The sequence below is a fragment of the Paenibacillus sp. CAU 1782 genome (assembly GCF_054551715.1).
Map to the genome: position 1 here is coordinate 115,343 of NZ_JBTOLL010000002.1, position 115,343 is coordinate 230,685.

At 51.2% G+C, this 115,343-nt stretch carries 99 protein-coding genes, 1 riboswitch and 1 other annotated feature (2 of these 101 running past the window's edge); of the genes, 23 read left to right on the plus strand and 76 right to left on the minus strand.

Annotated elements, in window-relative coordinates; translation table 11 throughout:
* The 6 genes in view from ACX93W_RS09540 to ACX93W_RS09565 are tightly spaced (at most 15 nt apart) and all read right to left on the minus strand, a layout consistent with a single transcriptional unit that may run on beyond the window.
* Nucleotides 1–185, minus strand: the 5' end (the start) of a protein-coding gene (locus ACX93W_RS09540; protein ID WP_459392133.1) for a glycosyltransferase. It extends 1,006 nt beyond the left edge of the window; 185 of the gene's 1,191 nt are visible here — the first part of the coding sequence; it begins with the start codon at nucleotides 183–185; its stop codon lies off the left edge, out of view.
* Nucleotides 182–1,417, minus strand: a complete 1,236-nt coding sequence (locus tag ACX93W_RS09545) for a glycosyltransferase (RefSeq protein WP_459392134.1) — start codon at nucleotides 1,415–1,417, stop codon at nucleotides 182–184. The genes ACX93W_RS09540 and ACX93W_RS09545 overlap by 4 nt, the downstream gene beginning before the upstream one ends.
* Nucleotides 1,410–2,573, minus strand: a complete 1,164-nt coding sequence (locus tag ACX93W_RS09550; RefSeq protein ID WP_459392135.1) for a polysaccharide pyruvyl transferase family protein — start codon at nucleotides 2,571–2,573, stop codon at nucleotides 1,410–1,412. The genes ACX93W_RS09545 and ACX93W_RS09550 overlap by 8 nt, the downstream gene beginning before the upstream one ends.
* Nucleotides 2,548–3,618, minus strand: coding sequence for a glycosyltransferase family 2 protein (locus ACX93W_RS09555; RefSeq protein WP_459392136.1), 1,071 nt, complete (start codon nucleotides 3,616–3,618; stop codon nucleotides 2,548–2,550). Before ACX93W_RS09555 ends, ACX93W_RS09550 begins: the two co-directional genes overlap by 26 nt.
* A complete protein-coding gene (locus ACX93W_RS09560; protein WP_459392137.1) occupies nucleotides 3,615–4,832 on the minus strand; it encodes a glycosyltransferase in 1,218 nt (405 codons plus the stop codon). Before ACX93W_RS09560 ends, ACX93W_RS09555 begins: the two co-directional genes overlap by 4 nt.
* 15 nt (nucleotides 4,833–4,847) lie before the next feature.
* Entirely contained in the window at nucleotides 4,848–6,056 is a 1,209-nt protein-coding gene (locus ACX93W_RS09565) for a nucleotidyltransferase domain-containing protein (protein WP_459392138.1), read from the minus strand.
* 1,240 nt (nucleotides 6,057–7,296) lie between these two features.
* Between ACX93W_RS09565 and ACX93W_RS09570 the strand changes: the two genes are divergently transcribed.
* The 5 genes from ACX93W_RS09570 to ACX93W_RS09590 all read left to right on the plus strand — a co-directional run bounded on the left by ACX93W_RS09570 (nucleotide 7,297) and on the right by ACX93W_RS09590 (nucleotide 11,376).
* Nucleotides 7,297–7,956: a NeuD/PglB/VioB family sugar acetyltransferase gene (locus ACX93W_RS09570; protein WP_459392139.1), complete on the plus strand. Its 660-nt coding sequence runs from the start codon at nucleotides 7,297–7,299 to the stop codon at nucleotides 7,954–7,956.
* A 79-nt stretch (nucleotides 7,957–8,035) separates the two neighbouring features.
* Entirely contained in the window at nucleotides 8,036–8,944 is a 909-nt protein-coding gene (locus tag ACX93W_RS09575; RefSeq protein ID WP_459392140.1) for a haloalkane dehalogenase, read from the plus strand.
* Nucleotides 8,945–9,385: 441 nt separating this feature from the next.
* A complete protein-coding gene (locus tag ACX93W_RS09580; RefSeq protein ID WP_459392141.1) occupies nucleotides 9,386–9,943 on the plus strand; it encodes a PadR family transcriptional regulator in 558 nt (185 codons plus the stop codon).
* 336 nt (nucleotides 9,944–10,279) lie between these two features.
* A complete protein-coding gene (locus tag ACX93W_RS09585) occupies nucleotides 10,280–10,483 on the plus strand; it encodes a hypothetical protein (protein WP_459392142.1) in 204 nt (67 codons plus the stop codon).
* 128 nt (nucleotides 10,484–10,611) lie between these two features.
* Nucleotides 10,612–11,376, plus strand: a complete 765-nt coding sequence (locus ACX93W_RS09590; RefSeq protein ID WP_459392143.1) for a VOC family protein — start codon at nucleotides 10,612–10,614, stop codon at nucleotides 11,374–11,376.
* Between the two features lie 63 nt (nucleotides 11,377–11,439).
* On the opposite strand, the gene ACX93W_RS09595 is transcribed toward ACX93W_RS09590, so the two are convergent.
* The 28 genes from ACX93W_RS09595 to ACX93W_RS09730 form a co-directional block, all read right to left on the minus strand.
* Nucleotides 11,440–12,654 carry an aminotransferase class I/II-fold pyridoxal phosphate-dependent enzyme gene (locus tag ACX93W_RS09595; RefSeq protein ID WP_459392144.1) on the minus strand — a complete coding sequence of 405 codons (1,215 nt, stop codon included), beginning with the start codon at nucleotides 12,652–12,654 and terminating at the stop codon, nucleotides 11,440–11,442.
* A gap of 7 nt (nucleotides 12,655–12,661) precedes the next feature.
* Complete coding sequence (locus ACX93W_RS09600) at nucleotides 12,662–13,270, minus strand: sugar transferase (RefSeq protein ID WP_459392145.1); 609 nt, start codon at nucleotides 13,268–13,270, stop codon at nucleotides 12,662–12,664.
* Between the two features lie 126 nt (nucleotides 13,271–13,396).
* A complete protein-coding gene (locus ACX93W_RS09605; protein WP_459392146.1) occupies nucleotides 13,397–14,170 on the minus strand; it encodes a glycosyltransferase family 32 protein in 774 nt (257 codons plus the stop codon).
* A gap of 18 nt (nucleotides 14,171–14,188) precedes the next feature.
* Nucleotides 14,189–15,262, minus strand: a complete 1,074-nt coding sequence (locus tag ACX93W_RS09610; RefSeq protein WP_459392147.1) for an EpsG family protein — start codon at nucleotides 15,260–15,262, stop codon at nucleotides 14,189–14,191.
* 21 nt (nucleotides 15,263–15,283) lie between these two features.
* Nucleotides 15,284–16,189, minus strand: a complete 906-nt coding sequence (locus ACX93W_RS09615; protein ID WP_459392148.1) for a glycosyltransferase family 2 protein — start codon at nucleotides 16,187–16,189, stop codon at nucleotides 15,284–15,286.
* 140 nt (nucleotides 16,190–16,329) lie between these two features.
* Complete coding sequence (locus ACX93W_RS09620; RefSeq protein WP_459392149.1) at nucleotides 16,330–17,526, minus strand: glycosyltransferase family 1 protein; 1,197 nt, start codon at nucleotides 17,524–17,526, stop codon at nucleotides 16,330–16,332.
* On the minus strand, nucleotides 17,417–18,613 hold the full coding sequence (locus ACX93W_RS09625; protein WP_459392150.1) for a glycosyltransferase: 1,197 nt from the start codon (nucleotides 18,611–18,613) through the stop codon (nucleotides 17,417–17,419). Before ACX93W_RS09625 ends, ACX93W_RS09620 begins: the two co-directional genes overlap by 110 nt.
* Nucleotides 18,570–19,742, minus strand: coding sequence for a glycosyltransferase family 4 protein (locus tag ACX93W_RS09630; protein WP_459392151.1), 1,173 nt, complete (start codon nucleotides 19,740–19,742; stop codon nucleotides 18,570–18,572). Before ACX93W_RS09630 ends, ACX93W_RS09625 begins: the two co-directional genes overlap by 44 nt.
* Nucleotides 19,743–19,804: 62 nt before the next feature.
* The gene (gene galU, locus ACX93W_RS09635) at nucleotides 19,805–20,686 is read right to left on the minus strand and encodes a UTP--glucose-1-phosphate uridylyltransferase GalU (protein WP_459392152.1); all 882 of its coding nucleotides are present in this window, start codon (nucleotides 20,684–20,686) and stop codon (nucleotides 19,805–19,807) included.
* A 25-nt stretch (nucleotides 20,687–20,711) separates the two neighbouring features.
* Nucleotides 20,712–22,601, minus strand: a complete 1,890-nt coding sequence (locus ACX93W_RS09640) for a polysaccharide biosynthesis protein (protein WP_459392153.1) — start codon at nucleotides 22,599–22,601, stop codon at nucleotides 20,712–20,714.
* A gap of 209 nt (nucleotides 22,602–22,810) precedes the next feature.
* On the minus strand, nucleotides 22,811–23,479 hold the full coding sequence (locus ACX93W_RS09645) for a CpsD/CapB family tyrosine-protein kinase (RefSeq protein WP_459392154.1): 669 nt from the start codon (nucleotides 23,477–23,479) through the stop codon (nucleotides 22,811–22,813).
* Nucleotides 23,469–24,200 (minus strand): YveK family protein, encoded by a 732-nt coding sequence (locus tag ACX93W_RS09650; protein WP_459392155.1) that lies wholly within the window; start codon nucleotides 24,198–24,200, stop codon nucleotides 23,469–23,471. Before ACX93W_RS09650 ends, ACX93W_RS09645 begins: the two co-directional genes overlap by 11 nt.
* Before the next feature lie 77 nt (nucleotides 24,201–24,277).
* Nucleotides 24,278–24,688 carry a helix-turn-helix domain-containing protein gene (locus ACX93W_RS09655; RefSeq protein WP_459392156.1) on the minus strand — a complete coding sequence of 137 codons (411 nt, stop codon included), beginning with the start codon at nucleotides 24,686–24,688 and terminating at the stop codon, nucleotides 24,278–24,280.
* A 404-nt stretch (nucleotides 24,689–25,092) separates the two neighbouring features.
* The gene (locus ACX93W_RS09660; RefSeq protein WP_459392157.1) at nucleotides 25,093–25,659 is read right to left on the minus strand and encodes a Uma2 family endonuclease; all 567 of its coding nucleotides are present in this window, start codon (nucleotides 25,657–25,659) and stop codon (nucleotides 25,093–25,095) included.
* Between the two features lie 179 nt (nucleotides 25,660–25,838).
* Nucleotides 25,839–26,453 (minus strand): hypothetical protein, encoded by a 615-nt coding sequence (locus ACX93W_RS09665; RefSeq protein ID WP_459392158.1) that lies wholly within the window; start codon nucleotides 26,451–26,453, stop codon nucleotides 25,839–25,841.
* A 375-nt stretch (nucleotides 26,454–26,828) separates the two neighbouring features.
* Nucleotides 26,829–27,689, minus strand: a complete 861-nt coding sequence (locus ACX93W_RS09670; RefSeq protein ID WP_459392159.1) for a 5'-3' exonuclease — start codon at nucleotides 27,687–27,689, stop codon at nucleotides 26,829–26,831.
* 81 nt (nucleotides 27,690–27,770) lie between these two features.
* Nucleotides 27,771–28,991: an aminotransferase class I/II-fold pyridoxal phosphate-dependent enzyme gene (locus tag ACX93W_RS09675; protein ID WP_459392160.1), complete on the minus strand. Its 1,221-nt coding sequence runs from the start codon at nucleotides 28,989–28,991 to the stop codon at nucleotides 27,771–27,773.
* The gene (locus ACX93W_RS09680) at nucleotides 28,975–29,355 is read right to left on the minus strand and encodes an arsenate reductase family protein (protein ID WP_459392161.1); all 381 of its coding nucleotides are present in this window, start codon (nucleotides 29,353–29,355) and stop codon (nucleotides 28,975–28,977) included. The genes ACX93W_RS09675 and ACX93W_RS09680 overlap by 17 nt, the downstream gene beginning before the upstream one ends.
* Nucleotides 29,356–29,436: 81 nt before the next feature.
* Nucleotides 29,437–30,447: an RluA family pseudouridine synthase gene (locus ACX93W_RS09685; RefSeq protein WP_459392162.1), complete on the minus strand. Its 1,011-nt coding sequence runs from the start codon at nucleotides 30,445–30,447 to the stop codon at nucleotides 29,437–29,439.
* A gap of 7 nt (nucleotides 30,448–30,454) precedes the next feature.
* A complete protein-coding gene (locus ACX93W_RS09690) occupies nucleotides 30,455–31,090 on the minus strand; it encodes a cob(I)yrinic acid a,c-diamide adenosyltransferase (protein ID WP_459392163.1) in 636 nt (211 codons plus the stop codon).
* Between the two features lie 118 nt (nucleotides 31,091–31,208).
* A complete protein-coding gene (locus ACX93W_RS09695; RefSeq protein WP_459392164.1) occupies nucleotides 31,209–32,417 on the minus strand; it encodes an aminotransferase class I/II-fold pyridoxal phosphate-dependent enzyme in 1,209 nt (402 codons plus the stop codon).
* Between the two features lie 21 nt (nucleotides 32,418–32,438).
* A complete protein-coding gene (locus ACX93W_RS09700; RefSeq protein WP_459392165.1) occupies nucleotides 32,439–32,930 on the minus strand; it encodes an Lrp/AsnC family transcriptional regulator in 492 nt (163 codons plus the stop codon).
* A 110-nt stretch (nucleotides 32,931–33,040) separates the two neighbouring features.
* Nucleotides 33,041–33,433, minus strand: coding sequence for a spore coat protein (locus tag ACX93W_RS09705; protein ID WP_459392166.1), 393 nt, complete (start codon nucleotides 33,431–33,433; stop codon nucleotides 33,041–33,043).
* Between the two features lie 30 nt (nucleotides 33,434–33,463).
* Complete coding sequence (locus tag ACX93W_RS09710) at nucleotides 33,464–33,685, minus strand: hypothetical protein (protein ID WP_459392167.1); 222 nt, start codon at nucleotides 33,683–33,685, stop codon at nucleotides 33,464–33,466.
* A gap of 122 nt (nucleotides 33,686–33,807) precedes the next feature.
* Nucleotides 33,808–35,001, minus strand: coding sequence for an MFS transporter (locus ACX93W_RS09715; protein WP_459392168.1), 1,194 nt, complete (start codon nucleotides 34,999–35,001; stop codon nucleotides 33,808–33,810).
* A gap of 79 nt (nucleotides 35,002–35,080) precedes the next feature.
* Nucleotides 35,081–35,596 (minus strand): hypothetical protein, encoded by a 516-nt coding sequence (locus tag ACX93W_RS09720; protein WP_459392169.1) that lies wholly within the window; start codon nucleotides 35,594–35,596, stop codon nucleotides 35,081–35,083.
* A gap of 445 nt (nucleotides 35,597–36,041) precedes the next feature.
* Nucleotides 36,042–36,464: a DUF350 domain-containing protein gene (locus ACX93W_RS09725; protein WP_459392170.1), complete on the minus strand. Its 423-nt coding sequence runs from the start codon at nucleotides 36,462–36,464 to the stop codon at nucleotides 36,042–36,044.
* Nucleotides 36,465–36,478: 14 nt separating this feature from the next.
* Nucleotides 36,479–38,842 carry an endonuclease MutS2 gene (locus tag ACX93W_RS09730; protein WP_459392171.1) on the minus strand — a complete coding sequence of 788 codons (2,364 nt, stop codon included), beginning with the start codon at nucleotides 38,840–38,842 and terminating at the stop codon, nucleotides 36,479–36,481.
* 262 nt (nucleotides 38,843–39,104) lie between these two features.
* Between ACX93W_RS09730 and ACX93W_RS09735 the strand changes: the two genes are divergently transcribed.
* The 5 genes from ACX93W_RS09735 (at nucleotide 39,105) to ACX93W_RS09755 (ending at nucleotide 46,799) form a co-directional block, all read left to right on the plus strand.
* Nucleotides 39,105–39,461, plus strand: coding sequence for a phage holin family protein (locus ACX93W_RS09735; RefSeq protein WP_459392172.1), 357 nt, complete (start codon nucleotides 39,105–39,107; stop codon nucleotides 39,459–39,461).
* Between the two features lie 296 nt (nucleotides 39,462–39,757).
* Nucleotides 39,758–40,165 (plus strand): cupredoxin domain-containing protein, encoded by a 408-nt coding sequence (locus ACX93W_RS09740; RefSeq protein ID WP_459392173.1) that lies wholly within the window; start codon nucleotides 39,758–39,760, stop codon nucleotides 40,163–40,165.
* Between the two features lie 231 nt (nucleotides 40,166–40,396).
* Nucleotides 40,397–41,077, plus strand: a complete 681-nt coding sequence (locus ACX93W_RS09745; RefSeq protein ID WP_459392174.1) for an SDR family NAD(P)-dependent oxidoreductase — start codon at nucleotides 40,397–40,399, stop codon at nucleotides 41,075–41,077.
* A 22-nt stretch (nucleotides 41,078–41,099) separates the two neighbouring features.
* Nucleotides 41,100–46,130: a histidine kinase gene (locus ACX93W_RS09750; protein WP_459392175.1), complete on the plus strand. Its 5,031-nt coding sequence runs from the start codon at nucleotides 41,100–41,102 to the stop codon at nucleotides 46,128–46,130.
* 12 nt (nucleotides 46,131–46,142) lie between these two features.
* Nucleotides 46,143–46,799, plus strand: coding sequence for a response regulator (locus tag ACX93W_RS09755; protein ID WP_459392176.1), 657 nt, complete (start codon nucleotides 46,143–46,145; stop codon nucleotides 46,797–46,799).
* 62 nt (nucleotides 46,800–46,861) lie between these two features.
* Here the strand turns inward: ACX93W_RS09755 and ACX93W_RS09760 are convergent, their stop codons facing one another.
* Complete coding sequence (locus tag ACX93W_RS09760) at nucleotides 46,862–49,465, minus strand: cadherin-like beta sandwich domain-containing protein (protein ID WP_459392177.1); 2,604 nt, start codon at nucleotides 49,463–49,465, stop codon at nucleotides 46,862–46,864.
* Nucleotides 49,466–49,647: 182 nt separating this feature from the next.
* Here ACX93W_RS09760 and ACX93W_RS09765 point away from each other — a divergent pair, with 182 nt between their 5' ends.
* The 4 genes from ACX93W_RS09765 (at nucleotide 49,648) to ACX93W_RS09780 (ending at nucleotide 52,982) form a co-directional block, all read left to right on the plus strand.
* Entirely contained in the window at nucleotides 49,648–49,971 is a 324-nt protein-coding gene (locus ACX93W_RS09765; RefSeq protein ID WP_459392178.1) for a PadR family transcriptional regulator, read from the plus strand.
* Between the two features lie 8 nt (nucleotides 49,972–49,979).
* Entirely contained in the window at nucleotides 49,980–50,948 is a 969-nt protein-coding gene (locus ACX93W_RS09770) for a permease prefix domain 1-containing protein (RefSeq protein ID WP_459392179.1), read from the plus strand.
* Nucleotides 50,949–51,041: 93 nt separating this feature from the next.
* On the plus strand, nucleotides 51,042–52,013 hold the full coding sequence (locus tag ACX93W_RS09775) for an ABC transporter substrate-binding protein (protein WP_459392180.1): 972 nt from the start codon (nucleotides 51,042–51,044) through the stop codon (nucleotides 52,011–52,013).
* A gap of 213 nt (nucleotides 52,014–52,226) precedes the next feature.
* Entirely contained in the window at nucleotides 52,227–52,982 is a 756-nt protein-coding gene (locus ACX93W_RS09780) for a methyl-accepting chemotaxis protein (protein ID WP_459392181.1), read from the plus strand.
* Nucleotides 52,983–53,082: 100 nt separating this feature from the next.
* On the opposite strand, the gene ACX93W_RS09785 is transcribed toward ACX93W_RS09780, so the two are convergent.
* From ACX93W_RS09785 to ACX93W_RS09825, 9 genes are all read right to left on the minus strand, one after another.
* Nucleotides 53,083–56,406, minus strand: coding sequence for a hypothetical protein (locus ACX93W_RS09785; RefSeq protein WP_459392182.1), 3,324 nt, complete (start codon nucleotides 56,404–56,406; stop codon nucleotides 53,083–53,085).
* Between the two features lie 111 nt (nucleotides 56,407–56,517).
* Entirely contained in the window at nucleotides 56,518–58,959 is a 2,442-nt protein-coding gene (gene pheT, locus ACX93W_RS09790; protein WP_459392183.1) for a phenylalanine--tRNA ligase subunit beta, read from the minus strand.
* A 24-nt stretch (nucleotides 58,960–58,983) separates the two neighbouring features.
* Nucleotides 58,984–60,018, minus strand: coding sequence for a phenylalanine--tRNA ligase subunit alpha (gene pheS, locus ACX93W_RS09795; RefSeq protein WP_459392184.1), 1,035 nt, complete (start codon nucleotides 60,016–60,018; stop codon nucleotides 58,984–58,986).
* Between the two features lie 116 nt (nucleotides 60,019–60,134).
* Nucleotides 60,135–60,382, minus strand: a binding site (T-box leader).
* 121 nt (nucleotides 60,383–60,503) lie between these two features.
* A complete protein-coding gene (locus tag ACX93W_RS09800; RefSeq protein WP_459392185.1) occupies nucleotides 60,504–61,382 on the minus strand; it encodes a carbohydrate ABC transporter permease in 879 nt (292 codons plus the stop codon).
* 12 nt (nucleotides 61,383–61,394) lie between these two features.
* A complete protein-coding gene (locus tag ACX93W_RS09805) occupies nucleotides 61,395–62,288 on the minus strand; it encodes an ABC transporter permease (RefSeq protein ID WP_459392368.1) in 894 nt (297 codons plus the stop codon).
* Between the two features lie 87 nt (nucleotides 62,289–62,375).
* Complete coding sequence (locus ACX93W_RS09810) at nucleotides 62,376–64,145, minus strand: type 2 periplasmic-binding domain-containing protein (RefSeq protein ID WP_459392186.1); 1,770 nt, start codon at nucleotides 64,143–64,145, stop codon at nucleotides 62,376–62,378.
* Between the two features lie 42 nt (nucleotides 64,146–64,187).
* Nucleotides 64,188–64,466 (minus strand): hypothetical protein, encoded by a 279-nt coding sequence (locus ACX93W_RS09815; RefSeq protein ID WP_459392187.1) that lies wholly within the window; start codon nucleotides 64,464–64,466, stop codon nucleotides 64,188–64,190.
* Between the two features lie 60 nt (nucleotides 64,467–64,526).
* On the minus strand, nucleotides 64,527–66,224 hold the full coding sequence (locus tag ACX93W_RS09820) for a copper resistance D family protein (RefSeq protein ID WP_459392188.1): 1,698 nt from the start codon (nucleotides 66,222–66,224) through the stop codon (nucleotides 64,527–64,529).
* A gap of 118 nt (nucleotides 66,225–66,342) precedes the next feature.
* On the minus strand, nucleotides 66,343–66,765 hold the full coding sequence (locus ACX93W_RS09825) for a gamma-glutamylcyclotransferase family protein (protein WP_459392189.1): 423 nt from the start codon (nucleotides 66,763–66,765) through the stop codon (nucleotides 66,343–66,345).
* Nucleotides 66,766–66,903: 138 nt separating this feature from the next.
* Between ACX93W_RS09825 and ACX93W_RS09830 the strand changes: the two genes are divergently transcribed.
* Together ACX93W_RS09830 and ACX93W_RS09835 are read left to right on the plus strand one after the other, a co-directional pair.
* On the plus strand, nucleotides 66,904–68,283 hold the full coding sequence (locus ACX93W_RS09830; protein WP_459392190.1) for a Glu/Leu/Phe/Val family dehydrogenase: 1,380 nt from the start codon (nucleotides 66,904–66,906) through the stop codon (nucleotides 68,281–68,283).
* Nucleotides 68,284–68,297: 14 nt separating this feature from the next.
* Entirely contained in the window at nucleotides 68,298–68,615 is a 318-nt protein-coding gene (locus ACX93W_RS09835; protein WP_459392191.1) for a hypothetical protein, read from the plus strand.
* A gap of 239 nt (nucleotides 68,616–68,854) precedes the next feature.
* On the opposite strand, the gene ACX93W_RS09840 is transcribed toward ACX93W_RS09835, so the two are convergent.
* Nucleotides 68,855–69,814 carry an aldolase catalytic domain-containing protein gene (locus ACX93W_RS09840; RefSeq protein WP_459392192.1) on the minus strand — a complete coding sequence of 320 codons (960 nt, stop codon included), beginning with the start codon at nucleotides 69,812–69,814 and terminating at the stop codon, nucleotides 68,855–68,857.
* Nucleotides 69,815–70,766: 952 nt separating this feature from the next.
* Nucleotides 70,767–70,943, plus strand: a riboswitch (cyclic di-AMP (ydaO/yuaA leader).
* 1 nt (nucleotide 70,944) lies between these two features.
* On the opposite strand from ACX93W_RS09840, the gene ACX93W_RS09845 reads away from it, so the two are divergent.
* Nucleotides 70,945–71,397 (plus strand): hypothetical protein, encoded by a 453-nt coding sequence (locus tag ACX93W_RS09845; RefSeq protein ID WP_459392193.1) that lies wholly within the window; start codon nucleotides 70,945–70,947, stop codon nucleotides 71,395–71,397.
* 208 nt (nucleotides 71,398–71,605) lie between these two features.
* On the opposite strand, the gene ACX93W_RS09850 is transcribed toward ACX93W_RS09845, so the two are convergent.
* From ACX93W_RS09850 to ACX93W_RS09890, 9 genes are all read right to left on the minus strand, one after another.
* Nucleotides 71,606–72,388, minus strand: a complete 783-nt coding sequence (locus ACX93W_RS09850; RefSeq protein ID WP_459392194.1) for an ABC transporter permease — start codon at nucleotides 72,386–72,388, stop codon at nucleotides 71,606–71,608.
* A 6-nt stretch (nucleotides 72,389–72,394) separates the two neighbouring features.
* Entirely contained in the window at nucleotides 72,395–73,213 is an 819-nt protein-coding gene (locus tag ACX93W_RS09855; RefSeq protein ID WP_459392195.1) for an ABC transporter permease, read from the minus strand.
* Nucleotides 73,210–74,199: an ABC transporter ATP-binding protein gene (locus ACX93W_RS09860; RefSeq protein WP_459392196.1), complete on the minus strand. Its 990-nt coding sequence runs from the start codon at nucleotides 74,197–74,199 to the stop codon at nucleotides 73,210–73,212. The genes ACX93W_RS09855 and ACX93W_RS09860 overlap by 4 nt, the downstream gene beginning before the upstream one ends.
* Nucleotides 74,200–74,643: 444 nt before the next feature.
* Complete coding sequence (locus ACX93W_RS09865; protein ID WP_459392197.1) at nucleotides 74,644–75,771, minus strand: IS630 family transposase; 1,128 nt, start codon at nucleotides 75,769–75,771, stop codon at nucleotides 74,644–74,646.
* A 107-nt stretch (nucleotides 75,772–75,878) separates the two neighbouring features.
* A complete protein-coding gene (gene kduD / locus ACX93W_RS09870; RefSeq protein WP_459392198.1) occupies nucleotides 75,879–76,634 on the minus strand; it encodes a 2-dehydro-3-deoxy-D-gluconate 5-dehydrogenase KduD in 756 nt (251 codons plus the stop codon).
* Nucleotides 76,635–76,639: 5 nt separating this feature from the next.
* The gene (locus ACX93W_RS09875) at nucleotides 76,640–77,434 is read right to left on the minus strand and encodes a DeoR/GlpR family DNA-binding transcription regulator (protein WP_459392199.1); all 795 of its coding nucleotides are present in this window, start codon (nucleotides 77,432–77,434) and stop codon (nucleotides 76,640–76,642) included.
* A gap of 36 nt (nucleotides 77,435–77,470) precedes the next feature.
* Complete coding sequence (kduI, locus tag ACX93W_RS09880) at nucleotides 77,471–78,301, minus strand: 5-dehydro-4-deoxy-D-glucuronate isomerase (protein ID WP_459392200.1); 831 nt, start codon at nucleotides 78,299–78,301, stop codon at nucleotides 77,471–77,473.
* A gap of 669 nt (nucleotides 78,302–78,970) precedes the next feature.
* Nucleotides 78,971–79,978, minus strand: a complete 1,008-nt coding sequence (locus ACX93W_RS09885) for a zinc-dependent alcohol dehydrogenase (RefSeq protein ID WP_459392201.1) — start codon at nucleotides 79,976–79,978, stop codon at nucleotides 78,971–78,973.
* Between the two features lie 20 nt (nucleotides 79,979–79,998).
* Nucleotides 79,999–80,883 carry a helix-turn-helix transcriptional regulator gene (locus tag ACX93W_RS09890; RefSeq protein ID WP_459392202.1) on the minus strand — a complete coding sequence of 295 codons (885 nt, stop codon included), beginning with the start codon at nucleotides 80,881–80,883 and terminating at the stop codon, nucleotides 79,999–80,001.
* A 251-nt stretch (nucleotides 80,884–81,134) separates the two neighbouring features.
* Here ACX93W_RS09890 and ACX93W_RS09895 point away from each other — a divergent pair, with 251 nt between their 5' ends.
* Nucleotides 81,135–82,538 (plus strand): aspartate aminotransferase family protein, encoded by a 1,404-nt coding sequence (locus ACX93W_RS09895; protein WP_459392203.1) that lies wholly within the window; start codon nucleotides 81,135–81,137, stop codon nucleotides 82,536–82,538.
* Between the two features lie 261 nt (nucleotides 82,539–82,799).
* Here ACX93W_RS09895 and uxaC read toward each other — a convergent pair whose 3' ends face one another.
* Nucleotides 82,800–84,206 carry a glucuronate isomerase gene (gene uxaC, locus ACX93W_RS09900; protein WP_459392204.1) on the minus strand — a complete coding sequence of 469 codons (1,407 nt, stop codon included), beginning with the start codon at nucleotides 84,204–84,206 and terminating at the stop codon, nucleotides 82,800–82,802.
* Nucleotides 84,207–84,544: 338 nt separating this feature from the next.
* On the minus strand, nucleotides 84,545–84,988 hold the full coding sequence (locus ACX93W_RS09905; protein WP_459392205.1) for an SMI1/KNR4 family protein: 444 nt from the start codon (nucleotides 84,986–84,988) through the stop codon (nucleotides 84,545–84,547).
* A 292-nt stretch (nucleotides 84,989–85,280) separates the two neighbouring features.
* Here ACX93W_RS09905 and ACX93W_RS09910 point away from each other — a divergent pair, with 292 nt between their 5' ends.
* From ACX93W_RS09910 to ACX93W_RS09920, 3 genes are read left to right on the plus strand one after another with little or no spacing between them, the layout of a single operon-like run.
* The gene (locus ACX93W_RS09910) at nucleotides 85,281–86,279 is read left to right on the plus strand and encodes a Gfo/Idh/MocA family protein (RefSeq protein WP_459392206.1); all 999 of its coding nucleotides are present in this window, start codon (nucleotides 85,281–85,283) and stop codon (nucleotides 86,277–86,279) included.
* A gap of 42 nt (nucleotides 86,280–86,321) precedes the next feature.
* Entirely contained in the window at nucleotides 86,322–87,254 is a 933-nt protein-coding gene (locus ACX93W_RS09915; RefSeq protein ID WP_459392207.1) for an AraC family transcriptional regulator, read from the plus strand.
* A 33-nt stretch (nucleotides 87,255–87,287) separates the two neighbouring features.
* Complete coding sequence (locus ACX93W_RS09920) at nucleotides 87,288–88,367, plus strand: Gfo/Idh/MocA family protein (protein WP_459392208.1); 1,080 nt, start codon at nucleotides 87,288–87,290, stop codon at nucleotides 88,365–88,367.
* A gap of 128 nt (nucleotides 88,368–88,495) precedes the next feature.
* On the opposite strand, the gene ACX93W_RS09925 is transcribed toward ACX93W_RS09920, so the two are convergent.
* From ACX93W_RS09925 to ACX93W_RS09965, 9 genes are all read right to left on the minus strand, one after another.
* Nucleotides 88,496–89,026, minus strand: coding sequence for an SMI1/KNR4 family protein (locus tag ACX93W_RS09925; protein ID WP_459392209.1), 531 nt, complete (start codon nucleotides 89,024–89,026; stop codon nucleotides 88,496–88,498).
* A 41-nt stretch (nucleotides 89,027–89,067) separates the two neighbouring features.
* The gene (locus tag ACX93W_RS09930) at nucleotides 89,068–89,346 is read right to left on the minus strand and encodes a hypothetical protein (protein WP_459392210.1); all 279 of its coding nucleotides are present in this window, start codon (nucleotides 89,344–89,346) and stop codon (nucleotides 89,068–89,070) included.
* Between the two features lie 289 nt (nucleotides 89,347–89,635).
* On the minus strand, nucleotides 89,636–90,766 hold the full coding sequence (locus ACX93W_RS09935; protein ID WP_459392211.1) for an ABC transporter ATP-binding protein: 1,131 nt from the start codon (nucleotides 90,764–90,766) through the stop codon (nucleotides 89,636–89,638).
* Nucleotides 90,735–91,919 (minus strand): ABC transporter ATP-binding protein, encoded by a 1,185-nt coding sequence (locus ACX93W_RS09940; RefSeq protein WP_459392212.1) that lies wholly within the window; start codon nucleotides 91,917–91,919, stop codon nucleotides 90,735–90,737. Before ACX93W_RS09940 ends, ACX93W_RS09935 begins: the two co-directional genes overlap by 32 nt.
* 16 nt (nucleotides 91,920–91,935) lie before the next feature.
* The gene (locus ACX93W_RS09945) at nucleotides 91,936–92,745 is read right to left on the minus strand and encodes an ABC transporter permease (RefSeq protein ID WP_459392213.1); all 810 of its coding nucleotides are present in this window, start codon (nucleotides 92,743–92,745) and stop codon (nucleotides 91,936–91,938) included.
* Nucleotides 92,746–92,757: 12 nt separating this feature from the next.
* Nucleotides 92,758–93,699 (minus strand): ABC transporter permease, encoded by a 942-nt coding sequence (locus ACX93W_RS09950; RefSeq protein WP_459392214.1) that lies wholly within the window; start codon nucleotides 93,697–93,699, stop codon nucleotides 92,758–92,760.
* 27 nt (nucleotides 93,700–93,726) lie between these two features.
* A complete protein-coding gene (locus ACX93W_RS09955) occupies nucleotides 93,727–95,352 on the minus strand; it encodes an ABC transporter substrate-binding protein (protein ID WP_459392215.1) in 1,626 nt (541 codons plus the stop codon).
* 23 nt (nucleotides 95,353–95,375) lie between these two features.
* Entirely contained in the window at nucleotides 95,376–96,086 is a 711-nt protein-coding gene (locus ACX93W_RS09960; RefSeq protein ID WP_459392216.1) for an HAD family hydrolase, read from the minus strand.
* Entirely contained in the window at nucleotides 96,083–97,822 is a 1,740-nt protein-coding gene (locus ACX93W_RS09965; protein ID WP_459392217.1) for a CocE/NonD family hydrolase, read from the minus strand. Before ACX93W_RS09965 ends, ACX93W_RS09960 begins: the two co-directional genes overlap by 4 nt.
* Before the next feature lie 335 nt (nucleotides 97,823–98,157).
* Here ACX93W_RS09965 and ACX93W_RS09970 point away from each other — a divergent pair, with 335 nt between their 5' ends.
* Entirely contained in the window at nucleotides 98,158–99,522 is a 1,365-nt protein-coding gene (locus ACX93W_RS09970; protein ID WP_459392218.1) for an LLM class flavin-dependent oxidoreductase, read from the plus strand.
* Between the two features lie 168 nt (nucleotides 99,523–99,690).
* Here the strand turns inward: ACX93W_RS09970 and ACX93W_RS09975 are convergent, their stop codons facing one another.
* The 8 genes from ACX93W_RS09975 to ACX93W_RS10010 form a co-directional block, all read right to left on the minus strand.
* The gene (locus tag ACX93W_RS09975; RefSeq protein ID WP_459392219.1) at nucleotides 99,691–101,070 is read right to left on the minus strand and encodes an O-acetylhomoserine aminocarboxypropyltransferase/cysteine synthase family protein; all 1,380 of its coding nucleotides are present in this window, start codon (nucleotides 101,068–101,070) and stop codon (nucleotides 99,691–99,693) included.
* A 216-nt stretch (nucleotides 101,071–101,286) separates the two neighbouring features.
* Nucleotides 101,287–101,721, minus strand: coding sequence for an SMI1/KNR4 family protein (locus ACX93W_RS09980; RefSeq protein ID WP_459392220.1), 435 nt, complete (start codon nucleotides 101,719–101,721; stop codon nucleotides 101,287–101,289).
* Nucleotides 101,722–101,767: 46 nt separating this feature from the next.
* The gene (locus ACX93W_RS09985; protein WP_459392221.1) at nucleotides 101,768–103,669 is read right to left on the minus strand and encodes a glycoside hydrolase family 9 protein; all 1,902 of its coding nucleotides are present in this window, start codon (nucleotides 103,667–103,669) and stop codon (nucleotides 101,768–101,770) included.
* 6 nt (nucleotides 103,670–103,675) lie between these two features.
* Nucleotides 103,676–104,629 carry an aldo/keto reductase family protein gene (locus ACX93W_RS09990; protein WP_459392222.1) on the minus strand — a complete coding sequence of 318 codons (954 nt, stop codon included), beginning with the start codon at nucleotides 104,627–104,629 and terminating at the stop codon, nucleotides 103,676–103,678.
* A 90-nt stretch (nucleotides 104,630–104,719) separates the two neighbouring features.
* The gene (locus ACX93W_RS09995; RefSeq protein WP_459392223.1) at nucleotides 104,720–105,418 is read right to left on the minus strand and encodes an SDR family NAD(P)-dependent oxidoreductase; all 699 of its coding nucleotides are present in this window, start codon (nucleotides 105,416–105,418) and stop codon (nucleotides 104,720–104,722) included.
* Between the two features lie 30 nt (nucleotides 105,419–105,448).
* Nucleotides 105,449–105,919 (minus strand): VOC family protein, encoded by a 471-nt coding sequence (locus tag ACX93W_RS10000; RefSeq protein ID WP_459392224.1) that lies wholly within the window; start codon nucleotides 105,917–105,919, stop codon nucleotides 105,449–105,451.
* 252 nt (nucleotides 105,920–106,171) lie between these two features.
* Nucleotides 106,172–107,248, minus strand: coding sequence for a Gfo/Idh/MocA family protein (locus ACX93W_RS10005; protein WP_459392225.1), 1,077 nt, complete (start codon nucleotides 107,246–107,248; stop codon nucleotides 106,172–106,174).
* Nucleotides 107,245–108,384, minus strand: coding sequence for a Gfo/Idh/MocA family protein (locus ACX93W_RS10010; RefSeq protein WP_459392226.1), 1,140 nt, complete (start codon nucleotides 108,382–108,384; stop codon nucleotides 107,245–107,247). The genes ACX93W_RS10005 and ACX93W_RS10010 overlap by 4 nt, the downstream gene beginning before the upstream one ends.
* Nucleotides 108,385–108,536: 152 nt before the next feature.
* Here ACX93W_RS10010 and ACX93W_RS10015 point away from each other — a divergent pair, with 152 nt between their 5' ends.
* Nucleotides 108,537–109,382 (plus strand): helix-turn-helix transcriptional regulator, encoded by an 846-nt coding sequence (locus ACX93W_RS10015; protein ID WP_459392227.1) that lies wholly within the window; start codon nucleotides 108,537–108,539, stop codon nucleotides 109,380–109,382.
* A gap of 124 nt (nucleotides 109,383–109,506) precedes the next feature.
* On the opposite strand, the gene odhB is transcribed toward ACX93W_RS10015, so the two are convergent.
* The 3 genes from odhB to ACX93W_RS10030 all read right to left on the minus strand — a co-directional run.
* Complete coding sequence (odhB, locus tag ACX93W_RS10020; RefSeq protein ID WP_459392228.1) at nucleotides 109,507–110,787, minus strand: 2-oxoglutarate dehydrogenase complex dihydrolipoyllysine-residue succinyltransferase; 1,281 nt, start codon at nucleotides 110,785–110,787, stop codon at nucleotides 109,507–109,509.
* A 6-nt stretch (nucleotides 110,788–110,793) separates the two neighbouring features.
* Nucleotides 110,794–113,697, minus strand: a complete 2,904-nt coding sequence (locus ACX93W_RS10025) for a 2-oxoglutarate dehydrogenase E1 component (RefSeq protein WP_459392229.1) — start codon at nucleotides 113,695–113,697, stop codon at nucleotides 110,794–110,796.
* A 320-nt stretch (nucleotides 113,698–114,017) separates the two neighbouring features.
* A protein-coding gene (locus ACX93W_RS10030; protein ID WP_459392230.1) for a leucyl aminopeptidase crosses the window boundary here: on the minus strand, nucleotides 114,018–115,343 show its 3' portion. The gene runs 210 nt beyond the window's last position; the window shows 1,326 of its 1,536 coding nt (coding positions 211–1,536); its start codon lies off the right edge, out of view — the gene reads right to left on this strand; it ends in the stop codon at nucleotides 114,018–114,020.

Below are 115,343 nucleotides of genomic sequence, written 5' to 3' on the forward strand. Positions count from 1 at the left end.
TGCGGCGGCGGCTCCAGCAGATTTACCTGATCCGGCACTTGAGAGAGAAACAGCCCTTCCCGCTTGAACAGAAGCAAATCGACGTCGTACCTGTCGTAGTCAAAGCTGTGCAGCAGGGAAATCAACGCTTTTTCCGCTCCGCCGCAATGCAAATGATTCATAACAATGAGAACCTGCTTCTTCACCCCGCTTCGCCCCCTTCAACCAGCGTATACAGCTTTTGGATTTCATCTTCCGTTCCGAGCTGCTGACTAGCCAGCTTGCCGGTTATCCGCTGGCGTAGCCCGCGGTCGTTTGCCAGACGGACAATGGCATCCGCAACAGCGTCCGCGTTCATTTCCGCGATTAACCCCTCGCTCCCATGCCGCAGTTGATCCATGGCCGTGCTGAAATTGGTGATGACAATCGGCTTTTGCAATATTTTGGCCTCATCAACCGCAATCGCCTTGCCTTCGAACAACGAGGTTTGCGCGTAGAGATCCGCCTGCTGCACATAGGGGTACGGATTGGCTTTTAACCCAAGCAGCACAAAACGTCCCTCCAGCCCATGAGACACGATCAAATCGCTTAACCTTTCCCGCTCCGGCCCTTCGCCGATGACATGCCACTGCACCTTCAAACCGCGATCCAGCAGTTTGCGGCAGGCCTCGATCGCAAGCGCGAAGTTTTTCTGCTCATGCAGCCGTCCGATGGAAACAATTACGAACTCCCCGCCGCTCCTGTCGTACAACTCCTCCCGCTCAAGTACGGCCATTCCTCTGATCAGCCCCGGCGATACCACATTGTGGATCACGGATACTTTGCCGCTATGCTCCGGAAACCGCATTTTCAGAACGTTTGCGCATTCCGGGGATACCGTCACCAGATGATCAAGCTCCGCAAAATAACGCCGGTCAAACGCCGGAGCAAGCTCCAGCTTATCGTAGTCGTTATGCACCCAGCCGATTTTGACGGTAGCGTTCACCTTTTCCACGCAGAAATAAATCGAGGTTTTTTCAAGAAAGCCGATTGCCGCATCATAGGTTGCGCTCAGCCTGGCAAACGAACGAGAGAGATGCCGCCAGCTGCGCTGCTCCCTCTTGCCGTCTCCTTTGCCAATCCGGTTGTGCAGGGAATACAGCACGCGGTCGGCCGCCAGCCGCATATCCCCTTTTTTCGCCAGTGCCAGGGCAGAAGCTCCAAGCGGTCTGGCGAAGGTGGCGAACGGCTCCCTTATGGGAAGCACCCGGACCTGCTCCGGTATCAAATCCATAAACAAGCCATCATGGCTCAGCAGTTGCAGATCCACGTTGTACCTTGAATAATCCAGCCCCGTCAGCAGGTTGATCAGGCTGCGTTCGCCGCCTCCCGCCGACAACCCCGGAATAATAAACAGCAGATTTTTTTTGCGCCCTGCGCCAGCATTCATCCTAGCCATAAACCAGCTCTTTGATGTATTGCACGGCTTTCCCGGACTTGGCTTGTATGCCGGGAAGCGCCTTGCGCAAGGTTTCCTTGATCTCGCCTTCCTCCGCGAGCAGCGTCTGGAACCCCCCGATCAGCTTGTCCCCGTCCGACAATTCCCTAATGTCCAGCACCAGCTTTTCCTCCCCGAACAGGTCGCGGGCAATGCCTTTGGATTTTACGCTGTAACCGAGCACAAGGGTGGGCACGCAATTGGAATACGCGGCGATCGTGGCATGCGTTCGCGCGCCGATAAAAAACCGCATGCGGGCGATATAGCCTTTATACTGCACGGCGGAGCAATGATCCGGCAGCAGCAGCACCCTGCCGGTATCGCTATATTGGGCGTAAAGCTCCTTCAGCAGCTCGTAATCGTTATTGCCGTGCTCCATGACATGCGGGGTCAGCGCAATCGACATATCCGTCGTCTCCAGAATATGCCGGATCAGACCTTCCACCGCTTCACGCGAACCCGCATTTCGCTGCGACACTAGCGGACTGAAGTTAATGCCGACCGTATTGCCCTCTGCCCAGCCCTTCGGCAATTCCAATTCTTCCTTTTCCATCGTAAAAGCGGGATCGGCAACCAGCCTGACCTGATGAAGTCCCTTGCTCCGCAGCATGTCATAGGTCAACGTTTCCCGGGTCAAAATCAGGTCGAACAGCTTCAGATCCGCCAGCTTGCGCGGCGACATATCCTCCTCGCCGATGGAGCAGCCCCACAGCACGAGCTTTTTCCCCTTCTCCTTGATCCGCTTGTCGATTTCATACCAGCCCGGCTGCTCGCCGTAGCAATAATTGTCTCCGCCGATGGATAAGAGGACATCCATATCGCCGATCCGGTTAATGATATTGCGATGAATCCGTCCCAGCGCATAGGATTCGTCCCTGAACCACTTGACCCGCATGGAGGAAATCCACCAGTCCGCGGAATACTTGCGAATCGGCAACGCCGCCCCGTCGTACACGCCGTCCAGCTGCGGAATGCCCTTGTCGCTCTCCGGCTTGCCGGAGGCCAGATAAATTTTGGATTGCTTCAATCCGCCCTTCAGCAGCGCGGCGGACGAGCGCACAATTGCCTCGCATCCCCGGTTCAGACTGCCGTCATGAGCAAACATCATGATTTTCATTGGTTTTCCCTCCATGATTTCGGTTTCTGTATCGGCTGTACCCCGTTAATACATAAATGCCAAGCGGCGACCTCCGCCGCAGCAGGTACAGCAGCAGCTTGTGATAAGATCCCAAGGCGTTCTTTTTTTCCTCCCGGTAAAACGGCAGCGATTCGCGCACCGCCTGATGGGCAATCATTCCCTTTATGTAACGAAGCCTTGAACTAAGCGGCAGACTTGTTTCGTTCATATAAATATGAATATTGTCCAGCACGCTGCTTATCAGCTTGATGGATTTCAGGCGGGAGATATCGCGGGGAGCCATAACCTCAAGATAGACCGAAGGAGGCTCCGCCTGGTACACCTCCAGCACTCGCTGGTAATAATCGGTTTTGGCCGCATTCCGCGTAGCGCTTCCTTCAACCTCGCAGTAATGATAGCCGGCATAATTGAGATACCGCATGGACTCCGCCACGGACAGAAACGCCATATTGAACATGCCGTCTTCCCCCAGCTTGACGCCTTCCGGAAAAACGATGCCCCTGCTTGCCAGCACTTCTCTCCGGTACAGCTTCGTGCAGGCGGTATTGAAATCGTCGTTTGCCAGCATATAGGGCAGCACTTGCTCGCGGATGTAGGTTCGGGACAACTTTTTATTAGGCGGAAAAGGATATTTTGCCATAATAAGCGCCCCGTCCTGGCGGACCTGGAAATTGGACGCAACCATGTCGCAGTCCTCCTCCACCGCAGCTTTGTACAGGTTGTAAAACATATCGAAGGCGACGTAGTCGTCCACGTCGACAAATCCGACGTATTCGCCGCGCGCATGCCGGATGCCAGTGTTGCGGGCATGGCTGACGCCGCCATTGTGCTGGCTAATCACCCTGATGCGTTTGTCGCAGCAGCCGAATCGCTCAATTACGGCTTTGCTTCCATCTCGGGAGCCGTCGTTTACAAAAATAAACTCGCAATCCTTCAAGGTCTGGTTCACAAGCGACGAAATGCACCGGGGCAAAAAGGATTCCGCATTATACACCGGTATGACAACGCTGACCTTCACCGTCACGCCGACCCTCTCCTATCGCCCTGAAACAGACTATACAGCTTCTGAAGCTCATAGGCGTTGCCATAATCCATACCCGCGCAATTGCGGGCAAGGCGTTCGCGCAGCTCCTTGTCCTGATGCAGCCGCTCGATTCCGGCGGCTATTCCTTCCACCGACTGCTCCGTAATGTAGCCGTCGATAAAGTTGGTCACCTGGCTGGCGGCCGTGGGGTATCCCGTAATGACAACCGGCTTGCCCAATATTTTGGCCTCCGTAACCGTAATCGCTTTGCCCTCGTACCGCGACGGCTGCACATACAGATCGCATGACTTGACGAAGGGATACGGATTCGTCTGCTTGCCCAGCAGCACAAAGCTGTCCTCCAGCTCATGCTCCGCAATCTGTTCCCGCAGCGCAGCTTCCTCTCCGCCGTAACCAACCACGTACCAAGCCATGTCCCGGTAGCCCAAATCCCTCAGCATTTTAAAAGCCTTGATCGCCTGGTCGATGCCCTTCTGATAGGACAGTCTGGCGACGGTCAACAGCTTGAACCTGCGATCCCGGGTCATGGGGTTGTCCACCTCGCCGCTGTCTGCCAGCATGGAAACCGCCGGGGGCGAGATAATATTTTCAATGACGGATACTTTGTCCTTTAATTCCTTGTACCGGCTAATAAAGGAGCTTTTGCAGGCGTCCGACACGGCAATGATGTGATCGAATTTGCTCCACATTTTCATGTCCATCGCATGGTTGGTGGCAATCGTGGAATAATCGGTATGAATCCAGGCGATTTTGATATCCGCCGCCACTTTGTCCGCCACAAAATAATGCGGCCACAGGAAGCTGATGGCCGCGTCGTACCGCTGCTCCAGCTTGGGCAGCAAGGGCAGCGCGTATCGCCACATCAGCTGCTGCTGATAATACCCCGGCTCCTCCAGCTTGCGCAGTCTCGTTTCCAGCGCCGTTCTCGCTTTGGAGACAAGACGAGTAATGCCGATGCCGATTTGACGGGCGCGGAACGTATCGGCAATCGAGGAACGAAACGTCTTGTACTCCGCCATCTCGTCCAGGAGGGAGATATCCTCATGCAGCAGCTCCATAAATTCGCCGCTTTGGCTATACAGCATGAGATCCACCTTGTATTCGTCATAACTGAATTGCTCCAGCATCCCCGCGAGGCTGCGCTCGACGCCTCCGATGCCCATATCGCAGGATGCGATCAATATCTTTTTCATGACCAACAACTCTCCTCATTTGCTCATTTGGGAGCCGCCCCAGTGCGACAGCTTTTTCATTCTCCGCCACACCAGCAAAAACGGCCTCAGCGGAAAATACAGGAGGTGCAGCCGCTTCGGAAGCGGAAGCGTCCGGGCATCCTCCGGATAAGGATGAAGCATGCTTGCGATGAACTTCAGGCGTTGGCCTAGCGGCATGAGGGCAAACAGATATTTTTTGTGATAGCGCTCCACATCGAGAGGGACGGGCGGCGAGTGCAGATTGACCTTCCGGCGGATATAAAATAATGCATCCTCCGCCAGCCACTCCGCCCTGCGGGTTTGCAGCAGCGGCTTCATTTCCTCCCGCAGCGGCGCGCCGATCAGCCTGGAGGCCAGACAAAGGGCTTGTCCTCCGACAGCTGTAAGCTGATGCTTCCGCAGAAGCGCCGAAAGCGCGGCCCAATCCAGCTTTTGGGCCGTCAGCTGCTTGATGTCCAGCAGCCAGCGCAACCTCGCCCAGCCATGACGAGCCCCATGCGATACCAAGAACAGGAACAGGTCTTCCCGTCCCAAATAATAGATGGGGCGATTGATCAGGGCGCTTTGCCTCCGCCTCTCCCACAGCTCCCGAAATTTTGGCTCCTTGGAAGGAAAAGGATTCAGCCTCCAGTGGACCTCCACCTTGATTTCCTTTTTGGGATGATGATAAACATAATGATGATGGCGCCATGTCCAGTCATTCAGTAAGGTTTCTATATATTCGTCTTTTTCGTAGCCCCCATCCAGCAGCAGCTTCTCCACGGCCTTCACCTGCTCCAGCTCCACCAGCACATCCAGATCGCATGAGGTTCTAAGCGATACGTCGCCGTAGAGATCGGCCGCAATAACGGGCCCTTTCAGAAACAGCGCCTTAATGCCCTCGCTGGAGAAGTGATTGGCCAATTGCTCCATTTCGCCGCTCAGGGCAAGCATGGACAGTGTATTTCGATAATAATCCCGTTGAAAAAGGCTTGTGACAAACTCCGGAACGTACGGCGGCTTCCTGTTTTGCAGCCTTTGGCTGATCGTGGGGAATACGCGGTGATGCCTGGCCAGATCAATAAACTCATGCCAGTTCACCTCCTGCAGCAGTTCCCAATGCTCGAAGGTCAGCTCCGCCTCATCCTCCATCTCCAAAAAAGCAAGCAGCAGCCGCAGCTCTTGCGAAAACTCTTCAACAAGCTCTTCAACTTCTTTTCTCATGGATATCTCCTTCACATGCTTAGCGCAAGCTCATGCATTCTCGTCATAGAACATTTTGTTCTTTAAAAAGAACACAAGTAAAGATTATCATCCCTTTTTTGTTCTGTCAATGACTGTAAACTAATTTGTGACGGGTACGTTTAGTTTGCAAACGACTCGAAGCGCCTTCGACGGGAGACAGTAAAACACGATCTCGCCCTATGGGGCGTCACTCCACCTATGGACATCTCACTCATGTGGGATTTCCCGCCAACTATGGTCATCTCACCTCCTCTATTGGGCCTCCCTCCACCTATGGACATCTCACCTCCTCTATTGGGCCTCCCTCCACCTATGGACATCTCGCTCTGAGGCGACGTCACGCCATCTAATGATCATCCCGCTTCTATGGGACGTCACGCCATCTAATGATCATCTCGCTCTCACAGGATGTCCCGCTACCTATGGTCATCCCGCTCTGAGGGAGTGTCCGCCACCTATAGTCATCTCACTCCCACGGGACGTTCTGCTACCTATGGTCATCCCGCTTTTATGTATGGTCCACCTGTTATGGACATCTATGACCATTAGAGCCCCGAAAATGAAAAATTTCAATTTCTTATGGACATTTGTGACCGTTAGATCACATTTTCACCTGATTTTCTCCACTTTTTTTCGTCTAATGGTCATAATTGACCGTTAAATATCGCAAATCCAAACATTTGATGCTCTTATGGACAAATATGACCGTTAGAATTATAGGTAGACGATAAGTTGGCTCTAGCGCATGCGTGTGGTGACACGTGTTCCGTCCTGTGGTGACACGTGTTCCGTTCCTCCCCACCGCTTGCTGGGAACTGCTAGCGGGCAGAAGCTTGACAGCGCTAGACAGCAATTAGAGTTTGGTAGACAACAATTAGAGTTTGGTAGACAACAATTAGAGTTTGGTAGACAACAATTAGAGTTTGGTAGACAACAATTAGAGTTTGTTTACAGAACATTTTTTGTTGGTAGACAACAATTAGTGTTTGCTAGACAACATTCCGGTTGAACAATACGTACGTCTTTCGGCAGAACGCTCTCCTTTTCAAACGTTCAGTTCACACTTCTGTTCAAACGTTCAGTTCGCTCGTCTTTTCAAATGTTTCTGAATAACTCCTTGCTGTTCAACCGTTTCAGAAAAACTCCCTTCTGTTCAAGCCAGCCTTATTTTCGCTATAATGGGGAAAAGTTGATGTTTAACTTGCGGAGGAATCATTCAATGGTCAAAACGATCGTCCTTTACGGAGCTGGCGGACATGCTAAAGCCGTAGCTGACACTGTGGAAAAGCAAGGTGTTTATCGGATTCGGGGATTACTGGATGATAACAGGCAACCAGGCAGTCAGTGTTATGGCTATGAAATATTGGGAGGTCTGGAGTGGCTGAGAAGTCACGCCGAGGAATTGGACGGCATTATAGTAGCGATAGGCGACAACTGGATACGTGCGGTTCTGTCGGGCAAAATAGGGGCAATCGCGCCAGAGATTCCATTTGTTAAAGCGATACACCCTTCCGCCCAGCTTGCCAGAGGCTCCGTAATTGGCGATGGCTCCGTCATCATGGCTGGAGCGGCAGTAGGCAGCGACTCCACTGTTGGAGAACATGTCATCATGTACCCCTTGACATCCCTGGATCATGACAGCAACGCCGGCAATTTCACCAGCTTTGCCCCAAAAGCAGTTACCGGCGGTGGAGTAACGATTGGCGACTATACCGCAATCGCAATTGGGGCTACCCTTGCCCACTCCGTATCAATCGGGGAACATTGCGTCATCGGCGCCGGTGCTACGGTGCTGGGCGATATCCTCCCCCATATTGTCGCATATGGGACACCTGCGCGCCCTGTACGGGAACGGCTGGCTGGCGAACGGTATCTGTAGACAAACGGAGCTTGCCTCGTCCAGTATTTTTTGAAATTTTGGTATATAACGAAACTCAATAAAAGGAGCTGCTTGCAGGATGTCCGTTGCAAAAAACGAAACCATTGGCACTGCGTTTCCATTCCAATCGCGTTATATGAAGGTTAACGGCCATCAGTTACATTACATCCGTCAAGGAAGTGACGGCGACCCCATCGTTTTTCTTCACGGCAACCCCACTTGGTCCTATACATTCCGCAACATCATTCCATATGTACAGGAGCAAAACAGCTGCATTGCGGTTGATTTGATTGGCATGGGCCGCTCCGACAAGCCAAACATCGACTATACGTTTTTGGAGCATGTTGATTATGTAACTCAATTTCTCAACCAGTTGGAGCTGGCCAATATTACGCTTGTTGGACATGACTGGGGAGCTGCTATCGGAATGCATTATGCCATGAACCATCCGGACAAAATCAAAGGGATCGCAATGCTGGAACCGCAAGCTCTGTATCCCAATGCTGCATGGACCGATTTCTCTCCGCCTGAGGCTGCTTCCCTCTTTCAAAAATTGCGGGATCCAGAAGAAGGTTGGTCATTTATGCGAGATAACAGCCCGTTTATTGAGGGGATGACCTCAACAATCATTAACCGTCCAATTTCTCAGGACGAGCATGAACACTATCGGGAGCCTTTCCGCAATGTGGAAAGCCGCAAACCGATGTGGGTATTTCCGAATCAAATACCAATCGAAGGTCATCCGGCTGAAGTGGTGGATGCTGTAAAGTTGCGAAATGCCTGGCTCACAACATCCCCGATACCAAAGCTGTTATTATATGCCTCACCCGGCTGCACGGTGCGGGAACCCCAGCCCAATTGGTGTAGGGAGCATCTGCAAAATTTGACCCTTTTCGATATCGGCAGCGGATTTCATTATTTAACAGAAGAAAACCCTCATGCAATTGGCCGCGAGCTACAGCGTTGGCTGCATGAAATCAGCCAATAGGCAAAATCGAATAGATTGACACTGAAGCCGTCACGCTTGATGACGGCTTTTAGGCTTAGAGCTTTAGGTTATTGATCTGTGCTTTGGGCTTTGGGCTTTGGGCTTTGGGCTTTGGGCTTTGGGCTTTGAGGTTTGAGCTTTGAGCTTTGAGGTTTGAGGTTTGAGGTTTGAGGTTTGAGGTTTGAGGTTTGAGGTTTGAGCTTTGAGGTTTGAGGCTTGAGGTTTGAGGTTTGAGGCTTGGTTAGATTTTTAGGTTATTAGATTGTTAGCTTTTATCCTGAAGGCTGGCTGAGCTTGATTGGTTGTTGGTTGTTGGTTGTTGGTTGTTGGTTGTTGCTTGTTGGTTTACCCTGCGCTTCATGTATTGACAGCGGCAATAATTTCGGTCAGAATATAATCAAGTTTAAATAGTCAAGTTTGATTATTGGAGGTAGAGTCCGTATGGCTCGTTTAATGGTGCTTGGTCTTCTGAAAAGGAAACCGATGCATGGCTATGAAATGCAGCAAGCGCTCCAGCAAAGCAAAGCGGATCAATGGGCAGACATTCTTCCAGGCTCTATCTACTATGCGCTTAAACAGATGCAAAAGGAAGGATTTGTCCAGGTAAGGGCCCATGAATCCACGGGACACCGCACCAAAGCAGTCTATGAAATAACAGAAGCCGGCGTGGAAGAATTCCATAACCTTCTGAAGGAAGCTTGGAGCCTTTCGGAGCTATCTCTCCCTACGACGCTATATACAGCCTTGTCTTTTGTAGATGAGCTGCCTTTGGAGAATGTGCTGGAGGCAATTGCAAACCAAATCTCTGCTCTGGAGAACAAGCTTGCCGACTGGGACACCGGAGAGAGCATCAAAACAGAGCAAACCAATATGCCCGGTTTTGTTAAAGCATTATTCAACAACGGCAAGCAGCACATTCACACCGATCTGGAGCTGCTGCGTCACCTGCAAGAGCAGCTTCCCCAGTGGCTGTCGGCAGCACAGTCCCAGCGACAATGATGGTCACGACAGCACAGCCCCAGCGGCAATGATGGTAAGAGCAGCACCGTCCCGAGTCAAGCCTTAGTAAACGGCGCATGAAAGCGTCAACCCCGTTTCGGATTTCCTCATCGGACATTTCCTCATGGGCACTAAGGTATTGCACCAAATCAGCACGGGTAGCCCCTAATAATGCATACATGGTGAAGGCTACTTCAGTTTGAGGGATGATTTGCGCCAGCATCGACTTCAAAACTTCCTCAATATGCGCGAGGTGACGGCAATCCCCTAACTACTGTGCGATTCGACTGGTTTGACCCTTCGACACACGCTGCCGTCCTGCAAGGCATAGAGCGAATGTACCTTGTGCCTCCAACCGGCATATTAGAGTTCCACGTCGACTCCGGTGTGCCAAATGATTTCGCTGCCATGCTGGCGCGGGCCGACCAATTAATTGCAGACGGCTCGGAGGATTACGTAAGCGTCGATGTCAAAGCCGTCACTGGCATAGCTCCGATTAGATTCGCCGATTATGCAGCCGGCTTTTGGAGCCAGGCATAAACAGCGCATACCATGCCGAGATGCAGAAAAGCATCTCAGCGTGTATTCCAAACAGATAGCTGCATGCCTATTCCGTCCAAATAGTCAAACTTGACTATTTGATTATCAACCACCAGGAGGCACATGAGATGAATGCCAAAATAAAGCTGGATCATTTTGTTATCCATATTGATGAAGATAAGGAGAGGTTGGCGCTGCTGAAGCAGGATGCCGAACGACTAGGCTTTCCCTATCGTCCCGAGCGCGGAAAAGGCACGAGCAGCTTCAAGGTATCGAATATGTGGATAGGCGATCACTATTTTGAACTGGTTTGCCTGCGCAAACCACAAACCGATTGGCGCAAGGAATGGGAGGCGCTTTACAACGAGGGCAAACGCGGCGTCTTTGGCCTAATGCTAATGACGGACAATTTGCAAGCTGTTAGGGAGGAATGGCTTGCAAATGGCATCCAGGCTTCACAGCCTGAACGGATCAGCTTCAAGCTGTTTGGCTTGATTCAAATCAGCATGCCGTGGCAAACGGTTTATGCGCCGCCGATTCCCGGCACGAATCTCACCATTGCCGTTTCCCAGATGGATTCCGAGCGGCAGTATCAGCAAATAAGGACACGCCGCATGAAACCCAATTCGGAGGAAAACGGGATTACCGGCATCGCCGAAACCATCGTCAGAAGTGATTTTTCGCCGGAGGCTTTACGCTACATAGAGCAGTTGTTCCCGGGCCGCAAAGCGGGCAGCCGGGAACGCACGATCTCTCTTGACGACTCGACGCTGCGTTTTGAGCATGTCGCTTCCGTTAAGCAGGAGCTGCAAGTCGATCTGAACGCAACCTGCAATGCCGCTTCGCCAAACAAAGGAAGTTTCACCATTGCAAACGTTAGAGTTAGCCTATAGAACAACCAGGCCAGTTGCAACACGGATAGCAAACTCAAGCTTTCGTTCATGAGAGTAAAATTGCTAAGCAATCGTTCTTGGCACGGCGTGGAGCGGCGTGACCGACCTGCCGGAGCGACCGGACAATGCCTGTTCCAATACGGCAATAACCCGCTCCTGCTGATCAACGCTCATAGCCGAGCCCGACGGCAAGCAAAGCCCCGTGCGGAACAAATCCTCGCACACGGAGTTTTCCCCTTCCGTATGGGGGTAGAACAACGCCTCCGAAAACAAGGGTTGAAGATGAAGCGGCTTCCAGAGCGGCCTTGCTTCAATATTGGCCTCCTCCAGACGGAACAGCATATCATGAACCAATGCGGAGGCGTCTTCGCCCTCAAGCACCAGCGCCGTCAACCAACGGTTGGAGCGCGTGCCTTTTAGCTCCGGCATAAAGGAAACGCCGCTTATTCCGCCTAAAGCATCCTCATATCGGCTGAAGACAACACGCCTCGCGGCAACCCGCTGCTCGATCTGCTCCAGCTGCGCCCTGCCGATTCCCGCTAGCACGTTGCTCATGCGGTAATTATGGCCCATTACGCTATGCTGGTAATGGACGGCGGCGTCTCTGGCTTGCGTTGCCAGAAAACGGGCCTTTTTCAGCGAATCCACATCGTCCGAAACTAACATTCCGCCTCCGGAGGTGGTTATAATTTTGTTGCCGTTAAAGGAAAAAATACCGTATGCGCCAAATGTGCCGCTTTGCCGTCCCTGATAGGTGGAGCCCAGCGATTCCGCGGCATCCTCCACAACCGGCACGCCGTACCTATCGCAAATTTCCATCAACTCGTCCATTCGGGCCATACCACCGTATAGGTGCACAATAACGGCGGCCTTGGGCAGCTTGCCATGCACAGAAGCTTCCTGAAGCGCCCTCTCCAGCGCGGCGGGCGACATATTCCACGTATCCGGCTCCGAGTCGATAAAAAGAGGACGCGCTCCCAGATACAGGACCGGATTTGCGCTTGCGACAAACGTAAAGCTTGGACAAATGACCGTATCGCCGGGTCCAACGCCAAGCAGCGTCAACGCCAGATGAATCGCCGCCGTGCCTGAGCTTACCGCCGCAGCTCCTCTGGAGCCGGTATATGCGGAGAAGCTTTCCTCGAAAGCATCGATGTGGGGGCCAAGCGGCGCAATCCAATTTGTTGCAAAAGCTTCCGCGATATACCCCTGTTCGTTCCCGCTCATATGCGGCGGTGACAGATAAATCCGTTCATAAGCATGTTTTTGCAGCGCCATGTCCTCTTTACCCCTCCTGGCGGCTTGCCGTTCCCTCGAACAGCGGCATGCTAACATGGCCGCTGTGGCTGGTCCCGTCGCCGCTCCATACTTTTTTGACCGTTAAGCCTACAATTTTTAAATCCAGCAGAAGGCTGACGTTTTCCACATACCACAAATCCCGCTGAAAACGTTCCTCCCAGGTTACATCGTTGCGTCCGTTAACCTGCGCCCAGCCCGTAATCCCCGGCCTGACCAGATGGCGTCTTGCCTGCTCCTTGGAATAAAGCGGCAGATAGTCCATCAGAAGCGGCCTCGGGCCCACAAAGCTAAGTTCGCCCTTCAGCACATTCCACAGCTGCGGCAGCTCGTCCATGCTGCTCCTGCGAAGCAGCCGCCCGAAAGGCGTCATGCGCAGACCATCCGGCAGCAGCGCCCCCGATTCATCGCGCTCATCGGTCAAGCTGCGGAATTTGTACAAATAGAAGGGTTTTCCGTGCAAGCCGGGACGCTGCTGCCTGAACAAAACGGGCGACCCCAGCTTCAGCTTGACCAGCAGACCAACCGCTCCCATCAGCGGCAGCAGAAGAAGCAGAAGAAGCGCAGCTCCCGTCGCGTCCAAAAATCGTTTAAGCATGATGAACCAATCTCCTTAGCCATAAAATGAATGATAAAAATTACAGTAGCCGCATTCTTGCCGCTGCGTTGATATTTAGGCGCACGCATTTAGTCGCATTGAGGGCGCCTATATGAATTCGCCGTCTTAGCGAGGCAGCAGCTTCCGCATTTTGGCGATCATATCGGGACCGACGACCCGGCTGACGCTGCGCTTGAGCTGGCTTCTGAACCGGACATGCGCGGGGAGCCAGGATTGCGAAAAATGATGAATGGTATAGCTGTTATCGCTCAGATAATGTCCGCCGTTAACGGGATCGAATGGACTAAAATAGGTCCGGGGATAAAATACGACGCCCGAAGGCAAGCTCTGCTGATGGCCGTTGAGAACCAGTCCGCTGCGCGTGCATATCTCGGAAATAACCGCCGTGTTGGTACGCATGTCGTAGCTCCCGTCCTCCTTAACGAAAGGACGGCCTTTGTAATCATCCAGCAGCTCCTTGATCCAGGGATGCTCTGGCGCGGCGCCCATCGTGCCGGACTGCAGGAAACGCTCGTCCTCAAAGCCCGAAAACGCGGAATGCTTCAGCAAATCATCCAGCGGCCGCAGCGCCTCCACATCGGTATCCAGGTAAACGCCTCCGTAACGATAGAGCGCATGAAGCCTGGCATAATCGCTGACAAAAGCAAATTTCCTCGCTTCGTACGCCTCGCGGACATAACGGCTGATGGAGATATCGAAATTGCTTTCGTTCCATTCCATCCAGGTATAGCCGCTCAGGTGCTTCCGCCAGCTTGCCATGCATTTGACGACCTTTTTGGGCTTATCAGCCCCTCCAAACCAGCAATAATGGATGATTTTGGGGATGGGATCGCCACCCACTTCCATTTTGCCCTGTTTTTCACCATGCGCGCTTTCCACGCTGCTCCCCCCTTTTTGTCAAAATGGCCACTTGAGATAATCGCTGCCGTATCTGATGTTCAGCATGATTTCATTTTCATAAAAGAAATAAAGGAAATATAATACGATGATGGCAAAGTAGATAAGCGGCCTATCCTTTTTCCGAAACAGCTTGATCAACCAGCTCATCAGCAGGATGTGGTACAGCGTAAAATAAATGCCCAGCCTGGCGATAATCCAGTTTTGGGTCGAAATAAACAGCAGCACGCCGCCAACAATGGCCAAGTTGACAAAAATATCGCCTTTGGGATATAGCTCCCGCAATTTCTCTCTGCCCAGAAACGCCACAAACAACGGAACAAGATACACGACCACCCGGATATAGTTGGCTCCGCCTTCCTGAAAATCTTCGTAATGGCCGTATTGCGAATCTTTGATTAGCGAAAACATCATGCTCGAAAAATGGTTAAACCCCATCACCATAACAATGGCCAGTCCCAGCATAATAAGCGTGGTCAAGGTCCATGCCCTGCGTCGAACCAGAAAATAAATCGGGATCATAATGAGCGCGCTCTGGTGAAAAACGGATGCCAGCAGGACAATGCCCATGTATTGCTTCCACTTGCCCTCCAGAAGCGCATGGGTCGCCGTAAATACAATCGCCGCCGCCAAATATTGCCGCACGCCGTTCATGGATACGATAAACGCGCCCGTTGCGATATACAGAAACAAACTGATTTCGATCATTCTGGAATAATGGTAAAAAACGATAACGATCAGCATGTTCGTTATAGCCGCCGTCGTTAAAATAAGAATCTGCGGATCATCCGAAAACTGCTGCAGCAGCATCTGGAACAAATTAAAGCCAATATCGCTTTTTTGCAGGATCGCGGACCAGGTAAATTCATCCACCCGATAGCTGTGCATGTAAAAATAGGTGTCCCCGATATTGTTGCGCAGCCCGGCCACCGTCATCAGACACAACGCCGCCAGCACGACATACAGCTTGTTCGGCTTAACTCCCGTCGGCCATGACGCGCTGGATACGGAAACGTATCTGGCCATCAATGCCGTAACGAAACAAAGGGCAAGCGTTGCCCAAAGCATTTGCACTTCCGTCCTTCTCCTTCCTCGCTATGTCCTCGTTTTCATAACCGTCATACGACGGGTTGTCGTAATAAACAGATAGAGCAGAATGCCTGAGGGAACAGCCAGTATAGTCGCCCACTTGCATGGGGACTGGGCCAGAAACCTTTTGTTGCGGAGCATCAGGCTGCTGGATACATAATGGGACGCTTCCCGCAGCTTGTCCTTCAGCGTTGGAGCATACTGCATAGCCGTTTTGCGAAAAAAGGAGAAACCCTGCGGATTCCGCTTGTATTGATTAATAATGTTCATGCTGGACCCGTCCTGCCGGTACTCCACAATGCAGACGACCTCATCCATGATGAGTACGGGAAGCTGCTGATCCACCAGGATGTATTTGTAGGAAAGAGGACAATACTTTTCGCCGCTGAAGAGCGGATAAGGCGGTGTCGCCGTAATAATGTCGGTGCGGTAAATCAGCTTTTTGTCGCCTCTGACGCCATGCCGCACGAACAAATCCGTTTGGGGCGAGCTCTTGAGGTTGATGGGCAGCCTGGTTCCGATCACTTCGCCATCCGGGAACGCATCCAGCGCAATGATGCCCGCGTATTGACTCCCGCCGTATTGCCGCCAAAATCCAATGATTTTTTCTACCGCGTCATCCGTCATGTAATCATCGGAATCGATGCAGACATTTAGCTCCGAATCCATGTGCTCGTACGCTTTGTTGTGGGCGCCGTGCATCCCCTGATTTTCCTGGTAGACATAGGTAATGGGCACTTGCTCCTCCCGAATCCATCCCTCTACAAGCTCCTTGGTATTGTCCGTGGAGCCGTCATCCACAATCAGCCATACAAAATCCCTGCTGGTCTGCCGCTTCAGGCTTTCATAACAGAGATGAAGCGTATAAGCCCGGTTATAGGTCGGCGTAAAAACCGTCAATGTCGGCGTCATAAAGCCGTTGTCCCTCCTTTTAAGCTCAGAATGCCCTCAACAGTGCGGTAATCACCGCGTTGCGGCAAGCCCGTTTATCCCGCTGCAATGAACAGCCCGTTGCTTTTCCCGTATCTTCAGTCGCTCGAAGGAGACGCGATTCAGCGTCCCGCTACTGTGGCGGGCGGCGTTTCTGCTGCAGCAAAGGGCTGAATGAGGGGATCGGCCTCCGTTTTGGGCAAGATCGCCCCCTCCGCAGCCAGCCGCCGATACAATTGCTCCAGCCGCAACGCCTGCTGCCCGCAATCATAACCTTGCGACTTTATGGCCGCATGGGTATCGGTTCTATCCGTTGCCATGCTGGCGATTTGCCTGCCCCATTCCGATATCGGCGCTTCTAGCGGAATGAAGACGACATTGCCCGTCAAATCAGCCTCTTCCGTGATGGCGTCTGATACGACGCAGCGCAATCCCGCGGCTTGCGCCTCCACCAGCGCCAGCGGCAAACCCTCGTAGCGCGAGGGCATAAGAAACAGATCCATCCCCTGAAGCAAACGGCTAATATCGTTCCTTATGCCCAAAAAAACAACATTGCTGGAGATCCCCAGCTTTTCGGCCAGCCTCATGGCGCTGGCTTTTAGCGGGCCGTCTCCCGCAAGCACCAGCAGCGCTTCCCCGTTTTCCGCCAGCACCTCGCGGAAAACATGCAGCAGGAAAACATGGTTTTTCTGCCGGCAAAACCGGCCGACATGCCCCAGCACAAGACGTTTTCCCGCATTCAGCTCGCGCCGCACATCCAGGCGGACATCATCATTCCGAACATAATCCCCCAGGTCCACGGCATTGGGAAGCACCACCGGATTTCCCCTGCCGCTTTTCTCTCGTCCGTACAGCCAATCTCCCGCTCTGGCGGAGCAAGCCATGGGAATTGCGGGCTGTGATCGCAGCACCGTCCTGGCATATAGCCGGAACGGCAGCTTGTAATCCCATTCCAGATCGCTCATGTGGCTATGGGCAATCAGTCCGGTCACGCCGGCCTCCCGGGCCGCTTTCAGCACAAAGGCGCTATTTTCATTCAGGTGGGCATGAACAATTCCGTATTCCCGATGTTCCTCAAAAAAAGCGCGCAACGCCGCAAAATAAGACCTGTAGCTGCCTGGCCGGATAGCGGGCATCACATAACGCCTGCCCCCCAGCGCAGCAATTTCATCGTCATAACTACCCTTTTCCGCCCTGTTAACCATGAAATCAAATTGAATGCCGCTCCTTGCCAGCTGGCGGTAATAGTTCATAAGCATCGTTTCCAGTCCCCCGCGATTCATCGAGGTGACCACTTGCAGAATTCGGATTGTCTCCATGGCGACGCCCCTTCCGCTTTGGCCTGGTCCGCATAAATTCCGCTCCGTACAGGAGAAGAAGCAGCGGAGCGGCTAGCCTCCTTCTGGCTATGGCAAAAAACAGTCTCCATACGGCGGCGGAGTGGCTGCTGTCAAAAGCTCTCAGCGCTTCCGCCGTTGCGGGGGCGGATAAAATCTCCTTCAGTTCCCTGATTTTCCCCAGCGAATTGGCGGGATTCTTCCGGCTAATTATGTTTAGGCCCAGCCCCAGCACATTCATGGCAATGCGGTTTTGAAGCGCCTCCCGGAAGGGCACGCTCCGCGGCAGCGCTGCCGCTTCCGTCTCCAGCAAGGCGTATTGCCGACGGAATTTCTCCGGCAGTTCCTCCCTGTAGCCGGTTGTGATAGAACCCGCGTTAACCCGCCAGTAATGATAGTAACAGCGGTCAAGAAACAGGAAACGGTTTGCCCGCCTGAAGGCCGCAACATTAAACAAGGAATCCTCATTGCTGCCGATTTCCCGCAGACTGGTGAAAGCAATCCCCTCGCGCTGAATCAGCGAGCTCCTGTACAGCTTGTTCCAAACCGTTCCCCAAGCATCCAGATGCTCCGGGCTTGACGTCTCTGCGCCGATTGGCCCGATTAGCCTTCGCGTAACTTCATGCTGAAGCTGCTCGCCGCGCAGAAACGTTTTGTGGTCGAGCGGAAACGCCTTGGCTTTGCTATGGCTGCCGAATTCCCTGACATAAGCGCACATCACGATATCGGCATCATTTTTGACGGCTTCTCCATACATCGCTTCGTACATGACGGAGTCGGCCCAATCATCTGGATCCGCAAAACCGATATAGGAGCCGCTGCAATGAGCCAGTCCCAGGTTTCGCGCAGCCGCTACGCCTGCATTGGGACTTGAAATCAACTGAAGCCTGTTGTCGCTCTCCGCCCGGCTTGCCGCAATGGCGGCGCTGGCATCCGTTGAACCATCGTCAACGGCGATGATCTCCAGCTCCTTCAAGCTTTGACCCAGCAGGCTGTCCAGGCAGCGGGCCAAATATGGCTCCATATTATAGATAGGCACGACGATACTGACTTTCGGCTTTGGCTTCATCCCCGGCCTCCGATAGTAAGGATTGATAAATGGTTGTCAGTTCCTCCTGCACCCGGGAGAGACTATAATTTCCCGCCCGCTCCGCCCCGAGCTGCCCCATCTTGCGCCGCGAATCCTTGAAGGCGAACAATAAATGAAGGCGGCTGGCGAACACCTCTGCATCCTCCGGAGGTACCAGAAAGCCGTTGTGGCCTTCCTGTACCAGCTCGGCATGACCGCGATTGCGGGTCGCAACGACGGGCAGTCCGCACGCCATCGCTTCCATAATGTTGACCGGCAGCCCTTCGCGAAGGCTGGAGGCCACAGCCACATCCGCTATTGGAAGCAGCGTCCTCATATCCTTGCGGTAACCGAGAAAATCCACCTTGTCCAAAATGCCCAGCTTTTCGGCCAGCGCCATGCATTCCTCAAGACGGCTCCCCTCGCCGGCCAGCAGCAGACGCGCTTGCGGCACCTTGTGCGTAAGCTTTGACAAGGCGTGGAGCAGCAAATCGTGGTTTTTGTTCAGGTTAAATTCAGCGGCGTAAATCAATAGAAAATCATCATCGCTGTAGCGGTAATGCTTTCTCCAATGCCCCTTCGTTATGCTGTCCGCAGGGGCATAATGGCCAGTGTGAACGCCAACGCCGGGCACATGCCTGATTTGCCCCGCCCGAAATCCGCCCCATTGGGCCCGGTTGTAGTCTTCGTTATTGATGGTAATCAGGCAATCCGTCAGCTTTGCCAAATATTTCTCCACGGGATAATACAGCAGCCAGTTGGCCAGAGGAGCTCCCTTGTGAAAATGGAAGCCATGCGCCGTGTACACCACCTTGGTTCCATGCCGCCTTGCTCCCCGCGCCGCCAGCCTGGCCAATGCGCCGGCTGTCGGGGTGTGGCAATGAATAAGATCGTATTTCTCCCGGTGAATTAAATCTTGTAACTGGCGGTAGGCCTTCAGGTTGCTGCGGTGCAGAGGAGAACGCGAAAATGGCACGTTAAACTTGACATCCACAAACGGCAGCTCCAATTCGCCGCGGGCTGCAATATGCACCTCCCACCCGTTCTGCTGGAACCATTCCAGCGTAGGCAAGTGGAACGCGCGAAAATGATAGTCCACGGTTGCGCAAAACAATACCTTTTTGCTCATGGCGATCGTTGCCCCCCTTCCAGAGGTTGCTAAAAAAGTCCACCTTTTTTTGAACACGCATGTTACTTTCGCGCGGCTTCCTTCTCCAGCGTTTCCGTCAAATAAGCCAACAGCTCATAGCGCAGCTCTTCGCGCTGCAGCGCAAATTGAATGGTGGTTTGGATAAAGCCCATTTTTTCACCCACGTCGTGGCGTTTTCCCTGGAATTCGTAAGCAAATACCGCCCGTTTGGCATTCAGCGCCGCTATGGCATCCGTCAACTGAATTTCTCCGCCGGAGCCCGGCGTCTGGTTTTCTAGAATTTGAAAGATTTCGGGGGTCAAAATATAACGCCCCATAATGGCCATATTGGACGGCGCCTCGCTCAGCTTCGGCTTTTCAACCAAGTGGTTGATCCGATGGAAGGAAGGCTCCAGCTCCATTCCGTCGACGATTCCATAACGCGACACAGCTTCGTCCGGCACCTGCTGCACTCCGATTACGGAGGAGCCGTATTGACCGAATTTCCCCATCATTTGCTTCAGGCAAGGCTCCTCTGCGGAAATAATGTCGTCGCCAAGCAGCACGGCAAACGGCTCATTCCCGATAAATTTGCGCGCGCACCAGATGGCATGCCCCAATCCTTTCGGCTCCTTCTGCCGAATATAGTGAATATCAACCATATCCGACGACTTGCGCACCTCCTCCAGCAGATCGAACTTGCTTTTGGCGGTCAGAATATGCTCCAGTTCCATCGAATTGTCAAAATGATCCTCGATCGCCCGCTTCCCTTTTCCCGTTACGATGATAATGTCTTCTATGCCGGAGGCGATTGCTTCCTCGACAATATATTGAATGGTCGGTTTATCGACGATGGGCAGCATTTCCTTGGGCATCGCTTTGGTTGCCGGCAGGAAGCGGGTTCCGAGCCCCGCTGCGGGTATAATCGCTTTTCTTACTTTCATATCATCCATCTCCTTTCATTCGGTTTTAAACTGTTGCCAGTTTGGCAGATTCGGCTGGCACAACGTGATTGGCCAGATCCAGCAGCCTTACCTTGAGCTCGGCGCCGTTCATGCCGGGAAATTCATCGATCATTCGTTCAATTTCTTCAAAATAAATGTGTTCCGCCTTGCCGATATAAATTTTGGGATATACTTGCTGCTCCGCCGTTTCGCTGTCTTTGAGCATTTCCTCAAACAGCTTTTCGCCGGGCCTTATCCCCGTATATTCAATGCCGATTTCTTCAACGGAATACCCCGACATCGTGATAACGTTTCTGGCCAGCTCGGTAATATTGACGGGGTCTCCCATGTCCAGCACAAAAACTTCTCCGCCTCTTGCCAGCGCACCCGCTTGAATAACCAGTCTGGAGGCTTCCGGTATGGTCATAAAATAACGAACCATGTCGGGATGCGTAACCGTGACGGGACCGCCCTTGGCGATTTGCTTCTGGAATAGGGGAATGACGCTGCCCCGGCTTCCCAGCACATTGCCGAAACGAACCGCCACGAATTTGGTGGCGCTTATCCGGTCCATATGCTGGATAATCATCTCCGCTACGCGCTTGGTCGCGCCCATCACGGAGGTGGGATTGACGGCTTTATCGGTAGAGATCATTACAAACGTCTCCACCTTCGCACGGCTGGCTGCCCTGGCGGTGTTCAGCGTGCCCAGCACATTGTTTTTGAATGCCTCCTCGGGATTGCGCTCCATCAACGGCACATGCTTGTGCGCCGCGGCATGGTAAACCACATGAGGACGGTGCGCCGCCATGACCGCCGCCATTTTTTCGCCGTCCTGCAGATCGGCGATTTCCGTGTAAAATTTGATGCTGGAATCGCGGTACATTTCCTTTAGTTCCATCTCAATGGCATAGATGCTGTTTTCGCCATGGCCCAGCAGCACCAGCTTTTCCGGCAAAAACCGCGAAATCTGGCGGCATACCTCGGAGCCGATGGAGCCGCCCGCTCCTGTCACCAGCACGACCTTTTGAGTGACATATCCCGAAATGCTTTCGATATCCAGCTCGACCGGCTCGCGGCCCAGCAAATCCTCAACCTGAACATCGCGGAACTTGGCCACGGAGATACGCCCTGTCGCCAAATCCTCCAGCATGGGAATAATCTGCGTTTTGGCTCGTGTCCGGGCGCATTCGGTATAGATGTTATACAGCTGTTTTTTTGTTAAGGATGGAATGGCAATAACAATATTATCGATTTTCAGCTCGCCTGCCGTTGCCGCAATATCCTGCATGCCTCCAACAACGGGAATGCCCATAATATCCAGCCGCTGTTTTCCGGGATCGTCATCGACAAAACCAACCGGATACAGCTCGCTGTCGGGATTGCCCATCAGCTGCCTGGCCAGCATTGTGCCCGCGGAGCCCGCTCCAACAATGAGCGTGCGCTTCCTTCTGCCACCGCTGCGATTGAAGCCGCCGCGGATGAGCCGCCAGATCAGGCGCGACCCTCCGATCAGAAGCATATGGATGACCCAAGCCGCAAACAGAAGACGAGGTTCGAGGCGCTGAAGAATGGCCCACTGAATGACCCCCGCCGCCACAAATGAAAGTCCTACCGCTTTGGCAATCATGACCAGCTCGCCTATGCTGGCATACTCCCATGCTTTCCTGTACAGCTTGTATCTGAAAAAAAACAAATGATGGCATAAAAGCAGCAGCGGCGTTATGATGTACAGCGTTCCTGCATCGACAAAAAATCCTCTCTGGAAGGCTCCGCCTTCCTTATTCATAGCGGTCAGCCACGCAGGCCCTTCCCCTGAGCCAGGAGCAACGACCCAGGCCGCCAGACCAACGGCAAACAGCACAATGAACGAATCAAGCAGGACGAGCAGAAACATTCTTCGTCGATAAGTCATTCCAACCATCCTTTCATTAACTAACCCCAAAGAACAATAGTTCTTTATAAAGAACAATTACATCCAAAAAACTTCCGTTCACCCCGCCTTGCCTACTACGCATGTCCACCCTTCTTCTATGGATTGCTTGAGCAAATGGCTTTTTGAACATTGAACTATTCTGAAAATCATGACGGTTTGAAGCAATACGTCCTCATGGTAATCCATTTTCATCTAGCGTTTTTTTTGTTAAGCACCGCGCCTACGATATTGGCTCCCGCAAAGGTAAGCGCCTGTTTGGCTTCCAGCGCTTTGCCGTGCGTCGTAGAGCCGCAGCGGAGCAGCAGCACAACTCCGTCGCTTTTGCCCGCCAGACAGTTCGTGTCAGGCGAAGACAAGACGGCCGGGCTATCAATAATGACCCGGTCATAGGTCGCCGCTGCCAGAGCCATCAATGCATTCATGGCAGGAGAATCCAGCAAATCGGCAGTGCCTGCCCCGGCGGAGCCGCAAGTCAGCAGATCAAGGCCTTCCACTTCCGTACGCCGCACGGCTTCGGGGAGGCTTAATTGCTCACTGACTACGCTGGCAAGCCCCGGCGACATTTGCGTGCCGAAAATTTTGTGCAGAACGGGATTGCGAAAATTTGCGTCAATGAGCAGCACTTGCTCGCCGCGCTGCGCCATGCTAATGGCAAGATTAATCGCTACAGTGGATTTGCCGTCGCCTTCCTCCGGGGATGTAACTAGCAGAGAAGTGATGGCATTGCCTTCGGATGCGTATTGAATGTTATTGCGAATCGCACGGAATTGCTGCGAAATATGATGCGATGGATTGAGATATGCAATCAAGCTGCGGTTAACGACCTTTTTGGCCGCTTTTGTCCGTTCACGAACCAAATGTCTCACTCCTTACCATGCTTGGCTTCGACTTTTTGGCGCCGGAATCGCTGTGACGCCGTTTGATAACAGATACCTGCCCCAGCATATTAAGTCCTAGTCTGTTCTCAATATCGTTTTCGCTCCGAATGGATTCATCCAGGGAATGAAGCAGGAAGGATAAGCTGATGCTCAGGATAAGCCCCGTCAAAAACGCGATATAGATGATTGTATTGCTTTTGGAATTGATAGGGACCGGCTCCGGCTGGGCCGGCGTCAGCAGTCGGATGCTTTGAAGGCTGAGCGTATCCGCAGCAACCTTCCGGTATGTTTCAACAGTGGCATTGGCAATATCCGCGGCTCGCTCCGGGTCGCTATCCATCACGCTGACAACGGTAATCAGCGATGAATCTACACTGTTAACCCCGATTTGCGATCTTAACTGGGCTGGCGTTGTGTTCAAGTCCAGTTTTTGAATGACCTCGTTGAGTACGATCGGTTCTCTGACCAGTGCGCGCACCGTTGACATCATCTCACTGCTCGCGGCAATAATAATGCGGGTCGAAGAGGCATACACCTGCGGCTCGGGACGGGAATTATACAGAATCCCCAGCGCTGTCAGTATTCCGGTGATCAAAATAATCAGCCAGACCCTTTTGCGAATCGTCAGAAATACTTCTCTAAGATTGATTTCCTTCTCCGTTTCTTTTAACGAAACGGTTCTGCTACGTTTGGTTTCCATTCCTACACCCACTTATAATGTTAGTTATAGTGAACACTAACACAATAGTAGTTCTTTATATAGAACATGTCAATAGCTCAATGGTCAATATGCAAAATAATAATGTTCGACGACTTCTTTTTTCCGGAACCTTCAGGTGTGGCGCTTTTCCGTTCTTCCCGCCATTTATTTGAGGTCACAAGCTCTTTGAGCGCGCGAAAATCCCCTTTGCTCATGCCTTCGTCTACGGCATCGCGTATCATGGAATGCCATTCCTCGTCCAGCACATCCTCCACCCATACTTTTGGCGTCAAGTCTTCGCCTAGCAAATATTCAATATTGCTGTCCAGGTGGAAAGCGATTTTGGCCAATACCTGCAGAGAAGGATTGTTCTGCACATTCCGCTCGATATAGCTCAAATATGATTTTGAAACGCCTGCCAGCTCCGCAAGCTTGGTAATGGAGTAACCCTTCTTTTCTCTCAGCGCTTTAATCCGTTCCCCAATCATAAGATTCTCCTTCAGTCAGATTAGATCCGTACGATTGTTGCATAAAACAGCGTTGAACAGGAGTCTATAACGGACAATATCTTTATTGTAGTTCTTTAAAGAGAATAGGTCAATACTTTACAGCCTCCCAATTTACACTTTATCCAACGTTTTAGCCCCTTTTACCCCGCTATTCCCAGACTTTTTCAGCCTTTTTTCTGTAGAAACGCATTTCATCGCATTCACTATAACGAACAATCGTGCAAAATACACCCTCCAATTCAAGCCATGCTGTTTCTTCAGAATTTCTTTAGAAAGACATCGATAGGTTCTTCTTGAAAGAACATTGGACTTCGTTCGCCTTAATGCTTTAAATTAGGAAAAAAAACCGGTCGAGAATGCATCTCGCCGGCTTGTTGTTAATATTATTCCAGACTGAACAGCGTAGTCATGGACACTTGTAAATCTTTGAAAACGATAGATTGAATTGTTTCCTGCTCCGTATATAGATGACGCACTTGGTAACTGCCATCCCGCAACGCATATACATGAACCGTTCGATTCCCAGGATCAACAATCCAATATTCCTGAACCCCGTACTTCTGATATAAGTTGAACTTTTCATTAAAGTCCTTTAGTGCGGTTGATGGCGACAACACTTCAATGATTATGTTTGGCGCACCATGACAGCCGTTTTTGGATATTTGGTCCTTAGAACAAACGACAGAAAGATCGGGCTGCGTGATGTGATCAGGTGCCATGTAATCTTCACTTTCGCTGAAGTACACATCAAATGGAGCAACGAACACATAACAACTCCGATTCTGTAAAAATGTTCTCAGAGCATAATGCAGCTCGCCAACAATAAATTGATGCAACGAGGTCGGGGCAGGCGATATATTATACGCTTTACCGTTAATTAACTCCCACGCTCCATCCCAGGTCAGCCAATCTTGATAGGTGTGGATTTTCTCCTCATCCGGATTTGACACGATGTTCGACCCCCTTCTGATTGTAAGTATCCTATGCTCTAAATTTATCATGATCCAGCGGATCGTTGCTATTTTTGCACATTCATTACGATGCTGGTCGTTACGTACTTCATAAACTCAGCCAGCATTGAATCCATGCAGTTATAAAATCTCATTGACTTTTATTATTAAGTTACTATCTATAAGTTATCCCATATATGAATGAAATGAGCTGCTTCTGCCTTTAAAGATAAAATCATATCTGTTTGGTTATGCTGCGAAGTAACAGGATAAAGGGTTGATTTTTTAATATTAAGGACGCTGTTTGTTGCATTGGGAATTTGCTCAGATCTAGTAGCTGCTGATAAAAGTGTCAATGTGGGCATAGCAGTACGTTTTTCTAATTTTTCAGATGTACCTTTAAAATATAGTTTAATTAAGTGAGGCTGACCATTTATAATTAGGCCAAGTTCAGGAGTAGCTCTCACGGCTAGTTCTCCGGACGACCAAAATGCTTTTCCTGGATCAAACCATTCAATTTCCTTGTTTCTAACAAACCTTTTGTACTGTTTTATTGCTTCTGTATATTGATTAGTCTTTCTATGATGAACATTGTTTAGAAGCTGATCTAAGTACGATAGATCCTTGTTTTCTTCATGTATCTTCTTAATTGCTCCTCTTAATTCTCGCCAATAGTCAAATGCAGGATGATATACACCTTGGGTTTTAATCTTTCTAACTGCGTTCACCTTAGATGGTCCCTGCTTTAAAGTAAAATCAATGAATTGAGTTAGACTTATGCTGACTTCTGACAAGATAAGCACCTCACTCATTTTTATTAATGGTTTATCAACGAATATTTGGCCTACCAAATCCTTCCATATGAGTCCACATTAACAAACATACGTTCCTATGTAAAGCGCGACATATTTTCTTTCAAACTTACGTTCCAGATGATTTCAATTGAGTTGTAAAGACGTAATAGTCCCCTGTATCAACGAAGGCTGAACTTCAAGCATGATGACGGTTTGTTTGCATTTACCTTACATTGGCCGTTTCAAACATCTCCCCCTTATCCATCCAATAACTTGTAATCATATTGGGCATCACCTCAGAAAAAATCACCTCGAAACAAACAAGGACGCCCTACCCGGGATATTCCCGGCGGGCGTCCTTGTTTCGCCATTGATTTAGCTAATCAGCTTAAGCAGAGTTGTCAGGCGGTATTTGTCAAATACGACTGTTGCGGATTCCATTGGGATGTCCCATAGGCATTCATCCAGGCTGCACTCAATGGGCACCTCGATATTGATTCGGGCAAGCGACCGGGATAAATGAAGCATGTCCATATCTGCTTCGATTTTGGCCTTTACGCTTTTGGGCAAATGCTCCAAATTGCTTAATATGCCGTCGATGGATTCATATTCGGTCAGCAGCTTTAAGGCCGTTTTTTCACCAATGCCTTTAACTCCGGGGTAATTGTCGCTTGTATCTCCGGTAAGACCTTTCATCTCGATAACCTGGAATGGCTGGATGCCTTTATCCGTTCTGAGCAGTTCCAAATCATACACCGCATAATTGGATCTGCCCTTCTTCATAATGACGACATGAATGCGTTCGTCCACCAGTTGCAGCATGTCCTGATCCCCGGTAAGAATATAGACATGTCCAAGCTCGCTGAATTGGCGGGAAACCGTTCCGATACAATCGTCGGCTTCATAACCCGCAAGACCAATATTGGGAATTTGCATGGCAGCCACAATATCTTTGACCAGGCTGAACTGAGGAATCAAATCCTCCGGCGCTTCGGGCCGGTTAGCTTTGTAATTTGGATACAAATCGCTTCTGAACGTTTTGCTTCCCATATCCCAGCAGCATAATACATGCGTTGGCTGAAATGTATTCACCGCATCAAAAAGGTACTGCAAAAAGCCGTAAATGGCATTGGTAGGCGTACCGTCATCGATTCGTCTGGAGCTGTAGGATTGAGCAAAGTAGGCTCTGAATAAAAGCGCCATCCCGTCTACAACCAATATTTTGTTACTGTTCATCCACGACTCGTCCCCTCTGTAAAAATACATAAGCGGCATTCCATGCCGGAAATGCCGCTGGCTTCCTCATTGTACCACACGTTACCCGGCAATAAAGGCTCCAATTCGTTCCGCCGCTTCCAGCAGCCGTTCCTCATCTTCAACAAGAGCGATGCGGACATAACCTTTGCCCTCTTCACCAAAAGCCTCGCCGGGAATAACGACAACGCCCGCCTTCTTCAGCATTTCCTGGGAAATGGTTCTGGAGTCCCAATCGCGGCCCCATTTCATCTCCGGAAGTTTTGCCCACAGGAACATGGTCGCTTTGGGAAGCTCGATCTCCCATCCTGCGCGGCGCAACGCCTCCACAAACATATTTCTTCGGCGTTCGTACAGCTTGCCGGCCCGTTCGTATCCGGTGTTGTCCATTGCCTCCTGAAGCGCAACGATCCCGGCTTCCTGAACGGGATAAAAAGCTCCGTAATCGATATTCGCCTTTAATTCCCGCAGAGCTCCAACCGCTTCCCGATTGCCTGCCAAAAAGCCGATCCGGCAACCCGCCATATTAAAGCTTTTGGACAACGAGTGAAATTCCACCGCGTTTTGGAATGCGCCCTCCACCTGCAGGATGCTGGGTGGAACCACGCCGTCAAAACCCATCTCGGAATAAGCCAAATCCTGTACAATGAGTACATCATACGTCTTTGCTTTGTTCAGCAATCTGCGGAAGAAATCCAGATCGGCGACGGCAGAAAGCGGATTATTAGGGTAATTGACAATTATAAATTTAGCGCTTCGCCAGACGTCTTCGCTTATGGCGTCCAAATCCGGCAGGAAACCATTTTCGGCCCTCAATGGCATCAAAACCGGCTTTACGCCAGCCAGCGCAAGCGATGCCGCATAGATCGGGTAACCGGGATCCGGCAGCAGCGCGATATCGCCGGAATCGCAGATCGCCATCGCAAGATGGGCAAGTCCGTCTTGGGAACCCAACAGCGTCACCATTTCAGCAGCGGGATCGCATACTACCCCGAAGCGGTGGTCCATCCATCGCGCCGCGGCTTCCTTAAACGGCATATCGCTTTTGACAGCGGGGTACATATAGTTGTCTAGCTTCAAAGCCGCTTCAGCCAATGCTTTGCGCACGGCTTCTGTCGGAGGTTTGTCGGGACTGCCGATGCCAAGATCGATTACATCCAGACCGTTCGCCAGCGCCTCGCGCTTCCACTCAGTAACCTCGGAAAAAATGGACGAGCCCAGCTCGCCCAAACGTTTGGAACGCCATCTCCCTGCGGAATGAATGCCGTCATGCATCGGCTTCATCACTTCCCCAGATCTCGGTATATTGCTCTTCCTTATAACCGACAGTGACGCTTCTGCCATCTGTAGCTATGGGACGTTTGATTAACATGCCGTGGGCGGACAGCAGCTCCAGCTTTTCGCCATGGCTCATGCCGGCCAGCTTGTCCTTAAGTCCCAATTCCCGGTACACTTCTCCGGAGGTGTTAAACAGCTTTTTGATATCCAGCCCCGACAGCGTCAGCAGATCCTGCAGCTCCGCCGCCGTTGGAGTCTCCTCGACGATATGTCTTGTCGTCACCTCGTACCCTTTTGCCTTGAGCGATTTAACAGCCGCCCTGCATGTGCTGCAAGGGGGATATTGTATAACTGTAATGGTTTTTGCCATATTTGTTTCTCCTCTCTTGCCGCTATTGCGCAGAATGCCCTGGAAGCCTTATTTCCGCCTTATTCATACCTTATTGATACCTTATTTCCCATGATGCCGAAGCTGCTCTTCAAGAGAGCGAAGCTCGTGAGGCAAAGGCGCGTGGAATTCCATTTTTTCACCCGTTAAAGGATGAAAGAAGCCAAGTATGGCCGCATGAAGCGCCTGGCGGTTGACGCTTATTTCCCAGGCAGCAACTTGATTGGTTTCCGACCCATACATTTTGTCGCCGATTAACGGACAACCCAGATGCTTCATATGTACGCGAATCTGATGCGTCCGTCCCGTTTCAAGCTTTAGCTTGACCAGCGTCGCCGCCGTTTCGCCCGGCCCTCCATCAAAATGTTCAACGGCTTCATACCGGGTAACCGAAGGATAACCCGTTGGCGTGACAATGCGGATATGAGGAGACTCCGGGTCCCGGTCGATAGGTTCGTCCACCGTGCCAGCGGACTCCGGCGGAGTGCCGTAGACATAAGCGAGGTAACGCTTGTCCACTTCTCCCCGCTGCATTTGCTCCGACAGTTGTTGATGCACGTAACCCGTTTTGGCAATCGCCACCACGCCGGACGTTTCCTCATCCAGCCGATGGACGGGGCGAAAACGCACCTTCTCCCCGCGCTGAAGCCAATGATAAACGACGCCGTTGGCCAGCGTTTCCGTATAATGGCCATGCGTGGGATGAACAACAACGCCAGCAGGTTTGTTGAGAATAAGCAGGTCCTCATCCTCAAACAAAATATCCAGCGCCATTTCCTGAGGCAAAATATCGTCCGATTGCTCCCTCTCCATACGCACCCGGATTATATCGCCCTCCGAAACCTTCGCTGTTGTATAAACCCTCTGTTCATTGAGGGTTAAGCCATGCTCGGTCAGCTTCACCTGAGAAAGCAGCTTGCGCGAAACGCCAAGCCTCCGTTCCAGAACGGTGCGTACTTCCTTTCCCGCATCCTGCTCACTTACAGTAACAGTCAACGGTTTATAATAACGAAGCTGTAGCTCAGCCTCCGTTGCTTGCACATGCTTGCTCGATTCTTGCACATGTTCCTTCATTTCGGCTTTACTCCTGCTCCTTGTCTTGCTCTGTCTCTCCGGCAGTCGACGCCGTATCATTTTCGCCGCTTTTTTTTCTGCGGGAGCGAAATACTTCCCCGCTCCTTATGTATTCCGTATCCTGCAAACCGAGCTTAGCGTTAGCCACTCGCGCCGCGGCAAAGAAGTAGTCGGACAGACGGTTCAAATAAATGGCGGCATCCCCATTAATGGCATGCTGCGCCGCCAGCGTTATGACCCTGCGCTCCGCTCTGCGGCAGACGGTCCGGCAGACGTGGAGATGGGAAGACACAACGCCTCCGCCCGGCAATATAAATCTGGTGATCTCCGGCGCCTCCGTGAGCAGCACATCAATCCATGCCTCCAGCCTTAATGCCGGTTCGCCAGTCATCTTGAACGGGTGGCCCTCCCGCGCGTAAGCAAGGTCGGAGCCGCAATCGAACAACTCCTGCTGAATATCCATCAGCTGTCCCGCAATCGTCTCCAGCTCTTTATGTTTGGCCGCTTCCGCCGCCGCAAGGCCAACAAAGCTGTTTAACTCGTCAATCGTGCCATAAGCCTCGACGCGAACATCATCTTTGCGGACTCTGCCTCCGATCAGAGAGGTTTGTCCTTTATCGCCCGTTTTTGTATACAACCGCATCCTTCAGGCCTCCTTCTTAATGGGGGTATCACAGCAACAGCAGGGTGGAATTGATTCCCCCCTGCTGGCCGCTGCTTGCTCTATTCAAGGCGCAGATTCTGCGCAACAGTTGTTTCGTTTATCCCTGTTTCAGCTTGTGCACAAAACCGCCGATACGGTCCAGCGCTTCCGTCAGCTGAGTAACAGAGGTTGCATAGGAGCAGCGCAGGAACCCTTCCCCGCCCAAGCCAAACACCTGACCCGGAACAGCGGCTACTCCCGCTTCCTCAAGCAACCGCTGGGCAAATGTTTCACTGTTCAAGCCGGTGGACGCGATAGACGGAAACGCATAAAACGCCCCCTGCGGCTCATGGCATTCCAGGCCGATATCGCGGAAGCCCTTTACAACCAGGCGTCTGCGCTGATTGTAGGACTCCACCATTTTGTCCTTCTCCTCCAGGCCGTTTCTGAGCGCCTCGAGTGCGGCATATTGCGCCATAACAGGAGCGCACATGATAGTGTATTGATGAATTTTGAGCATGGCCGAGATCAGCTCGGGATGTCCGCACATGTAGCCCAAACGCCATCCCGTCATGGCAAAAGCTTTGGAGAAGCCGCTGACCAGAATCGTCCGGTCCTTCATGCCAGGTACGGCTGCAAAGCTGACATGTTTGCTGCCGTAAGTCAGCTCCGCATAAATTTCATCAGAGATAACGATCAAATCATGCTCTTCAACCACTTTGGCGATCGGCAGCCAATCCTCATACGTCATGATGCCGCCGGTAGGATTGCTTGGATAACATAGAATAAGCACTTTGGATTTTGGCGTAATGCTATTTTTCAAAGCTTCCGCCGTCAGCTTGAACTGATTGTCAGCCGACGTTTCAATCCCTACGGCGACGCCGCCGCTTAGAGCGGTTATTGGAGAATAGGAAATATAACAAGGCTCGGGTATCAAAATTTCATCGCCAGGCATAATAAGCGCCCGCAGCGCCAGATCAATCGCTTCGCTGCCGCCGACCGTTACGATGATTTCGCTGGCGGGATCATAGGCCACCTGGAACGAATCATCCAAATATTGCCCGATCGCTCCGCGCAGCTCCGGCATGCCGGCATTGGACGTATACTGAGTCTTGCCGGTTTCAAGTGCGTATACAGCCGCTTCGCGAACATGCCAAGGGGTTACAAAATCAGGCTCGCCAACCCCCAGCGTTATCACATCCTTGCGCGCGCTGACCAAATCAAAAAACCGGCGGATACCCGACGGCTGTATGCCCCTTACAAGCGGAGACAAGTAGTCGGACATATTTTGCCGTCGGCCGGTTCCTTCCGTTTCCTCTTTTATCATCGCCATCACCCTCTATTTTCGTTACGGCGAAACCATCAAGCGATGGTCACCTTCATGCTCCTCGAAGATGATGCCGTCTTGTTTGTATTTTTTCAATATAAAAAATGTTTTTGTCGACAATACCGCATCAATCGGCGACAATTTGTTGGATACAAAGGAGGCAACTTCCTTCAGGTTTTTGCCCTCGATCTCAACCAGCAAATCGTAAGCGCCGGACATCAGATAAACCGATTTCACTTCCGGATACAAATAAATACGCTCCGCTATGCCTTCGAATCCGCGTCCGCGCTCGGGTGTAATCTGAACTTCAATCAGCGCCGTCACTTTCTCGTCATCTACCTTGCTCCAGTTGACGACCGTCGCGTATTTCACGATAACATGGTTATTCTCCAGCTCCGCGATCGCCGTCTTCACTTCCTCCAGCGATACTCCCAGCATGGTCGCGATCAGTTCCGCATCCCTGCGCGCGTCTTCCTTCAACAGCTCAAGCACCTTCAATTGTAGTTCGCTCATCCCAAAACTCCTTCCGGCTTGCCTAAGGCGCACCCTCGCGGTAATAAAGAATATTTTACAAGAAATAAAGGGTTCCTGCAAAGAAAAAATGAAAAGACCCCGAAGGGTCTTTACATGTAATACGTTTGTCCGGTTTGCCCGTGCTGCTGATCGTGCTGAGCCGGGTTATAAAAAGAAGCTTGCTGCTGGTTTCCGAGCTTTTGCTGCAGGAATTGTTTCGTTTTCTGCGCTGTCTGCTGGTATTGCTTGGCCTGCTTGTCCAGCTCCTGCCGCAGTGCGGGCGACGCTGTATTGTACATATTGCTTTGCTGCATTGCCTGAAACAGTTGGCCCTGCATGTTCAACGTATTGTTAAGCAGCTTGGTGAACAACTGGCGAATATCGGGACAGGTGGATTCAGTCGCCGCCGTTGCGTATTCCCGGACGACCCGTTTGAGGTCGGACAAAATGGTGGAGGCCAAATCCTCCTCTGTCAAAAAGGCTTGTTGTTGCCCTTGTTGCATTACGCTTTCCTCCTTCATCTGCTTAATTGGTTATTGCTGTGGCTGAGTGGGCGCTACGCTTTGATGATGCGAAACAGCATGGAGCAGCGAATCATAATGCTGCTGATGGGTTGCGATCATCTGAGAACAGCAATTGCGGAGAGCCGGCGTCGTTGCCGCCGAAACCACGGCTGCGCATTGCTTCATCAGCAAGTCCTCGTTGGACATGGAGTCTGCAATATACTCCAGCTCTTTGGCTGTCATGGCCTGCATGCGGAATCCTCCTTGCGTCGTTTTTAAATCCTGTTGTAGTATGTACCGGGAACGGCAATTTATGCCTCTTCCCGCCGTGATTTTAAGCACAGGATCGGCCACTGCTTTCCCGGTCGAAATGTCTATCCGCTGCTTTTAAGCAGCGGACGCAGCAGCCACCAGCCGGCGATTGGCACGCTTCCCACTGCCAGCAGCAGCCATGTGATGGCAGCCGGGGAATCGTTCAGCGGCAGGACAATCAAATAACAGGACAAGCCGATCATTCTTCCAATCACAAGCCCGCCTTCCCGCAGCACAATGAATTCCTCGCGCTCCTCGGCGCTTTCCTTGGAGCTGCCGATCAAATCAAATACGCTGGAGGTCATCGGCACAAAGTACAGAGGGATAAACAGCGAGGTGCCGATGCCAAGCAGCAATAAACTGGCATACGACATCTTCCAGAACAAGGGGAGCACAACAATGGCAATCATTAGGGAGCCAATCAGCATCGATTTGCTCCTATTCTTTCGCTTCATCCATTTTCCGGTCGCCCAGAAGCTGATCAAGGCAACCAATGAAGTAATAAGCGCATAGGTGCCCAGCTTGCTTTCGTCCTTGGTGGAAATGTAAACGACCAAGCCTACCAAAAACATAAAGACGCCTTCTCGCACGCCTTGGGCCATGATCGCGGCAAACATTCTGCGCCAAGGGTTTCCCTTTTTACTTAGCTGACCCCATCCATGAAGCCAGTTGTAAGAACCATGGCTTTTGCGCTTTTTGAGCCAAAAGCTGAGGATTGCAGTAATCGCAAAAATAACCAGGGACAATGTAAAAATAAGCCGGTATCCCTTTTCTCCGTTCATCGAAGTAATCAGAATACCGGATATCCATGGGGCAACAATGCCGGCGCCTGAAACCAAAAGACCCGCCCAGCCATTATAGCTGTCGCGGGTATCCGGCTCCGTAATTTCGAAATAAACCACATTATAGGCAAGCCAAAAAAAGCCCAGCGCCACCCCGTTAAGAACGCCTAACGGAATGGCATAACGCTGAGCCTCTCCGGCAAGCAGCAAGACCATGCAATAGAATACGCCCGACAACGCGATACCCGCGCGCAGGCTGTTCATTTTGTTATGCTCCTTCACCCATTTGCCTGCAAGCCAAAATGTTAATCCGCTGCAAGCGTATTGGGCCATCGTAAACCAGCCAATCAGGCTGTATGACTGACTGGCTTTCCACAGGTAAACCGGCACGAAGGTGCCCGATAGCGCATTTCCGACTGCAAACAGAGCCTGTACAACAAGCAGCAGCACTGCTTGCTTCTCCAGCTTTGCCAATACGACACCCCCGACTGCGCAATTAATACAAGTCGTATTGTAAGATGCCCTACAGTCGGTTTTCCCATGCTCGTCCGACTTACTCTGCTCTGTGCAGTCGCTTCGCCAGCTCCTCACGATCGCTTACAGCGAGCTGGGAAGATACATGATAGCAGGATGGACAAACGTACCAGTTAACGGTAAAAGGAACGGGAACAATGCTATGGCCAAGAGCCGGAGAAACATGAGCTTTAAAGTTGTCTCCGCCAATTTGCTGTTCTCCGGCTTCCAGCATGTATTCGCGGCATACCGGACATTCCGGCACCTCCAGCTGCTGTTCAAGCACAAGCTGTGCCCCAGCCTCTGAGGCAAGGCCTGTCCCCATTCCACGCAGGCTGCTTTCATCCTCCCAATCGCCGTCGCCGTCATCCTGAGCATGTCCATAGGAGCCTCCTTGCTCCTCGTCATCCAGGTCCTCGTCATTGTCGAGACCGATATTCAAGCTGCGGTAGCCGCTGAGCTCATTTTCACAGTGAGGACAATGAGACTCCGGTCCGATTTCCTCATCCCACACGATTTCCGTCATACACCACGGGCATACTTGACTTTCTCCCATACCCCAGACACTCCTTTAAAATATAGTTCTAACGTTCACTGGCAGACCACACGCCAAAACTGGCGGACTGCTGCCTGCAGACAGTAGCATGCGGACATGGATGACCGTTAGAAGCCTCTTTTTTGGAAAATCAGTTTCTTATGGACATCAGCGACCGTTACAGTTGATTTTTACCCGTTATACGCCACTTTTGAGCTTCTAATGGACAAAAATGACCGTTGTATGTTGCAAACACTACTATTTGAGGCGCTAACGGTCATACATGACCGGCAACCGGTAAACGATTTGCCTAGCGTATATACCTGCCGCTAATTAAGAAGTTGCGTCTTATTTAATTAGTTAATAAGTAAAATATGCCGCCCGCAAAAAACAAAATGGCGATCACAAGCAATATGATCCATAAATATTTCATGTTCGCCTCCGCGCGCCAGGGATTAAAACCTCCCTAAATAATAACCGTAGCTCCGATCACATAAGAAAGAGAGACCGAAATAATCATGGCAATCAGGCCAACCGCCCGATTGTCTCCGGCAATCTCCTCGTCGATCCGAAAGACAGGTGTCATGAATTCGAATAAAAAATAGGCCAATAGCAAAATAACAAAACCAAACGCGCCCCAAATCAAACTTTGATAAATGGAGTCATTGGCTTCGATGGAAAAACGAAAAATATTGCAAATACCGAATATTTTGCCGCCTGTCGCCATCGCAACCGCCATATTTCCGCGTTTGATTTCTCTCCAGCATTTGTATTTTGCCACCAGCTCAAAAACCCACAGGAACACAATAAGCGACAGAACCGTCACCGACACAAAAACAAGCGAAGACGCATAGGCATTGCCAAGCAGCTTGTCGATTTCCGTTCCCATTCCCCAAATCCCTCCTATTTCAGCTCCGCGACCGTTACGCCGGTGCCTCCTTCGCCGTAATCGCCGTTGCGGTAGCTCTTCACATGGGCATGGCGGCGCAAATATTGCTGAATACCCGTACGCAATATTCCCGTGCCTTTGCCATGAATAATGTATACCCGGCCAAAGCCGGATAAAAAGGATTCGTCAAGGAAGCGGTCCACTTCCATAATGGCTTCCTCCAGGTTTTCGCCCCGAAGGTCAAGCTCCATTCGGACGTTATCGTCCTTCGACCGCATAAGTGTGGCGCTTTGCTTAGGCTGCTGCTTGGGAGCAGGAGTTTGGCTTTTAATAAGCTCCATGTCGTCCAGCGCAACCTTCATTTTCAGAATGCCCAGCTGTACCAAGGCATCGGAAGCGTTTATTTCAAGCACATGCCCTTTTTGATTCAGGCTGTACACCATAACCTCGTCGCCGGGTCCAATCGTATCGCGTTTGCCGCCTTGCGCTTTGGCCGGCCGCTTCTGGCTTTTTTCGGGTGCCGCTTCATCCAGCTTGCGCCGCGCTTCGATCAGCTTATGCTCCTTGACGGAAGCACCTTCCTCCATAGCAAGTTTACGCAGCTCGGCGATAATGGTTTCCGCTTCTTTTTTGGCCTTGTCGAGAATTCCGATAGCTTCGTCCTGCGCTTTGAGCAGCAGCTTTTCCTTCTGCTCTTCAAAACGCCGTTTTTCATCCTCGTGCTTGGCTCGCTGAACCTCCATCTGGCGGCGCAGCTCCTCCGCCGTATGACGCTCGCTTTCGGCGCTCAGACGATTTTCCTCCAGTGAAGCGATCATATTTTCAACACGCAAATCCTCTTCGCTGACTTCGCCTCTGGCATGGTCGATAATGCTGCGCTGCAGTCCAAGCCGCTCCGCAATGGCAAACGCATTGCTTCGGCCCGGCACGCCAACAAGCAGCCTGTACGTCGGACTAAGCGTCGCCACATCAAATTCCATGCTGGCGTTAATGACGGATTTGCGATTGTACGCATAGGCCTTCAGCTCGCTGTAGTGGGTGGTCGCTACGATGCGGCATCCGATGGCATGGATGTGCTCAAGAATCGCGATGGCCAGAGCGGAGCCCTCAGCAGGGTCTGTGCCTGCGCCCAGCTCATCCAGCAAAACCAGACTTTTGGCTGTCATTCTTTTTAGAATGGAAATAATATTGGTCAAATGGCTCGAGAAGGTACTCAAGCTTTGCTCGATGCTCTGCTCGTCGCCGATGTCGGCGTAAATCGCGTCAAATACGCATAGCTGACTGCCTTCGTCTGCTGGAACGAACAGCCCGGACATGGCCATAAGTGACAACAGGCCGATTGTTTTAAGCGAAACCGTTTTGCCGCCCGTATTGGGTCCTGTAACGATAATGGCGGTAAAGTTGTTGCCAAGCTCCACATCCAGCGGAACAACCTTGTCCCGGTCGATGAGGGGATGGCGCCCCCGCTTCAGCTTCAGAAAACCTCTGTCGTTCATGCGCGGTTGGGTTGCTTTCATCACATGGGCCAAGCGGGCCTTGGCAAAAGCAAAATCAAGCTCGCCGAGCAGCTCTTGATTGGCAAGCAGATCCTCAACATAGTCTGAGGCCAGCGCCGTCAGCTTTTGCAATATTTTTTCGATCTCCCGCTCTTCAGCAGCCTTTAGCTCGCGGAGACGGTTATTCATCGCAACGATGGCTTCAGGCTCGATAAATAGCGTAGCGCCCGAGCCCGATTGGTCATGCACGATGCCGCCAAAGCTGGAGCGGTATTCCTGCTTCACGGGGATAACATAACGGTCGTTACGGAGCGTAATAATGACGTCCTGCAGCATTTTCTGCACGGACGAGGAACGAATCATGGACTCCAGCTTCTCCCGGATGCGGGATTCGCCGTTGCGGAGCTCGCGGCGGACGGAAGCCAGTTCCGAGCTTGCGCTGTCCAGCACCTCGGCATTTTCGTCAATGCAGGCCAAAATGGCGTCTTCCAGCCCCTTATGCTCAGTGATGCCCTCCGCCAAGCCCTGAAGCAGCGGGATGGGATGGTCGTCATGGATTAGCTCGATGTGCTTCTTGATGCGGCGTCCGCCGCGTGAAGCAAACGCAATATCCAGCAGCTCGGACGGATTCAGCGTGCCGCCGATACGTGCGCGATGCAGCGGAGCGCTAATATCGACGATGCCGCCAAACGGCGCGCTGCCCTTTAGCCTGTCGGCAGCATACGCCTCGTCCGTCGCCTGAAGCAGCAGCTTCACCGTCTCCAGCCCGGTCGACGGAAGGAGCCCCTCGACAAGCCGTTTTCCCAGCTCGGTAGCAGCATGGGCGCTTAGTTTATTTATAATTTTTTGATATTCAAGTGTGGATAAGATTTTGGAATCCAACAACGAACACTCCTCTCGCATTTTTATTATAGCTGAACCTTTGTTTACATGCACGGTTTTGGCTTCCGGAGATGCAAATGCAACATGTTGACGGCAATGGAATAGGCGTACATAATCGCCGCAACTCGCGGCAACACTATATGTACTTGAACAACTACTATTAGAGGTTGTTCAAAAAGACCGCTTTTGATCAAGAAGCTACAGTCTTCAACTGAACGTTTGTAGAGCCAAATTTGAGCTCAATGAAAAGGAGGACTTTCCAATGACTTTTCTGGGACACGTTGTCCGGTTTATCGTATCGGCCCTGGTCCTTATGCTGGTGGGCTTTATTGTGCCCGGATTCAGGGTTGGCGGATTTTGGAGCGCGTTTTTCCTCGCGCTTGTCATTGCCGCTTTAGGCTGGATCATCGAGGGCATCTTTGGCAAAAGAGTCACGCCCTTCGGACGGGGCATCGTCGGCTTTTTGTGCAGCGCCGCCGTCATCTGGATCGCACAGTTTATCGTTAGCGGCATAGAAGTGACCTGGCTGGGAGCCATCCTTGCAGCGCTTGTGATCGGGATTATCGACCTGTTTATTCCCGTCAGTACGCCATATGAAGCAGGCCGCCGCAGAGCCTAGCCTCATTTTTGTACGATTGCAGGCATCCCGCTGACGGATTGCCGCAAACAGCTTAGCGCAAACGCCATTCGCGTTTTTGATAAGCAAGCCCTTCAATCCCGCCAACGGGAAAGAAGGGCTTTTCTCGATCCAAAGAAAAATCCGCAATGATTTTCATCACATTTCGGAATTTTGTCAAACTGTTCAGCCCATTCTCTCTTTATCTTGTTCCGATTTCGTTTACAATGATAGTGAAAGTTTGGTTATATTTATGTTTTCTGCAAAAGAGGACATTAGTGAAGGGGGATATGATTGAGATGAAAAAATGGCTGGCATTTGGATTTGTGCTTGTCCTGGTTGCAATCGTTGCGGCATGCGGCAGCAATACGGGGGGAAATTCGGGAGGAAACAGCGCAACCCGCGGATCGGGCGGCGATCTCAGCGCAGACAGCAGCGCGGCTAGCTCAGAGGTTGTCATCACTGCGTCCAACTGGAAGTTTGATCAAGAGGAATATAAGATTAAATCAGGTGAAACGGTAAATCTAACGCTTAAATCGGCTGGCGGCGTTCATGGCGTCCAGATTCTGAAAAGCGGCTACGACCAAATCCGTCATGATGAAACGTTAGCCGTTAAGTTTGACGAACCCGGCACCTACGACATCATCTGCTCCATTCCTTGCGGCAACGGGCATCGCACCATGAAGTCCAAGCTGGTTATCGAATAGCTCCGCAATCGAAAAAGCCTCGCCATTACAAGGCGGGGCTTTTTCGATTGCGGATTCCTTCCGTCTAACGGCTGAAGGCCAGTGATTGCAGCTTGTTCCGAAATGGCTGACCGACGCTTTGGGCCATTCGAGGAGCCGCAGCCGCTGCCCCATCGTGCTTGTCGCTTCCAATGGCAAGCTTCCTTTGATAAGATGGACCTACACTATATATGCAAAAGCGAGGGATGCGCGATGGGTGTTTTGGAGGGACGTATTGCGGTTGTCAGCGGCGCCGGGAGCGGATTGGGCAGGGCTGCCGCATTGGCGTTTGCTCTTGAAGGCGCTTCCGTTGCCCTGTTGGGCCGTCGCCGCGACAAGCTTGAAGAGACCGCGGCGCTGCTGGAAAAGGCTACGGGCCGGGAGACAATGCCGATTCAAGCCGACATCACGCTTAAAAGCGATATTCAATCGGCGATTGATGACCTGTTGAAATCATGGGGGCGCATTGACGTGCTGCTCAACAATGCCGCCGTTTTGGAATCAGGCACCGTCCTTGAACTGACGACCGAGGAATGGGAGAAGCAAATCGCCACCAATTTGACCGGCCCGTTTCTGCTGACTCAAGCCGTTCTGCCCGTAATGAGAGCGGGCAGGTACGGCCGCATTATTAATATTACATCCGGTTTGGCGCGCAATGGAGCCGGCGGCTTCGCAGCATACAGCGCCGCCAAAGCGGGCTTGGAATCGTTAACCGTCACAACCGCGCATGAAGAGCATGAATACGGCATTTTGGTAAACCTCTACAACCCGGGCACTCTCCGCACCGAAATGCATGCCGTCGGCAAAGATCCTTCCGTCGTCACGCCGGATCTGGTGAGGCTGGCTTCGTTGTCCTTCGGCGGACCAACAGGCGCCCTGCACTCCTATGGGTAAATCGCATGCAAGGGGGGGGAACGTGATTCGGATAAACGGCAGCAGCATTGAGCAAGTGCTGGAGCGCAATGAACGTTTTCATCTCTATCGAATGAGAAACAAAATTGACAACAGCCTCTTCATCGCCAAGATGGCAAGCAACGGCATGGGCGGCGTGCGATATTTGGAAGCGGCCGAGGCAGAAATGCGCCAATTAGCCAAGCTTGGCGGCAGCGGCGTGCTTATCCCCGAGAAATGCGATATAAACGGAGACCAAACGGCTATTATTTTTGAAGATTTCGACGGCATAACCCTGAAGTCGCTTATGAATAACGGAAGCGGCGCTTTAGCCCTGAACGACATGTTAAAAGTGTCTTTGGCGCTCGCGGATTGTGTCGGCAGACTGCATAAAGCCAATCTGTTGATTCATGAATGGTCGCCCGGATTTTTTCTCATCAGCAAAGATCTGTCCCAAGCCAAGCTGCTCGCGGTGCAGCCCGCGCCGGATAGGATGGCTACGGCACGAACGGTGCCATTCAAGCGCTTGCATGCCTCCTGGCCATATCTGTCGCCCGAACAATCCGGCAGAACCGGCAATACGCCGGATTTCCGTTCGGATCTTTATTCGTTGGGCGTTCTTCTGTATGAATGGTTTGGCGGAGCGCTTCCTTTTAGCGGCGAGCAGCCTCTGGATATGATTTACCAGCATCTTGCCGTTATCCCGCAACCTCTCCATAAATACAATGCCGCCATACCCAAAGTCGTCTCCGACATCGTCCACAAATGTCTGGAGAAAATGCCGGAATCCAGATACAAAAGCGCCGCCGGTCTGGGAGCGGATGTGGAGAAATGTCTCGCCGACCTCCAACAAACGGGCGGAATCCGGCAATTTCCGCTTGCCACAAGGGATAGACGCAACCCTTGGGATGTAGCGGAAATGATCTTTGGACAGCGCGAGGAAAGGCAGAAATTGATTCGAGCTATCGGGGAGGCTGCGGACAGCAGGACCAACCGGCTGGTCTGGATCATCGGCGAGGATGGACAGGACAAAATCTCCTTTGGGCTGGAAACGATCTACAGCGTGTTGCCGGCGGATGCCGTTGTTGCGGTTGCAGACAACAAGAACGGCACTGCTCTGAATGCTCCTTATGGACTATGGAGGCAAATCATCGAACAGCTTTCCCCCCACGCCTTGCAGCTTGATGCCTCTCGTTTTGCTTCATGGGAGGAGGAAATGGATGAATGCCTCAGGCAGCTTGATACATTCGGAACCCTCCCTGCTTCCATTGAGCAAGCCGGGCACATTCACAGAGAGATGGCGAGCGGAATAAGACAACTGCTGCTGTCTTTTTTGCAACGCGAGCAGCTGCTGGTGCTGTTTCTGAACCATGCTCATCTCTCCGACGAGCCATCCCTGCGTTTTCTGGAAGCAATCATAACTGACGACACCGTATTCGGCTTGTTGATCGTCGCTACCTTATGCTCCGATACGGAGGGGCAATGGCCATTGCCATTCAAAAGTCATCTTTCCGCCTTGGAAGTTTTGGAGCTTGAGACCGAGCACATTTTTTTGGAAGTGTTCACCGTGCCGGTGCTGCGGCAGAGCTTGGCGATATTTTTGCAGACGGAAGCGGATGACTGCGAAGAATTAGCCGCCATGCTGCTGCAAAAAACAGGCGGATATCCTGATGTCCTGAAAGCATATATTCGCAAGCTTCTAGATATCGGGCTATTAAGCTACAACGAACAAGAAAATGCGTGGAAATGGGATATGGACGCCATTCAAATGCTGCATATCCATGATGATCTGGCTGTACCTATTGCCAAACTTGTGTCGGAGCTGGAAGGACCGGATGGGATACTGCTGGGTTATGCGGCATGTTTGGGCGAACAGTTTACGTTGGACGAATTGGCTCTTCTGTCCGGCGATTCACCGGAAACGATGGCAGCCTGGGCTGATGTTATGACAAAACTGAATATGATCGGACAAGTTATCCATAAGCCTTCAGGTCTGCATTTTCTCCATCCTATTATATGGGCGGAAGCCCGGAATCTTGTACCTCCGGGTGATCAAGCTGCAATACATAAACAAATCGGACTTTTGCTAGCGGAACGAAAGTTGCCCAATTGCCCGGAAGAGCAGCTTTTGACCGTTATTGAGCATCTGAAGACAGCGGCTTCATTATTGTCCGATGCCGAAAGAAGCCAATTGGCCTTGCTTTATTTGGAAGCAGGACAACTTGCCAAAAATCGTCATGATTCAACCTCGGCAGCTACCATGATGTCAAAGGCTTCGGAAACGCTGGACGATAGCTTTTGGCTTACTCATTACGATTTAATGTGGCGTTGTTACGAGGAAAGGATCAAGGCTGAAATCGGCTGCCGGAACTTTGATCAAGCGCTCGATTTGAGTGAAATGCTGCACAGCAGGAGCAAGACCCTTTTCGAACAGGTCCGTGTCTTCATTATGAAAATTCAGCTTGAGCTATATCGGGAAAACAACTCGGTGGTCCTTGCGCTTGCCGAAGACGCTTTGGATCTGTTGGGCTATAAACGCAGCCATCCCTCTTCCATGCTTTCCGTGCATTTGCGTTGGAAAAAGCTGAACCGGGAACTGAAAGCAATTGCGAAGGAAAATATCGAGGAGGTTCTTCCTCCTATGACCGACCCCATGCTTCTCCTTGCGGCGCGAATTCTTTTTTATGCCTCGCAGGCGGCATTTTCGAGTGACAAAAAAGTGTGGCTTCGCATTAATGCCGATGTAATGGAGATGACGTTAAAGCATGGGCTAACCCCGGAAGCCGGGTTAGGCTTTGTCGGTTATGCCATTCTTCTCAACTATGTAAGAAAGCAGTATAAAGCTGCTCATTTATGGAGCGTCATCGCTTGCCGAATCGCCAAACCGGATGCTGAAGCTTACGTGCAAGTATTTTTGAGCTATTCCCTTTGCTTTCAAAGCTGGCGTTCTTATGATCCTCAATTTATCCAGCAGTTCGACAAGGAAGTGTACCGGCATGCGCTGGATTCCGGCAATTTGAGCTTGTTCAGCAGCGGCGCTTTCATAAATGGCGGCTTCAAATTCCAGTTCAGCTATCCGCTTCAACAAATCAGCGAACAGTTGGCCGCCCATGCCAAGCGGGTTGGTGAAAATGATCTAGCCGAATACTGGAGACTGTCCATCATGCTGGCGGAATTAATCGCACGATTGACCGGACACAAACATGAAGGTATTCCCTTTCCTGCCCACAAGTTGGATATCGGTTTAGTAAGCGGCGAAGCAACGGGAGACAGAGGAAGCACGAAGCGGCAGTTTCTTTGCTCCCTCCAATATATTTCCGGCTATATTCTGGAAGATTATGATTCCGCTTGGGCCGCGCTGACCATGGCGAATGATATTCCGGATCATAAGGCTGTAGCGTTGTCGGATCCGTCCGTTTATTATTACTATACGATTTTGGTGCTGAAGGAGCTTTATGCAAAAGGCACCGGACAGGAACGAGCCCTGTACCGGAAGCACATGAAGCAAAGCTTGCGGGAACTGAAGGGGCTTTCTCGCGAAGTTCCCGCGTTCTTCCGCCACAAATACCTGCTTGCCGAAGCGGAAGTGGCCCGAACCAACGGAAAGTTTCGCCAGGCGGAACATTTCTATCAGCAGGCGATGGCGCATTCCCGATCTATCGGCTATTTGCACGACATCGCCATTATTTCCGAATGTTATGCCCGCTACCACGAAAGTGTCGGAAACAGAGCGCAAGCCCGATTCTATATGAGCGAGGCGTATGAAGCATTCAGCGAGTGGGGAGCATTTGCCAAAACATCATTGTTGGAAACGCGCTGGGGACATTTGCTTCAGATCAGGCAGTTTCGTGCCGAAGAGCCCCATCAAATCGACTACCATTCCGTCATGATGTCCGCGCAGGCGATTTCCAGCGAGATGAAGATGGACAGGCTCCTGCCCGAGCTTATTAAAAACATGATCAAAAATGCCGGTGCCGAATATGGAGCTTTATTGTTTGGCGGGACCGATGGATGGAGAATCGTAATACGAGGCACCATGGACAATCTGAGCATGGAGTCCCTCCCATTAGCAGAATCAAACGATATTGTGCTGACGGCTGCCATTCAATTGGCAATGGACAAGCGCGAAGCAGTCGTGCTTCATAACGCCGAAAACAGCAACCGCTTTGGGAAGCACAACTATGTGTTGGACAACAAGGTGAAGTCGGTCATGTGCCTGCCTGTCGAATACCGTCAGCAGCTTGCCGGAGTTCTTTACCTGGAAAACAATTTGTCCGCCGGCGTTTTTACGCAGAAACGCCAGGATGTGCTGCAAATGCTTGTTTCTCAATGCGCGATTTCTCTGGCCAACGCCGCTCTTTACGCGGATGTCCAATATCTGAAAGACAATCTGGAAGAACAGGTTGCAGAGAGAACGCTTGAGCTGGAAAAATCGATTCAGGCCAACTCGGAAACGCTGGCGGAAATGACGCTTTATGCGGAGCGTAACCGGATCGCGCAAGAAATACACGATATTGTAGGGCATACGCTCACCTCGACTGTTCTTCAGATCGAAGCCGGCAAGCGGCTGATGCATGTAGATGTTGACCAGTCGCAAAGCCGTCTGGGCGAAGCGCAAAATCTGATTCGCCACAGCTTAAGCGAGATTCGCAACTCTGTCCATATGCTGAAGGAAGACAAGTATTATGATATCGGGCAAGCGCTGCGGGACTTGATTCACAGCACGGAACAACATGCCGGCGCACGTATTCAGCATAAGATCGAAAATCCCGAAGCTCTATCGTTTATGCACAAAAAAGTCATCTACCATGCCTTGCAGGAAGGTCTGACTAATGGCTTGCGGCATGGTTTAGCCAATGAATTTTCATTCAGCCTTCTTATGGAAGGAAACCTTTGCCGATTTACCCTTCAGGATAACGGCGCCGGAATGTCACGTATTGAAGAAGGTTTTGGGTTGCGCATGATGCGTGACCGTGTCAGACAGCTGAAAGGAAATCTCCATATTCAGTCGGAGCCGGGCCAAGGCTTCGCTTTGTTTATTGAAATGCCCTATTAACCTGAAAGGATCGTGATTGCCGTTATATCCATTATTATTGCCGATGATCAAATGCTCGTCAGGGAAGGACTCGGAACCATAATCAATCTGGAGCCCGATATGCGGGTTACGGGACTTGCAAGCAATGGCCTGGAGGCTTGCGAAATGGTCGAACGCTTAAATCCCGATGTTGTTCTTATGGATATTCAAATGCCCGAAATGGATGGCATTGCCGCATTAAAACAAATCAAGCAAAATCAGCCCAACATTTTCGTTCTCGTCCTATCTACCTTTATGGAGGACCAATACATTGTGGAAGGGCTCGCCAACGGGGCAAGCGGCTATCTGTTAAAGGATATGGACACGGGAAAAATGATCCAGGCGATCAGGGATGCCGTAAACGGCCAATACATGATGCACCACGAGATTGCGGCGCGGTTGGCCTTTCAGATTACTCAGCTGTCCAAAGCCAAAACCTCGGGCAGCGGCATGGCCAGCGCTTACGATTTGACCGATCGTGAAAAGGAAATATCGGCGCTCCTTATCCGCGGCTGGAGCAACCGCCAGATTGCCGCCGAGCTGTTTATTGCCGAAGGCACCGTTCGCAATTACATTAGCAATCTGTACGCCAAGCTCGGCGTTAACGACCGGGTTCAGGCCGTGGTAAAACTCCAGCGGCTGCTATCATAACCTAAAGATCAAAAGGCCATTATCCCTCGGACGCTCTCGGAGATAATGGCCTTTTCATTCATTTAACGTTCGGCTTGATCAAGCAAGCGAAGAATCAGTGTAATGGCCTCCGCTCTGGTCGTAAATGCAGACGGATCAAAACGATTGCCGCCTCGACCGGAAAGAATGCCTTGTTCTTTGAGTATATGAACAGAGCTTTTGGCCCATTCCGGAATAGAGGAATCATCAGCGAAACCTGCCGAAACGGTAGCCTGATTAGGCAACGATAGCGCTCTTGCGATCATAACCGCCATTTCAGCGCGCGAAATCGTTTTTGAAGGCTGGAAGCTGCCATCGCCGTAACCTCCCACAATGCCCTTGGCCACCGCTTTCGCTATGCTTTCCATTGCCCATTCCGGGATTTGGCCCTGATCCGTAAAACGAACAGGTTCGCCTAGGACATCCTGTCCAATCGCCTTCATTAGCATAATGGTGAACTCCGCTCGGCTTACCTGACGTTCCGGCATAAAGGAATGATCAGTATAGCCCGAAACAATGCCAAGCTCCGAAGCACGTTTCACCGCTTCCTCCGCCCAGTGCTCTTTTATATCCGAATACCCGCTAGTTGGCGTTTCCTCCGATTCGCCGCCGTCAACCTCCTTTGACGTCTGAAGCACGGCATACACACCTTGTCTATCCACTTTTGCCGTAACAAAATTCCCCTCGATTACAGTATCAACCGCCGTCCACTCTTTCTGTTCCGTATCATATCGATAGATGGATGGGTTTGTATTATTATCCGATTTCAAGTCGGCAGGCAGTTTTATCGCCAACGGTTTCAATAGCTTGCCTGCCGGATCCAAAGTCAACTGGAACAGGGGACTGAGAAGTTCGTAGCCCTCTACTGAAAACAAGTCGGGGTTTGCATGCTTTTCGATCGCAACGCTTAACTGCTGTGAGGAAACGCCTGTGGGGATAGAAATAAAGATGCCATTTTCCAAACTGGTCTGGCCAGCTTCCCACGGCAAAACCGTTACCTTTCCGTTTGTTGTTGAAATGGGAGTGCTTGTATTGTTGACTGGATAAACAGTCGTGCCGCCGCTTGCAGCCAATCTCCGCACATGAATGACATAGGTATGTTGATTGCCGTTTTGCGCTGTCACGACTACCGGAATACGGTTGTCTCCGACACTAAGAGGGATCAATGTGCTCTCTGCCCCGCTGCTTACGGCTTCATCGTTAATGGTCAGAGTTGACGCATGGTCCGCCGTCCTTGCCGTAACCGTCAAACCGGCGACCCTATTGGCAACTTCCGCCGTATACTCAAGTTTATCCGCCGTGAAGGCGGGTGAAAGCGTTCCAGCAGAAAGTTCCAGTCCGCTCAGAGCCGCATTGCTGCTTTGCAAACGAGTTACCGAAATCTGATAGGTCTTGGTCGTTTGATCTTGCGTTGTTACTACTACCGAAATACGGTTATCTCCAACATTAAGCGGAAGCAATGCGCCCTCTGTCCCGCTGCCAACGGTTTCACCGTTAACGGTCAGGGTTGACGCATCGTCCGCCGCGCTTGCCGTTACCGTTATTTCGGTGACGTTGTTCGCAACCTCTACGGCATACGCAACTTTCTCCGGTTCAAAAACAGGAGTTAGCGTTCCTGCGGACAGCGTCAGTGCTTTTAAATTGGGATTTTGTTGTTTGTAGACATTTAATGTATAGGTCTGGCTGCTCGTAGCATCGCTGTCCGCTACCCAAATGTTAATCCTGTTGAGGCCCGTCTTCAACATAATGGGATTGCTGGCTGTGCCGCCTTCAAGAGCGTCATCATCATCATTAATAAAAATGACAGTAGCCGAATTTACGGCAACTTCCGGTGTAATCGTCAAGCTTTCCACCGAATAGTCTACTTGGATATCATAGGACAACGTCATAGGCTCAAAAGGTTTGTCAAGGTTCCCCTCGCTCGTCGTCAGCCCGGTCAGTTGGTAAGCAATTGATACCGGGATTGCCGTAGGACCCGAATAAAGAGTTACAGGTATATCTGACAAGGAAATATTGCCGGGATCGGAAATATCGATCAGATCGGATTTCAACCTAAATTCAACAACTCCGCCCATCGTAAATGAGGATAGGCCTTGCGCAACTTCGGACGTCGATTGATTAGAAGCGGTATCCAGCAGCTTAACGGCGTCAGAAGTCGAAAAGAATAATTCCGTTCTGTCGCCTACCGGTTGAAACTGACTATCGTATACCGCAAACCTGGCCGTAACGTAATTGTTCCCAGAAAGGTCCAGCTTCGGCTTTCCCTTCAAAACCGCATAGGCGGCAGGGGATGCAGGTTTGGTTGAATGGATCGAGTTCACCTCAACTCTGCTGTAGTCAGGAAAAGTATGCGGCGGAACCCAGCTCACGCCCTTGGTCTTATCATAAATATACGCTCCGACAATCATTTTGCCATCAGGATTAGCAAGCCCTATGGATTGGGCTCCTGTTTGATTTTCGGATGTCACGGCAAGGCCGTCGTTGTACCTCATATACAATTGTTCATCAGTTGTTAATGTACCGCCCAGAATAGTAAACGAAACCATCGTTGCGGTTGATATGCAACCGCTTAATAACAAAAATACCAATGACGCCGCCACTATTTTTTTCATTTTCAACCTGCTTGCCATTTTTCCAACATGTAACATTTCATCTTCTCCTCCTACTCTGCGTTCACTCCTTTTTAAGTATAGAAAAGAGAGCCCAAATCCCGGTAGTGATCCCTGTCACAAGTTAGTCATATGACAACTGGATAAATTACTTTACCTGTCGTAGTAATTATGCTATAGTCAGATTACTACGACAGTCGAAGTAATTAGGAGGTTAACGTTTGATCAGCAGTGATGTCATACGCGGTTACAATGATACGATGATTCTGTATATGCTGCTGGAGCAGGAGTCTTACGGTTACGAAATATCCAAAAATATAAGGCAGCTTTCGGAAGAGAAATATGTCATGAAAGAAACCACTCTTTATTCCGCTTTTACACGTCTGGAGAAAAACGGATATATCGTATCTTTTTACAGGGACGAAACGTTCGGAAAGCGCAGAACATACTACCGCATTACGCCAGAGGGCCGCGCGTATTATGAGGAAAAGCGCATCGAATGGCGTTTGACGCAAGAAGTCGTCAATAAATTTATCAGGGAGTGATAAGGATTATGAATACCCTTGTCAATTATTTAGAAACGATGTTTGCACAGCTTCCCCGCAATGCACAGACATGGAAGCTCAAAGAGGATCTGCTTGCTACGATGGAGGAGAAGTATAATGAGCTGAAGGCGGAAGGCCGCAGCGAAAACGAAGCGGTTGGCATCGTCATCTCCGAATTCGGCAATATTGACGAATTGATGCAGGAGCTGGAAATGACGCCGCTTGCCGCGGAGACTCAGCCGCGCGTGTTGACATCGCATGAGGTCGAGGATTATTTGCAAATGCGGAGACGTTCGGCCTTCAACGTCGCGTTAGGCGTTGGGATCATCATTTTCGGCGTTGCGCTGATGATGCTGATCAACATTTTGCTTGGCGAAGGCGGCAGTTTTATTAATCTGAGCGAAACCCGCGTAGCTATGATCAGCATGGTTGCGTTGTTTGCTTGCGTTGTGCCGGGCATTGCCCTGTTTGGCTATAATAGCTCCAAAAACGAACCCAAAGAATACATGCAGAGGGAATTCCAACTGCCCAATGCCTTGTGGGATGAGATCAATCAGCGCAAAGCCGCTTTTATGCCAACTTACAAGCTGGTCATTTCGTTAGGCGTTGTCATTTGCGTTTTTTCCCCGGTCTTGATATTTGTCCCCATGATCATTAACGAGGATGCCTCTGGGTATGGGGTAACCGCCATGTTGTTGGCTGTCGCCGTTGCCGTTTTTCTCTTCATTTATTGGGGCAATATTAAGGAAAGTTATTCCATCGTTCTGCAGACCGACGATTTTGCGCCGGAAAAAAAAGAAGAAAATCGCGCCGTTGCTGCAATCAATGCCATCGTCTGGCCAATCGCTACGATCGCGTTTCTGATCGGCGGTTTTATTTATAACCTCTGGCATATAGCTTGGATCGTATTTCCAATTACCGGCGTGCTATCCGGGGCGTTAAGCAAAGTTAACGGAATCATGCAAAAGGAGCATTGACATCCTCCCCAATATGACTTACAATCACATTTGTTCACAATGATAATGATTTTCATTGTACGAAGCATCAACATTAAGGGGAGATACTGAGAAATGAAAAAAAAATCAATCTTAACGCTGTCCATCCTGATTTTGCTTGCTGTCATTGTCGCGGCATGCGGCGGCAATTCCGCAAATAACGAGCCGTCAACTCAGCCGCAAGAGTCGGCTTCGCCTGAACCTAGCGCAGAACAACCCGCTTCCGAAGAAGCTTCAGGAACGGTTACGTACGAATCGGAAACCGGCCCTGTTGAAATCCCGGCCAAACCAGTCCGTATCGTTGCTTTGACCAATGCGCCAAACGTGCTTTCGCTGGGTCAATCCCTGGTAGGCGTCGATCAATGGACAGGCGCAAATCCCCTTTTCACCGATATGCTTAAAGATGTAGCGATTGTATCCGAGGAAGATCCTGAAGGCGTTGCAGCACAAAACCCCGACCTTATTATTGCGGGTTCGCATATGAAAAACCTCGACCAGCTTTCCAAAATAGCGCCAACCGTTGTGTATACTTGGGGCAAACTCAACTATCTGGATCAACAGCTGGAAATCGGCAAATTGTTGAACAAAACCGACGACGCTCAGAAGTGGGTCGATGATTTCAAAACAAGAACAGCCGCTATTGGCCAGGAGATCAAAGCCAAATACGGTGATGACGTATCCGTTTCCGTATTTGAAATGGGAGACAACAGCGTATTCACCATGGGCGACAGCTGGGCTCGCGGCACCGAAATCCTTTACCAAGCCATGGGTCTAACCTTGCCGGAAAAAGTGAAGCAAGACACTGCGGAAGCCGGTTATTACTCCTTGTCTCTTGAAGTTTTACCGGAATACTCCGGCGATTTCATTGTCGTAAGCAGAGATTTGAGTTTGGACAACGACATTTTGAACTCGGAGGTTTGGAAAAACATCCCTGCCGTTCAAAACAATCAAGTCATCGAAATCGAAAGCAAAGCTTCGTCCTACAGTGACCCTACAACACTGGAATACCTGCTGAACATCTACAAGGAAGGTTTCCTTGGTCAATAATCATTATTAAACGACCCGAAAGAAATACACTTTGACAAAAGTGCTTTCTTACGGGTCTTTTTTACATATGTAAGGCCTTTTCCCAAACGATCTTCATCTTCATGCCAGCTCTTCTTATCGATATAGCCGATTGCGGAGCTGTTGCTTCTGGCACAGTAACAGCCTTGGGCATGCAGGTTTTCCACGATTAATTCCACCAATGGGAATTCTCCCTTGTTCAATCTCCTTCAAGTATGCGCCTCGGCAGGCCAGGTACAGGCCATATCCAGCGAGCTAAACGAGCATACCCTGAACACCAGGAGCATCGCTGAACAAATCACGCTGGCATCGGACGAATCGGCAATCGGCTCAAGCGCGCAGGCGGAGTCCGTTAACGATGGTTCGGTGCGGTTGACAGAAATGAGCGAAGCCGTCAGCGGCATCAATCGCAATGTCGAACATTCCGCTTCAATGATGGAAGAAGCATCCGATGCTATGAACCAAGGCTTGCAAATGGTTCAGACGCAAATCGATCTTGCGAGAGAAAACCGCTCCGCCATACTTGACATCAATAAGACGCTCATTGAAATGCGCCAGCACACAAAACGGATTGAAGATGTTGCCGGCATTATCTACGGCTTATCTTCGCAAACCAATATTTTGGCGCTTAACGCCGCCATTGAAGCGGCCCGCGCAGGACAAGACAGAGAGTCTTCCTTTGAACGGATTCGTCCAGCCATTGACGAGATGAGCCAACAAATCGAAGCTGTATCTCAAGCAAGAAAGGAGCTGGACAAAAACGCGGGCAAAATCTCCGATGTTATTGCCGAGGTTGCCTCCATGTTGGAGCAAAGCGCTGCATCAACGGAAGAAGTGGCTTCTTCCACGCAAGAACAATTCAATTATATTAAAAGCATTTCCGATCGTTCCGCCGAGTTAGCGGAGCATGCCGAGCATCTGTCTCGCGAAGTGAGCAAATTTAAGGTTTAACAGGAGGCCGCTTTGACCGGAATCCTCCCGATTGAAGAACTCTACAAAAAACAGCCTCAGCTGCCGCTTCAATGCGGTTTGCTGAGGCTGCTTTTGCGGGTCAAGCTTGCTCGATCAATTCAATCCACTCATTGAATTCGGATTGAAGCTTGGCATGCTCGATCTTTAGTTTGGAATGCTCTTGAGAAAGTGTTTCTTGTTCCTGACGCCGCTGCTCCAAGGCGCGATGCCATTCATCTCGTTCCTCCAGCAGCTCCTGCAATTGCTGCCGCGCCTGACTTGCAGCAGCGGCTTCATCCATTGCTTGTTCCAGCTGATGTCTCAAATCTTCTTCTGCAACGGCCGAATCGCCTTCCATCCCTTGCTGCTCCAGTTCCTGCTGCAGTTCCTTAATGGCGGACTCACGCTCCTGCAATTGTGACTCGCGCGCTTGAAGCTCGGCTTCCAGCTTCTCGCTGCGCTCCACCAAAGCTGCCAGTTGACCTGATGCAATGCGCTCCCTGGCGGCAATCAGCTCAAGCTGCTCCGTCATCTCGCGGTCGCGATTGCGGTAATCGTCGCGTTCCGCCGCTAGTTGCTCGGCCTTTACGCGAAGCTGGTCCGCTTGCTCCTCCAACTCCTGAAGCAGCTGCTCCTGCTGCTCAAAGCGTTGTCCGCTTTGCTTGTCTTCGCTTTCCAGCAGAGCCAAACGCTGGGCCAATTCTTCCTCTTTAATCGCGGATAGCTCCATTGCCTTTTCCAGCTCACGGCGAACGGAGCGAAGCTCATCAACTGTTGCCGCCAGCTCTTGTTCATTTTGACCTCTTGCATGAAGCTCTTCCTGAAGCTCGAGTTCTCTCAGTTCCGAAAGCTCCAGCTTCTCGCGAAGGTTTGCTGACGCTTCCTCGTGTTTGCCGAGCGCCGCTATATATGCCTCTTCCTTGCCTGCCAACTGAACTATCCTGTCCTCAAGATCCTGAGCCCGCTGAAGCTGCAACTGCAATTGCTCCGCAAGCGCGGCTTCTCTGTCAGACAGCTCCTGCAGTTGACCGCGAAGCTCGGCTTCCTTGCTCGACCGCTCCTGCAGCTGCTCGCGTAGCGCGGCTTCTCTGTCAGACAGTTCCTGAAGTTGACCGCGAAGCTCAGCTTCCATACTCGACCGCTCCTGTAGCTGCTCGCGTAGCGTGGCTTCTCTGTCAGACAGCTCCTGCAGTTGACCGCGAAGCTCGGCTTCTCTGTCTGATTGCTCCTGCAGCTGCTTGCGAAGCTCGGCTTCTCTGCCTGACTGCTCTTGCAATTGCTCACGAAGCTCATGCTCACTGGTCTCCTGAAGCTTGAGCAATTCTTCATATTCGGCAGACAATCGGGAATGCTCCTGGATTTCTTTTTCAAGCTCAGCTTCTTTGTCAGCAAATGCTTGCAGTTGCGCTTTCGCTAGTTGCTGTTCCTGCTCAGCTGCTGCCAATTGCTGGAGCAGTTCTTCCAGCTGACGCTCTTTCAAGCTCGCTTGCTCTTCAAGCTGATTGCTCAATTGACGGCTGCGCTGCTCGTACTCGGACTCCAGTGCATATTTGGCTTCTTGGAGTTCGTCCGCCTGCTGCTTGGCATCAAGCAGCTGCGTCTGCCAGTTTTCACGCTCTTGCTGCAGCTCGGCAATGCTGCCGCGAAGCGCTTCCTCCTGCTCCAGAGCTTGAATGAGCTGGTCGTCCGCCAGAGACAAGCGGCTTTCCAATGCCGCAAGCTCATTACGGCTCCGGTCTTCCAATTCCTCAAGCTGAGCTTTCTTCTGAGCTTCAAGGCCGCTATTAGCTTCTCTCCACTGCCGCTCACGCTCCGCCAATTCATCATGCATGCGGATTTCGATAGCTGCTCGTTCAGCGGCCAAAGCCTCTTCGCGTTGTGCTTCCGAGGCTGCTCTTTCTGCCGCCAAGGCTTCTTCACGCTGTGCTTCCAAAGCTGCTCTTTGAGCCTCCAGCGCTTCCTCAAGCCGTGCTTCTGAAGCCTCTTTTTCCGCAAGGAGCTTTGCCTCCCAAGCTTCTCTTTCGGCATTCCGTTCCGCTTCTTGCGTTTCCCGCTCGGCCAGCGTTTCTTCCAAAAGCTTGTCTTTATCCCCGGTAATTGCGGCAACAGCAGATTCCAGCTGTTCCTGGCGGGCAAGCAGCTTGCTCCGTTCTTCCTGCCAGCTGTTGCGTCTGCGCTCCAGATCAGCTTTCATGTCGGTTTCAAGGCGAGCAAGTTCCTCCTTCAACGAGGTTTCCAGCTCTCCGTTTCTGCGCTCCAGCTCTTCCCGTTCCGCTGAAGCAACCGCTGTCCATTCTCCGTCAAGCTGCTCCAGCTTTTCCTTCCAGACCCGCTCAAGCTCGTCAATCTTTGCTTGATGCTCTTCCCGGAGTGCCGCAAGGCCTTGTTCATTCTCCAGTTTCTCAGCGGCCGCACGCTCCGTCAGCTCGCGCTGGTGTTCTGCTTCCAGCTCGGCGCTTCGGCGCTCCAGCTCCGTCAGCTCGCCCCGCAGGCTTGCTTCCGTCTCCATGCTGCGGCGTTCCAAGTCCGCGGCAAGCTCAAGCGCCTCGTCGCGCTCCTTCAGCCATGACGCCTCTGCCTGCTCCTTCGCGGCCCTTAGCGCTTCCAGCTCTTTTGCCGCTGCGGCCTTTAAGGCCTCAACCTCGGCTTTACGTGCGTTTTCAGCAGCCTCAAGCTCCACTTCCTTCTGCAAAAGAGCAGATTCCGCGGCACTTGCAAGCTGCGCCTCCAGCCCTTGAATTACTTCATCCTTTTCAGCGGTCAATTGGGCGATAAGCCGCTCCCGTTCCGCCTCCTGTTTGGCAAGCTCCGTCTCCAGTTTGCTTTTTAACTGGACAAGCTCCGTCTTTTTCTCAAAAATCATAACCTCGCGGGTTCTGGCGATCGCTTGCTCTTGCTCCTGACGGAGTGTCCGAAGCGTTTCCTCATGGCCTTGAATCAGCGAATCCGAAGCTTCCTGCTGAAGACGCGAAGCTTCTGCCGCAGCGTCAGCCGCAGCTTCCAGCCCCTGGCGCAGCTTCTCTTCCCATATCCCCTCAAGTTCCTGCTGCTTCTGCTCTGCCAATTGGAGCTCCCGCGCCAGCTTGGATTGAGCTTCTCCGGCTTGTTCTACTAAAGCCGCAGCCAGTTCGGCTTCCTTTTGTCTGGCTTCATCCAGCAGCCGAGCCGTTTCCGCCAGCTTGGCTTCCTCCTGCTGCAGCCGCAACGTTTCTCTGCGAAGCTGGAAAACCTCTTCCGTAATTTGCACCGCACACAATACAGCAAGCTTTGGCATGTCCAGACGAGGGTTGTTAATCGCAAGCTTTCGCATGCTTTCGTCAATGGCGGTGGCTACTCTTTTGACATAGTCGACGCTGGAATGCCCTTTCAATTTATACTGAACTCCATATATATCAACGGTTACAACGGTTTGCTCCGCATCCACGTGTGTCGTATCCCCCTATCATTTGGCTGATACCGCCAAGCTCGCAGCAAAAAAAAGCCGCATCGACGTTCACCTAAGAACTAATTCGATGCGGCTTGCAAGGTTTCCTGCCTACTTGCGCAATTCCGCGCCAAAAGATTGTTCCAATTGCTGGACAACCAAGGCATGCAGGCTGGTCACTTCTTCATCCGTCAACGTACGTTCGGCATGGCGGTACAAGAGCGACATCGCGATGCTTTTTTTGCCCTCTCCAAGCCGCTCGCCCGTGTATACGTCAAACACGGAAACCGCCTCCAGCAGCTCGCCCGCTTTCTCCCGTACAACAGCCGTCAAATCGGCGGAAGCAACGGCCCCGTCCACAACGACGGCGATATCCCGCTCAATGCCCGGGAAGCGAGGAAGCGGCTTGTAGACCAGATGGCCGTCAGCCAGCTCGTAGATCGGAGCCAGGTCAAGCTCGACCAGGTACGTGTCTGCCAAATCCCACTCCACCTGCTTTGCAGGATGCAGCTGTCCGACATAACCGATCACCAGCGGGCCAGCGGCTGTCTCAAGCGTTACGGCTGCCGTGCGCCCAGGATGGAAATGCTCCGGCTGCGCGGCTGTATAGGTCGCTTTGGATGAGAGGCCAAGCACGGATAGCAGCGTTTCAACAATCCCTTTTGCATCAAAAAAGTCATAGGCGGAAGCCCCTTCGTTCCATGCCTGTTGCTTGCGGTTGCCCGTCAACAGCGCGGCAAACCGGTGCTTCTCTTGAGGAAGCTTGGTCAACGTCTCTTCCTCGCTGTGGAAGACGCTGCCGATTTCGAATAATGCCGCCGTTTCATTCCTGCGGTTGCGGTTATAAACTGCCGTCTCCAGCAATTGCGCAATCAGCGTCGTACGCAAAACGCTGCGCTCCTCGCTCATTGGCATCGAAAGCTTCACATGTTTGGCATCCCTCGTCAATGCCGGGAACAATACCGTGCGGGCCGGGCTGGTGAAGGAATAGCTGATCACTTCATGCAGGCCGGAGTCCGACAGGCGTTTTCGAAGCTCTCGCCGGATGGCTTGCGGCTTGGTCAAAGCGCCAGGCGTCACGTCGCCGTGAATCAGGGTTGTCGGGATGTTGTCATAACCATGCAGACGGGCTACCTCTTCAATAATGTCCACATCTCTTGAAATTTCGCCGCGGCGGGCCGGAACTGTTATGGCAAAAACATCGTTATTGTCCATTTCGTACGAGAACTGAAGGCGGGCCAAAATGGTGCGGACTTCAAGGCTCGACAACGCGGTGCCCAAATAATTGTTGATGCGCTCAAGCGACACCTTGATTTCAGTTGGCTCCGGCTGGCGCTGGGAAGATTCCACCACGCCATCGGCCACTAAGCCGTCAGCCAAATCCGCAATAAGCGCCGCTGCGCGATTCAGTGCGGGAACAACAGCCGAGTGATCCACTTCTTTTTCGAAACGAATGCTGGATTCCGAGCGGAGGCCCAACTGACGGGACGTCTTGCGAACGACGCCGCCGTCGAAACAAGCGGATTCCAGGATCAGGTTAACGGTATCTGCCGTCACCTCGGTGCTTGCTCCGCCCATTACGCCAGCCAGCGCAATCGGCGAACTGCCGTCGGCAATAACCAGCATATGGGGCTCCAGGCGGCGCTCCTGCTCATCCAGCGTAATCAGCGTTTCGCCTTCGCGCGCCAAACGGATCACGATATTGCCGCCCGGAATTTTGTCCGCGTCGAAGGCGTGCAGCGGCTGGCCGTATTCCAGCATGACGTAGTTGGTTACGTCCACGACATTATTGATCGGGCGGATTCCCGCTGCCATCAACCGGTTTTTCAGCCAAAGCGGAGATTCTCCGATCTTTACGCCTTTGATGTAACGAGCGGAGTAATGATGGCATTGTTCAGTTGCCTGCACGTCAACGGATACATATTCATCACCTTTAATTGCCGCATGGAGAACGGAATTGTCGGGCAGCTTCACCTCGCGGCCCGTCAAGGCCGCAACCTCGTATGCCGTACCCAGCATGCTGAGGCAGTCGGAACGGTTAGGCGTCAAATCCAGCTCCAGCACCTCGTCGTCAAGACCCAGCACCTCGCCGATCGAAGTTCCGATTGCCGTACCCGCCGGCAGAACCAGAATGCCTTCCTGCTGCTCCTTTGGCAGCAGCTTGTCGTTCAGCCCCAGCTCCTTGGCGGAGCAGATCATGCCTTGCGACTCCACGCCGCGCAGCTTGGCGCGTTTGATCTTGAAATCGCCCGGCAGAACGGCGCCGATTACGGCTACCGGAACAAGCTGACCGGCGTCCACATTTTTTGCGCCGCACACGATTTGCAGCTCTTCGCCAGTGCCAACGTCCACTTTGCACACATTCAGCTTATCTGCGTCGGGATGGCGCTCCTTGGACTTGACGTAGCCGACAACTACGCCGGTAACGCCTTTGTTGAGATTCTCCACGCCATCGATTTCAATGCCGCCTCGCGTCATTTTTTCCGCAAGCTCTTCAGCCGGAAGACCTTCCAGCGATATATAATCATTAAGCCATTGATAGGATACTTTCATTTGTCTTCTTCCCTTCTCTTCTCGTCACATTCTCGCGAATTGGCCAAGGAACCGCAGATCGTTGCTGTAGAAATGGCGGATATCGTCAATGCCGTATTTCAGCAGGGCGATACGCTCAACCCCCATGCCGAAAGCAAAGCCGGTAACCTCCTCGGGATCGTAACCGCCCATTTCCAAAACGCGCGGATGCACCATGCCGCAGCCGAGAATTTCCAGCCAGCCTGTTCCCTTACACATCCGGCAGCCACGGCCGCCGCATTGCACACATGTTACGTCAACCTCGGCGCTTGGCTCCGTGAACGGGAAAAAGCTTGGACGAAGGCGGATTTGAGCCTGAGAGCCAAACATTTGCTGAACGAACTGCAATAAGGTTCCCTTCAAGTCGCTCATCCGAATGCCCTTGCCTACCACAAGCCCTTCAATCTGGTTGAACTGGAAGGAGTGGGTCGCGTCGTCATCGTCCCTTCTGTACACCTTGCCGGGGCAAATGACCTTAATCGGCGATTCGCCTTTTTTGGCCTGCATCGTGCGGACCTGAACCGGGGAAGTATGCGTACGCATCAGAATGTCTTCCGTAACGTAGAAGGAATCCTGCATATCGCGCGCGGGATGGTTTTTGGGCAAATTCAGCGCTTCAAAATTGTAATAATCGCTTTCTACCTCGGGGCCTTCCGCAATGCTGTAGCCAAGTCCCACAAACACGTCTTCGATCTCTTGCGCCACTTGGTTCAAGGGATGGATCGCGCCTGTTGGCAGCGCCCTGCCGGGCAGGGTAACATCAAGCGTTTCAGCCATAAGTCTGCGGTTTGTTTCCGCCTCTTGAAAAGCAACCTGCTTTTCTTCGATTACGGTTTCGATTGCAGCGCGGACATCGTTTGCCACGCCGCCAATGACGGGGCGCTCCTCCGCGCTAAGCGAGCCCATGCCGCGAAGAATTTCCGTCAACGCTCCCTTTTTGCCCAAATATTTGACGCGCAGATCGTTAAGCGCGCCTTGCGATTCCACTACTTGAAGCTCGCGCAGCGCTTCGCCGCGCAGCTCCTCCAGCCTTTCTTTCATCCCAAACGCCTCCGTTTTTCACTTAAGTAATCAACTTCTTAAAACACGAGGTTCAAAAGCACAGTTTTCAGCACTGAACAACCTCTAAAAAACACAAAAAAAGGTCCTTCCTCCCCAAAAGGGACGGAAGAACCGTGGTACCACCCTGATTTCAACAGCAAGACGGGTCGACGCCGAACAAGCTGTCCTCACAAGCCCGATAACGGGGGCAACCGCGTTTCCCTACCCGCGCCGACCTCTCGGCGTTTCAGGAGCGTGCTCCGGAGCGAACTTCACCAGCCTGATTCTGCGGGAATGCTCTCAATCTTCGGCAATCCCTCCCTGTGCAAAAGCACTGGCTACTCTTCTCCATCACTGCATTTCAGCTATCAAGCTTCCATAATACCCATTATTATATGCAAAATCGATGTGGCATGCAAGGCATAACCATACATTGTTTTTGCCTGCATGCCGATTGTGCCAATGAATCATAGTTTTGTTTGGTGCTACTCCTTCACCGAACCCAGTACAATTCCTTTTACAAAATACTTCTGCAGAAACGGATAGACCAGCAAAATGGGGAGCGATCCAATAAACAGCTGGGCCGCTTTAACAGTACGATTGGAAATGTTGGCTACGTCCTGCGCGCTCATGCCAAGCTGTGTCAAATTGTTGGATACAACCATCGCATGCAAGAAGGAAGCTAACGGATAATTGTCTTTACTGTTCATATAAATGACGCCGTCGAACCACGAATTCCAGTGAAACACCATGGCGAACAGAGACAACGTTGCAACGGCCGGCATAGAAATGGGAAAATAAACCCTCCACAGCACCGTAAAATGTCCCGCTCCGTCAATTAGCGCCGCATCCTCCAGTTCCTTCGGCAGCGAACGGAAAAAATTCAGCATCAGAATCATGTTCCATACGTTGACCGCCGTCGGCAGGATCAATGCCCATAACGTGTCCATCAAATTGAGGTTGCTGACCAGGAAATACGTAGGCACCAACCCGCCGTTAAACAACATGGTAAAGACAAAATACCACGTATACACCGTGCGGCCGGGAAACTTCTCGCTGCTTCTGGACAGGCTGTAAGCCCCCATCGTGATCAGCAGCATGGAAAGCGCCGTTCCAAACACGGTTCGTTGAACCGCGATCCACAACGATTTCAAAAAAGCGGCATTTCCCAAAGTAGTCGTATACGCCTCCGATGTCCAACCGATGGGCCAGAAGTTGACGATATTCGCCGTTGCGGCAGCCCGCGAGCTGAATGAGACAGCAAACATGTGCATGATGGGCAAAAGACACAGTATTCCCAGCGCAATCAGAAAAATATAATTACATGCAGTAAAAATTGTATAGTTTGCAGACCGGTATCTCATTGTCCGACACTCCTAAAATATCCTGTAATTTGCAAGCTTGTAAGCCATGCGATAGCTGAATACGATCAAAGCAAACCCGACCACCGATTTAAACAGTCCAACCGCCGTGCCAAAGCTGAATTCCCCTTTGGTTAAGCCTACCCGATATACAAAGGTGTCAATGATGTCTCCTTTGCTGTAAACAAGCGGGTTGTACAGGTTCAGGATTTGGTCGAAGCCTCCATCCAGAATGCGCCCCAGCGAAAGGGTAGCAACAACAATAATGATTGGCAGAATAGAAGGCAGCGTCACATACAACACCTGCTGCCATTTGTTTGCCCCGTCGATCTCTGCCGCTTCGTACAGCGTAGGATTGATATTGCTTAACGCCGCCAGAAAAATGATTGCCGAAAACCCGAACTCCTTCCACACGTCGCTGACGATCAGCGTAAAGCGAAACCAGTTGCCATTTCCGAGGAAAAAAATCGAGCTTTGGCCAAATACGTTGAGCAGCCGGTTCGCAATCCCTTCCGTACTCAAAATATCGATCAAAATACCGCCAAGCACGACCCAGGATATAAAATGCGGCAGGTAAACCATCGTTTGAATGACGCGTTTAACCGCCATTAGCCGGATTTCATTCAAAAGAAGCGCGAATAGAATAGGAACGATCAACCCGGAAATCAATTTCATGCCGGCGATAATCAACGTGTTTACAATGACTTGCTTGCTGTCGGGATAGGAGAACAAAAAGCTGAAGTGATCCAATCCCACCCATTCGGAATTCGTAATGCCAAGCCACGGCTGATAATCCTGGAAAGCCATCACCACGCCGAGCATCGGGATATAATTGAATATCAGAATCATCAACGCCGCGGGCAGCAGCAAAATATGAAAAGGCCATGTTTTGGTCCAGTATTTTCTCATTCTCGTCCACCATCCATTTCGCGTAAAAAAGGGAGCGGATTCGGCTTCTGTCATGCCGGCTCCTCCCCCTTTCGAATTAGTATGCCGTTACTTGTTGGATTGGTACCATTCGTTCACTTCTTTTGTGATTTGTTCGCCGCCGTTTTTGTTCCATTGCTTGACGAATTCATCAAAATAGTCCAGCGGCTCTTCGCCATAGATGATTTTGAGGTAACTTTCCGTCGCCAGCTTTTGCAGGAACTCCCCGTTTTTCTTCATCATTGGCGTTCTTGGGCCCGTGAACAGATTCGGAATTTCCTTATCCCGCTGCGAGACATTGACGCCGGCGCCTTGAAGCTGCGCCAGGTTAAGGGCTTTTACCGATGCTTCAATCGGCGTTGAAGCCTCCGCGTTTGGATCCGCGACGAATTTATTGATCGCATCCGTATTCATATAAGGCACCTGAGGGGTATTGGTGCCGAATAACGGACTGATGATCCAGCGCATATCCAGGTTGTTGCCGTCCGATAACGGCCATTTTTCGCTTGGCACGCCCGCTTCCTCGTAATTGCCTGTGTAAATTTTGCCGTTGTATTCCACATAATCGTATCCTTCATGGAAGCCGTCCTTGAAGCGAGGGTCATAGAACGGATCATCCGGTCCCGCAGCCTTAGCCAAAACTTTGTTGTAATAGTTGAACCAAACTTCAATGTTCTCGAAGTCTTTGCTAAAGACCAATGCGCCGCCATAGAGCGTTTTCTGCGCGAGTCTGACCTCTCCGTCCGGTCCGGCTGGAAGCGGATAAGCCTGCCAAACGGCATTGGGATCAATCTGCGTCGTATCCCCCAAAGGCCAAGCGCCCATCCAATAAGGGCCAAACATGACGCCCGCTCTGCCGGACACGGCAAACTCGGAAGCTTTTGTAGGATCCTTAATGCCGGCTTCGCTGTCGATATAGCCTTTGCTCATCCAGGAACGCATCGTTTCCAGATACATTTTGGCGTCCGGATGGATCGCGCCGTATATCAGGTTGCCATTTTCATCTTCGTTCCAGTAGGAGGTAATATCGTTTGTGTGGATCATATGCTTGGTGTAAGCGCCAAAGATTGCGTCCGTTTGTCCCATCCAGGTCCAGGGGCCTTCCTTAAGCGGCACGGCCAATCCAAATTCGTCGGCCTTGTTGTTTCCGTTTGGATCCTGTTCCGTAAATGCCTTCAGCACGTTCTCCAGCTCCGCGATGGTTTTGGGCGGCTGCAGCGATAATTTGTCCAGCCAATCCTTGCGGATCCACATGACGCTTCCTTCGTCTCCCATGAAAAAGCGAGGAATGCCGTACACCTTGCCGTCCCTCGTCACTTCTCCAAGCACGTAAGGCCTTGCTTCAAAAACCGCCTTCAGCGTCGGGGATGCATATTTCTCAATCGCATCATTCAGCGGCATCAGCTTATCGGCCGTAATCAGGTTCTGGAGCACATCGCCATCCGCATAGAAGGTATCCGGCAGCTTTTCTTTTGTAGCCAATGCCAATTGAAGCTTCGTTTGATAATCCTCCGGCTTGCCCACGGTCCAGCTGAATTTTGTAATAATGCCGAGGTTTTCCTTCATCCAGCGGGTATGAATATTGTCTTCCAGCGATTCTCCGGGCTTAAAAGCATTGGGACGATCTTCGTCTATAATCGCGGTTGTGATCGTGACGGGCGGATCGTATTTGAAATCCCATACCGGCTTACCGTCCTCCCCTTGAGCCGTTGCTGCAGGTTTCGTGACGGTTTCGCCGTTGTTCCCGTCCTTATCAGTTGAACATCCGGCCAAAGCCGATACCCCCAACATAATCGCAGCAAGCAATGCCGCCATTTCTTTACGCGCTCTCACATGCATTCATTTGTCTCCCCTTCTTCAATGAGCTGCCTTGCTTACTTTTTATTCTAGTAGTCCGGCCGCTTCCCAAATATAGAAGTTTTCCATTTTTATAGAAGAGAAAACGTCGAATTCATGCATATGACGGCAATAAAAAAACATGGCCCGGACTAACGGGGCGGAAAATCCATCCCATGAGTCTAAACCATGTCTTTTTTTGTCGTGTATTCTCAAGCAGCAAGTCGTTGTGCCGCCATTTCGCAATTCATTACCTGCGCGCTCCAGCAGGCTTATTTCTGGATGACGCGCTCCGATGGAAAGCAGCATGTCCTGCTCCAACATCTCGCCCATTCCATTCATCCTGCGATTGGTTAAACGTATCCTCCAGCTTCCGCCTTGATATCAATTGTTGTCCACTTCGACGCTTCGGCGTATTTCCTCCCCTTCCCCGTTCAGAAGCACCAATTGGGCATGCCATTTGGCCGGGCGGGAGAAAACAAACTCTTCGCTTTTATAGTAATAGGCGATAAATCCCGGAAATTCAAGATCGGAAGATGGTGTTGGCTGCGCTGCGAGCTCAACATTTATAATCTTGTCGCCGCTATTTCGGCTGGCCTGGAGCGACAGTGCGATCTGCTCCGGCGGGCCACTACCCTCCGGCAGCCATACAACCAGATTCGCCGTATTGGGTCCAGCTGCATTGGGTTCGATTTCAAGCGTGTAATGGAATGTTTCGCCCATCTCATGATGCCTGAAAGGTTCTCCCGAAGCAGATGGGCCAACAAATGTAAATAAGCTGGCGATGGCAACAATAGAAGCCATTAACAGCCCATCCAGCTTCAGAAGCGTAGCATTCGGCATTAGACGCGCCTTGGCTTTGCGCCGAAGCCCATACCCGGTGGCGGCAACCACGATCACCAGCCCGGCTTTGGCGAGAAGCCATTGGCCCCAGGCGGTATAGAGTACATAATGCCAGGATGGCGCCAACAGCGGAATCATGGCGACGCCGCTAGCAACCAACAGCGCAATGGTCATCCAGGCGATATTGGCAAAACGCTCTGCAAAACGCCCGGCTTCCTTTCGATCCTTCCGCCACAGCAATAATAGAACCATTACGCCGCCCGCCCAGATCGACGAACACAGCAAGTGGACAAAATCGACGCTGCTTGCGGCAATGTTAAAATCGGAGGCGGCGGCATGTCCGTTGGAGCTCTCCGCAGCTAGCAGACCGATCGTCCAAATGATTTTGACCGCCGGTTTGAGGGAAACGACCAGAAAGCCGAGCAGAGACAAAATCAATTGCGCAAGCCATACCCGTCCCGACGACGTTTCCATAAATACCAGCAGCCAGTTTTCCCCGCCTCCCACGCTTCCCGCCATCGAAATGGAATGGAGAAACACGTAGGCCATCGTGAGAAGAAGCAGCGCTTTTGCCGCCGTATGCTGCCAGTTCTCCAATCGTTTACGCAACGGATTGTAATCCTCTCTTTTTGGAAGCAGCAGCGACAATATCGGCAAGCTCGCCGCCAGCAGCATGGCAAAATAAAAAAGGGCGCGCGAAATATACAAGGCAACCGAAGCCGCCAATTCCCCAAACGCCGCCTTCTCATCGCCTTGCTGTCCCGCTCCGTGTGAATGAAGCAACGCAGTAACTTCGGGTGCCGCAGCGGTTAAAGCCGATGATGCTTCGAACCATGAACCGCTCCCTATACCGTTGTGATAGGCGGACACTTGCTTTTCCGTTACAGAGACGCCTGTTGGCAAATGCGCTTGGGCTGCCTTGACGACGAAGCTCTCCGTTTCGGCCTTGAAGCCGGCAGCCGGATAGACCTGTCCCGCCGCTAGATATGCTTGTTTCTCTGCTGCATAGGCCTGTCCCTCTGCTGGGTAGGTTTCTTCCACTGCTGGATAGACCTGTCCCGCTGCCGTTGCGGCCTCCGCTCTTATGCCGCCTATTGCCATAAACACAAGAAGCAACGACGCGCATAGCAGCCATATTTTTGCTCCAGAGACACCAAGTCCCGACATCGCCCTGGCAGAAAAAAATATATTGAAGCGACTCCGGCAGGCAGTTGCTCCTTTGCCTAAACGAATCCCCATTATTCCCGTCACATCCTTACGTATGTATCCTCAACCTGTCGTATCGACGCATTGCCTGCTGCCTTTTTCCTACTAGACCAACAACTTGAGCGGCAACGCTGCATTCCGCTACATTCTTCTACACTCCGTTTCTGCATTCATCTCTGTTTTTACGGAGGCTGACATAATCGGGCCAATAGTCGGCCTGAACCGAGGGACAACCTCTGTCGCTATGCCATACGTAAGCCCCCCCCTCCACCTTGCAGCTGGCATCGCGAACCCATACACGCTCGTAATCGTTTGGCTCCTCAATGCCGTAAAACTCCTCCAAGGCATCCATAGCCGCAAGGCCCATCCGGCCGGTTGCAACCCAAAGTCCTCTGACGGCAGCGCCTTCACTTAGGGCACGTTCATCCCTCACCAGCGCAGGGTAAGCGCCGCAATCCACCAGTCTGCCTCCGATCGTGCCGGGGTCCATCAAACGTGCTGTTTTTGCGATAACCCCATGATTGCACATGCCCGGCAGCAGCGAGCCGTATATAAAAACATTAATGTCACCCATAGGCTCCAGCCTCCGAATTTGTCCACCTTTTTGTCGGACTTTGACCGATGATCTTCCGCTCTGACAGTATGAACGATTTTTAAGACAGGGGCAACCTATGTTACAATCATCAAAAGCGATAAAGGAGGTCTTTTTTCTATGGAAAGACATACAGGCGCTATCGTTCAGAAGTCACTTGAGGCATTGCTGGGAAATTCCACTTTTCTCCCTCATATTCAGGGACAGCGGCGTGAACAGGCCTTTCAATCTCTGACCGCTATACTGTCAACGCCAAACAAGGTACATAAAGCCTTCCTGCGCATACCGCTGGAAAGCGGAAATGTGGTGCGTATTCCTGCCTTCCGCATTCAGCACAATGACGCGCTGGGTCCCTACAAGGGCGGCATCCGGTTCCATGAAACCGTTAACGAAGATGAAGTGACCAATCTTGCGGCTCTGATGACGCTCAAAAACGCTTTGCACGAGGTACCGTTTGGCGGCGGCAAAGGCGGCGTAGCAATTTCCCCCCGGGATTATTCGGAACGCGAGCTTTATCAAATCTGCAAAAAATATGTGCAATATTTCAGCGATATTTTAGGTCCCGACAAGGATATCCCGGCTCCCGACATGGGCACGGGCGACCGCGAAATGGACTGGATGATGGCAGAGTTCAAAAGCATTCATCCCGGCCGACCTTACCTGGGCAGCTTTACCGGAAAAAGCCTGATTAGCGGCGGTTCGCTGGGAAGGCGGGAAGCCACCGGCAAAGGCGTCTATTTCAGCTTGCGCTACCTGCTGCATGATTTCCTCAAGGAGCAAAGCGGCTGGCTTTCGGCTAGCGGCAGTCCTTTTGCTCAAACGGCTCTTGCACTCGCCGACAAACCGTTGACCATTGCCGTGCAAGGTTTCGGTAATGTAGGTTCCATCGCGGCGCTGGAGGCTTACAAATGCTCCATGCTCCGTAACAAAATCGTAGCTGTCAGCGACCGCAACGCCACTTTGTATAATGAAGAAGGATTGGATATCCCATCCTTGATCGCATACGCCGCCGCCAATTCCGGCGACCTCCCGTCGAACGAGGAGCAGCTTGCCGAATCCGGCATCAAAGCCGATCTGAAAGATCGCGAAGCCGTATTGCTGCTGGACGTTGATGTACTGATTTTGGCCGCGCTGGAAGGTCAAATTCATGACTCCAACGTGGACGAAGTAAAAGCGTCCATTATCGTGGAAGGCGCCAACGCGCCGGTTACGGGCAATGCGGACGAAAAGCTGGCAGCCAAAGGGACGATCGTCATCCCCGACATTTTGGCAAACGCCGGCGGCGTTATTGTTTCTTATTTTGAATGGCTGCAAGGCCGGGAAACGCAGTTTTACAGCGAGGAGCAAATATTCAAACTGCTTTATGACAAAATGCAGCATACGATGAAAGGCATTCTTCCTGCTTATTTCGGCGATAGCCAAACGCTCAGGCAAAATTGCTACGTCCATGCCGTCATGAAGCTTTCTTCCGTTTTGTACAGACAAGGCAAGCTTTATTAAGGAGTTGGGACGAAATGGAAGTTGAACAAATCGCGTTAACCCGCATCGCCATCAGCAACGGTCAATGGGAGACGCTGGAGCTTGATTTTTCCGAGGCCAAGCTGCTTCTGGTTACGCAATACGGCGACAAGCTTTGGTACATCGACGTGGACGGTGTTGCGAACAGCGACGTGCTGGACTGGTTTGCCGCAAGCGAGGATATTTCCGTCACCATGGAGGCGGAATCCGGGGATGGAGAAGCGCTGCGGGGCGCCGGATATCTGCACCCCAACACGCTGCACCGGGCCGCGGCTATACGTGGCGTGGGCGAGTTAAAGCGCCAGAATATCTAACCAGCGTGTTTAGGCTGAATTTGATGTTCAGCATAGATTTTGCCGCCAGACATGCTTTTTAATGGAATGTGGACTTTTTGAACAACCTCTTTAAGTCAAAAAAAGCCTCAAGTCCCTTGCGGGGAGCTTGAGGCTTTTGGCTGTGCAATGACCTGATTTCTGCTGGCGTGATGCTTTTCCAACATCGTACTTATTGTACCACTGATGTACAGACAACCGTTCCAACGTCAGGCCGGGAACTACTTATTCGAAATTTCCGGAGTAGTCAGCTGATCGTAAAAATCAACGGCTTTGTCCTTGTTCTCCGAAGCGCGGAGCGCCATGGCGGAACGTGGGTGCTCGTCCAGAATGCCCGTAATCATATAAGGAATGATGTAGCCCCACTCTTCCTTCTCGCGAAGCGGAATCATGAATTTTTCGATCATGTCCAGAACGGGACGAACGTTGTATTTGGTGTTTTGCAGTTCGGATACAAGCAGCTCGGTATTGCAATTGCCCGCCGCGCGGCCCATGCCATAGACAGATGCGTCAAGCAGCTCTACGCCTTTGCCTGCCGCCAGCAGCGTGTTGGCAAAGGCAAGCTGAAGGTTGTTATGAGCATGTACGCCAAGACGCTTATTCGGCAGGTGCTGGCGGAATTTGTCCACCAGGTAGCCAACATCGTTTGGCTTCAGGCTGCCGTAGGAATCAACGATGTAAACAACGTCAACGACGCTTTCGTTAATGCGTTCAAAGGCTTCAACCAACTGATTTTCCATCACATTGGACAATGCCATGATGTTCAGCGTTGTTTCGTAGCCGCGATCATGGAAGGTTTGAACCAGTTCAAGCGCTTTGTCCACGTCTTGAATATAACAAGCCACGCGAATGAGATCCAGCATGCTTTCGCTGCGCGGCAAAATATCATTTTCGTCCACTCGCCCGATATCAACGAGTGCGGAGAGCTTGGTATTGCCTTTGTTCGGCAGTACCTTTCTAAGGAAGTCGTCATTCAGAAACCGCCAAGGTCCAGCGCTGTCGGCTCCTTTCAGAAGCTTGGGAGAATTTTTGTAGCCGATTTCCATATAGTCAACGCCGGCTTCGTTCAGGCTATTATACAAATGCTGCACAAACTCCACGCTGAAGTCCCAATTATTAACGAGGCCGCCGTCGCGAATGGTGCAATCGACGATTTTGCAATGGCTAGTTTTCGAATGCATACTGCTGCTCCTTTGATTTGAACATGAGTTCATTTTTACCTTACATCATACTTGAAAAAGACGGGGAACGCAAAGCTTTATTGCCTATTTTAAAGCGGATAGACGTCAATCTATTCCTTAACGGCAATGCCGTTGGCTCCTTTGGACTCATCTTCGGCGTTAGCTTGTCATTCATTTACTATCAGTCATCTGCTCAAACACCGAAAAACAATACACCGCCGGTTTGTTTAAGCGGATAATGCCGGTTTAATCCATGGGTGGGGGGCTTCCATAATCCCCACGACAGCGTTTGATCTTTAACGGACATCCATGACCACAAGAAGCCGTTTTTCATTAATTTCCGCTCTCTAACGGACAATTTTGACCGTAAGAACTCATTTTCACTCCATTTTAGCTGGATTTGAGCGCTAATGGACATGAATGTCCATTTGATTGTGGTAACTTGGCGATTTGCTGCTCTAACGGTCATGGATGACCGATACACACGCACATGAACATCCATATGCACAAGAATAAGCATATGCTCTCCACGAACCCTGGAAAAATCCAACAAGAAAATGAACCTTTTCCTCTTAGAACAACGCAGTCCGGGCTGAAGTTGCGTTTTGTATAAATCCTTGCATAAACACCGATGCTTTTGATGCACTACACGATGTGTTTGGTGTCTTTCGTTTCCCTTAAAGATAGGCTCAAGGTTGGGGCTGTAACTAATCCGGTCCAGCTACGCGGCCGTCAAAGCGGGTGTTTTGGTAGTTGATTTGGCAGGTCCTTTGGCACGTGCTTTGGAGTTGTTTTGACAGGTGTTTGACAGGTGTTTTGGCAAGTGCTTCAACAGGTATTTTGATAGGTGTAATGAGACACATTTTGGGGACTTTTGTGCTATTTTTGCGGGAGATGGACAAAGGACATAAACTCAAGCATTTACAAACGAACGGTTTAGAGCTAAAATATTATGTAAACAACGCTGAATTTTTCCGATTGGAAAAAGCGGGGGAACCAAAGCGACCGGAATCCGCATACGCTCATGTATGACGTTTTCTTCGCAGGGGTGAATCCAGATTTATCTGGTAGGGCTTCCTCTCTAGCCCGAATCCGACAGCTAACCTCGCAAGCGAACAAAGGAGAGATGTATGATGCTTTGTTTATCGCTGCATGATTCCCCTTACCCGGAGCAAGATCCGGGGCACCTGACCGTCTCCAGAATTGAAGTTTTCGTTATTCCCGCACTGGCAATTGACAATGAAGGATACCGTGTATGCCTTCGCTTGACAACAGAACATGGATACGGATGGAGCGAGGTCTTCCTGGCTAAACAAGATTACGTCTTTTTCGAGCCGGAGTCCTGGGGTAAACAATTGCAAAGCTTTATCGGCCGTTTTCCGCTATCCTCCCTCACGACAAGACTGACGGAGATGATTGCCGGAAAAGCCGATGCCGACAACCGCGCCTTTTCGCTGTTTGCTGCCGCACTTGGCTCCATTCAGCAGCAATACGCCTCGGGTATTGCCACCGTCTCATCGACGGTTCCCGTGGAAGAATCCGTTTTGCAGCTCAGGTCCATTTCGTACATCTCGTTGGATTAATGAATAGACAAGGCAAAGCCCCCGTTACCGCACTCTCCCAGGAGCCGGCGGCGGGGGTTTGCTGTTTGTCTTCAACGACAGTGCTTGATTCCTTTTAGGTAAACTTGTTTCCTTCCAAGTAAATAAGAATCGTTTGCTTTTACGTTTGTGTTCATCGGGTTGGCAAAACAACACTGCTCTTTTGAGCGTTTGTGCCAATATACAGCATTTACGAGCCGGTCGAACGGTAATGTCTGATGCCAATTTGCCAGATCAGCAGACACGGAAGCAGGAATAACGCCCCGCCAAACGGAGTCAGCAGCAGCTCTGCCGTGCTGCCTTCCCGTTTATCCAGCAACAACATTAACGGCAAATAGCTGACGCAGGCAAATGGAATGATGTACGTAAAAAACTTCCTTACCCAAGCTTCGTAAATACCAAGCGGATATTGCGCCATTTCACGGCCGCCGTCGGTAAATACGTTAGCCAGTTCCAATCCTTGAACCGACCAAAAACACATCGTCGCCGCAAGAATAAAAATACCGGTAAAAACAAATACGCCGTTCACGACCATCAGCAGCAGCGCCAGCAGCTTGGAAGCCGTCCAAAGCTCCGGCAATTGGCTGATCGACCATGCCAATACCGCTCCTCCCTGAATGAGGCGGCCAAATCGGGTGAACTCGAAAGCAGAGCCAAGCACCTGCACAACCGTTCCGCGCGGCCGCACAAGCAAACGATCGAAGTCCCCTTTTACCACAAGGCCGGAAAACACGTCAAACCCTCGCGCAAAGCATTCGCTCAGCGAAAAAGACAAATGAATGACCGCGTAACAAAGCGCAACCTCAAAAAACGTCCAGCCCTTCAGGGTGCCAAACCGTTCAAACATAAAATAAACACCTGCAAATACAGTAAACGGAATCAGAAATTGCCCCGCTGTCAGCATGAGGAAAGACATCCGGTATTGCAGCTGGCTGCGGAAGTGAATGCTCAAATATTTGAAATACAATTTCATGCGCCTTTACCCTCCCTGTACGACAACGCTGCGCAGCGCCCGACGCATAAGCCACTGCCCAAACGCGGCCAGCGCCAAAATCCAGAGCAGCTGCAGCCCGATGCCGGAAATAGCTTCGTTTACGGGAATATGACCGCTGTAAACCCGAAATGGAAAATCCGCCGTAAAACGGAACGGCAGGGCGTATACGATGCTCTGCAGCCACTCCGGCATAAGCGGCACGGGAATGACAAGACCCGCTAAAAATTCGCCGATTATGGCAATCAATAAAGTCGAACCCACAGGAGACATCGTCCAAAACACGGAAATATAAATCAGCATGGATATAGCCACCACAACAAGCAAACCCAGCATCAGAGAAAGCACAAACAAAATAAACGAGGCCGGACTATCCGGCAGGCTCATGCGGTAAGGCTTCGGCAAAAAGAAAACGACCAGCATGATCGGAATGCTGCGAAGCAATGCGCTCGCCATACGCTGCGCCAGCAGCTTAACAAACCAGAACAGATACATATTGACGGGACGGCACATCTCGTACGCGATATTGCCTCCCGTTATCATGGAGAAAAGCTCGTTGTCCCGATACCAGAGCATAATAAAGGCAACAAACATTTGCTGAAGCCACACATACGTGACTAATTGCTGGATGGACAGATCCGGGGAGGCGCCGCTATTTTCGTAATACGCCATAAAAATCATCATAAACACAAAGCCAAAAAACAGCTGGGTCGCTATTCCCGCAAGCGCCGCCGCGCGATATTGGAGCCCGTTGATGAAGCGTATGCGCCATAAGCTGGCGTAGGCTTTTAGATGAATGGCGCTCATACAAGATGCTCCTCGTACAGTTCCAGAATCATTTCGTCGATATCTTTGGATTCAACCGTCACATCCCGCAATTGAAGATTTTGGGATAGCCGCGCGATAATGTCGGCCATGCTGGTTTGATCCGTATCGAAGCCATAAACCGCATGCTCCGGGGACCATTCCAGACGGGTCGCCCCTTCAATGTCCACGGGCTCCGGATGCTCCCGGAAATCCGCCTTGAGAATCCGATTACGCCCAAAACGCGTTCTTAGCTCCGCCAGAGAACCGTCATAAAGCTTTGTTCCTTTGCCGATCATGATGATACGGTTAGCCAACGCTTCAATATCGCTCATATCGTGTGTGGTCAAAATGACAGTAACCGCTCGTTCCGCGTTAATGTCTTTAATAAACCGCCTTACGGCCAGTTTGCTAACCGCATCCAACCCGATGGTCGGCTCGTCGAGAAACAACAGCTTGGGGCTATGCAGCAGGGAAGCCGCTATTTCGCACCTCATGCGCTGGCCTAGGCTTAGCTGCCTGACCGGCATGGACAACAAAGGGCCAAGGTCAAGCATATCGCTTAGCAAATCCAGCTCTTTTCTGTAAGCCTGCTCGGGAATCCGGTAAATGTCCCTCAGCAGCTCGAACGAATCCAAAACCGGCACATCCCACCAAAGCTGCGAGCGTTGACCAAAGACAACGCCGATATTCCGCACATACTGGCTCCTCTCCTTCCATGGGGTGTACCCCATAATGGAACAGGCTCCCGCATCCGGCACAAGAATTCCGCTCATGACCTTAATCGTGGTGGACTTGCCCGCTCCGTTAGGACCAATGTAGCCTACGATTTCTCCTTCTCCGATTTCGAAGGAAATGTCCTTCAGCGCTTCGACCGTCCGATGCTTGCGGACAATCAACGATTTGACCGCCGCCTTCAAGCCGGATGTACGCTCAGCCACCTTAAACGTTTTGCTGATGCCGTGCATTTGAATCATTCCGTTATTCATATTCAGCCTCCTCTCGCATTCCAACAGGAAAAAAATATATCCTAAATTTCAAAAAAAGTATAGACTTATCTTTTCTGCCGTGTTATTCTATTATTATAGATGACGAGGAAATACCTTTTAATTGGAAACCCGGTTTTCAATGGTTCTATTTGAATATATCATCATTTCGATGGGTGCTTTGTGCAGCCGTTTTTTCGCTTTTTGTATTGTTTTATGTATTGTGTTTTGTGTCTTAGTATGGTGTTCTTTGGTGTGTGGCTTTGATTGTCCGGGCTATTCGTCTTCCGACCAAAGCAAAACACAATGCCACTGCATCCATCTCCCCCTATACAGCCAAAAGGCTGCGCACTTTGTCTGAAAGCAGACAAAACGCGCAGCCTTTTCTTTTGCATCAACTATTCAACTCTAGTAGAAAGCTCCTGAAATAACATTCATAACGAGCGTCTAGTTTTCCAGCCCATATGTCCAGCGGAAGGGATTCGGGCTTTCGTTGACTTCTTGTAGGTACAATTCAATCCGTTGTTTGAGCTCTTCCTTGGATTTGACCCTAAGATGACGAAGTACCTGCTTGGTCATTTTTGCAAAAAAGCTTTCGATCACATTCAGCCAAGAGCCATGCTTGGGGGTGAAGATCAACTCAAAACGCTCTGGACGTGTCTGTAAATAGGCGTTCGTTTCTTTTGAAATATGGGCCGAATGGTTGTCTAAAATGATTTGAATGCGAAAATCCGGGCTGTAGTGAGCATCCAGTTTTTTGAGAAAATCAACAAACTCACGGCTACGATGTCGCTCTTCGACCGCGCCGATGACTTCACCTGTAACCAGATCAATGCCAGCGAGCAGACTCAGTGTGCCGTACCGTTTATACTCAGAATCACGACTGATTGTGGGGTGCTCTCCCGGCACGGGCGGCAAGTCTTCTGCGGTATTGCCAATCGCTTGAATCCCAGGCTTCTCATCATAGGACACGTACACGTCGCAGAGCGGTTTCAGTTCTTCATTTTCTAAAATGTATTCCACTTGCTGGTACACGCACAGCACTTCCGCACGTCTGGCATCAAAGTCGGGGTCTCTGCGCTCCAAGTAATAACGTACCTTGTGCGGCTGAAGATCATGCGCATTCAACAGCCGAAACACGCTGCTGGGTGACATACGGGAGAGAGACTCATGCCCTTCGGATACCGCATGATTGCGTACATGCTGAGCCAGTAGTCGCTGAGACCAGACCTCATACGAGTAACCCAGTTCCTTCGGCTTCTGACAAGCAAGCGAAATAACCCAGGCTTTGGCTTCAGGAGTCACGACAGCAGGTCGGCCTGAACGTTGCTCCTCACCCAGGGCAGTCTCCGGTCCCAACGCCAGCGCTTTATCGATGCAGCGATTGACCTTTGGTACGGTTGTGCCCAGTGCTTCTGCAATTTTGGGAATGCTCAAACCGTCAGCATAATGCAAAAGCATCCGAGCACGCTCTACGCGCCTATACTCTTCTGAACGCGCATGACTGATTTTTTGAAGCATATCCCGCTCTGCCGAGGATAGGTGTAATTTTTCTTTTTTTGATTGAAATGGCATACTCTCGCTCCGTTCACTGTTGGCTACTTAGAGTATACCATATTCATCTATTTATGGTTACGTTATTTAAGGGGCTATATACTAGCTTTTCAGATCCAATAAGACGTTTATCTGACCAGCCATCCGCCGTCCACGGCTAGAATATGGCCGTTCATGTAGTCGGACGCAGCAGACGACAGGAAAATAGCGGGACCTACAAGGTCATCGGCAGTTCCCCAACGCGCAGCCGGAATGCGCTGCAGAATTTGAACGCTGCGCACCGGATCGTCGCGGAGAGCTTCCGTATTGTCCGTGCTCATATACCCCGGGGCAATCGCGTTTACTTGAATGCCCTTGGACGCCCATTCGTTCGCCAGCGCTTTGGTCAAGCCGGCGACGGCATGTTTGCTCGACGTATAGCCGGGCACCGTTATGCCGCCTTGATAGGACAACATAGAAGCCACGTTAATGATTTTGCCGGAACCTTGCGCGATCATATGTCTGCCCGCAAGCTGGCAAAGAACAAAGACGGAATTCAAGTTAACGTCCATCACTTCCTGCCAGTCCTCGAAGGTATGCTCATCGGCAGGCGTGCGGCGGATAATGCCCGCGTTATTGACCAAAATATCAAGGCCGCCAAGCTCCTCCACCGTCCGTTCTACGATACCCGGCAATGTGGAACGATCGCCTACATCTGCCTGAATCGTAATCGCTTTACGACCGAGTCCTCTGATTTTTTCCGCCGTTTCGTCGGCGGGAGTCCGGTTTGTTACCAGCGCAACATCAGCGCCTGCTTGAGCCAACCCAATGGCGAAGGCTTCGCCAAGCCCGCGGCCGGCTCCGGTTACAATGGCTTTTTTGCCAGTCAGATCAAACAACCCCATTTTATCTACACCTTTCCTTTACCGCGCTTGCCGCTCCCTGGCAGCTCCGCTTTCATCAATGTTAGACCGCCTGCTTCATAACGCGCAGCGACTTCAGGGTGAATGCCTTCATCCGTGATGATGGCGTCAATTTCGTTCAGGCCCGCAAAAGTAATCAAGGCGCCTTTGTCGAACTTGCTATGGTCCGCCAAGCAATACGTTACCTTGGCGTTATCCAGGTAAAGCCGCTTCTGCTTGCTGAGCTCCTCCGTAAAAATCGTCAGGCCATACTCCAGATGCACGCCCGTCGCCGACAAGAACAGCTTGTGAATATTCAATCTGCTGATCCACTCCTGCGGTTCGGGCCCGATCAGCATATTGCGGTGTCGGTAGCCGCCCGGAACAACCAGACGGACTTCCTCCTTGGCGGTCAGCTCGCGGATAATAAGCAAATCGCTGGTTATAACGGTAACCGGCATATTGGGTAGCTGGCGCGCAAGCTCAAGCGTCGAACTGCCCGCATCCAGAACGATGATATCGCCGGGTTCGATGCAAGTCAGCGCCATTGCCGCAATCGCCGCTTTTTCCCGCTGATGCCTGACGTTGGGATATTGAAGCGGCAGGAGACTGTTTTCTCCGTCCTGCGCCAATACGGCTCCGCCGTGCGTACGCTTCAGCAGTCCCTTCTCCTCCAGCTTTTCCAAATCCTCGCGAACTGTTTTTTCCGTGACCATAAACTGTTCGCTAAGCTCCGATACCCTGACTGCGGCTTTTTCCTCAAGCCGCTCTATAATTTTCCGATGGCGTTCTGCCGCAAGCATGAAGCTCCTCCTCCACTTTTCCTCTATGGAGCCATTCTACTTCAGTTCGCTTGCCTGTACAACGTCCATATCCGTAAAGGTATAATTCTCGCCTGCCATCGACCAGCAGAACGTATAGTTGCTTGTGCCAACGCCGGAGTGGATCGACCATGGGGGCGACAGGATCGCTTGCTCGTTCGCCACGACCAAATGCCGGGTTTGCGACGGCTCGCCCATCATATGGAACACTCTTGTTTCTTCGGCCATATCAAAATACAGATAAGCTTCCATTCGGCGATCATGCACATGGGAAGGCATCGTATTCCAGACGCTTCCCGTCTGAAGGCTGGTTACGCCAAGCATAAGCTGGCAGCTTTGAATGCCGTCAGCATGAATGTATTTGTACAACACGCGTTCGTTGGACGTTTCTTGTGCGCCCAGATTAAGCGGATTAGCTTCTTCTCTCGTCATTTTGCGGGTTGGCAGCTCCTTGTGAGCCAGCGCGGAACAGAAATACAGCTTGGCAGGGTTGGAGGAATCTTTGCTTGCCAGCTTCACCTCGCGTTTGCCTTTGCCGACGTACAGCACGTCAAGCTTGTCCAGCTCGTACGCCTCGCCGTCAACCGTAATGGATGCAGGGCCGCCGATATTCAAGAAACCGATCTCTCTGCGCTCCAGAAAATATTCCGTACGAAGTCCGTCGCCGGCATCCAGCAGCAGTTCCTTGCTAACCGGCCATGCGCCGCCTACGACCATGCGGTCATAATGGGAATAAACGAGATTCAGTTCGTCTTTCTCGTACAGGTTTTCCATGAGAAACTCCTTGCGCAGACGCTCCGTATCATATTGCTTGACATCAGTCGGGTTGGTTGTGTGACGAATTTCCATTGGCTTGATAGCCTCCTTTGAAATTTGCGCCGGATGTTAATAGAGGTTGTTCAAAACGTCCCGTTATGAATAACCGGACTTTTCGGACAGACGCTTCTAACCATTTGTTCTCAAACATCCGCCATGTGTCTTTTGTGTTCGTTTACATGATAACACACATTTTCGAACATAAAAAGAGGATTTTAAACACCTTGACCACTCCAAGATCCACCTTACGGTCAAATCTGTCCATTAGCGCCGTTTTTATGTCAATTCCGATTTGTAACGGTCATCTATGGCCATCAGAAGCGCGAAATGATCTATTTTCGCTTCATTTAAGCTGTAATGGACAGATTTGACCGTTAGAAGTTGCTTCGATCGTTAAAACGTGCTCTAACGGCCATTTTCGTCCATTAAAAATTGGTCAACCCGCAGGGTATCTACGAATGCAAAAAAACATTGAGAGAATGCATCCTGCAAGCATTTTCGCAATGTTTTTTTATACTAAACTTACCAACTATGATACGGGCATTGTTCATGCCTCATGTCAAGCTCATCCAAATCAGACGCAAGCATTATTCATGCCTCTTACGAATCTCATTCAAGACAGATACAGGCATTATTCATGCCTCGTACGAATCTCATTCAAGACAGATACGGGCAATTGTTCATGCTTCATAGGAACCTTACCTACGCCCAGTCGAACAATACTCCGTTAAATTCGTCCTTTCGATGTCTCAAGCCGTCATATGCCAACGCGGCCGTCTCCGGCTTTAATGTATGGCTGATCAGCGGCTCGATCTGAAGCTTGCCGCTGGCGATCAGATCAAATGCAATTTCGGTATTGCGGACAAGAGAGTGTTTGACAAAAGCATTAGGCGTGAGCGGATACCTCCATTCATGCGCGCCCTTGAACGTGATGCAGCCACGACCAACCAGATGGCTATAATTGAACACATCCGTGACGTTGGTCTGGAATTCTCCGCGTGGGCTGCCCAGAAAAATAAGTTCCCCAAAAGGCGCGATCCAGGGCAGGCCGTTTACAGCAGCCTGCGGCACGCCGGTCGCTTCGATAAACGTCGAAACGCCGACGCCTCCGCTCAGCTTTTTGATGGAGCCCGTCAAATCCCCGCTTCCGGCATGCAGAGTATATTCCACGCCGCATTCTTTAGCCAGCGCAAGCCTGCGTTCCGACAGATCAACACCGATGACCCTGGCGCCCTGCAGACCGGACAACTGGGCCGCCATATTGCCGATCAACCCCATACCTGTCACCGCAACCCTATCCCCCAGCTCGATAGCGGAAACCCGAATCGCTGTCATAGCAACCGTAACCATCCGGCAAAAAGGAGCCATGCGCAAATCCAGCTCCGGCGGAATCTTCAGAAACACGCCGGAAACCGGCACGATTTCGTAGCGGCTGTGCTGACCGTAATGGAAGACAAAGTCGCCCGGTTTAATGTCGTTATCATTCGGGCCGATCTCCACCACCTCGCTTACAGCGGCGTAACCCGGGGTTCCCGGCATGCCGAACCAGGCTTCTCCTCCAGACAGGCAAGCCAGCTCCGTACCCGGACTGATCAAAGTAAAGCGCTTTCGAACAAGCGCAAAACCCGGCTGAAGACTGGCCGGATCAAGCTGCTCCTGCTTTAATTCTACTTGCCAAGACGCGGTAAATACGATTTTGTCGTTGTTCATCGCCATCTTCTCCTTTTGGGTTAGCGTTGCGGAGTTCCGGCACCCACGGCTTTAAACGCCGTTGCCGTCATTCCGGTCGTCGTTTTGAAGATACGGCTAAAATGATGAATGCTGGAAAAACCGGACTTTTCGGCAATCGTCGTCAGGCTGCTTCCGGTCTCCAGAATAAGCCGCTTGGCATGCTCGATGCGGACATGCGTCAAATAACCGTGCACGGATATGCCCAGCTCCTTCTGGAACAAATAGGACATATGGCTTGCGGATACGCCTGCTCCTCTGCTGATCTCAATATTGCCCAGCCTATAGTCTGAAAATTGCTCCTGCATAATATTGACGCATTTTTCGATGATTGGCCAACCGCTGGATACCGCCCCTCGCTCTTCAGGTTGAATAGCCTGGTTGCGAAGAAACAAAGCCAGAAGCTCCAGCGCCCCCGCTTTTAGGAGCAGCTGATGTGCCGGGCGTTTCCCTTCAAATTCCTTGAGCATGGCCAAAAAGGTTTTTTTCAGCTCAATGGCATCCGTGGTGCGAATGCGGGCAACGGGATAAACCGACTCCAACAGCTTTTCGCCCTGCGGTATTTCATGAATTCTCCGGTGCTGCCACCCGATTTCCGTCCACTGGCCCCGCTCCGGCGTAAATTGGCAATCAAAATGAAATATAAACTGGATGAGCGGAGCAATGCTCGTCGAGCGGATAATATGCGGCACTAATGGGTGAATGAGCACGGCATCGCCTTCCTTAAGCGGATGCGATACGCCATCAATAATAAAAAGCGCCTCTCCTTGCTCAATGTACGTAAACACATAATCGTAATCCAGCCATTCACCGGTCAAGCTTTGGCTTTTTACCTTTTTCACAAAACGGACGAATGGAGATAGCGCATACAAACGTTCGGCATCCATTTCCCATAACCTCCCGGCGGGCTCTTTCATACTGTTCCATTTCATTATGCCCCCCGCCGGACATGGAGGCAATCCCTGCTCCAATTGGCATGCCGCATCTTGATCTTATGATATTGCCGCGCCATTGTCTTTGATCAAAAAGCAGACCTTTTAACAAAAACAACGATTCTTGAAAAATAGGTCGATGGGAATTGTATTTTTATACACTATGTTGTATATTTATTCGTATCGAAGAAAAACCGGAGGGGTTTATGATGATGCAACATAGCAATGGGGACACAAAAAACTTGCTGAACGAAGCGGACAAAAGTCTTCTTTTTACAGCTAATCGCCCTTCTGTCGTTATGGAGAGCGGCGAAGGCATGTATATGAAGGATACGGATGGCAAAACCTATCTGGATTTTATCGGGGGATGGGCCGTGGCCAGTCTGGGACATTCGCCGGCGGCGTTAAGCCGGGCGCTTGCAGAGCAATCGTCTACTTTGGTTCACGCTAGTCCCGGTTTTCTGAACAAACCGATGATTCAATTCGCCAAGCTGCTGTGCGAAATCAGCGGCATGGACAAAGCTTTTTTTGGCAGCAGCGGCGCTGAGGCGAATGAAAGTGCCATCAAGCTTGCGCGGAAACACGGGGCTGTCAATCTGAATGGCGCTTATGAAATCATTACGGTTTCCGGCGGCTTTCACGGCCGTACGCTGGCTACGATGTCCGCCACGGGCAAACCGCAGTGGCAAGAGCTTTTTGCGCCTAAAGTCGATGGGTTCAAGCATGTGCCGCTTAATGATTTGGATGCTTGCTTTGCTGCCGTATCCAACAACACCTGCGCGATTATGCTGGAGCTGATCCAGGGGGAAGGCGGCGTTCACGCCGTTCAGGAATCCTATTTGTTCGGCCTTCGCAAAATATGCGATATGTACGGCATCCTGCTGATCGTGGACGAAGTCCAGACCGGTATGGGGCGCACGGGTAAATTGTTTGCTTTTGAACACTATGGCATTCAGCCGGATATTATAACGCTGGCCAAAGGCATCGGCGGCGGTTTTCCATTGTCAGCCATGCTGACCAAAGAAAAATATGATTTGTTCCAGCCGGGGGATCAAGGCGGCACCTATACCGGCGCTCCAATCTCAATGGCTGCGGGGCTGTCCGTCGTTAAGGAAATTCTGGATCGGGAATTGGCCGATAACGCGGCCGTGCAGGGGGAGTCTATCAAAAAGGGGCTGGAGACGTTAGCCGCTAAGCTGCCTATCCGCAACGTTCGCGGCCGTGGATTGCTAATCGGTTTTGATGTGCCCGAAGGCACGGCGCAGCAGTTGGTTGCCGATTGTCTTGAAGCCGGACTGCTGATTAACGCGGTAGGGGCATCCACCATTCGGCTTGTGCCCCCGCTTATTGTGACGCAGCAGCATATCGATGATATGCTGAATTTATTGGATTCCGTTATGGGAGGCTATTCCGACTCAACAGCCGAAACAGCCGCTGCTGCAATCCAAGAAACTAACAACTTTCCTCAAGAAACCGTAACAGTCAGCGAGACTTTACAGATAACAGACTCAGTCATAGGCACTCATCAGAACACAGACTCAGTCCAAGACGCTCATCAGAAAACAGTCGATATCAGTAGTGTCGCCCCGCAAGGAGCCGGCGTCTCCTGACCTACAGAAACGGCCTGCGGTCCAGCACCAGTCGGAGCGGTTTTGCCGTTTGAACCAGCTCCGGCAATAGCTGCTGGATCGCCAATCATCGTTTCGCACTCCTGCAACCGGTAGCCGATCTGCCTCATGCAGCATAATTCGGTGTAAGCCCTATCCAGATAAAAGGAGGATAAACTTTCTTCCGGCAGTTACAACTCTCCGCCGCGATAGAGGACAAGATCAAAAAAGGCTGCAAATCAGGCATAACACCGTTGCCCTCCGTTAAAATCCAAAATAAGCTTTGGCATTGCGATACGAAATATCCTGCACCATGCCGCCTAACAGCTCCACATCATTCGGCACTTCCCCGTTTTCGGCCCATTCGCCCAAGAGGTTGCAAAGGATGCGACGGAAATATTCATGCCGGGTATAGGAAAGGAAGCTGCGCGAATCCGTGAGCATGCCGACAAACCGGCTGAGCAGCCCCAAATTCGCCAAGGCATTTAACTGATCCAGCATGCCAAGTTTTGTATCATTAAACCACCACGCCGAACCCAGCTGCATTTTTCCGGGAACGCCGCCACCCTGATAACAGCCGATAAGCGCTCCAAGCACGTCATTGTCTCCGGCATTTAAGGAATAAAGAATGGTTTTCGGGAGCTGGTCCTCTCCGTCAAGCTCATCCAGAAGCCGCGCAAGCGGATAGGCGAGCGGGCTGTCATTGATGGAGTCGAAGCCGGTATCCGGTCCAAGCTGGCGGAACATGCGGCTGTTATTGTTTCGTGCGGCATTGATGTGAAGCTGCATGATCCAGCCATGCTGGGCGTATTGCCGCCCCATGCTGAGGAACGTATAGGTTTTATACTTTTTCTCGTCCTCCAGGGACACGGCTTCTCCCTTCAGCGCTTTGGCAAAAATAGCGCCAGCCTCTTCCTTGGTTGTTTGGGCATACGGCACATAATCCAACGCATGGTCGGAGACGCGGCAGCCAACTTCATGGAAAAACTGAATACGAGATGAAAGAGCGTCCAGCAGGTCTTTGTAGTCCGTGATCTGAATGCCCGAAGCCGCACCAAGACTGCCCACCCAATCCCGGAATGTCGGACGATTGATTTCGAGCGCTTTATCAGGACGGAAGGATGGCAGAACAGCCGTCTTAAAGTCCTTCAGCTCTTTGATTTTGAGATGGTATTCCAGAGAATCTGCCGGGTCATCCGTCGTGCAGATCACTTCAACATCCGACATACTGATAAGATCACGGGCGCGGAACTGCCCCGTTGCAAGCTTGGCATTTACCTTTTCCCATATAAAAGGAGCATTGGCCTCGTTAATGATTTCCTCTACGCCAAAAAAACGGCGCAGCTCCAGATGCGACCAGTGATACAGCGGATTGCCGACCGTATGGGGAACCGTTGCCGCCCAGGCCGCAAAACGATCGTAGTCGGTTACGCCTTCGCCGCCGGTAATGAGCTCCTCCTTCACTCCGTTTGTCCTCAGCGCTCTCCACTTGTAATGATCGCCGTATAGCCAAGCCTCCGTCAGATTGGAAAACGCGGCGTTTTCATAGATTTCTTTTGGGCTAAGATGACAGTGGTAGTCAATAATAGGCATGTTTTTTGCATATTCATGATAAAGCTTGATAGCGGTTTCACTGTTTAGCAAAAAATGATCGTCCAAAAATGGTTTCATGACTTGTTTCCACCTTTCCTAATAAAAGAATCTGACCCAAGTGTAGCGTAACATAGGATGGTCCGCAATCGATCTTAGCGATAAGCGCAAGATTATATGCGAAGAACAAAAAATATCATTTTTTTAATTCCGCACAGAAGTAAAAATAATCGTCATCCTCGATATGGATTTGGGTAAAGCCATGTCGCGTCGAAACCTTGAGCAGCTCAGAATCTCTTGGAATCTGCTTATGGGAGCTGATGTAACTGTCCTTCGGAAGGAATGTCCAATGTTAGAAAAACTGCCTTTTTAGCCTTCATCCAAATCCTTGATCAAAATATGGCTCATCGTTGTCAAAGTCACCCCTTGAAGTCCTCATTCACAATATGTTCTACCCCTGTATTATTAATCAGAAAATCCGCTAATGCAGGAGCAATAAATATGGCATCTTCTACATCAAGATTTCCTAACCCTATTAAGTAAAGTCCGAATCCATTTGAACCATCGAGATATATAAATACTCTTCCTCCTTCATCATCACCGATTGCAAGAGAGTTCGGAATGTAGTGTTGGATTTGGTAAGCTTCATTCATTTCCGTACATCCTTTAGCACCCCAAATACGGACATAGATTTTCTTAGCGACATTGATTTCTATTTCTGTGGCTTGTGTAATGATATTCAGATACTCTTTTGGCACCATGATGCTCGAAAAAACGATAAGCAGCTCAATTTCGCTCTTGCTAGACGGCTCTTGGCTAACTTCAATACAAAATTGGTCGCTAATTTGGTCCAGTAATTTCATTATTGTATAATCCTCCAAACTGTAAATACTAACACTTCTACGACAGATAATTTCAATATAGTCTGTTTCAGTCTATTGTCCATCACTAACCATCATAGCTTCAAATGACTAGATTCACCATATCAACAGTCACACCTGCTTTTTTTAGATTTTATCTAAATGTCGTAATCTTATACACCAACCGTCGTTTATTCGCACTTATAATGGGGATGAAAATATGGTAGATTTACTGTGATGTCACAAATTTAAAGATTTGAGCATCCAAAGCACAAAAGATCAAGGAGGCTGATTCATGATTAAAATCGGCAAGATCAGCTATTGGCATGTACACGCATGGGACTATACCAAGCAAGCACAAGGTCATCCCGGTACAGAAATTGTAGCAGTTTGGGACGAAATTGCAGAGCGCGGCAAGGAAGCCGCACAAAAGCTTGGCGCAGACTTCCACGAATCGCTGGATGAAATGCTGTCGCGCAGCGACATCGACGCCGTCATCGTAGACGCGCCGACCAACCGGCATGAAGAAGTCATCGTGGCAGCGGCCAAAGCTGGCAAACATATTTTCACTGAAAAGGTAATCGCGCCGACATTGCGCGAAGTCAATCATATTCTGGACGAGGTCCAAAAGGCAGGCGTCAAGCTTACGGTTTCGCTTCCTCGCCTTGATCACGGCTACACGTTGGCAATTCGGAAATTGCTCGAAGCGGAAACTCTCGGCCAAGTGACATTGGTACGAGCCCGTCTTTCCCATAACGGGGCTACGGCAGGCTGGCTGCCAGAGCATTTCTACAATCTGGAGCAAACCGGCGGCGGCGCGCTCATCGACCTGGGCTGTCATCCTATGTATCTGACCAGACTCTTTTTGGGGGCGCTTCCAAGTTCCGTATCCGCAACCTATGGTTTTGTGACTGGCAAGGAAGTCGAAGATAACGCGGTTGCTACCCTGACGGGCGCGGGCGGCGCCATCGGCATTGTGGAGGCAGGTTTCATTAATCCGCAATCCCCGTTTGTGATCGAGGTGCATGGTACTAAGGGCACCTTGCTTTACAGCACCCATGACGGCAAACTGCTTCTTCGCACGACAGGCGAGGTTTGGGAGGAAGTCGCAATACCTGAAGATCGCGAAAGCGCCTTCGACCAATGGGTCGGTCATATTGTCAATGACACTGAAGCCGGCGAAAATGTTGCTTTGGCGACAGACCTGACGATGCTGATGGAAGCTGCTGGCCGTTCCGTCAAAGAAGGCCGTTCCGTTGCGATTGCCGACTTGGAAGGTTATGATAGAAAGTAGAAATCTGGCATGACCAGAGCTAACTTTCAGGAGGATGGAAAGATGGCTGCTCCCTTTGCCTATGACAAAATGCGAGAGCGTCCCGATGCCCTGGAGCGGCTTGATCTGCGTATCGGCTGGGGACCTTATGAAATCCATGTGTTGCGGTTTCATTTGACCCAGTTCCCGCCAGGGCGGATTGTTCCGTTTCATAAGCATGCGGAATTCGAATTTCACTATATTCCGCGCGGCAAAGGAAAAGTGATTTTGGGCGAGCAGGAATTTCCTCTCAAGCAAGGCCAGCTCTATTTGACCGGCCCTGAAGTTATGCATTACCAGGAAGCGGACGCTTACGAATACATGGACGAGCTTTGCCTTCACGTTGCGGTCAAGGAAAAAAAAGAAGCCGCTTCGGCCCCTGCTTCCGAGGATCAATGGGAATGGGAGGAAGCTCGCCAATGCGTAAGCAAGCTGGAGTCTCTTCCGCTGTTTCCGGCGCAGGACCTGCATGGGGCGATGCCGTGTTTCCTGGCTGCTTACGAGGCCATTACGTCTCCCTATGGAGGCAGCTATACCACGATCAAACAAAGTGTCATTCAAATTTTGCTTCGCACGGCTCGCGCCTATGACGCCGCGTCGGAAATTAACGATTTGCCTACAAAAGATATGAAAACCTACCGTTACCGGCTTGCGCTGGAATTTATGCAGTCCAATTACGGCGGGGCCATATCGCTGGACGATGTTGCGGAAAAGTTGAGATTAAGCGGCCGTCAGCTGCAGCGACTGTTCAAGGAACTGCATGGCGGGCATTCATTCAGCCGCATACTGGAGGATATCCGTCTTGCCGCCGTGTGCAGCAAGCTTGCGGATGAAGAGATGTCCGTAGAGCAAATCGCCAGGGAAACCGGATTTTCCAGCGGCAGCTATCTGCATGCCGTATTTCGCAAGCGTTACGGCATGACGCCGTCCAGCTACCGAATCACCCATTTTTCTTAAACCATAAATGAATCTTACAGGAGGTTTTTGAACATGTCCAAAACATTTAAACTCGCCATCGTAGGTTGCGGCGGTATCGCCAACGGTAAACATCTGCCAAGTCTGAAAAACGTTCCAAATGTTGAATTAGTTGCATTCTGTGATATTGTTGAGCACCGCGCTATCGAAGCTGCCGCCAATTACGGGGTGGAAGGAGCAAAGGTGTACACCGACTACACAGAGCTGCTTAAAGACGAAACCATCGAAATCGTACACGTCTGTACGCCTAACGACTCCCATGCCGATATTTCCATCGCTGCAATGGAAGCCGGTAAACACGTAATGAGCGAAAAACCAATGGCCAAAACGGCGGCGGACGCCCTCAGAATGCTGGAAGCCTCCAAACGGACTGGCAAAAAGCTGACTGTCGGATACAACAACCGCTTCCGCGGCGACAGCCAAACACTGAAGGCTATCGTTGACGGTGGCGAGCTGGGCGATATCTACTACGCTAAAGCACATGCGATTCGTCGCCGTGCCGTTCCAACTTGGGGCGTATTCCTGGACGAAGAAAAACAAGGCGGCGGCCCGCTGATCGATATCGGTACGCATGCGCTTGATTTGACGCTTTGGATGATGAACAACTACAAGCCGAAGGTCGTTCTTGGCACATCCTATCACAAGCTTTCGCAGCGTGAAAATGCAGCAAATGCTTGGGGACCGTGGGACCCTGCTAAGTTTACGGTTGAAGATTCCGCATTCGGCATGATCGTTATGGAAAACGGTGCTACGATCGTTCTGGAATCCAGCTGGGCGCTGAACACGCTTGAAGTCGATGAAGCCAAATGTACGCTGTCCGGCACAGAAGGCGGAGCCGACATGAAAGGCGGCTTGCGTATTAACGGCGAGCAAAACAGCCGTCTTTTCACCAAAGAAATCGAGCTGAACTCCGGCGGTGTTGCATTCTACGAAGGCAAAGCCGAAAATGCGGCTGATCTGGAAATGAAAATGTGGATCAAAGCGATCGAAGAGGACAAAGACCCTGTCGTTACTCCTGAGCAAGCTTATGTTGTTTCTCAAATTTTGGAGGCCATCTACGAATCCTCCAAAACCGGCAAAGCGGTTTATTTGTAAGCTTTTAGCTTAAGGAATTCTGTTAGTTTAGGGAATTTTCAAAAAAAGCTAGTCGGTAAAAATAAGGCCGTCCCTTTGTCATTTTAGACATGGGACGGCCTTTTTAAGTAGAAGTCTGCTACGTTTATTTATCTCCTTGTAATCATGCCAAGAAAGCCTTCAAACGAATCGCTTACATACAATAAAGTCTCGTTCTGCCACTCTTCAAGCGGCTTCTCTTCCAATTCCTCTTCCGTAATCTCCGACTCCAAAATGACATCCTCATGATTTTGAAAAACGACACTTGGGGCGTATTCATTATTACGATAATCAAGCAAAAATTTATCTCCTGATCCATTGCTTGCAAATGGAAACACTTTTGGGGGCAATGCCTCGCTCAATGTACGATAAGCAATTTCAATCATTGAAATCTTTTCTCCATGTAGCTCTATTTCAACTAATGACAAGAACTGAAACATCCATTTCAATTTCCCGGGAATCTCTACAACTCCGGCGTCCCACTCACCTTTTTCATTCATAACATAAGGAATAGAACCGTCATAATAAAGTAAGATATGTCTGTACGCTTGAGGAAAACGAATATTCCATTTTCGCTCCAGCCTTCCAACAATAGCTTCGTCCAAACTCACTGTATTTGACCATTTCAAGTTAGTTTGCACAAGTCAACGCCTCCAAAACTTTTCCCCAACGAATAATCCACTTATTTCCATCCGCGCCAGTGCCAAACGTTATATTGCATGACCAAAGAAGATTTCTTAATAACAAGACTTTCCAGACTGATTGTTCCCTTTGTCCAAAAACCGGAAAATCCCGTCCCTTTCGGTGAAATCTCCTTTGGAAAAACAGCTTCGACTTGGTAGTTTAACTGTTTTTCATTAAAGGTTTTTCTGAATCTCACTCTGATTGGCAATTCTCTCCCTTCAGAACCGGAGTTTCCATTATAATCGACACTTTGAAAGTCAACTCCCCTATCATCCACATAGAACTACTTCATTTTCGGGAAGCAACTCATCTGAGCTCATTAAAAATACCTCTCCAAACGTTGAGTTTCCTGAATTTTCATCAAAAAAGGGAAGCGCTATCCATATATTAGAGATATCTTCCATCATGATAGGTTATCAGTTTAAATCGATCAACCTCCACGGAAAACTTCTAATAGATCAAGTATGATGATCATTGACCATAAGCGAACGGTTTAATAATCCATATTTCCGATTAGCAGTTCAATAAATAAAAAAGACGACTGTTCGCTTCAAACAGTCGTCTCCCTATGTTTGGTTTTGCAGACTCCACAAGTGGCAGCGCACGGCATGGCCGTCGCCAACGGTTTCCCAGCCCGGCATTTCGGCCGCGCAGCGGTCAATGGCCTGCGTGCAGCGGGTACGGAACGGGCATCCTGTAATCTCCTCGGCAGGATCGGGCAAGTCTCCTTTTAGAATAATCGGTTCACGATGCGCTCTACCTTGTTCATTCGGGATGGACGACACAAGCGCCTGCGTGTAGGGGTGAAGCGGTCGTTCATACAGCTCGCGAACCTCCGCCAATTCAACGATTGTGCCCAAATACATGACGGCTACCCGGTCGCTTACATAGTGCACCACGTTTAAATCATGTGAAATGAACAGAAAGGTGAGAGACAAGTCGCGCTGCAGTTCCTTGAGCAAATTGAGAATTTGCGCTTGGACGGACACATCCAGCGCCGAAACCGGCTCATCAAGCACAACCAACTCCGGCTGCAGCATCAGCGCTCGAGCAATGCCTACACGCTGACGTTGGCCGCCGCTCAGCTCATGCGGATAACGCTTGCTGTAGACCGCGCCAAGCCCAATCCGCTCCAGCATTTCCATAACTGCCTGCCGCCGGCTTGCACGATCTCCCAACCGGTTGTAGTTCAGCGGCTCCTCCAGCAGGCGGCCAATTGTAAAACGCGGATTAAGCGAGGTATACGGGTCTTGAAACACGTATTGGATCTGCTGCCTCAATCGCCGGGATTCTGATCCGGTAGACTCGGTAATGTCTTTGCCCTTGTAATAAAGGGAGCCGCCGCTTGGCTCAAGCAAGCGCGCGCTCATCCTTCCTACGGTCGATTTGCCGCAGCCGCTTTCGCCCACCAGTCCAAGGGTTTCTCCTTTTTTCACTGCAAGCGAAACGCCACGGACGGCAAGCAAATCTCCGCGGCTTCCCCACGCCTTCGCCTTATAGGCCTTCTCCAGTCGCCTCAACTCCAGCAGCGGGACTTCCTCAGAGTGCGGATTATGCTCGGAGAATGGATATCCCCCTGACGGTGAAAATTTTTCTAATGACGGGTATGTCTCTGACGATGGAATCTTCTCGGACAGCGAGGCTTTCAGTGGCAATAGATCAGTATCAGACAACGGCGTGTTCGTTGGTATGTTCATTTTGTTCTCCAGCCCCCTTCTCAAGCAGGAAACAAGCCGCAGCATGCTGATCGTTGGAGCCATACGCCTCCGTTAACACAGGCTGCACCGCGAGGCAACGCGCCGTGACTGAACTGCAGCGTGAAGCAAAACGGCAGCCTTCGCCCCGCTCATGCAGCGCCGGCACTGTGCCCGGAATGGAATAAAGCGGCTTGCCCTTTTTGTCCGGCGAAGGAATGGAATGAAGCAGCCCGATCGTGTAGGGATGAAGAGGCCGCTCGAAAATATCGGCTGCTGTCCCCTGCTCCACCACTTGACCCGCATACATCACAACGATCCGGTCGCACATTCGGGACATCATGCCAAGATCATGCGAAATCAGCATAATGGCCGTTCCGTCCTCCTCGCGGATGCGGCGCATCAGCTCCAGAATTTGCGCCTGGATCGTTACATCAAGCGCAGTTGTTGGCTCATCCGCAATTAACAGGCCTGGTTGGCAAGCAATTGCCATAGCAATCATTACCCGCTGGCGCATGCCGCCAGACAACTGATAGGGGTATTCGTGCAGCAACCGCACAGGACGAGGCAAACCAACCTTGTGCAGCAGCTGCAGCGCACGCTCCTTGGCCTCCTTGCGGGAGCAGCCCAGATGAAGGCGAAGCCCTTCCATCATCTGATAACCTATCGTTAATCCGTGGTTGAGCGAGCTCATGGGGTCCTGAAAGATCATCGCGATTTCCTTGCCCCGCACCGCTTGCAGCTTGCGGTTGTTGAATTCATGCAGCGGAAGGGGCTGCCGCTCCAGCTGGCCACCCTGCCCGCTCTCCGCTCCCCTATACCACAGCTTGCCTGATGCAGCTCGCATTGACGATGGAAGCAGGCCCAGCACCGACAGCGACAAAATGCTTTTGCCACAGCCCGATTCACCGACGACACCCACAATTTCACCTTTCCCGATTTCCAGCGACACATTCTCCAGAACAGGTACCGTTTTGCCGCGGGATACCGCTAAATCGACGTTTAGTTTGTCAATCTGTAGCAAAGGCTGCTCCTGTTTTCTCCAGCTTGGATGGTCATGGCGTTCCGTATTAGAGTCTCGTATATCAACCATTTGCTTGCTACGGCCAGAATGGCGGTCACGCCATTGTCCTTGCAACTCACCCAGTAGCTCCACTGTTGCTCCCCCCAATCTATCCCCTTTTGTCCCGAATATCGCGTATGCCGTCCCCAAGCAAATTAAAGCCAAGCACAGTTAATGTTATAACAACGCCAGGCGCCAGCGTGAACCAGGGAGCTTTGCCCAGATAGCTTTGCGACTCATTGAGCATTCTTCCCCAGCTTGGGTCCGGAGGCTGTACTCCTAACCCAAGATAACTAAGCGCTGCCTCAACCAGAATAGCCGTCGAGAAACTCAGGGCAGCTGTCGTCACGATAGAAGATGCGATATTAGGCAATATTTGTACAAAAATAAGGTTAAAATGTCCCGCTCCAACGCCGCGAGCCGCCTTCACATATTCCGCTTTCCGATGCTGCAGCACACCGCTGCGGATAACGCGGGCAAACGACGGCATGGAGAGAATCCCAATGGCCAAAATAGTCTGGAACATGCTGGGCTGATAAATCGTTGCAAGCAGCAGGGCGATCAAAATACCGGGGAAAGCCAATAAAGCATCGGTTCCTCGCATCAGCAGTTCATCGACCCATCGTCCCGCATAACCAGCCAGCGTTCCGACAATAAGGCCTCCGGTTAAACCGATTGCGACAGAGACTGCTCCGACCAGAAAAGCAGTTTGAGCGCCAACCATGACCCGACTAAGCACATCTCTGCCAAAATTATCGGTCCCCAGCCAATGGCTCATACTAGGGCCTTGCAGACGTTCAACAATCTTCATTGCATTAACCGGATGCGGCGTATAAAAAAGGCTGATCAGCATGATGAGCAGAAGTATGGCAATAAACGAAGCCCCCAACGTCAGGTTGATACTGTACTTTTTTTTCATTTAAGTCAGCCTCTACTTTAAAGAAATTTGCGGGTCCAGCCAGCGATACGACAAGTCCACCAGAAAATTGATCGTAATGACGGTAAAAGCGATGATCAGCACCAGCCCCTGCACCAGCGGATAATCGCGGTTGCCGATAGCGGTAATGAGAAGGCTGCCGAACCCTGGCAGCGTAAAAACCTGTTCGATTACCAGGCTGCCGGCAAGCATTTCGCCAAATTGAATGCCGATAATCGTAATGACCGGAAGCAAGGCATTTTTTAATACATGACGGTAATGAATTCTTTTCTCTGCCAAACCTTTGCTTCTTGCGGTGCGAACGTAATCAAGGCTTATCTGTTCCAGCATGGTCGTTCGCAGATAACGAACAACAATCGCTATCTGCGGAAGCGCAAGCGCCGTCGCGGGCAATATCAGGGAACGAAACGTCAGCCAAGGATTCTCCGACCATCCCGTAAACGTACTGACTGACACCCATTTGAGCGCCAGCCCAAAAATGGATATGAGAATGATGCCCATCCAGAAGGAAGGAATGGCAAGACCCAATTGCGTACCGATCGACACGATCAGATCCATCGTCTTCCCTCTGGCTCTCGCAGCCAGAATGCCCAAAGGAATTGCCCCCACTATAGTGATGACCATCGCCAGTACCGCCAAAGAAAGTGTCACCGGCAGCCGATCTCCAATCAGCGAAATGACGGGCTCCGAGAAACGCAGCGATTCTCCAAAATCAAGCACCGCAATTCCCCTCAGCCAGCCAAGGAACTGATCGCCCAGCGGCCGGTCGGTCCCCAGCTTTTCCTCCAGCATGCGAATTTGCTCATCCGAAGCTTCCACGCCTAGAATGGTTAATGCCGGATTGCCGGGAATGACGCGGAAAACCGAAAAGGTCAGCAAGACAACAAACAGCATCGTTAGCAGCAGTGAAACCGACCGTCTCGCAGCGTAACTCATGTCAGAACGTACACCTCCTGCCGCCTTCTACTCTGTGAAGTAGACGCTGGACAGGTCCTGTACATAAAGAGGATATTGCTTGTAACCCGCCAGCTTTTTGTTCAAAGCGACATTTGTATTGGGATCCATAATATAAATCGCAGCCGCGTCGTCGGCCAGAATGGTTTGGGCTTTTTTGTACAGCTCCACCCGCTTGGCGTCATCCACTTCGGTTACCGCCGCTTTCAGCGTGGCGTTAAAATCCGGGCTATTGTAATTAAAGAAATTATTACTGGCATCGGAAATATATTTGTTCAATATTTGATAGGGGTCCAGCTTGCCGTCCAGGCCGATAATCGTCAGCTCATAGTCGCGGCCCTTATAAATGCGCTCAAGCCATACTGCCCATTCCACCGGCTCGATCTTCAGTTTGACGCCGATTTGCTCCAGCTGCGCCGCTACGACCTGGGCCGTGTCGACATGGAATTGGTAATTGGACGGAACCGAAAGCTTAGCTTCAAATCCGTCGGGATAACCCGCTTCGACCAGCAGAGCTTTTGCTTTCTCCAGGTCGGTTGCATAAGAATTCTCCAGACCTTCCTGAAAATATTTCGCCAAAACCGGACTTATATTGGATCCCAGCTTAGTTCCGTATCCAAGGGCAACACCTTCAATAATCTCATCCTTATTGACCGCGTAATTCAACGCCTGGCGCACCTTGATATTGTCAAACGGCGCTTTATTATGGTTCAAAACCACTAGCTGCACCAGGTTTTGCGGCGCGCTCAGTGCCGTATATTCATCGCCAAGCTCAACAAGGCGTTCCGTGCTGATCCGGGGATAAATATCAACCTCGCCGGACTTCAAGGCAAGAAGCCCAGACTCCGCATCCGTAATGATCCGGAATTCCACCTTATTCAGAGACGGCACATCCTTAATATAATAGTCCGCGAATTTTTCAACGACCAGCCGCTGGCCTGGAACATATTCCTTGAATTTAAAAGGACCCGTGCCGACAGGCTGCTTGTTGCTGTCCTCATAACCGCTAGGAATCACGGCGGCCGTCAATGCCGTCAGGAATGAAGAATTATTTTGCTTCAGCCGGATTTCAATGGTTGACTCATCCTTGGCTTCAACAGCTTCCACGCCTTCGAATGCCGACTGCAGCGGTTTGCCAGTATCCAGTCCCGCCAGGCGCGAATAGGAAAATACGACATCTTCCGCCGTCACCGGCTGGCCGTTATGGAACTTAACCCCGCTTCGCAGCTTGAACGTATAGTTCAGGCCATCCTCCGACACCTCATAGGACTCCGCAATCGCCGGGTACAGCTCGCCCTTTTCATCGGGCTTTACCAATCCTTCAAACACATTGAACAGCACCTCGTTAGTCCCGGCGGCTACAGCCAGATGGGGATCGAGATAATCCAGATCCTGCAAAATAACGACCACCACATCGCCGCCTGCCACTTTGGCTCCCGTAGGCTGGGAAGGCTTGATTTCCGGAGCGGAAGTAGCAGTCGCCTGCGCATTCTCCGTCTTGCCGGCGTTCGCCCCTCCTTGCGTGCCGCCGTTTGCAGGGGCGGCATTATTGCTGCCGCAAGCCGACAGAAGGACCAACAGCAGAATCAGCGCCGATAGAGTAATTACATGCCTTGATTTTTTTAAATGATTCATTCTTAAACTCCCTCTCCTATATGTTATGAGATGATTTTGGATGGTACGGTTAGTAATTGCGGCAGCTCCTGAATCGAGGAAATCAGCCCGATTTCCGGCAACTCCTGTATGCCAAGACGGCCAAATCGGTTGATCAGGAAGCTTTGCATCCCCGCCCGTTCGCTGCCGATGACATCATCGTAGTAATTATCGCCGACATACAGACTTTCGCCGGGTTCAACACCAGCCCGCTCCAGCGCGATTTTAAAAATCGCGGGATCGGGTTTCTCGACCCCCTCTTCGGAGGAAATAACTACCTGGTGGAACAGCGGAAGCAGCCCTGTGTTTTGCAGCACCTGCCTTGCAGTGTGATCCCAGTTGCTGATCAGTCCCAGCTTAAATGACGATGCCCTAAGCTTCTTTAGCGTTTCAACCGCAAACGGGAATGCCCGCCAGAAGGTGCCCTGCGCCTGTTGCAGCTCAGCAAGCCTGCGATTCTGCTGATTCAAATCAAATTGCAGGCCAAGCGTGTGATTGAGAACGCCCAGGTACCATGGAAAAAAGCATGCCCGATCCTTGCCTAACACGCCGGGATAGACGCGCATAAAATATTTGTCCGTCAAATGGTAGGCTTCTTCAATCCGCCGGAGCGGCACCCTCTTTCCCTGCTCCTCCAGGTAACGCGCATAGATTGACTCCCTCTCCTGATAAAGGAGGGTATAGCCCAAATCAAACCAGATGTAAGCAATGCTCAAGCGCTCTCCCCCTTCCGATCCTCTTGAATGACAGGCAGCCAAAGCGCCGAAGGATACCTTTCGTCATGGTATATGCATTGGGTCGCGGTAACAAAATCAGCCTCCGTCACGTTGGCTGGTTCAAGCAGCCGGTTAGGGTGACGGTCAAAAGTGGGGAATAGAGAACTGGTTACATGCAGACGGATACGATGGCCCGGCTGAAACGCGATGGCTGTTGGGCCAAGGGAAATACGATAACGAACGACTTCGCCAGGCACAACCTCCACCCGTTTGGATAGGCCATGCCGGTAACTGGCGCGGATAATGCCTTCCGCGACATTGTAAGATCGGCCATCAGGATAGACATCTATCAGTCTCGCGACAAAATCCGTATCTTCGGCTGTCGTTGCGGCGTATAGCTCCACCATTGCCTCACCTGTTACAATGACTTCCCGCAGCAGCGGTTCAGTGGAATAAACCAACACATCATTGCGAATTTCAACCGGAATCTGATTCCTCGGCCCCATTGGCGTCAGGTCCGGCACCGCACCCGATCGGCCGCCAAGAGCCGGCACCGGTATCGACGGATGATAGACATACGTGTCGGGATATTCCGCGCCGGGAGAAACGGTATCCAGCGTACCGTCACCGCTGATCGAATTTGCTTTGGAAATGCTGTGCAGGTAATAAGGCGTATGTACAGTCTCCGGCAGCGGCCACTGCTCCGCTTCATGCCAGCTATTGCTGCCCATCCGGAAATAGGTCACCGGAGCCAGCTTATTCAGAGGCTCTTTGTTTTTGAGCCAGCGGTCAAACCAGGCCAATTGCAGTTCGTCGATGCCGTTTGCCGCTCCCGGCCCAAAGTCCAGCTCCCCCACATAGCGCGACCACGGCATATGGAACCAAGGCTCGATAAACAAATATTGATTATCTCGCGCCAACCCGTTTGCTCCTCGTGCGCGTACCTCTTGGAAGTTTTCTATCGTGCCGTCGATAAAAATGTCGTACCAGCCGCCAATATGCAAGGCCGGCACCTCGATGGACTCATGCTGATGGAGCAGCGAAGCAGATTGCCAAAATTCATCTCGCAGCGGATGATTGAGCCAATCCAGATAATAAGGCGCTAATTCCTTTACCGGGTCGGGGGGATCAGACAACGGAAGCCTTTTGTAGAAGAGCTGAATATTGCCGTAAAGCGCAGTCAGCTCCTGTACCCAATCACTTCTGCCTTGCCTGAGGGCGGTATCTCCCGCCACAAACAGTACCCAGGATTGCTGCATCGCCAGATTAAGCGCCCCATTGCGATAGGCTTTGCCCTGATAGGAGTCGGCGCCAATCATCGCTGGAGTAATACAGGCCAAGGCAGGCGGCCGCCCGCTAGCCGCCAGCCATTGTATCGCGGCTGCATAAGAAAATCCGTACAAGCCGACCTTCGGAACCGCGTAAGGAAGACACGCGGCCCATTGGATGGTATCGTAGCTGTCTTCGGCTTCATGGATATAGGGAGCAAACTGTCCCTCCGACGTCCATCTGCCTCGCGTATCCTGCACGATAACCACATATCCATGCCGGGCATACCAGCTTGGATGGGCATAATTCATCGTTTGAGCATCTTCTTTGTTGTAAGGGGTTCGAAGCAGCAGCACCGGATATGGCGTATCCCCCTTGGGACGGTAGATATCCGCATACAGCTTTACTCCGTCGCGCATGGTTGCAGGCACGTTGCGTTCAATGCGGATTGAATGTCTGATTGTCACGTGGATCATTCACCTTTCTGGCTGTAAAAATGAAAAAAGATGTCTCGCCGAAAGCAATGCAATTCGGCAGAAGACATCTCCAGTTGACTGGTCAATTATATAATTCCGATAATTGTCATCGGGTTTATCAGGTATCGTAGCGCAAATTTCCCAGTTCGTCAACCTATTTTTCACAGAATGAACACATCCCTTCATGAAATGGACAACAATTCAATTGTTGACAAGGAATAGATCTCCCCTTACTATTTCAATCATAAACCATACACCATTATTCATATTGGAATTATTATTTTCAATTCATAGCCCTTATTTTATGATTGTAAAGGAGTGACACTATGACTTCCGGAAGACAAATTAAATTATCCGCGTATCTTGTCGGCACCGGCATGCATGCCTCCTCTTGGCGGCTGCCGGACGCAAGCCCCGGGGCAAGCATCGACATTGACTATTACCGCACGCTCGCCCAGACGGCGGAACGCGGCAAGTTCGACATGGTTTTTCTGGCAGACAGCTTGGCAATTAACGAGGAATCCCACCCCAATATTTTAAACCGCTTTGAGCCAATCACCCTCATCTCGGCGCTGGCTGGAGCCACTTCGAGAATCGGTCTTGTGGCAACCGCATCCACCTCCTATGTCGAACCCTTTAATCTTGCGCGCCAGTTTCTATCGGCGGATCAGATCAGCAAAGGCAGGGTCGGCTGGAATATTGTGACGACTCGCGATTTGTCCGGCAATACGGCGCGCAATTTTGGCGCGGAAGAGCATTATGGACTGGAACAACGTTATTTGCGGGCAACTGAATTTGTTGATGTCGTACGCGGTTTGTGGGATTCATGGGAGGATGATGCTTTTGTATTCGATAAGGCATCCGGGGTTTACTTTGATCCTTCCAAGCTGCATCGTCTGAGCCATAAAGGAGCATTTTTTTCGGTAGAAGGCCCGCTGAATATTGCACGTTCACCTCAGGGACAACCTGTCCTGGTGCAAGCAGGCAATTCAGAGGCAGGCCAACAATTTTCTGCCCGGGTAGGCGAAATTGTTTTTTCGATCAAATATAACTTTGTGGATGCAAGAGAGTATTACAGGGATTACAAACAAAAAATTGCAGAAGCAGGACGAAACCCCGATGATGTGTTTATTTTGTTAGGCATCTCGCCGATTATCGCCGCCACTGAGGAAGATGCGCGCAAGAAACGCAGCCAGTTTGAGGAGCTGCTAAGCGAAGAAACCATTATCGGCTTTTTGGCAGATTATTTCAAAGAGATTGATTTCAGCATCTTTACTACAAAAACAACCGCAAGGGAAGCCGGACTGGATACTTTGCAGGCTATCAATCCGGACTATGTCAAACATCAGCCCGTCATTGCCCGCGAGAATCCTACGTTGCGCGAAATTTATTCCCTTATTATCGGCTCGTTCACCGGCGATCATCTGGTCGGCACGCCAAGCAAGATTGCGGATACGCTGGAGAAATGGTTCCTCGAAGGCGCTGCGGACGGCTTTATGCTGATGGCTCCTTCGCTGCCGCAGGGACTGGAGGAATTTGTAAACGAAGTCGTACCGATACTTCAGGAACGAGGCTTGTTCCGGAGCGATTATACGGGGAGCACGCTGCGGGAGCATTTTGGCCTGCCAGTGCCTCCAAACCGCTATACACAGCGCCGCCAGAATCATCTTGGTATAACAAACCTGCCATGACAACCCAAAAGGGGCTGTCCAAAAAGTCAAACGCTCTAACGGACACGGATGTCCATTAGCGTTTTTAATTGAATCAGATACGCGGATCGGCTTTTTGGACAGCCCCAAGCTTGTTATTGGTTGAGAAAAGGGCCGCGCATGATGAAATAGCGCTTACCCCCGCATCTTCTATAGCGCAGCTGTCGGCTTTGCGTGTACTTCCGCATTCACTACTGCGTCTGTTTCTGCTTCCGCTCCTAATTCCACTCTGTCAGCAACCTTTCGAAGCGCCTCCTCCAAATCCTGTATAAGGTCATCCGGATCTTCAATGCCGATCGATACCCGGATTAAATCGGGCGTTATGCCTCCGGCAAGCTGTTGCTCAGCCGTTAATTGCGCATGAGTGGTGCTGGCAGGATGGATAACCAAAGATTTGGCATCCGCCACATTAACGAGATGCGAAAACAACTCCAGACTGTCGATAAAAGCGGTGACCGCTTCCGGACCGCCTTTTAATCCAAACGTAAAGATGGACCCTGCCCCTTTCGGAAAATACTTTTGAGCGAGCGCATAATAGGGACTGTTCGGCAAGGAGGGGTAGCTTACCCAAGCAACTGCCGGGTTTTCGTTTAAATATTCCACGACTCGGCGTGTATTGGAGAGATGTTTCTCCACCCGTAGCGACAATGTTTCTATCCCCTGCAGCAGCAGAAATGAATTAAACGGACTGATTGCGGCGCCCAAATCTCGCAAATATTGAAGTCTCAGCTTTGTTATATAGGCAGTGTTCCCAAAGCTATCCACATAGGTGATTCCGTTATAACTGTGATCGGGCTCTGACAATCCCGGGAATTTGCCGTTATTCCAATTGAACTTGCCGCCGTCAATGATTAATCCGCCGATTGTGGTACCGTGCCCGCCAATATACTTGGTCGCGGAATGTACAACGATATCCGCTCCATGCTCTATGGGGCGAATCAGATATGGCGTGCCAAACGTATTGTCCACGATCAGCGGAATGCCGTGCTCATGAGCAATCTCGGCAATGGCCTCTATATCGGGAACATTCAGGCCCGGATTTCCAATCGACTCGATTAAAACTGCTTTTGTCCGATCGGTAATGGCTCCCCGGAAGTTTTCCGGATAATCCGGATTAACAAATGTGGTATGAATGCCAAGCTTAGGCAGCGTAACAGCCAGCAAATTGTAGGTACCGCCATAAAGCGTGCTTGCCGCTACGATCTCATCGCCTGCTCCGGCGATATTAAAGATACTGTACGAAACGGCCGTTGAACCGGAAGCGACCGCCAGCGCCCCTGATCCTCCTTCAAGCGCGGCGATCCGTAGCTCCAGCACCTCGTTGGTTGGATTGCTGATGCGCGTATACGTATTGCCTGCTTCCTCAAAGTTAAGCAGCGCCCTGGCATGCTCCGTATTTTTAAAAACAAACGACGTGCTTTGATAAATCGGCACCGCTCTTGCCCCCGTCACCGGATCGGGCTGTTGTCCGGCATGCACCTGCAGTGTATCGAATCTCCATTTTCTTTCCCGCTTTTGTTCATCGGCCATGCGGTTTCTCCCTTCTATTTCTGTGGCAATAAAAAAAGAGACCGGAGGGCATGCTTTCGCAGCATACGCCCTCTAGTCTCCAGATAACTGGTCAACGATGACAACTATTATATCATACTATTCCAACCAACTTAGTATATATTGTACTTCCAACATAGAATGCTGTCAACGCGCAATTAAACGCGCGCCAGCGAATAGTAGCGATTCATATTATTCTTAAAGATTACAGTAATACCGATCATTCTGACTCATCTTTATCAAAAATTCCTTTAAGGATGGTGCAATTTGTTTGTCATAGTAGTAGATTGGATTTTCAATGCCGTCATTTAAATCAATGGATATCAAAGCGGATTCACTACACTCAAAAAAAATGAGTTTTCCATCCTCATAGTCGTCGTATATTTCAATATCCGGGTAACATTCATAGTCTGCTTCTCTTTTTCGAAAATCGCATACAGATTCCGGGTCCATAATTCGATTAATCGAATACTCCGACCCCTTAATAAACCCATATCCGACTTCCAAATAAAACGACTTTAACTCATGAGGTATTTTAAATCCCAATGAACTTTCTACTTCACATATTTCATTTGAAGTCACTTCATAAAAGTCATTGTCTTCATTTTTTGCAATTAAGCTATAGCTAGTCATTGTTACCTCCAATGCATACTTGCCACGAATTCATCATGCCTCCAAATTATTGGTCCGGATCGGCGAAATAAGCTGCCAGAAAAACGACCGGCGCATTGTAATCAATAGCGTATTCGTTGCTGGAGTAGGAGCCTAACACATCCAGATAGGCTTTGGCGGGAGACAATTTATCCTTGACCGCGTCCAGGTCGGGATCTCCCCCGTCGCGGTTGGGCCCTCCGACCACCAATCCCGGGAACAATACGCCCGATGCATCGCTGGTACGATGATGAGGATTCTCGGGATATTTTGTGCCTATTGCCGTAACATAGCTGTATCCGGTTGCGGTTCTGCCAAATACGTAATGCAATTGCTCCAGAGCAACCTGCTCATAGGCTGGTGAAGGCTTAAGCTCATTAGCAAGCAAAAGCAATGAACCGTATGCCGCGGCGAGTTTGGCTGATGCCCAGTGGTAATCTTGGAGCCTAAGCGCGGTCAAATAGCCGTCGGCAGCGGAGCGCTGCACAATAGAGTCGGCGCTTCTTGCAAAAGCGTCAACAATTGCCCCTTTGCGCACTGAGTCTGCACCTTCCGCATGATAATACGCCCATTGCCCAAGAATGCCAGAGTCCATCCAGGTGACAGGCTGCGCATTTTTCCCAAGCAAATCCTCATAGGTCTCCGCTTGTTCCCCGTATGCCGCGCTTCCCGTCGTCCGGAACAACTCGGCAGCCGCCCATAGCCGCTCTTCCCTGTCGGAGTTTTTGCCATACCCGCCGGAGCCGTTATCCTGGCCCTCATCCTGACGGAAACTGAAGGAAGGATTGGCGTCGAGATAACGCTGAGAACGTTCGGCAGCATCCAGCAGAATTGCAGCAAACTCCTGATCATAAGGCTCATAAATACGCGCCGCCAGTGCGGTCGCCCCAACGAACTGCGCAGTGCTGAATGTGGACAAACCATAGATATAGCGGGTTTGCGTATCATCCTGCGGCATAATAAAACCGGGCCATGCCGCACCGCTCATTTTGTGAAAGACGGCCCCGTCCTCCCGCTGCATTTTCAGCATCCAATCCAGCTCGATACGCACCTCCGCCAGTACATCAGGAAGCCCCTGCTGCGCCGATTCCAGGCCCGGCGGAAAACTCATTTGCCCTTCGGGAAATGCTCCGGGGTTAAGCTCGAAGGCCAGCAATAGCTGCGCTACGCTTACAGCAGCCGGGGATATGTATTTCCCGAAATCACCCGCATCGTACCAGCCTCCGGAAGCATCTATGATGTCGCCTTGCCTGGAGATGCCGTCGCTAAAGGAAATCACAGATTGTCGATCCTGCGAATGACCTGCAGGAACCTTGACGCCAGAGATGTTATCTTCAATATCCACTCCTACTCGCTGCAGCGTGTAAGAGCGGAGAAGCATCGTTAATTCTTTACCATACAGTCCTTCACCGATTTCAAAAGGAAAAGAACGCCCCGCGCCCTCCACTGCCAGTTGGTAGACGCCCGGTTCGTTGAAATCCGAAAAATCGGCACGGCTTACCTTTTCGCCCGATGCGGCATCAAACACAGGCGCTGTCACAGTGCCGCTATAGACCGGCTCCCCGCTATCTGCCTTTATTAATTGAAAAGCAGCGTCGCCGGTATCCCATTCCTCTCCGGCAATGATTCCGATCTTGGCGGCTCCCACGGGATAGCCAACCTGGTTTACTTTGACTGCTTCGCCTTCCCCATAACCGCCGTCAGAAACAATCGTTGGTTGAACAGCGGCGCCGCTTCCAGTTTCATCGCCATCCCTTGACTGCCCCTCTGACGTTATCTCCTCTGCGACAATGCCATTTTCTTTTTCCTGATCAAGGCCTCGTTCCATATTATCTGCTCCTCCTTTGAATAGCAGGAGCAATGTAACCGCGGCCAGAATAAGCGCGATCCCTCCTGCAATTGCGGCGATCCGGCGCCGCTTGCCCGACATCACCCGCTACTCTCCCAAAATATCTTCTATTGCGGATAGGTGTTCAGCCGAAAGGCTGATTTCGCTTGCGCCGACATTTTCGGCAATTTGCTCCGGACGGCTGGCACCAACAAGTGCGCTGGCGATATTGTCCAGCCTGAGCACCCATGCAAGGGCCAGCTGGCCCGTCGTACAGCCGATTTCCTCCGCAAGACCAGTCAACTTCTCCACACGCGACAAGTGCCAGTCGCTCAGAAGGGAAGTAATCCAGCGATTAGCCGTGGAATCCAGCGCGCGGCTGCCTTGCGGAGTGCCGTCCGCCCCGCGTTTGTATTTGCCGGTCAACACGCCTTGAGCCAGTGGAGAAAAAACGACCTGGCCGATGCCGTTTCGGCTGCACAGGGGCACGATCTCTTTTTCGATGCCGCGATTAAACATATGATATTGCGGCTGGTTGACGACAATACGGTCCAACAGGTATTTGTCGGCTACGCCAAGCGCCTCCTGAATTTGCGCAGCCGTCCATTCGCTGACCCCGACATAAAGCACCTTGCCCGCGCGGACAAGGTCTTCAAGGGTGCGAAGCGTTTCCTCTACCGGCGTTTCCGTATCGTAGCGATGGCAATAATAGAGGTCGACATAATCCAAGCCCAGCCGCTTGAGGCTTGCGTTCGCCTGCTCCATCACATGTTTGCGGGATAACCCGCGGTCGTTGACCCCTTCTCCCATCGGCCAAAATACTTTTGTCGCCAAAACATAAGATTCGCGGGGATATTGGCGCAGCGCTTCTCCCACCACTTCCTCCGCTTTGCCCTGCATGTACACATTGGCGGTATCAAAAAAATTGATGCCTAGCTCATAAGCCTGCTGAATCGTTCTCTCCGCTGTCGCATCGCTTACCGAGTTGCCGTAAGTCAGCCAGCTTCCCAAGCTGATTTCGCTGACCTTCAATCCCGTTTTTCCCAGTCTTCTGTACTTCAAAGAGATCTCCTCCTCAACCTGTTGAAGCATCGGCTGCTTCCTGTTTGCTAAGGCTTGCTCTCTGATTGGCGGTTTCGGCAACTCGCCGTGCTATAATGCTCGCTGACTGCCGTCGGCATTGATGAAAAATGCCCCTTCCGGCGGAATGACCTTGCGCTCGATCAAATCCAGAATGCTGCTTGCGGATTCCCCCGCATCGCCTGGCGCCGAGTCGCCGCCCATATCCGTCTTAATCCAGCCGGGATGAACGGCATAAACGGCATAGCCTTGAGGAGTGAACGACTTATGCAGCTGTGCCGTAAACATATTCAGCGCGCTTTTGGTAAGGGCATAGCCATAATCGCCGTCATAAGCTCCCACAAAACCTCCCGCTTCGGAGCTGATGTTGATGATTGCTTGTTGCTCGCCCTTGCGCAGCAGCGGCAAAAGGTATTTAACAACCGCAATCGGGCCGTACAAATTTACCCGAAACGATTGCTCAAGCTCCTCCAGATTCAATGATTCCAGCTTTTGTTCGCGGCCCAGCAGCACTGCCGCATTGTTGATGACGCCATCCAGCGATTCATTATGGCGGGCCAACTCTTCGGCGGCTTTCGCAACGGAGCCTTCGTCCTCCACATCCAGCGTCAGCAGCCGGATGGCATTTCCATGAACCACCTGAAGCTCTTTAAGCTTGCCGGCCGAAGCCGGATTACGCACGCCTGCCCAAACCGTATGTCCCCGTTCCGCCGCTTCGCGGGTCAAATGCAAGCCAAGCCCTCTGCCGGCTCCTGTAATCAATAGATTCATTCCCGTTTTCCTCCTTTTTTTGAACTTGCGCTACTTATCGTTTTCCAGCAGTTCAAGCATGACCTTAAGCGGTCCAAATGTATCCAGATAAGCGTAACGGCCGCCCGTATATTCTCCCTTTTGAACCAGCTTCATGCCGCCTTCCTCCACTGCAGCGATCCGCTCCTTCATCCCCTCTACTCCAAAAGCGATATGATGCACGCCTTCGCCATGCTGATCCAGATGCTGACGCCACGTGCTTGGATTATGATCGGGTTCAATCAACTCCAATTGCAGCGAGCCCATATCAAAAAACGCCAGCTTGGCCCGCGCTTCGGTAGACGCCCCCTGAAATTCCGTCTGAGCTTTGTCTACCGTATCGGTCCAGAACCACGCCGGCTTCTCCACTCCAAAAAATTGAGCGTAAGCCGCCGACACCGCTTCAATATCATGAACAACCATTCCGATTTGCGTAATCGTGTTGTTGCCTAATGTTCCGTTTCCTGTTGCCTTATTGCCCATATCTATTCCACTCCTCCATTGTCAGCGAATGTTTTATCCCCTGATATTTCAAAAAGAATGATACCCGGGACCAGTCTAGCTCCACAAACCTATTAAAGCGCTTCCATCAATAGAACAAACGCCCGGGAAAAGAAAAAAACGATTAACCCGTGTTCACGAGTTAATCGTAGCAATCGCCTATTGGATTGTCAACGTAGACAAATATGAATAATAGCGCTTACATTTAATTCTGATACCTCTATTTTTTCTCCTTTATTTTTCGACAACAAGCGCATTGCGCTGGGCAATCAGGCATAGCTCAGCCGCCTTGAAGGCATGCTCTTGAGTCATCGCATTTTCCGTGCCATACAAACAATCCAGAATCAGCTCTCCAAAATAAGGGAACCCGACCTTGCCGCCAACCTTCATATGAAACTCTCCTTCGCGGTTGACGAGATAGAGTTGATCGCCATCGGCTTCCCTGCCGATATCGATATATTTTCGCAGCTCGATGTAACCTTCCGTTCCCAAAATCGTTGTGCGCCCGTCGCCCCATGTGCCCAACCCGTCAGGCGTCAGCCAGTCCACGCGGAAATAACCTGTAGCCCCATTCTCTCCCACCAGCGTCATATCGCCAAAATCCTCGAGCTCAGGATAGTCTTTATTGGCGTAGTTGGCCACTTTGCTGTTTACGACCTTGCCATCCAGGTTCCCCGTAAAATAGAGAAATTGCTCCACCTGATGCGAACCGATATCGCAGAGAATTCCGCCGTATTTTTCTTTTTCAAAAAACCAGTCCGGGCGCGATGGCGCATTCAGCCGGTGCGGACCAAATCCGATGACCTGCACGACACGTCCGATTGCTCCTTGTTCAATAAGTTTTCCGGCGTGTACGGCGCTTTCCACATGCAGCCGCTCGCTGTAATAGACTGCGTATTTTTTGCCTGTTTCGCGCGCAGCCGTCCGCGCTTCCTCCAATTGCTCCAATGTAGTAAACGGCGTTTTGTCCGTAAAATAATGCTTCCCTCTCCGCATCACGCGTACGCCAAGCGGTCCGCGCAAATTGGCTACCGCCGCCGCTGCGATCATTGCCACTTCGGGGTCCGCCAACAGCTGCTCTTCACTTTCGGCGATTTCGACTCCGGGATATTTTTGCCGGAATGCTTCCGCTCTGGCGCGATCATTGTCAAATACCCATTTGAGCCTTGCGCCTGCCTCGATCAATCCATTACACATGCCGTAAATATGTCCATGATCCAAACTCATAGCGGCGAATACAAACTGTCCCGGCTCCACAACCGGCTTTACTTCTCCTGTTGGCGCGTAATTCATGCCGTCGCTTTTTGTCATAACAAAACACCATTCCCTTCATTTTTGCGGGAGTCCGCAATTTGCTTCTGCAAATACGAATAATAAAGCTCCTCGTCAATCGGAAGATCCACCCAGTCGTCCAGCCATGTGGAAAGCAGCATCGCATTGGACAACATCAGTCCCTTTATTCCATCTTCGCCGGGCGCAATCAGCGGTTCGTCAAACAGGATGCTGTTGACCCAGTTTTGCGTAATGCCCTTGTGATCGGGATTTTCACCTTGTATCGGAATGTCGCATTTCCAGCATTCCGGCTGGCCAAATCCGCCCGTAAAAGTGGCGTTAAACTCCCGCTCCGGCGTCCGAAGGCGCCAGAAGGTCAACTTGCCGTCTTCAATGACCACTTTGCCGCGATCTCCGCTAATCTCCAGACGATTCGTGCCCGGCGCTTCTCCGGTCGTTGTTACGAATACGCCCGTTGCGCCATTTTCATATTCCACAAAAGCCGTTACGTCATCCTCAACCTCAATATTGCGATGTTTGCCAAAATAGCAAAAAGCGCGTACGCGTTTCGGCATCATATTAATGGTCCACTGCCACAGGTCCAGCTGATGCGGGTCCTGATTCAGCAGCACGCCGCCGCCTTCTCCAGCCCACGTTGCCCTCCACGTGCCGGAATCGTAATACGATTGCGAGCGGTACCAATTGGTAATAATCCAGTTTGTTCGCCTGATTTCGCCAAGCTCTCCGCTATCCGTCAGGTCCTTCAGTTTTCGATACAGCGGATTGGTGCGCTGATTATACATCATGCTGAATTTGGCATTGCTGCGGGCAGCCGCATCATTCATTTCCCGCACTTGCTTTGTATAAACGCCAGCCGGTTTTTCGCAAAGCACATGCAGCCCTTTTTCAAAAGCGGCAATGGCCAGCTCGGGATGCGAATAATGCGGGGTCGCGATCAAAACTCCATCCACCAATCCCGATGCCATCAGTTCATAGGGATCGGAGAACAGGACAACATGTTCGCCAGCATTTTCCTTTGCCCATTCCAGTCCCGCAGGCGCGTAATCGCTTACAGCTGTCAGCCGAACATTGCTGACCTCGCCTCTTTTCAAATAGCCGATATGCCCTTTGCCCATGTTTCCCAGCCCGATAATGCCCAGCCTCACAGCCTCCATGCTTCAGCTCTCCCCTTTATTTTGCTTAATTGGAACTCGTATTGCTATCGTATCAAAACAGCTTTTGATCGGCTTCTACAGGGTTAATGGATTCTTCTATTTCATTTAACTCTGGTTGGTGTATAATTTGAATAGCACAGGAGGGTGATCTTATGGGCCTCATCTATTCAATCACAACGCCATACAGCATCGGCACTTCCGCTACCTATAATGCAGCCATTTCTTATCATGCCCATCTTCATTATGAAATCTATTATTTCCACCATGGCAAAGCCAATTATCTGATCAATGACCGCGTCTATGCGCTGGAGCCCGGCGATTTGCTGCTGATGCACGGAATGACGCTGCATAAAGCGCATGCCGATCCCAAAGTGGAGTACAAACGCACCATTATTCATTTTGACCCCCGCTATTTCAGTCAATTGATCCAGCCCGGATTTGCCGGAAACCTGCTGGAGCCTTTCCTCAAGCTGCGCAACATCCGCCTGCAGCTGAAAGGCGCTGATAAAGTAGAAATGGAACAAAACCTTGCAAGGCTGGAGACGTTATACAATCAGGGAACAACGTATGCCCATCAGCGCTTTCAGGCCGGATTGCTGGATCTGCTGCTGATCATCGGCGAGTTGTGCCAAAACCCGCTAAAGGATATGCCGACCTTCCCCTCTTCCAAAGAGCAGCATGCGCAGGCGGTTATAAGCATTCTGGAGTCGCGGTTTAAAGAGGATATCAGCTTGGAGGGGCTGCAGGAAAACTTGCATTTAAGCAAATATTATTTGGCCAAAACGTTTAAAGAAGTGACCGGCATGACCATCTTTCATTATTTGATGCATCGCCGGATCTACGAGGCCAAGCTGATGCTTATCCAGCAGGACGTCAGCATCACCGATATCGGCTATGAGATAGGGTTCAAACATCCCTCCCATTTCAGCCGCTCCTTCAAAAGCCATACGGGACTTACAGCGGAGCAATACCGCAAGCAGCATCAGTTAAATAATTGAGTGCCGAAAACGGCAAAAAAAACTCCCTGCGTACAGATCGGATATCTGTTTGCAGGGAGTTTCTTGATATGATTTATTTGTTGTCCGATTTAAGTCCTGTTGCAGGCGCTATTTAGGTTAGAAATTAACCTTGCAGCAGAAGCTGCTCAGGATCTTCCAGCAATTCCTTAACCGTTACCAGGAAACGAACCGCTTCGCTTCCGTCAACAATCCGATGGTCATAAGAGAGAGCGATATACATCATCGGCCGGTTCTCCATCCGCTCTTCGTCAATCGCGATTGGACGAAGCTGAATTTTGTGCATGCCCAGAATGCCTACCTGAGGCGTGTTCAAAATCGGCGTGGACAACAGGGAACCGAATACGCCGCCGTTTGTGATCGTAAAGCTGCCGCCTTGCAGATCGCTAAGCGCTAACGTATTGGCGCGAGCTTTCTTCGCAAGATCGCCGATGTTTTTTTCGATTTCGCCAAAGCTCAGGCGGTCCGCGTCACGGACAACGGGAACAACAAGCCCTTCCTTCGCCGATACCGCAATGCCGATATCATAAAACTTCTTAACGACAACATCGTCGCCGTCGATTTCCGCGTTAAGCAGAGGGAACGCCTTGAGGGCGCCAACAACAGCTTTTGTAAAGAAGGACATAAAGCCCAGGTTAACTTCGTTTTTCTCAAAAAAGGTTTGCTTGCGTCGTTTGCGCAAATCCAGTATCGCCGTCATGTCTACCTCGTTGAAGGTAGTCAGCATAGCAGCCGTACGTTGTGCTTCAACCAGGCGTTTGGCAATCGTAGCCCGACGGCGCGACATACGCTGGCGTTCAACCGGCTTGCCGGATTCAGCAGGCGCGATGGAAGCTGCCGGAGCGCTTGGAGCAGTCGCCGCAGGTGCGGACGCTGCTGGAGCAGCCGATTTGGTGCCATGTGAACGCACATCGTCGGGATAGATACGGCCAATGCCGTCTTTTCCTTGCACCTGGGTCAAATCGATGCCTTGCTCGCGAGCAAGCTTTCGTGCCGCAGGAGAAGCATTTACGCTTGCGGCATTGTTAGCAGAAGCTGCTGCAGGCGCTACAGCCGGTGCGGCGGACGAAGCCGGGGTTGAAGCCGCCGGAGCTGCAGTTTCGGCTGGCTGTGAAGCCGGCTCAGCCGCAGCCGCTGGCGCGGAAGCCTCCGAGGAAGCCCCGATTGTTCCGATAGATTCGCCTACCAAAACAACATCGCCGTCTTTTTTGGTAATGCCGGACACCGTACCGCTGCTGTCCGCGCTTATTTCAATATTGACTTTATCCGTTTCCAGCTCCAGGAGCACGTCGCCTTGATTGACGGTGTCGCCGTCCTTTACAAACCATTTTGAAATAGTGCCTTCCGAGATCGATTCTCCCAAATCAGGTACGATTATTTCTGCCATGTGTGGCTACCTCCCTACCAAGCTGGATTGTATTGGCTGACCATTAAGCGCTGAAGAAATAATGAACTGCTGCTCTGCGGCATGAACCTCCTGATGTCCGCTTGCTGTGCTGGAACGATCCGGACGGCCAATGTAGCTTACCGTCACCTTCGCCGGAGCAAGCTCGCGCAGGCGAGATTCCATGTAATTCCAAGAGCCTTGGTTTTTCGGCTCTTCCTGAACCCATACAATTTCCGACAGGCGCGGGTATTGGGCCAGAATGGCTTCCAGTTCGGCCTTCGGCAGCGGATAAAGCTGCTCGACGCGAGCTACGCGCAGCCAGTCAAATTCTTGCGCTTCGGAAGCGGACATGGCTTCCTCAATATCCACCATAACTTTGCCCGTGCCAAGCAGCAGGCGTTTTACTTTGCTCTTGGCATCCTTGGATTCGCCCGTATCAAACATTGGCAGCAACGGCTTGAAGGAGCCTTCGCTGAACTCCGTGCCACGCGATGCCACACGCGGGTTGCGGATAAGGCTTTTTGGAGCCATCAGCACCAGAGGGCGAACGTTGTCGCTTCCGAGCATGGCGGCTTGTTTGCGCAAGAGATGGAAATATTGGGCCGATGTCGTCAAATTGGCTACGGTCCAGTTGTTATCGGCGGACAATTGAAGGAAACGTTCCAAGCGAGCGCTGGAATGCTCTGGCCCTTGACCTTCGTAACCATGCGGCAGCAGGATAGCCAAACCGGATTTTTGCAGCCATTTTGCCCGGCCGGCCGAGATGAACTGGTCAAAAATAACTTGGGCCACGTTGGCGAAGTCGCCGTATTGCGCTTCCCAGATAACAAAGGTTTCCGGCGCAAATACGTTATATCCGTATTCAAAAGCGAGTACAGCCGTTTCCGACAGCGGGCTGTTATGAACCGCAAAGGACGCTTTGGCTTGCGGCAAAATATGAAGCGGCGAAAACTTCTCGGCCGTAGCATTATCATTCAACATAATATGGCGGTGCGCAAATGTTCCGCGTTCCGAATCCTGCCCGCTCAAGCGGACCGGCGTTCCGTCTGCCAGAATCGTTGCGAAAGCCAGCGATTCCGCATGCGCCCAATCCAGCTTCTCCCCATCGTTCAGGCCGATAGAGCGGCGCTGCAGGATGCGCTGAAGCTTTCCGTATTCCGTAAAGGACTCTGGACGATTGAGCAGCTCAAGATTAATCTCCTTCAACGTTTCCATAGGAACAGCTGTCGCTACGTCCTCCGGTACAATTTTGCCATTGTCCTGAGGGGCCTGGGCATGCTTCTTGCTTTCTTGCTCCTTCATGGAGTCATAGGCCATTTGAAGCTCGCCGAGCCTCTTTTGGCGCAGATGCTCCACCTGCTCCTCGCCGACAACGCCTTTGGCAACCAGCTTGTTGCCATAAATGGTGCTCACCGTAGGGTGATTGCGCACTTTGGAGTACACCAGCGGTTGGGTTACTTCAGGATCATCCATTTCGTTATGACCGTAGCGGCGATAGCCGATCAGATCGATAACAAATCCTTTATTGAATCTCAAGCGGTATTCGCAAGCCAGACGGATTGCTGCCAGACACGCTTCCGGATCGTCGGCGTTGACATGTACGATCGGAATGTCAAAACCTTTGGCCAGATCGCTCGCATAATAGGTCGAACGGGAATCCTGGCTGTTGGTCGTAAAACCAAGCCGGTTGTTCGCGATGATATGCAGCGTGCCGCCATTGCGATACCCTTGCAGATTATTGAAGTTAAGCGTTTCCGCAACTATGCCTTCACCGATAAAAGCCGCATCGCCGTGAACGCAAACCGTAACGGCGCTTTGTACGTTTTGAACCGGGAAGCCGCGTTGCGTACGATCCTCCTGAGCCGCTCTCGTAAATCCTTCCACCACAGGGTTAACAAACTCCAGATGGCTCGGGTTGTTCGCCAGCGTCAGGCGGGTTGATATCGTTTCGCTGCTTTGGACGGAGCGATTGGCGCCCAGATGGTATTTCACATCGCCTGTCCAGCCGAAGTTGATGCCGATGGAGCCTTCGGAAGGCACCAGCTCTTTGTTAGGCGAATGATGGAATTCCGAAAAGATTTTGGCGTACGGTTTGCCCAAAACGTGAGTAAGCACGTTGAGACGGCCGCGGTGCGCCATGCCGATAAGGACATGCTCGGCACCGCCTTGCGCGGAGTTGCGAACGATTTCGTCCAGTACCGGAACCAGCATATCAAGGCCTTCAATGGAGAACCGTTTTTGTCCCACGAAGGTTTTATGAATAAAGCTTTCGAACAATTCAACTTGCAGCAGCCGCTCCAGCAGAGCAACGCGTTCTTCACCCGTCAGAGGGGCAGGGAACGAGCCGGATTCCGCTTGGCGATGCAGCCAGTTGCGTTCATTCTCGTCATGAATGTGCGTAAATTCGTAGGCAGCCGAGCGGGTGTAAATCTTTCTGAGCTGCTGAATGGCTTCCCAGCCGCTTGCAAGCGACTCCGGAGCATTGTCCCAGATCAACGATGCCGGTATGCTGGCCAAATCCTCTTTGGTTAGTCCAAAGGTTTCCGGCTCCAGCAGTCTGGTGTCGGCAGCCTGGCTAATGCCAAGCGGATTAATATCCGCGCCTAAATGGCCGTACCTGCGAATGTTCAGCATGAGCTGATGCGCGGCAACGACCTTTTTGAACATATTGCTGTTGATCGCGGAAGCAGGCGCTTGGTTTAAAGCGCTGTCAGCTCGTCCCGAAGAAACGGACTTGTTTGTCTCTGTGCTCTCGGGAGGCGGGCCCCACTGTTCAAACATCTCGCGTACCGATGATTCAATGGCTTCCGGGTTTTTCAGATAGAGCTCGTATTGCTCCTGAACATAACCAAGATTGGGACCATAATAGCTTTTCCAAGGCGAATGATTGACTTCATCATGGACGCTCATTGCAGAAATTTCCACCCTCTCTATTGATAACCATCTCATTATTGCCTGCCACGGACTAAACCATGCGCGTCCGCTGCGCTTTTTGAGACTACAAACTTGAACTTTTGCCACCACGGCATTGATTTTACAAAAAAAGAATTAAAACTGTGATTTTTGCTGTTGCTTGGCTTCTTCATATTTTAGTACAATAACGAGTTGCCTTCCATAATCATATTGGCATCGGTTTCATCGTTTTGCAGCATCAATAGAGATGCATGCTTCATTTTATGAAAGAGCTTACAAAAGATGGCGAAAAAGCCGGACTTTCGCCCGGCGTTATTCTATTTTTTGCACACAAGCTCCACTAATGTACGGGTCATCGAGCCCGTAGCTCCCTTGGGCTCCAGCGCTTTATCGGCCTCCAGCCAGCTGGAACCGCCAATATCCAGATGCACCCACGGCAGGCCTTCGGCAAAATGACCGATAAACAGCCCGCCCGTGGTGGCCGCGCCGTAACGGCCTGCGCCGTTCCTCAGATCCGCGGCAGCGCTGCGCAGCGGCTTGCTGAATTCGGGGTAAACAGGCAGCTCCCAGACGCGTTCTCCGGCTCTATCCGCCGCAGCCATAATTTCCTTCAGCAGCTCCGGATGGTTGGTAACCGCGCCAGTCGCCTCAAATCCGAGCGTATGCATGACGGCTCCGGTTAACGTAGCGACATCCACCAGTCGGGTGGCGCCTCTGCGAATGGCTGTTGTCATGCCGTCCGCCAGCACAATCCGGCCTTCCGCATCCGTGTTGACCACTTCTACGGTATAACCGCTCATCGTCGTCAGAACGTCGCCTGGTTTCAACGCGCGGTCGGAAGGCATATTTTCAGCGGTGGGAATAACGGCCACGATATTCGCTTTTGCTTTTATTTCCGCTACGGCTCGCAATGCTCCAAGCACGGCTGCCGCTCCGCCCATATCGGAAATCATTTCTTCCATACCCGGCGCTCGCTTGAGCGAAATGCCGCCCGTATCAAACGTAATGCCTTTGCCGATCCATCCCCAGGTTTCGCTGCTGTCTGGATCTCCTTTATAATGAAGCACAATCATGCGAGGCGGATTGACGCTGCCTTGACCTACTCCAAGCAAACCGCCCATGCCTTGCTCCGCAGCGGTCCATTCATCGATAATTTCCACGTCCAGCTCGTATTCATGCGCCAATTCCTCGGCAAAAAAGGCCAGGCGCTCCGGGGTCAAATCATTGCCGGGAAGATTAGTCAGGTCGCGTGCGTATGTTACGGCTTCCGCAATCACCAGCCCGCTCGCGATTCCTTGCTCCCATTGCCCTTGCGGGGCCAGCTTCAGCAGTCCGCTATCCGGCACAATGCCGACTTGTACGGGCTGATAACGCACCGCGGCTTCTTTTTTGAGCGGGAGACGATCATGCAGCGCAAGCAGCATCCCCTCTGTCAGAGCTTGCGACACCGCCGCGCCGCCGAGTGCTTCTACTTCCGCTTGCAGAACTTCGGAACGCAAATCAAAGGAGGCCGTTTCCGCCGCCAGCGATTTCAGCTCCTTGGCAGCCGCAGCAGCCGCCAGGCGCAAACCTTCCCGGCCTTCTCCCGGCTTGTAACCTACGAACAGAACGTATGGCATTTTGAACAGGCCTAGCGTTGGCGC

What these genes read in the sequence shown, in the direction of transcription:
- ACX93W_RS10015 (WP_459392227.1), top strand. Translation starts at nt 108,537, where the DNA reads ATGGGCCTCATCTATTCAATCACAACGCCATACAGCATCGGCACTTCC.
- ACX93W_RS09810 (WP_459392186.1), bottom strand. Translation starts at nt 64,145, where the DNA reads ATGCATGTGAGAGCGCGTAAAGAAATGGCGGCATTGCTTGCTGCGATT.
- ACX93W_RS09815 (WP_459392187.1), bottom strand. Translation starts at nt 64,466, where the DNA reads ATGTTGGAGCAGGACATGCTGCTTTCCATCGGAGCGCGTCATCCAGAA.
- ACX93W_RS09910 (WP_459392206.1), top strand. Translation starts at nt 85,281, where the DNA reads ATGATTAAAATCGGCAAGATCAGCTATTGGCATGTACACGCATGGGAC.
- ACX93W_RS09655 (WP_459392156.1), bottom strand. Translation starts at nt 24,688, where the DNA reads ATGATTGGGGAACGGATTAAAGCGCTGAGAGAAAAGAAGGGTTACTCC.
- ACX93W_RS09710 (WP_459392167.1), bottom strand. Translation starts at nt 33,685, where the DNA reads ATGCAGGCCATGACAGCCAAAGAGCTGGAGTATATTGCAGACTCCATG.
- ACX93W_RS09725 (WP_459392170.1), bottom strand. Translation starts at nt 36,464, where the DNA reads ATGGGAACGGAAATCGACAAGCTGCTTGGCAATGCCTATGCGTCTTCG.
- ACX93W_RS09690 (WP_459392163.1), bottom strand. Translation starts at nt 31,090, where the DNA reads ATGCGGTTGTATACAAAAACGGGCGATAAAGGACAAACCTCTCTGATC.
- ACX93W_RS09600 (WP_459392145.1), bottom strand. Translation starts at nt 13,270, where the DNA reads ATGCTTAAACGATTTTTGGACGCGACGGGAGCTGCGCTTCTTCTGCTT.
- ACX93W_RS09915 (WP_459392207.1), top strand. Translation starts at nt 86,322, where the DNA reads ATGGCTGCTCCCTTTGCCTATGACAAAATGCGAGAGCGTCCCGATGCC.
- uxaC (WP_459392204.1), bottom strand. Translation starts at nt 84,206, where the DNA reads ATGAAACCATTTTTGGACGATCATTTTTTGCTAAACAGTGAAACCGCT.
- ACX93W_RS09565 (WP_459392138.1), bottom strand. Translation starts at nt 6,056, where the DNA reads ATGAGAAAAGAAGTTGAAGAGCTTGTTGAAGAGTTTTCGCAAGAGCTG.
- ACX93W_RS09995 (WP_459392223.1), bottom strand. Translation starts at nt 105,418, where the DNA reads ATGAATCTATTGATTACAGGAGCCGGCAGAGGGCTTGGCTTGCATTTG.
- ACX93W_RS09860 (WP_459392196.1), bottom strand. Translation starts at nt 74,199, where the DNA reads ATGAATAACGGAATGATTCAAATGCACGGCATCAGCAAAACGTTTAAG.
- ACX93W_RS09620 (WP_459392149.1), bottom strand. Translation starts at nt 17,526, where the DNA reads ATGGAGACAATCCGAATTCTGCAAGTGGTCACCTCGATGAATCGCGGG.
- ACX93W_RS09975 (WP_459392219.1), bottom strand. Translation starts at nt 101,070, where the DNA reads ATGGCCGATGAACAAAAGCGGGAAAGAAAATGGAGATTCGATACACTG.
- ACX93W_RS09550 (WP_459392135.1), bottom strand. Translation starts at nt 2,573, where the DNA reads ATGAAAATCATGATGTTTGCTCATGACGGCAGTCTGAACCGGGGATGC.
- ACX93W_RS10000 (WP_459392224.1), bottom strand. Translation starts at nt 105,919, where the DNA reads ATGGGCAATAAGGCAACAGGAAACGGAACATTAGGCAACAACACGATT.
- ACX93W_RS09760 (WP_459392177.1), bottom strand. Translation starts at nt 49,465, where the DNA reads ATGTTACATGTTGGAAAAATGGCAAGCAGGTTGAAAATGAAAAAAATA.
- ACX93W_RS09735 (WP_459392172.1), top strand. Translation starts at nt 39,105, where the DNA reads ATGACTTTTCTGGGACACGTTGTCCGGTTTATCGTATCGGCCCTGGTC.
- ACX93W_RS09865 (WP_459392197.1), bottom strand. Translation starts at nt 75,771, where the DNA reads ATGCCATTTCAATCAAAAAAAGAAAAATTACACCTATCCTCGGCAGAG.
- ACX93W_RS09670 (WP_459392159.1), bottom strand. Translation starts at nt 27,689, where the DNA reads ATGAACAGTAACAAAATATTGGTTGTAGACGGGATGGCGCTTTTATTC.
- ACX93W_RS09895 (WP_459392203.1), top strand. Translation starts at nt 81,135, where the DNA reads ATGATGATGCAACATAGCAATGGGGACACAAAAAACTTGCTGAACGAA.
- ACX93W_RS09920 (WP_459392208.1), top strand. Translation starts at nt 87,288, where the DNA reads ATGTCCAAAACATTTAAACTCGCCATCGTAGGTTGCGGCGGTATCGCC.
- ACX93W_RS09685 (WP_459392162.1), bottom strand. Translation starts at nt 30,447, where the DNA reads ATGAAGGAACATGTGCAAGAATCGAGCAAGCATGTGCAAGCAACGGAG.
- ACX93W_RS09955 (WP_459392215.1), bottom strand. Translation starts at nt 95,352, where the DNA reads ATGAATCATTTAAAAAAATCAAGGCATGTAATTACTCTATCGGCGCTG.
- pheS (WP_459392184.1), bottom strand. Translation starts at nt 60,018, where the DNA reads ATGAAAGAAAGGCTGGAGGAGCTGCGCGGCGAAGCGCTGCGCGAGCTT.
- kduI (WP_459392200.1), bottom strand. Translation starts at nt 78,301, where the DNA reads ATGGAAATTCGTCACACAACCAACCCGACTGATGTCAAGCAATATGAT.
- ACX93W_RS09720 (WP_459392169.1), bottom strand. Translation starts at nt 35,596, where the DNA reads ATGGGAGAAAGTCAAGTATGCCCGTGGTGTATGACGGAAATCGTGTGG.
- ACX93W_RS09820 (WP_459392188.1), bottom strand. Translation starts at nt 66,224, where the DNA reads ATGGGGATTCGTTTAGGCAAAGGAGCAACTGCCTGCCGGAGTCGCTTC.
- ACX93W_RS09805 (WP_459392368.1), bottom strand. Translation starts at nt 62,288, where the DNA reads ATGAGAAAATACTGGACCAAAACATGGCCTTTTCATATTTTGCTGCTG.
- ACX93W_RS09640 (WP_459392153.1), bottom strand. Translation starts at nt 22,601, where the DNA reads ATGACTTATCGACGAAGAATGTTTCTGCTCGTCCTGCTTGATTCGTTC.
- ACX93W_RS09680 (WP_459392161.1), bottom strand. Translation starts at nt 29,355, where the DNA reads ATGGCAAAAACCATTACAGTTATACAATATCCCCCTTGCAGCACATGC.
- ACX93W_RS09800 (WP_459392185.1), bottom strand. Translation starts at nt 61,382, where the DNA reads ATGAGATACCGGTCTGCAAACTATACAATTTTTACTGCATGTAATTAT.
- pheT (WP_459392183.1), bottom strand. Translation starts at nt 58,959, where the DNA reads ATGAAAGTATCCTATCAATGGCTTAATGATTATATATCGCTGGAAGGT.
- ACX93W_RS09695 (WP_459392164.1), bottom strand. Translation starts at nt 32,417, where the DNA reads ATGATAAAAGAGGAAACGGAAGGAACCGGCCGACGGCAAAATATGTCC.
- ACX93W_RS10025 (WP_459392229.1), bottom strand. Translation starts at nt 113,697, where the DNA reads ATGAGCGTCCATGATGAAGTCAATCATTCGCCTTGGAAAAGCTATTAT.
- ACX93W_RS09775 (WP_459392180.1), top strand. Translation starts at nt 51,042, where the DNA reads ATGAAAAAAAAATCAATCTTAACGCTGTCCATCCTGATTTTGCTTGCT.
- ACX93W_RS10005 (WP_459392225.1), bottom strand. Translation starts at nt 107,248, where the DNA reads ATGACAAAAAGCGACGGCATGAATTACGCGCCAACAGGAGAAGTAAAG.
- ACX93W_RS09580 (WP_459392141.1), top strand. Translation starts at nt 9,386, where the DNA reads ATGGCTCGTTTAATGGTGCTTGGTCTTCTGAAAAGGAAACCGATGCAT.
- ACX93W_RS09890 (WP_459392202.1), bottom strand. Translation starts at nt 80,883, where the DNA reads ATGGATGCCGAACGTTTGTATGCGCTATCTCCATTCGTCCGTTTTGTG.
- ACX93W_RS09630 (WP_459392151.1), bottom strand. Translation starts at nt 19,742, where the DNA reads ATGAGCAAAAAGGTATTGTTTTGCGCAACCGTGGACTATCATTTTCGC.
- ACX93W_RS09950 (WP_459392214.1), bottom strand. Translation starts at nt 93,699, where the DNA reads ATGAGTTACGCTGCGAGACGGTCGGTTTCACTGCTGCTAACGATGCTG.
- ACX93W_RS09585 (WP_459392142.1), top strand. Translation starts at nt 10,280, where the DNA reads ATGTACCTTGTGCCTCCAACCGGCATATTAGAGTTCCACGTCGACTCC.
- ACX93W_RS09705 (WP_459392166.1), bottom strand. Translation starts at nt 33,433, where the DNA reads ATGCAACAAGGGCAACAACAAGCCTTTTTGACAGAGGAGGATTTGGCC.
- ACX93W_RS09560 (WP_459392137.1), bottom strand. Translation starts at nt 4,832, where the DNA reads ATGAAAAAGATATTGATCGCATCCTGCGATATGGGCATCGGAGGCGTC.
- ACX93W_RS09875 (WP_459392199.1), bottom strand. Translation starts at nt 77,434, where the DNA reads ATGCTTGCGGCAGAACGCCATCGGAAAATTATAGAGCGGCTTGAGGAA.
- ACX93W_RS09825 (WP_459392189.1), bottom strand. Translation starts at nt 66,765, where the DNA reads ATGGGTGACATTAATGTTTTTATATACGGCTCGCTGCTGCCGGGCATG.
- ACX93W_RS09700 (WP_459392165.1), bottom strand. Translation starts at nt 32,930, where the DNA reads ATGAGCGAACTACAATTGAAGGTGCTTGAGCTGTTGAAGGAAGACGCG.
- ACX93W_RS09885 (WP_459392201.1), bottom strand. Translation starts at nt 79,978, where the DNA reads ATGAACAACGACAAAATCGTATTTACCGCGTCTTGGCAAGTAGAATTA.
- ACX93W_RS09740 (WP_459392173.1), top strand. Translation starts at nt 39,758, where the DNA reads ATGAAAAAATGGCTGGCATTTGGATTTGTGCTTGTCCTGGTTGCAATC.
- ACX93W_RS09980 (WP_459392220.1), bottom strand. Translation starts at nt 101,721, where the DNA reads ATGACTAGCTATAGCTTAATTGCAAAAAATGAAGACAATGACTTTTAT.
- ACX93W_RS09970 (WP_459392218.1), top strand. Translation starts at nt 98,158, where the DNA reads ATGACTTCCGGAAGACAAATTAAATTATCCGCGTATCTTGTCGGCACC.
- kduD (WP_459392198.1), bottom strand. Translation starts at nt 76,634, where the DNA reads ATGGGGTTGTTTGATCTGACTGGCAAAAAAGCCATTGTAACCGGAGCC.
- ACX93W_RS09945 (WP_459392213.1), bottom strand. Translation starts at nt 92,745, where the DNA reads ATGAAAAAAAAGTACAGTATCAACCTGACGTTGGGGGCTTCGTTTATT.
- ACX93W_RS09575 (WP_459392140.1), top strand. Translation starts at nt 8,036, where the DNA reads ATGTCCGTTGCAAAAAACGAAACCATTGGCACTGCGTTTCCATTCCAA.
- ACX93W_RS09545 (WP_459392134.1), bottom strand. Translation starts at nt 1,417, where the DNA reads ATGGCTAGGATGAATGCTGGCGCAGGGCGCAAAAAAAATCTGCTGTTT.
- ACX93W_RS09840 (WP_459392192.1), bottom strand. Translation starts at nt 69,814, where the DNA reads ATGCATTCGAAAACTAGCCATTGCAAAATCGTCGATTGCACCATTCGC.
- ACX93W_RS10010 (WP_459392226.1), bottom strand. Translation starts at nt 108,384, where the DNA reads ATGGAGGCTGTGAGGCTGGGCATTATCGGGCTGGGAAACATGGGCAAA.
- ACX93W_RS09770 (WP_459392179.1), top strand. Translation starts at nt 49,980, where the DNA reads ATGAATACCCTTGTCAATTATTTAGAAACGATGTTTGCACAGCTTCCC.
- ACX93W_RS09650 (WP_459392155.1), bottom strand. Translation starts at nt 24,200, where the DNA reads ATGGAAACCAAACGTAGCAGAACCGTTTCGTTAAAAGAAACGGAGAAG.
- ACX93W_RS09905 (WP_459392205.1), bottom strand. Translation starts at nt 84,988, where the DNA reads ATGAAATTACTGGACCAAATTAGCGACCAATTTTGTATTGAAGTTAGC.
- ACX93W_RS09835 (WP_459392191.1), top strand. Translation starts at nt 68,298, where the DNA reads ATGGAAGTTGAACAAATCGCGTTAACCCGCATCGCCATCAGCAACGGT.
- galU (WP_459392152.1), bottom strand. Translation starts at nt 20,686, where the DNA reads ATGAAAGTAAGAAAAGCGATTATACCCGCAGCGGGGCTCGGAACCCGC.
- ACX93W_RS09570 (WP_459392139.1), top strand. Translation starts at nt 7,297, where the DNA reads ATGGTCAAAACGATCGTCCTTTACGGAGCTGGCGGACATGCTAAAGCC.
- ACX93W_RS09675 (WP_459392160.1), bottom strand. Translation starts at nt 28,991, where the DNA reads ATGAAGCCGATGCATGACGGCATTCATTCCGCAGGGAGATGGCGTTCC.
- ACX93W_RS09845 (WP_459392193.1), top strand. Translation starts at nt 70,945, where the DNA reads ATGATGCTTTGTTTATCGCTGCATGATTCCCCTTACCCGGAGCAAGAT.
- ACX93W_RS09850 (WP_459392194.1), bottom strand. Translation starts at nt 72,388, where the DNA reads ATGAAATTGTATTTCAAATATTTGAGCATTCACTTCCGCAGCCAGCTG.
- ACX93W_RS09935 (WP_459392211.1), bottom strand. Translation starts at nt 90,766, where the DNA reads ATGAACATACCAACGAACACGCCGTTGTCTGATACTGATCTATTGCCA.
- ACX93W_RS09615 (WP_459392148.1), bottom strand. Translation starts at nt 16,189, where the DNA reads ATGACGCCGACATTGACGGTTTTTACGCCGACCTATAACCGGGCTTAT.
- ACX93W_RS09745 (WP_459392174.1), top strand. Translation starts at nt 40,397, where the DNA reads ATGGGTGTTTTGGAGGGACGTATTGCGGTTGTCAGCGGCGCCGGGAGC.
- ACX93W_RS09855 (WP_459392195.1), bottom strand. Translation starts at nt 73,213, where the DNA reads ATGAGCGCCATTCATCTAAAAGCCTACGCCAGCTTATGGCGCATACGC.
- ACX93W_RS09985 (WP_459392221.1), bottom strand. Translation starts at nt 103,669, where the DNA reads ATGTCGGGCAAGCGGCGCCGGATCGCCGCAATTGCAGGAGGGATCGCG.
- odhB (WP_459392228.1), bottom strand. Translation starts at nt 110,787, where the DNA reads ATGGCAGAAATAATCGTACCTGATTTGGGAGAATCGATCTCGGAAGGC.
- ACX93W_RS09830 (WP_459392190.1), top strand. Translation starts at nt 66,904, where the DNA reads ATGGAAAGACATACAGGCGCTATCGTTCAGAAGTCACTTGAGGCATTG.
- ACX93W_RS09625 (WP_459392150.1), bottom strand. Translation starts at nt 18,613, where the DNA reads ATGAAGCCAAAGCCGAAAGTCAGTATCGTCGTGCCTATCTATAATATG.
- ACX93W_RS09590 (WP_459392143.1), top strand. Translation starts at nt 10,612, where the DNA reads ATGAATGCCAAAATAAAGCTGGATCATTTTGTTATCCATATTGATGAA.
- ACX93W_RS09595 (WP_459392144.1), bottom strand. Translation starts at nt 12,654, where the DNA reads ATGGCGCTGCAAAAACATGCTTATGAACGGATTTATCTGTCACCGCCG.